This window comes from Williamsia sp. Y844, assembly GCF_056786475.1.
Genome location: NZ_JBXCJB010000003.1, coordinates 1 through 115,343, shown reverse-complemented (window position 1 = coordinate 115,343; position 115,343 = coordinate 1). Strand labels below are relative to the sequence as shown.

General features: G+C 63.9%; 96 protein-coding genes, 6 tRNA genes, 1 rRNA gene and 1 pseudogene (1 of these 104 running past the window's edge). 41 read left to right on the top strand and 63 right to left on the bottom strand.

The window, feature by feature from the left end; all coding sequences use genetic code 11:
* Nucleotides 1-26: the 5' portion of a pantetheine-phosphate adenylyltransferase gene (gene coaD / locus AC1TQG_RS17315; RefSeq protein WP_482138962.1), read on the bottom strand. 457 nt of this gene lie to the left of the window's left edge; only the first 26 of its 483 coding nucleotides appear in the window; the start codon lies at nucleotides 24-26; the stop codon falls past the left edge of the window.
* A 35-nt stretch (nucleotides 27-61) separates the two neighbouring features.
* Nucleotides 62-610 carry a 16S rRNA (guanine(966)-N(2))-methyltransferase RsmD gene (gene rsmD, locus AC1TQG_RS17310; RefSeq protein ID WP_482138960.1) on the bottom strand — a complete coding sequence of 183 codons (549 nt, stop codon included), beginning with the start codon at nucleotides 608-610 and terminating at the stop codon, nucleotides 62-64.
* Nucleotides 611-798: 188 nt separating this feature from the next.
* Here rsmD and ectA point away from each other — a divergent pair, with 188 nt between their 5' ends.
* From ectA to AC1TQG_RS17290, 4 genes are all read left to right on the top strand, one after another.
* Nucleotides 799-1,320 (top strand): diaminobutyrate acetyltransferase, encoded by a 522-nt coding sequence (gene ectA / locus AC1TQG_RS17305; RefSeq protein ID WP_482138959.1) that lies wholly within the window; start codon nucleotides 799-801, stop codon nucleotides 1,318-1,320.
* 190 nt (nucleotides 1,321-1,510) lie between these two features.
* Nucleotides 1,511-2,788 carry a diaminobutyrate--2-oxoglutarate transaminase gene (gene ectB / locus AC1TQG_RS17300; RefSeq protein WP_482138957.1) on the top strand — a complete coding sequence of 426 codons (1,278 nt, stop codon included), beginning with the start codon at nucleotides 1,511-1,513 and terminating at the stop codon, nucleotides 2,786-2,788.
* A 37-nt stretch (nucleotides 2,789-2,825) separates the two neighbouring features.
* Nucleotides 2,826-3,224: an ectoine synthase gene (locus AC1TQG_RS17295; protein WP_482138955.1), complete on the top strand. Its 399-nt coding sequence runs from the start codon at nucleotides 2,826-2,828 to the stop codon at nucleotides 3,222-3,224.
* Between the two features lie 218 nt (nucleotides 3,225-3,442).
* Entirely contained in the window at nucleotides 3,443-4,354 is a 912-nt protein-coding gene (locus AC1TQG_RS17290) for a Sir2 family NAD-dependent protein deacetylase (protein WP_482138953.1), read from the top strand.
* Here the strand turns inward: AC1TQG_RS17290 and proB are convergent.
* The 11 genes from proB to AC1TQG_RS17235 all read right to left on the bottom strand — a co-directional run bounded on the left by proB (nucleotide 4,327) and on the right by AC1TQG_RS17235 (nucleotide 17,803).
* The gene (proB, locus tag AC1TQG_RS17285) at nucleotides 4,327-5,430 is read right to left on the bottom strand and encodes a glutamate 5-kinase (protein ID WP_482138951.1); all 1,104 of its coding nucleotides are present in this window, start codon (nucleotides 5,428-5,430) and stop codon (nucleotides 4,327-4,329) included. The genes AC1TQG_RS17290 and proB overlap by 28 nt on opposite strands.
* Nucleotides 5,427-6,893 carry a GTPase ObgE gene (obgE, locus tag AC1TQG_RS17280; protein ID WP_482138949.1) on the bottom strand — a complete coding sequence of 489 codons (1,467 nt, stop codon included), beginning with the start codon at nucleotides 6,891-6,893 and terminating at the stop codon, nucleotides 5,427-5,429. Before obgE ends, proB begins: the two co-directional genes overlap by 4 nt.
* A 103-nt stretch (nucleotides 6,894-6,996) precedes the next feature.
* A complete protein-coding gene (gene rpmA, locus AC1TQG_RS17275; protein ID WP_028463135.1) occupies nucleotides 6,997-7,260 on the bottom strand; it encodes a 50S ribosomal protein L27 in 264 nt (87 codons plus the stop codon).
* Between the two features lie 32 nt (nucleotides 7,261-7,292).
* Nucleotides 7,293-7,604: a 50S ribosomal protein L21 gene (gene rplU / locus AC1TQG_RS17270; protein WP_482138947.1), complete on the bottom strand. Its 312-nt coding sequence runs from the start codon at nucleotides 7,602-7,604 to the stop codon at nucleotides 7,293-7,295.
* Between the two features lie 170 nt (nucleotides 7,605-7,774).
* Complete coding sequence (locus tag AC1TQG_RS17265; RefSeq protein ID WP_482138945.1) at nucleotides 7,775-11,263, bottom strand: translation initiation factor IF-2 N-terminal domain-containing protein; 3,489 nt, start codon at nucleotides 11,261-11,263, stop codon at nucleotides 7,775-7,777.
* Between the two features lie 343 nt (nucleotides 11,264-11,606).
* A complete protein-coding gene (gene ndk / locus AC1TQG_RS17260) occupies nucleotides 11,607-12,020 on the bottom strand; it encodes a nucleoside-diphosphate kinase (RefSeq protein WP_482138943.1) in 414 nt (137 codons plus the stop codon).
* A gap of 31 nt (nucleotides 12,021-12,051) precedes the next feature.
* Nucleotides 12,052-12,447 (bottom strand): hypothetical protein, encoded by a 396-nt coding sequence (locus AC1TQG_RS17255; RefSeq protein ID WP_482138942.1) that lies wholly within the window; start codon nucleotides 12,445-12,447, stop codon nucleotides 12,052-12,054.
* A gap of 146 nt (nucleotides 12,448-12,593) precedes the next feature.
* A complete protein-coding gene (locus AC1TQG_RS17250; protein ID WP_482138940.1) occupies nucleotides 12,594-13,025 on the bottom strand; it encodes a DUF4233 domain-containing protein in 432 nt (143 codons plus the stop codon).
* The gene (gene folC / locus AC1TQG_RS17245) at nucleotides 13,022-14,392 is read right to left on the bottom strand and encodes a bifunctional tetrahydrofolate synthase/dihydrofolate synthase (RefSeq protein WP_482139877.1); all 1,371 of its coding nucleotides are present in this window, start codon (nucleotides 14,390-14,392) and stop codon (nucleotides 13,022-13,024) included. The genes AC1TQG_RS17250 and folC overlap by 4 nt, the downstream gene beginning before the upstream one ends.
* A gap of 53 nt (nucleotides 14,393-14,445) precedes the next feature.
* Nucleotides 14,446-17,121: a valine--tRNA ligase gene (locus tag AC1TQG_RS17240; RefSeq protein WP_482138938.1), complete on the bottom strand. Its 2,676-nt coding sequence runs from the start codon at nucleotides 17,119-17,121 to the stop codon at nucleotides 14,446-14,448.
* 76 nt (nucleotides 17,122-17,197) lie between these two features.
* Nucleotides 17,198-17,803, bottom strand: a complete 606-nt coding sequence (locus tag AC1TQG_RS17235; protein ID WP_482138936.1) for a molybdenum cofactor guanylyltransferase — start codon at nucleotides 17,801-17,803, stop codon at nucleotides 17,198-17,200.
* Nucleotides 17,804-17,870: 67 nt separating this feature from the next.
* Between AC1TQG_RS17235 and AC1TQG_RS17230 the strand changes: the two genes are divergently transcribed.
* Entirely contained in the window at nucleotides 17,871-20,168 is a 2,298-nt protein-coding gene (locus AC1TQG_RS17230) for an FdhF/YdeP family oxidoreductase (protein ID WP_482138934.1), read from the top strand.
* Nucleotides 20,168-20,989 carry a formate dehydrogenase accessory sulfurtransferase FdhD gene (fdhD, locus tag AC1TQG_RS17225; protein ID WP_482138932.1) on the top strand — a complete coding sequence of 274 codons (822 nt, stop codon included), beginning with the start codon at nucleotides 20,168-20,170 and terminating at the stop codon, nucleotides 20,987-20,989. Before AC1TQG_RS17230 ends, fdhD begins: the two co-directional genes overlap by 1 nt.
* Nucleotides 20,990-21,002: 13 nt before the next feature.
* On the opposite strand, the gene clpX is transcribed toward fdhD, so the two are convergent.
* The 5 genes from clpX to AC1TQG_RS17200 all read right to left on the bottom strand — a co-directional run bounded on the left by clpX (nucleotide 21,003) and on the right by AC1TQG_RS17200 (nucleotide 25,409).
* Nucleotides 21,003-22,280: an ATP-dependent Clp protease ATP-binding subunit ClpX gene (clpX, locus tag AC1TQG_RS17220; RefSeq protein WP_482138930.1), complete on the bottom strand. Its 1,278-nt coding sequence runs from the start codon at nucleotides 22,278-22,280 to the stop codon at nucleotides 21,003-21,005.
* 187 nt (nucleotides 22,281-22,467) lie between these two features.
* Nucleotides 22,468-23,097, bottom strand: a complete 630-nt coding sequence (locus tag AC1TQG_RS17215) for an ATP-dependent Clp protease proteolytic subunit (RefSeq protein ID WP_482138928.1) — start codon at nucleotides 23,095-23,097, stop codon at nucleotides 22,468-22,470.
* A gap of 73 nt (nucleotides 23,098-23,170) precedes the next feature.
* Complete coding sequence (locus AC1TQG_RS17210; protein WP_482138926.1) at nucleotides 23,171-23,779, bottom strand: ATP-dependent Clp protease proteolytic subunit; 609 nt, start codon at nucleotides 23,777-23,779, stop codon at nucleotides 23,171-23,173.
* A 162-nt stretch (nucleotides 23,780-23,941) separates the two neighbouring features.
* The gene (gene tig, locus AC1TQG_RS17205; RefSeq protein WP_482138924.1) at nucleotides 23,942-25,303 is read right to left on the bottom strand and encodes a trigger factor; all 1,362 of its coding nucleotides are present in this window, start codon (nucleotides 25,301-25,303) and stop codon (nucleotides 23,942-23,944) included.
* A 32-nt stretch (nucleotides 25,304-25,335) separates the two neighbouring features.
* Nucleotides 25,336-25,409: transfer RNA gene (locus AC1TQG_RS17200), tRNA-Pro, on the bottom strand.
* A 203-nt stretch (nucleotides 25,410-25,612) separates the two neighbouring features.
* On the opposite strand from AC1TQG_RS17200, the gene AC1TQG_RS17195 reads away from it, so the two are divergent.
* The 5 genes from AC1TQG_RS17195 to AC1TQG_RS17175 all read left to right on the top strand — a co-directional run bounded on the left by AC1TQG_RS17195 (nucleotide 25,613) and on the right by AC1TQG_RS17175 (nucleotide 30,760).
* Nucleotides 25,613-25,686: transfer RNA gene (locus AC1TQG_RS17195), tRNA-Gly, on the top strand.
* 236 nt (nucleotides 25,687-25,922) lie between these two features.
* Nucleotides 25,923-27,176: a serine hydrolase domain-containing protein gene (locus AC1TQG_RS17190; protein ID WP_482138922.1), complete on the top strand. Its 1,254-nt coding sequence runs from the start codon at nucleotides 25,923-25,925 to the stop codon at nucleotides 27,174-27,176.
* A 217-nt stretch (nucleotides 27,177-27,393) separates the two neighbouring features.
* A complete protein-coding gene (locus AC1TQG_RS17185) occupies nucleotides 27,394-28,593 on the top strand; it encodes a lipase family protein (protein ID WP_482138920.1) in 1,200 nt (399 codons plus the stop codon).
* A 47-nt stretch (nucleotides 28,594-28,640) separates the two neighbouring features.
* Nucleotides 28,641-29,885: a lipase family protein gene (locus AC1TQG_RS17180; protein WP_482138918.1), complete on the top strand. Its 1,245-nt coding sequence runs from the start codon at nucleotides 28,641-28,643 to the stop codon at nucleotides 29,883-29,885.
* 197 nt (nucleotides 29,886-30,082) lie between these two features.
* A complete protein-coding gene (locus AC1TQG_RS17175) occupies nucleotides 30,083-30,760 on the top strand; it encodes a L,D-transpeptidase (RefSeq protein ID WP_482138917.1) in 678 nt (225 codons plus the stop codon).
* A 70-nt stretch (nucleotides 30,761-30,830) separates the two neighbouring features.
* On the opposite strand, the gene sthA is transcribed toward AC1TQG_RS17175, so the two are convergent.
* The 4 genes from sthA to AC1TQG_RS17155 form a co-directional block, all read right to left on the bottom strand.
* The gene (gene sthA, locus AC1TQG_RS17170) at nucleotides 30,831-32,267 is read right to left on the bottom strand and encodes a Si-specific NAD(P)(+) transhydrogenase (protein WP_482139875.1); all 1,437 of its coding nucleotides are present in this window, start codon (nucleotides 32,265-32,267) and stop codon (nucleotides 30,831-30,833) included.
* Between the two features lie 106 nt (nucleotides 32,268-32,373).
* Nucleotides 32,374-33,231: a PE-PPE domain-containing protein gene (locus AC1TQG_RS17165; protein ID WP_482138915.1), complete on the bottom strand. Its 858-nt coding sequence runs from the start codon at nucleotides 33,229-33,231 to the stop codon at nucleotides 32,374-32,376.
* A gap of 71 nt (nucleotides 33,232-33,302) precedes the next feature.
* Nucleotides 33,303-34,100, bottom strand: a complete 798-nt coding sequence (locus AC1TQG_RS17160; protein WP_482138914.1) for an Fpg/Nei family DNA glycosylase — start codon at nucleotides 34,098-34,100, stop codon at nucleotides 33,303-33,305.
* Nucleotides 34,101-34,122: 22 nt separating this feature from the next.
* Nucleotides 34,123-34,590, bottom strand: coding sequence for a ribose-5-phosphate isomerase (locus AC1TQG_RS17155; protein WP_482138913.1), 468 nt, complete (start codon nucleotides 34,588-34,590; stop codon nucleotides 34,123-34,125).
* Nucleotides 34,591-34,691: 101 nt separating this feature from the next.
* Between AC1TQG_RS17155 and AC1TQG_RS17150 the strand changes: the two genes are divergently transcribed.
* The gene (locus AC1TQG_RS17150) at nucleotides 34,692-35,708 is read left to right on the top strand and encodes a M48 family metallopeptidase (RefSeq protein WP_482138911.1); all 1,017 of its coding nucleotides are present in this window, start codon (nucleotides 34,692-34,694) and stop codon (nucleotides 35,706-35,708) included.
* 19 nt (nucleotides 35,709-35,727) lie between these two features.
* On the opposite strand, the gene AC1TQG_RS17145 is transcribed toward AC1TQG_RS17150, so the two are convergent.
* Nucleotides 35,728-36,339, bottom strand: coding sequence for a mycothiol-dependent nitroreductase Rv2466c family protein (locus tag AC1TQG_RS17145; protein ID WP_482138909.1), 612 nt, complete (start codon nucleotides 36,337-36,339; stop codon nucleotides 35,728-35,730).
* Between the two features lie 172 nt (nucleotides 36,340-36,511).
* Here AC1TQG_RS17145 and pepN point away from each other — a divergent pair, with 172 nt between their 5' ends.
* Nucleotides 36,512-39,079, top strand: a complete 2,568-nt coding sequence (gene pepN, locus AC1TQG_RS17140) for an aminopeptidase N (protein WP_482138907.1) — start codon at nucleotides 36,512-36,514, stop codon at nucleotides 39,077-39,079.
* A gap of 79 nt (nucleotides 39,080-39,158) precedes the next feature.
* On the opposite strand, the gene AC1TQG_RS17135 is transcribed toward pepN, so the two are convergent.
* The 3 genes from AC1TQG_RS17135 to AC1TQG_RS17125 form a co-directional block, all read right to left on the bottom strand.
* Nucleotides 39,159-39,632: a DUF5130 family protein gene (locus AC1TQG_RS17135; RefSeq protein ID WP_482138905.1), complete on the bottom strand. Its 474-nt coding sequence runs from the start codon at nucleotides 39,630-39,632 to the stop codon at nucleotides 39,159-39,161.
* Nucleotides 39,619-39,870: an aa3-type cytochrome oxidase subunit CtaJ gene (gene ctaJ, locus AC1TQG_RS17130; protein WP_482138903.1), complete on the bottom strand. Its 252-nt coding sequence runs from the start codon at nucleotides 39,868-39,870 to the stop codon at nucleotides 39,619-39,621. Before ctaJ ends, AC1TQG_RS17135 begins: the two co-directional genes overlap by 14 nt.
* Nucleotides 39,871-39,992: 122 nt before the next feature.
* Entirely contained in the window at nucleotides 39,993-40,682 is a 690-nt protein-coding gene (locus AC1TQG_RS17125; protein WP_482138901.1) for an HNH endonuclease, read from the bottom strand.
* Between the two features lie 183 nt (nucleotides 40,683-40,865).
* Between AC1TQG_RS17125 and AC1TQG_RS17120 the strand changes: the two genes are divergently transcribed.
* Together AC1TQG_RS17120 and AC1TQG_RS17115 are read left to right on the top strand one after the other, a co-directional pair.
* A complete protein-coding gene (locus tag AC1TQG_RS17120; RefSeq protein WP_482138900.1) occupies nucleotides 40,866-41,261 on the top strand; it encodes a globin in 396 nt (131 codons plus the stop codon).
* A gap of 64 nt (nucleotides 41,262-41,325) precedes the next feature.
* Complete coding sequence (locus AC1TQG_RS17115) at nucleotides 41,326-42,975, top strand: glycoside hydrolase family 13 protein (protein ID WP_482138898.1); 1,650 nt, start codon at nucleotides 41,326-41,328, stop codon at nucleotides 42,973-42,975.
* 39 nt (nucleotides 42,976-43,014) lie between these two features.
* Here AC1TQG_RS17115 and AC1TQG_RS17110 read toward each other — a convergent pair whose 3' ends face one another.
* The 6 genes and pseudogenes from AC1TQG_RS17110 to AC1TQG_RS17085 all read right to left on the bottom strand — a co-directional run bounded on the left by AC1TQG_RS17110 (nucleotide 43,015) and on the right by AC1TQG_RS17085 (nucleotide 55,577).
* Nucleotides 43,015-43,707: a DUF8185 domain-containing protein gene (locus AC1TQG_RS17110; RefSeq protein WP_482138896.1), complete on the bottom strand. Its 693-nt coding sequence runs from the start codon at nucleotides 43,705-43,707 to the stop codon at nucleotides 43,015-43,017.
* Nucleotides 43,707-48,521, bottom strand: a complete 4,815-nt coding sequence (locus tag AC1TQG_RS17105; protein ID WP_482138894.1) for an NAD-glutamate dehydrogenase — start codon at nucleotides 48,519-48,521, stop codon at nucleotides 43,707-43,709. Before AC1TQG_RS17105 ends, AC1TQG_RS17110 begins: the two co-directional genes overlap by 1 nt.
* An 87-nt stretch (nucleotides 48,522-48,608) precedes the next feature.
* Nucleotides 48,609-50,282, bottom strand: coding sequence for an energy-dependent translational throttle protein EttA (gene ettA, locus AC1TQG_RS17100; protein ID WP_482138892.1), 1,674 nt, complete (start codon nucleotides 50,280-50,282; stop codon nucleotides 48,609-48,611).
* A gap of 435 nt (nucleotides 50,283-50,717) precedes the next feature.
* Nucleotides 50,718-50,993 (bottom strand): annotated as a pseudogene (locus tag AC1TQG_RS17095) (transposase); the annotation flags it as partial.
* Between the two features lie 168 nt (nucleotides 50,994-51,161).
* Nucleotides 51,162-52,481, bottom strand: a complete 1,320-nt coding sequence (locus AC1TQG_RS17090) for a cutinase family protein (RefSeq protein ID WP_482138890.1) — start codon at nucleotides 52,479-52,481, stop codon at nucleotides 51,162-51,164.
* A 978-nt stretch (nucleotides 52,482-53,459) separates the two neighbouring features.
* Nucleotides 53,460-55,577 carry a bifunctional copper resistance protein CopD/cytochrome c oxidase assembly protein gene (locus tag AC1TQG_RS17085; RefSeq protein ID WP_482138888.1) on the bottom strand — a complete coding sequence of 706 codons (2,118 nt, stop codon included), beginning with the start codon at nucleotides 55,575-55,577 and terminating at the stop codon, nucleotides 53,460-53,462.
* Nucleotides 55,578-55,665: 88 nt separating this feature from the next.
* Here AC1TQG_RS17085 and AC1TQG_RS17080 point away from each other — a divergent pair.
* Nucleotides 55,666-55,739, top strand: a tRNA-Arg gene (locus AC1TQG_RS17080).
* Nucleotides 55,740-55,783: 44 nt separating this feature from the next.
* Here the strand turns inward: AC1TQG_RS17080 and AC1TQG_RS17075 are convergent.
* Nucleotides 55,784-56,053 (bottom strand): hypothetical protein, encoded by a 270-nt coding sequence (locus tag AC1TQG_RS17075; RefSeq protein WP_482138886.1) that lies wholly within the window; start codon nucleotides 56,051-56,053, stop codon nucleotides 55,784-55,786.
* A 69-nt stretch (nucleotides 56,054-56,122) separates the two neighbouring features.
* Between AC1TQG_RS17075 and AC1TQG_RS17070 the strand changes: the two genes are divergently transcribed.
* Nucleotides 56,123-56,587 (top strand): DUF6188 family protein, encoded by a 465-nt coding sequence (locus tag AC1TQG_RS17070; protein ID WP_482138884.1) that lies wholly within the window; start codon nucleotides 56,123-56,125, stop codon nucleotides 56,585-56,587.
* 18 nt (nucleotides 56,588-56,605) lie between these two features.
* On the opposite strand, the gene AC1TQG_RS17065 is transcribed toward AC1TQG_RS17070, so the two are convergent.
* Entirely contained in the window at nucleotides 56,606-57,298 is a 693-nt protein-coding gene (locus AC1TQG_RS17065) for a lysophospholipid acyltransferase family protein (RefSeq protein WP_482138883.1), read from the bottom strand.
* A 37-nt stretch (nucleotides 57,299-57,335) separates the two neighbouring features.
* Between AC1TQG_RS17065 and AC1TQG_RS17060 the strand changes: the two genes are divergently transcribed.
* From AC1TQG_RS17060 to AC1TQG_RS17030, 7 genes are all read left to right on the top strand, one after another.
* A complete protein-coding gene (locus tag AC1TQG_RS17060; protein WP_482138881.1) occupies nucleotides 57,336-57,905 on the top strand; it encodes a TetR/AcrR family transcriptional regulator in 570 nt (189 codons plus the stop codon).
* Nucleotides 57,906-58,026: 121 nt separating this feature from the next.
* Complete coding sequence (locus AC1TQG_RS17055) at nucleotides 58,027-58,572, top strand: PadR family transcriptional regulator (RefSeq protein WP_482138879.1); 546 nt, start codon at nucleotides 58,027-58,029, stop codon at nucleotides 58,570-58,572.
* Between the two features lie 50 nt (nucleotides 58,573-58,622).
* Nucleotides 58,623-60,668, top strand: coding sequence for an FAD-dependent oxidoreductase (locus AC1TQG_RS17050; RefSeq protein ID WP_482138878.1), 2,046 nt, complete (start codon nucleotides 58,623-58,625; stop codon nucleotides 60,666-60,668).
* Between the two features lie 20 nt (nucleotides 60,669-60,688).
* Complete coding sequence (locus AC1TQG_RS17045; protein WP_482138876.1) at nucleotides 60,689-61,195, top strand: nitroreductase/quinone reductase family protein; 507 nt, start codon at nucleotides 60,689-60,691, stop codon at nucleotides 61,193-61,195.
* A 42-nt stretch (nucleotides 61,196-61,237) separates the two neighbouring features.
* Nucleotides 61,238-62,041 carry a mycolate reductase gene (gene cmrA / locus AC1TQG_RS17040; protein ID WP_482138874.1) on the top strand — a complete coding sequence of 268 codons (804 nt, stop codon included), beginning with the start codon at nucleotides 61,238-61,240 and terminating at the stop codon, nucleotides 62,039-62,041.
* A gap of 69 nt (nucleotides 62,042-62,110) precedes the next feature.
* The gene (gene orn, locus AC1TQG_RS17035) at nucleotides 62,111-62,710 is read left to right on the top strand and encodes an oligoribonuclease (protein ID WP_482138872.1); all 600 of its coding nucleotides are present in this window, start codon (nucleotides 62,111-62,113) and stop codon (nucleotides 62,708-62,710) included.
* Between the two features lie 84 nt (nucleotides 62,711-62,794).
* Nucleotides 62,795-62,870 (top strand) — tRNA-His (locus AC1TQG_RS17030).
* Between the two features lie 261 nt (nucleotides 62,871-63,131).
* Here AC1TQG_RS17030 and AC1TQG_RS17025 read toward each other — a convergent pair.
* A complete protein-coding gene (locus AC1TQG_RS17025) occupies nucleotides 63,132-64,364 on the bottom strand; it encodes a L,D-transpeptidase (RefSeq protein WP_482138871.1) in 1,233 nt (410 codons plus the stop codon).
* 249 nt (nucleotides 64,365-64,613) lie between these two features.
* Here AC1TQG_RS17025 and AC1TQG_RS17020 point away from each other — a divergent pair.
* Nucleotides 64,614-64,686: transfer RNA gene (locus tag AC1TQG_RS17020), tRNA-Lys, on the top strand.
* 215 nt (nucleotides 64,687-64,901) lie between these two features.
* On the opposite strand, the gene AC1TQG_RS17015 is transcribed toward AC1TQG_RS17020, so the two are convergent.
* Complete coding sequence (locus AC1TQG_RS17015; RefSeq protein WP_482138870.1) at nucleotides 64,902-65,123, bottom strand: DUF3618 domain-containing protein; 222 nt, start codon at nucleotides 65,121-65,123, stop codon at nucleotides 64,902-64,904.
* Between the two features lie 144 nt (nucleotides 65,124-65,267).
* On the opposite strand from AC1TQG_RS17015, the gene bcp reads away from it, so the two are divergent.
* Nucleotides 65,268-65,741, top strand: coding sequence for a thioredoxin-dependent thiol peroxidase (bcp, locus tag AC1TQG_RS17010; protein ID WP_482138868.1), 474 nt, complete (start codon nucleotides 65,268-65,270; stop codon nucleotides 65,739-65,741).
* 18 nt (nucleotides 65,742-65,759) lie between these two features.
* Entirely contained in the window at nucleotides 65,760-66,473 is a 714-nt protein-coding gene (locus AC1TQG_RS17005; protein ID WP_482138866.1) for a TetR/AcrR family transcriptional regulator, read from the top strand.
* A gap of 27 nt (nucleotides 66,474-66,500) precedes the next feature.
* Here AC1TQG_RS17005 and acpS read toward each other — a convergent pair whose 3' ends face one another.
* Nucleotides 66,501-66,905 carry a holo-ACP synthase AcpS gene (gene acpS, locus AC1TQG_RS17000; RefSeq protein WP_482138864.1) on the bottom strand — a complete coding sequence of 135 codons (405 nt, stop codon included), beginning with the start codon at nucleotides 66,903-66,905 and terminating at the stop codon, nucleotides 66,501-66,503.
* A gap of 3 nt (nucleotides 66,906-66,908) precedes the next feature.
* Nucleotides 66,909-76,127: a fatty acid synthase subunit beta domain-containing protein gene (locus tag AC1TQG_RS16995; RefSeq protein ID WP_482138862.1), complete on the bottom strand. Its 9,219-nt coding sequence runs from the start codon at nucleotides 76,125-76,127 to the stop codon at nucleotides 66,909-66,911.
* Nucleotides 76,128-76,562: 435 nt separating this feature from the next.
* On the opposite strand from AC1TQG_RS16995, the gene AC1TQG_RS16990 reads away from it, so the two are divergent.
* Nucleotides 76,563-76,997: an HIT family protein gene (locus tag AC1TQG_RS16990; protein WP_482138860.1), complete on the top strand. Its 435-nt coding sequence runs from the start codon at nucleotides 76,563-76,565 to the stop codon at nucleotides 76,995-76,997.
* Complete coding sequence (locus AC1TQG_RS16985; protein ID WP_482138858.1) at nucleotides 76,990-77,760, top strand: SIR2 family NAD-dependent protein deacylase; 771 nt, start codon at nucleotides 76,990-76,992, stop codon at nucleotides 77,758-77,760. Before AC1TQG_RS16990 ends, AC1TQG_RS16985 begins: the two co-directional genes overlap by 8 nt.
* Here the strand turns inward: AC1TQG_RS16985 and AC1TQG_RS16980 are convergent.
* The 3 genes from AC1TQG_RS16980 to AC1TQG_RS16970 all read right to left on the bottom strand — a co-directional run bounded on the left by AC1TQG_RS16980 (nucleotide 77,757) and on the right by AC1TQG_RS16970 (nucleotide 84,255).
* Nucleotides 77,757-81,920 carry an AAA domain-containing protein gene (locus AC1TQG_RS16980; protein WP_482138856.1) on the bottom strand — a complete coding sequence of 1,388 codons (4,164 nt, stop codon included), beginning with the start codon at nucleotides 81,918-81,920 and terminating at the stop codon, nucleotides 77,757-77,759. The two genes, AC1TQG_RS16985 and AC1TQG_RS16980, sit on opposite strands and share 4 nt — an antisense overlap.
* Before the next feature lie 101 nt (nucleotides 81,921-82,021).
* A complete protein-coding gene (locus AC1TQG_RS16975; RefSeq protein ID WP_482138855.1) occupies nucleotides 82,022-82,357 on the bottom strand; it encodes a rhodanese-like domain-containing protein in 336 nt (111 codons plus the stop codon).
* A gap of 158 nt (nucleotides 82,358-82,515) precedes the next feature.
* Nucleotides 82,516-84,255: a DEAD/DEAH box helicase gene (locus AC1TQG_RS16970; protein ID WP_482139873.1), complete on the bottom strand. Its 1,740-nt coding sequence runs from the start codon at nucleotides 84,253-84,255 to the stop codon at nucleotides 82,516-82,518.
* A 222-nt stretch (nucleotides 84,256-84,477) separates the two neighbouring features.
* On the opposite strand from AC1TQG_RS16970, the gene AC1TQG_RS16965 reads away from it, so the two are divergent.
* Nucleotides 84,478-86,268, top strand: a complete 1,791-nt coding sequence (locus AC1TQG_RS16965; protein WP_482138853.1) for an AMP-dependent synthetase/ligase — start codon at nucleotides 84,478-84,480, stop codon at nucleotides 86,266-86,268.
* A gap of 100 nt (nucleotides 86,269-86,368) precedes the next feature.
* Here AC1TQG_RS16965 and AC1TQG_RS16960 read toward each other — a convergent pair whose 3' ends face one another.
* The 3 genes from AC1TQG_RS16960 to AC1TQG_RS16950 all read right to left on the bottom strand — a co-directional run bounded on the left by AC1TQG_RS16960 (nucleotide 86,369) and on the right by AC1TQG_RS16950 (nucleotide 88,062).
* The gene (locus AC1TQG_RS16960; protein ID WP_482138851.1) at nucleotides 86,369-87,319 is read right to left on the bottom strand and encodes a hypothetical protein; all 951 of its coding nucleotides are present in this window, start codon (nucleotides 87,317-87,319) and stop codon (nucleotides 86,369-86,371) included.
* A 65-nt stretch (nucleotides 87,320-87,384) separates the two neighbouring features.
* Nucleotides 87,385-87,696 carry a hypothetical protein gene (locus tag AC1TQG_RS16955; protein WP_482139871.1) on the bottom strand — a complete coding sequence of 104 codons (312 nt, stop codon included), beginning with the start codon at nucleotides 87,694-87,696 and terminating at the stop codon, nucleotides 87,385-87,387.
* A gap of 281 nt (nucleotides 87,697-87,977) precedes the next feature.
* A tRNA-Leu gene (locus AC1TQG_RS16950) sits at nucleotides 87,978-88,062 on the bottom strand.
* 59 nt (nucleotides 88,063-88,121) lie between these two features.
* Here AC1TQG_RS16950 and AC1TQG_RS16945 point away from each other — a divergent pair.
* Both AC1TQG_RS16945 and AC1TQG_RS16940 read left to right on the top strand, forming a co-directional pair.
* Nucleotides 88,122-88,589 carry a transcriptional regulator gene (locus tag AC1TQG_RS16945; protein WP_482138849.1) on the top strand — a complete coding sequence of 156 codons (468 nt, stop codon included), beginning with the start codon at nucleotides 88,122-88,124 and terminating at the stop codon, nucleotides 88,587-88,589.
* A 5-nt stretch (nucleotides 88,590-88,594) separates the two neighbouring features.
* A complete protein-coding gene (locus tag AC1TQG_RS16940; RefSeq protein WP_482139869.1) occupies nucleotides 88,595-88,945 on the top strand; it encodes a DUF3817 domain-containing protein in 351 nt (116 codons plus the stop codon).
* A gap of 27 nt (nucleotides 88,946-88,972) precedes the next feature.
* Here the strand turns inward: AC1TQG_RS16940 and rdgB are convergent, their stop codons facing one another.
* The 11 genes from rdgB to clpS are packed head-to-tail and all read right to left on the bottom strand — an operon-like array spanning nucleotide 88,973 to nucleotide 96,590.
* On the bottom strand, nucleotides 88,973-89,587 hold the full coding sequence (rdgB, locus tag AC1TQG_RS16935) for an RdgB/HAM1 family non-canonical purine NTP pyrophosphatase (protein ID WP_482138848.1): 615 nt from the start codon (nucleotides 89,585-89,587) through the stop codon (nucleotides 88,973-88,975).
* A complete protein-coding gene (gene rph / locus AC1TQG_RS16930; RefSeq protein WP_482138846.1) occupies nucleotides 89,587-90,372 on the bottom strand; it encodes a ribonuclease PH in 786 nt (261 codons plus the stop codon). The genes rdgB and rph overlap by 1 nt, the downstream gene beginning before the upstream one ends.
* 47 nt (nucleotides 90,373-90,419) lie before the next feature.
* Nucleotides 90,420-91,184 (bottom strand): cyclic nucleotide-degrading phosphodiesterase, encoded by a 765-nt coding sequence (locus AC1TQG_RS16925; RefSeq protein WP_482138844.1) that lies wholly within the window; start codon nucleotides 91,182-91,184, stop codon nucleotides 90,420-90,422.
* A gap of 48 nt (nucleotides 91,185-91,232) precedes the next feature.
* A complete protein-coding gene (gene murI, locus AC1TQG_RS16920) occupies nucleotides 91,233-92,051 on the bottom strand; it encodes a glutamate racemase (protein ID WP_482138842.1) in 819 nt (272 codons plus the stop codon).
* A complete protein-coding gene (locus AC1TQG_RS16915; protein ID WP_482138840.1) occupies nucleotides 92,048-92,746 on the bottom strand; it encodes a rhomboid family intramembrane serine protease in 699 nt (232 codons plus the stop codon). The genes murI and AC1TQG_RS16915 overlap by 4 nt, the downstream gene beginning before the upstream one ends.
* 40 nt (nucleotides 92,747-92,786) lie before the next feature.
* Complete coding sequence (locus AC1TQG_RS16910; RefSeq protein WP_482138838.1) at nucleotides 92,787-93,758, bottom strand: PLP-dependent cysteine synthase family protein; 972 nt, start codon at nucleotides 93,756-93,758, stop codon at nucleotides 92,787-92,789.
* Between the two features lie 28 nt (nucleotides 93,759-93,786).
* Nucleotides 93,787-94,059: a MoaD/ThiS family protein gene (locus AC1TQG_RS16905; RefSeq protein ID WP_482138837.1), complete on the bottom strand. Its 273-nt coding sequence runs from the start codon at nucleotides 94,057-94,059 to the stop codon at nucleotides 93,787-93,789.
* Nucleotides 94,060-94,071: 12 nt separating this feature from the next.
* The gene (locus AC1TQG_RS16900) at nucleotides 94,072-94,476 is read right to left on the bottom strand and encodes a M67 family metallopeptidase (protein ID WP_482138835.1); all 405 of its coding nucleotides are present in this window, start codon (nucleotides 94,474-94,476) and stop codon (nucleotides 94,072-94,074) included.
* A 38-nt stretch (nucleotides 94,477-94,514) separates the two neighbouring features.
* Nucleotides 94,515-95,609: a P1 family peptidase gene (locus tag AC1TQG_RS16895; protein WP_482138833.1), complete on the bottom strand. Its 1,095-nt coding sequence runs from the start codon at nucleotides 95,607-95,609 to the stop codon at nucleotides 94,515-94,517.
* Nucleotides 95,610-95,668: 59 nt separating this feature from the next.
* Nucleotides 95,669-96,250 carry an oxidative stress transcriptional regulator AosR gene (aosR, locus tag AC1TQG_RS16890; RefSeq protein ID WP_482138831.1) on the bottom strand — a complete coding sequence of 194 codons (582 nt, stop codon included), beginning with the start codon at nucleotides 96,248-96,250 and terminating at the stop codon, nucleotides 95,669-95,671.
* A 4-nt stretch (nucleotides 96,251-96,254) separates the two neighbouring features.
* Nucleotides 96,255-96,590: an ATP-dependent Clp protease adapter ClpS gene (clpS, locus tag AC1TQG_RS16885; protein ID WP_482139867.1), complete on the bottom strand. Its 336-nt coding sequence runs from the start codon at nucleotides 96,588-96,590 to the stop codon at nucleotides 96,255-96,257.
* Nucleotides 96,591-96,624: 34 nt separating this feature from the next.
* Between clpS and AC1TQG_RS16880 the strand changes: the two genes are divergently transcribed.
* The 6 genes from AC1TQG_RS16880 to AC1TQG_RS16855 all read left to right on the top strand — a co-directional run bounded on the left by AC1TQG_RS16880 (nucleotide 96,625) and on the right by AC1TQG_RS16855 (nucleotide 106,484).
* Nucleotides 96,625-97,926, top strand: coding sequence for a nicotinate phosphoribosyltransferase (locus tag AC1TQG_RS16880; protein ID WP_482138830.1), 1,302 nt, complete (start codon nucleotides 96,625-96,627; stop codon nucleotides 97,924-97,926).
* Between the two features lie 54 nt (nucleotides 97,927-97,980).
* Complete coding sequence (locus tag AC1TQG_RS16875) at nucleotides 97,981-98,571, top strand: isochorismatase family protein (RefSeq protein WP_482138828.1); 591 nt, start codon at nucleotides 97,981-97,983, stop codon at nucleotides 98,569-98,571.
* Between the two features lie 13 nt (nucleotides 98,572-98,584).
* Complete coding sequence (locus AC1TQG_RS16870; RefSeq protein ID WP_482138827.1) at nucleotides 98,585-100,687, top strand: ATP-dependent DNA helicase; 2,103 nt, start codon at nucleotides 98,585-98,587, stop codon at nucleotides 100,685-100,687.
* Between the two features lie 113 nt (nucleotides 100,688-100,800).
* Nucleotides 100,801-102,807: an alpha-1,4-glucan--maltose-1-phosphate maltosyltransferase gene (locus AC1TQG_RS16865; protein WP_482139865.1), complete on the top strand. Its 2,007-nt coding sequence runs from the start codon at nucleotides 100,801-100,803 to the stop codon at nucleotides 102,805-102,807.
* Entirely contained in the window at nucleotides 102,804-105,014 is a 2,211-nt protein-coding gene (glgB, locus tag AC1TQG_RS16860) for a 1,4-alpha-glucan branching protein GlgB (RefSeq protein WP_482138825.1), read from the top strand. Before AC1TQG_RS16865 ends, glgB begins: the two co-directional genes overlap by 4 nt.
* A 21-nt stretch (nucleotides 105,015-105,035) precedes the next feature.
* Nucleotides 105,036-106,484, top strand: a complete 1,449-nt coding sequence (locus tag AC1TQG_RS16855; RefSeq protein ID WP_482138823.1) for a neutral zinc metallopeptidase — start codon at nucleotides 105,036-105,038, stop codon at nucleotides 106,482-106,484.
* A 56-nt stretch (nucleotides 106,485-106,540) separates the two neighbouring features.
* On the opposite strand, the gene AC1TQG_RS16850 is transcribed toward AC1TQG_RS16855, so the two are convergent.
* The 4 genes from AC1TQG_RS16850 to AC1TQG_RS16835 are packed head-to-tail and all read right to left on the bottom strand — an operon-like array spanning nucleotide 106,541 to nucleotide 110,316.
* Nucleotides 106,541-107,509 (bottom strand): tetratricopeptide repeat protein, encoded by a 969-nt coding sequence (locus AC1TQG_RS16850; protein ID WP_482138822.1) that lies wholly within the window; start codon nucleotides 107,507-107,509, stop codon nucleotides 106,541-106,543.
* Nucleotides 107,509-108,738: an MFS transporter gene (locus AC1TQG_RS16845; RefSeq protein WP_482138820.1), complete on the bottom strand. Its 1,230-nt coding sequence runs from the start codon at nucleotides 108,736-108,738 to the stop codon at nucleotides 107,509-107,511. Before AC1TQG_RS16845 ends, AC1TQG_RS16850 begins: the two co-directional genes overlap by 1 nt.
* A gap of 41 nt (nucleotides 108,739-108,779) precedes the next feature.
* Nucleotides 108,780-109,115, bottom strand: a complete 336-nt coding sequence (locus AC1TQG_RS16840) for a DUF3817 domain-containing protein (RefSeq protein WP_482138818.1) — start codon at nucleotides 109,113-109,115, stop codon at nucleotides 108,780-108,782.
* A 13-nt stretch (nucleotides 109,116-109,128) separates the two neighbouring features.
* Nucleotides 109,129-110,316: an acetyl-CoA C-acetyltransferase gene (locus AC1TQG_RS16835; protein WP_482138817.1), complete on the bottom strand. Its 1,188-nt coding sequence runs from the start codon at nucleotides 110,314-110,316 to the stop codon at nucleotides 109,129-109,131.
* 67 nt (nucleotides 110,317-110,383) lie between these two features.
* Here AC1TQG_RS16835 and mce point away from each other — a divergent pair, with 67 nt between their 5' ends.
* Nucleotides 110,384-110,866: a methylmalonyl-CoA epimerase gene (gene mce, locus AC1TQG_RS16830; RefSeq protein WP_482138815.1), complete on the top strand. Its 483-nt coding sequence runs from the start codon at nucleotides 110,384-110,386 to the stop codon at nucleotides 110,864-110,866.
* Between the two features lie 117 nt (nucleotides 110,867-110,983).
* A complete protein-coding gene (locus tag AC1TQG_RS16825) occupies nucleotides 110,984-112,042 on the top strand; it encodes a hypothetical protein (RefSeq protein ID WP_482138813.1) in 1,059 nt (352 codons plus the stop codon).
* An 11-nt stretch (nucleotides 112,043-112,053) separates the two neighbouring features.
* Here AC1TQG_RS16825 and AC1TQG_RS16820 read toward each other — a convergent pair whose 3' ends face one another.
* On the bottom strand, nucleotides 112,054-112,314 hold the full coding sequence (locus AC1TQG_RS16820; RefSeq protein ID WP_482138812.1) for an ATP/GTP-binding protein: 261 nt from the start codon (nucleotides 112,312-112,314) through the stop codon (nucleotides 112,054-112,056).
* Between the two features lie 16 nt (nucleotides 112,315-112,330).
* Nucleotides 112,331-113,011 carry an endonuclease NucS gene (gene nucS / locus AC1TQG_RS16815; RefSeq protein WP_482138810.1) on the bottom strand — a complete coding sequence of 227 codons (681 nt, stop codon included), beginning with the start codon at nucleotides 113,009-113,011 and terminating at the stop codon, nucleotides 112,331-112,333.
* 68 nt (nucleotides 113,012-113,079) lie between these two features.
* On the opposite strand from nucS, the gene AC1TQG_RS16810 reads away from it, so the two are divergent.
* Nucleotides 113,080-113,625: an NUDIX domain-containing protein gene (locus AC1TQG_RS16810; protein WP_482138808.1), complete on the top strand. Its 546-nt coding sequence runs from the start codon at nucleotides 113,080-113,082 to the stop codon at nucleotides 113,623-113,625.
* Between the two features lie 18 nt (nucleotides 113,626-113,643).
* Here AC1TQG_RS16810 and glsA read toward each other — a convergent pair whose 3' ends face one another.
* Both glsA and rrf read right to left on the bottom strand, forming a co-directional pair.
* Nucleotides 113,644-115,038 (bottom strand): glutaminase A, encoded by a 1,395-nt coding sequence (glsA, locus tag AC1TQG_RS16805; RefSeq protein ID WP_482138806.1) that lies wholly within the window; start codon nucleotides 115,036-115,038, stop codon nucleotides 113,644-113,646.
* Between the two features lie 182 nt (nucleotides 115,039-115,220).
* Nucleotides 115,221-115,337 (bottom strand): 5S ribosomal RNA (gene rrf, locus AC1TQG_RS16800).
* Nucleotides 115,338-115,343: the final 6 nt, after the last annotated feature.

Below are 115,343 nucleotides of genomic sequence, written 5' to 3'. Positions count from 1 at the left end.
GATCCTGGACAGACGGCTCCGGACATGACAGCAAAGTTAGCAGCCCGCAGCACGCGTCCACTCAACCGAGTTCGGCCATTTCGATCCGGGTCTCCCCATACTTGCGGACCTCCGGATGGCCGAATACCTCTGGCCAGTCGGTGTCCGCACTGCGCACCGACCGTTCGAGCACCACCAGACCCCCGGGAGCCAGCGGCCCCGCGGCCAACAGGGTGAGCATCTCGGTGACCTGTTCGTCGGGTAGGTCATACGGAGGGTCGGCGAACGCCAGGTCTGCCACCGGCGCACCCGCACGCAGATGGTCGGCCACGCGCCTGCGGACGAGGCGGGCGCCGGACAGGCCCGAGGACGTGATGTTCCCACCGATCACTTTGGCGGCCTTGGCGTCGGATTCGACAAGAATCGCCGACGCGGCTCCGCGTGAGAGCGCTTCGAGGCCCAAGGCGCCTGATCCGGCAAAGAGGTCGAGGACCACGAGCCCGGAGAAGTCGATCCGATTGCTCAGGATATTGAAAACCGACTCACGTACCTGGTCGGTCGTCGGGCGGGTGCCGACGGCCGGAACCGTCAGGCGCCGACCGCGGGCAGCGCCTGCGATGATGCGGGTCATGGCGTCCATTCTCCCGTCACGGCAACGGACCCGGAAATCGGGGGATGCAGCGCAAACAGTTTCGGAAGACAAGATTTTGTGAGGCACCTCACAAACAGGTGGTGATCAGCCGTTTGTAGGGTGCTTTTCGCACCAATCTCGCTGGGTGGGTGACATCGATGTGACGCCTTGTTAACTTGAAATTCGATATGAGCCCAACTCAGATCAGCGCTACCCTAACCTCCGCGCCGGACGCGGTGGCATTTCGTTCACCAAAGGTTTCTGACGGAGTCCGGCTCTGGGAAATCGCCCGTGACTCAAAAGTTCTCGATCTGAACTCGAGTTACGCTTACGTTTTGTGGTGTCAGGATTTCGCCCAGACATCAGTTGTCGCCGAAGTCGACGGTGAAATCGTCGGTTTCGTGACAGGCTATCTACGTCCCGAATTGCCCGACGTCGTGATGGTCTGGCAAGTTGCCGTCGACGCCGACCAGCGGGGACTCGGATTGGCCGGAAAGATGTTGGCCCAGTTGATGGATCGACTCGAACCGCGCGGAATCACGACATTGCACACCACCATCAGTCCAGACAACGACGCCTCGCAAGCATTGTTCCAAGGTCTGGCCGATCGCCGTGAGATGAGCATCCGACGCGAAGATCTGTTCTCGGCCAACGATTTTCCGGACAATCACGAGCAAGAGGATCTGTACATCGTCGCACCGCGACGCTGACCCCCACGATCCATCCACCCGCCTCACAAGGCGGCCTACGGCGTAGCAAACGCCGCACACCAAGGCGGAAGCCGGGATCGACCCGCCCGCCAGTTCAGCCAGCACTCCCAGCTCAGTTCGAAACCGACCTGTTCTCCCTGACGCGTTCAGGTGAGAGAAACGGGCACTTTTCGCACCCATCGGAGGAAACATGACTGCCTCAATGCAAGAAACCTTTTCGGCCAACATCTTCGAGACCCGCGAGTCCGAGGTCCGCAGCTACAGCCGCGCATGGCCCGCGATCTTCACAAGCGCCAAGGGCGTTTGGGTCACCGACCGTGATGGCAACCAGTATCTCGATTTCTTCGGCGGCGCAGGCGCTTTGAACTACGGGCACAACAATCCCCTGCTGAAGGCCGCCCTGCTCGAGTACATTGAAAACGACGGCATCACCCACGGGCTGGACATGTCGACCACGGCCAAAGGTGAGTTCCTGCAGGCATTTCAGGACAAGATCCTGGTCCCCCGCGGACTCGACTACAAGGTCCAGTTCCCCGGCCCCACCGGCACGAACGCTGTCGAGAGTGCGCTGAAACTTGCCCGCAAGGTCACCGGACGAACGTCGATCATCAACTTCACCAATGCTTTTCACGGCATGACCCTCGGGGCCCTTTCCGTGACGGGCAACTCGATGAAGCGTGCCGGCGCAGGCATCCCGCTGGTGCATGCCACTCCCATGCCCTTCGACAACTACTTCGACGGCGTGGTCGAGGACTTCAGCTGGTTCGAGCGCGTCCTGGACGACTCGGGCAGTGGACTCAACCGTCCGGCCGCGGTCATCGTCGAAACCGTGCAGGGTGAGGGTGGCGTCAATGTCGCCCGCCCGGAATGGCTCCGGGCCTTGTCCGAGCTCTGTAAGCGTCGCGACATCCTGCTGATCGTCGACGACGTCCAGATGGGTTGCGGCCGTACCGGAGCGTTCTTCTCGTTCGAGGAGGCCGGCATCGTGCCCGACATCGTCACACTGTCGAAGTCGATCGGCGGTTACGGACTGCCGATGGCCCTGACACTGTTCAAGCCGCACCTCGATGTGTGGGCGCCCGGCGAGCACAACGGCACGTTCCGCGGCAACAACCCCGCGTTTGTCACCGCCACGAAGGCCATCGAGCATTATTGGTCCGACGACACCTTCGAGAAGGAGACGTTGGCCAAGGGCGAACGGATCCGTGATGCGTTCATCTCGCTGTGCAGCACGCACAAGGGCATCAGCACCCGCGGTCGCGGCATGGTCCAGGGTCTGGTGTTCGACGATGCCGACAAGGCCGCCAAGGTCTGCGCTCTCGCCTACGACCGTGGCCTGCTGGTCGAAACGGCAGGACCGTCCGATCAGGTTGTGAAGCTGCTGCCGCCGCTGACGATCACCAACGCCGAGCTCGATCAGGGTCTGGCAATTCTCGCCCAGGCGACCACAGACATTCTCTACTCCTGAGTTCTGACGAACTCCACTGCAACAGAAAGGTTTTCGAATGATTGTGCGCACGACGCAGGACATCACCGACACTGACCGCGACATCACCGCCGACAACGGGAACTGGCGCTCCAAGCGCATCGTTCTCGGCGGCGACCTGGTCGGCTTCTCGTTCCACGAGACCACCATCAAGGCCGGAACGGACAATGAGTTCCACTACGCCAACCATGTGGAAGCCGTCTGGTTGATCGAGGGCGAGGGAACACTTCTCGACCGAGAGACCGGCGAGAAGTATCCGCTCGGCCCCGGCTCGATGTATCTGCTCAACGGTAACGAGCGCCATACCGTCACCGCCGATACGCAGATGCGCATGCTGTGCGTCTTCAACCCGCCCGTCGTCGGCAATGAGACCCACGACGAGAACGGCGTCTACCCGCTGGTCGCCGTCGGCGCCTGACGCGGTTCGGCCACGCGCAGACCCGCCGCCTCCGGGACCTCGCCGGGTAGCGCTGTCTGGTGCACGTGCGATGCGCCAGTTGCCCGGAGGCTTCGGTGTCCTCGTCGGCCGGACCGGAGCAAGAAGAACTCGGCACCCCAGTGCATGGGGTGCCGAGTTTTGCGTTGGGGATATCGCACCGCGGCGGGCACACACAACCCACCGGTACCCTGGACGTCGTGCGAACCCGCCCGGTGCAGTGGGCACCTGCAGAGCCCACCGATCCCGACACCGACCTCCCTGCGCGGATGCAGCAACTCCGTCATCAGCTCGCAGGCAAGCGCGCACTCGTGCTGACCGGGGCCGGCATGTCGACCGATTCCGGTATCCCCGACTACCGCAGTCCGGATGCCCCGGCCCGGACGCCGATGACCATCGAGATGTTCCTGAGTTCGCCACAATTCCGCCGTCATTACTGGGCCCGCAATCACATCGGCTGGCGGCACATGGATGCCGCGCTCCCCAACGCCGGACACCGCGCGCTCGCCGCCCTGGAGCGAGACGGCCGGATCAGCGGCATCATCACCCAGAACGTGGACATGCTGCATCTCAAGGCCGGGAACCGGGCCGTGCTCGACCTCCACGGGAGCTACGGTCGAGTCCGCTGTCTGAGCTGCGCGCATGTGATGTCCCGCCATCGGCTCGCAGATCTGCTCGAACCACACAACGCCGGGTATGTCACCCGCATCCGTGGCCGGGGCGCCATCGAAGTGGCTCCGGATGCCGATGTCGTGGTCGCCGACACCGCCGACTTCATCATGGTCGACTGTCCGGCCTGTGGCGGAATCCTGAAACCCGACATCGTCTACTTCGGTGAAAGCGTGCCGAAAAGTATTGTCGAGCAAGGCTTTGCGATGGTCGACGACGCAGACGCGTTGCTGGTACTCGGATCTTCACTGACGGTGATGAGTGGTCTGCGTTTTGTTCGGCGGGCCTGGCGCAGCGGCACACCCATCTACATCGTCAACCGCGGGTCTACCCGCGGCGACGAGATTGCCACGCTCAAGATCGACGGCTCCTGCTCACAGGTACTCGAGGTGTTGAGCCAGGACCAGGACAACCTCTACAGCGCCACCAGATCGTCGGCATGAACCACCGGCCTGCGAAAGTCCGCAGGTAGGTCTGACGTTGATCTCCCGATCATCTGGGCCACTTCCCCGGCATCGTAGGCAACGACGCCCCGTGCCCGGGTCTGCCCGTTCTGATCCGCGAGATCCACCACATCACCGTTGTAGAAGCGCCCCTTGATGGCGACGATGCCCGCTGCCAGCAACGAATGCCGCGAGCGGGCGACAGCGCGTATCGCCCCGTCATCGAGGATCAGGCGACCGGTGGCCTCTGCGGCATGCCGAACCCAGAACTTGCGGGCCGAGAGGCGTTGGGGGCGCGGCGCGAACGCTGTACCCACCGAGGCATCGGTCAGTGCAGCGGATGCATCGGCCGCTGCCGCCAGCAAGACCGGGAGTCCGGCGTCAGCTGCCAACCGGGCCGCCGAGAGCTTTGAAGCCATCCCTCCGGTACCGAGTGCGCCACCGCTACCCGCGATGACACCGTCGAGGTCTTCGGGTCCGCCGACCTCGGGGATGAACGTGGCGTCCCCCTTACGTGGGTCACCGTCGTAGAGTCCGTCGACATCCGACAGCAGGACCAGGGCATCCGCCCCGGCCAGATGCGCCACCAGTGCGGCAAGCCGGTCGTTGTCGCCGAACCGGATCTCGTTGGTTGCGACGGTGTCGTTCTCGTTGACGATCGCCACCGCACCCAGCGAGCGCAACCGATCAAGTGTCCGTTGTGCATTGGCGTGGTGAGCGCGCAGCGAGACGTCATGCGCGGTCAGCAACACCTGCCCGACCGTCCGGCCGTAGCGGCCGAAGGACGTGTTCCAGGCGTGCGCCAGCGCGAGCTGACCGACGCTGGCGGCCGCCTGTTTGGTCGCCAGATCTTTGGGCCGAACCTTCAGACCCAGCGGCGCAATACCCGCACCGATGGCACCGGACGACACCACGATGACGTCCGATCCCGCGCGCATCCGCGCTTCGAGTGCGTCAGCAAGCGCGTCGAGCCGACCGACGTCCAGGCCCGTCGTCAACTCGGTGAGCGCGGACGAGCCGATCTTCACGACGATGCTGCGGGCACCGGTGATCTGTTGCCGGGTAACGCTGGTCACGACTCGTCCGGATCCTCGAGTTCCACTTCGAGGCCGCGGCGCAGGCGCCGGGCGATCTTACGGTCGGCGGCTCCGATCCGGTCGGGGCGGTCGAGTCGGATATCCGACCCACGACCACTCATCGGGAAGTCTTCGGCCACAGCAACTTGCGGCTCCCATTCGAACGAGACGTCGCCGATGGTGACGACGCATCCGGCCTCGGCACCCTGTTTGACCAGTTCCGCCTCCACACCGAGTCGACTGAGTCGGTCGGCGAGGTAGCCAACCGCCTCGTCGTTCCCGAACTGCGTCTGCTTGATCCAGCGCTCCGGCCGCGTACCGCGGACGATGAAGCCGCCGGGCTCGTCCGGATCGGCGATCACCGAGAATCCGTTGTCGTCGGTGGCGATCGGGCGGATCACCGGTCGACGGGCAACCGGCTTCGGGTTATCGATCCGGTACTGCCGCACCTGGTCGGCAAGTGCGTACGTGAGTTCTTTGAGGCCCTTGTGGGTGACAGCCGAGATCATGAAGACCGGCCAGCCACGCTGTTCGAGTTCAGGTTTGATCAACTCGGCGAGTTCAAGGGCATCGGGCACGTCGATCTTGTTGAGGATCACCACGCGCGGTCGGCTCGCGAGATCGCCGAGACCGGTGTCGGACTTCAGAACCGGCTGATAGGCGGCCAGTTCGGCTTCGAGCACATCGATGTCGGTGATCGGGTCACGACCGGGTTCGAGGGTCGCACAGTCGACCACGTGCGCGAGTACCGCGCAACGCTCGATGTGGCGTAGGAAATCGAGTCCGAGTCCGCGACCTTCCGAGGCGCCGGGGATCAGGCCCGGGACGTCGGCGATCGTGAAAATGTCCGAACCGCTGTTGACCACACCCAGGTTGGGTCGCAGCGTCGTGAACGGATAATCAGCGATCTTCGGCTTTGCTGACGAGAGCACCGAGACCAGCGACGACTTGCCTGCCGACGGGAAGCCGACCAGTCCGACGTCGGCGACCGACTTCAGTTCGAGCACCAGCTCGCGGATCTCACCCTCTTCACCGAGGAGGGCGAAGCCGGGGGCCTTGCGCGCCTTGGAGGCGAGCGAGGCGTTTCCGAGACCGCCACGTCCACCGGAGGCGGCGGCAAATGTAGTGCCCTCCCCCACGAGGTCGGCCAAGAGCTTGCCGTCGGGGCCGAGGACCATCGTGCCGTCCGGGACCGGCAAAATCAGCGGTTCGCCCTTTGCGCCATCGCGATTGGCACCGGCACCGGGTCGGCCGTTGCCTGCCTTGGCATGCGGGTGGAAGTGGAAGTCGAGCAACGTGTGGACCTGCGAGTCGACCACTAGGGTCACGTCGCCGCCGTTGCCACCGTTACCGCCGTCAGGACCACCGAGGGGCTTGAACTTCTCGCGATGAACAGAGGAGCAGCCGTGGCCGCCGTTGCCCGCGGTCGCGTGAATCGTCACGCGGTCAACAAATCTAGACATTTTTCACCTTGCGAGAGTTAGGAAATTTCTAAGGGGCGGACCGGATCGAGTGACCCTGCCCGCCCCTTAGGAGCTATAGCTTTGTGAAGCTGGCTGCGCCGGATCAGGCCTGCACAGGCTCCGGAACGATATTGACGGTCTTGCGGCCGCGCTTGGCACCGAACTCGACCGCACCTGCAGAGAGAGCGAACAGAGTGTCGTCGCCGCCACGTCCGACGTTGATGCCGGGGTGGAAGTGCGTGCCGCGCTGACGAACGATGATCTCGCCGGCGCTGACCTGCTGGCCACCGAAGCGCTTCACACCGAGTCGCTGGGCATTCGAATCGCGCCCGTTGCGCGAGCTGGATGCACCCTTCTTATGTGCCATGACTGTTCTCCTGAGAAGTGTGTGGGCTTGGTTTACTTGATACCGGTGACCTTGAGAACCGTCAGCTTCTGACGGTGCCCCTGGCGCTTGTGGTAGCCGGTCTTGTTCTTGAACTTGTGGATCTTGATCTTCGGACCCTTGACATGCTCGACGACCTCGGTTGTCACCGAGATCTTCGCCAGCTTGTCAGCGTCAGTGGTCAGATCAGCGCCGTTGACGACAAGCGTCACGGGCAGCGAGACGGTTTCACCGAGCTTGCTGTCAATCTTCTCGACCTTCACCAGATCGCCTTCAGCGACCTTGTACTGCTTACCGCCGGTCTTGACGATCGCGTACGTTGCCATCGGAGAGCTACCTCTAACTGTCTGTCGTGGTTCATTCGGGCTCTTGCCCGTTGCCGATCCGGCCGGGCGCTGCATCGGGCACAGCGCTATCCGTCCGCCGAATGGCGACTTTGCAAGGTTACGGGAGTCTGGCCGACCAGGTCAAACCAGCTCCCATATCGGGACGTCTTTCAATCTTCGACCGGCGGTCCTGCCGGTCGTCCGGCCGCACGGCGGCGCGGTTTGCGACGCACGGCAACCGCCGGTTCTGTGGTCGCTCCCACCGGACCCGACGTGGTGACGGGTGCGGCCGGAGCAGCTTCGACAACCACCGCAGGCTGCGACGGAGCCGAAGATACTGCAGGCTTGCGCCGTACCGCGCGCCGACGCTTGGGTGGCGTCGTGTGCCCGGTCGGTGCTTGTGCGGCATGCGACGAGGAGTCGTCGTCTGCCGCGGCCGTGGTGTCGACCTTCGTTGCCGGCACCAGGGTTTCGGCAACCGTGACATCCGTCACCGGGGGCTCATCGACCTTGTCTGCGGTGACAACGATCGATTTCGGCGCGCGCCTCGACCCTCTCTTCGCAACCTGGGGGGCAGCGATTTCCGGAGCCTTCGGCTCGGTCTGTGGTTCCGGAACCACAGCGGTGTCCTCGACCACCGGTGATTCCACCGCAGCCGACGACGTCACCGTGTCGTATGCACCCGAATCGGCTTGCGCGTCATGGGTTTCGGTATCGGTGTCCGGGTTATGACTCGCCATCGCCCGGAACATCGGATGTTCGGCCGGACTGTGGGCGGTCGGCTTCGTCTCGACGACCTGCGCGGCGACCGGCTGATCCGGCTTGCTGCCCCGACGATTTCGGCGCGGGCGCTTCGAATCACTGCCACCACGGCTCGAGTCGTCGCCGCCGTTGGATATCTCGACCGGGTTCGCGTGCACGATGATCCCACGACCATTGCAACAGGTACAGGTGGTCGAGAACGCCTCGAGCAGTCCGGTGCCCAGACGCTTACGCGTCATCTGCACCAGTCCGAGCGACGTCACCTCCGACACCTGGTGCCGGGTGCGATCCCGTCCCAGGGCCTCGGTGAGCCTGCGCAGCACCAGATCCCGATTCGATTCGAGGACCATGTCGATGAAGTCGACGACGATCATGCCGCCGATGTCACGCAACCGCATCTGCCGCACGATCTCCTCGGCGGCTTCCAGGTTGTTGCGGGTCACCGTCTCTTCGAGGTTTCCGCCGGAACCGGTGAACTTGCCGGTGTTGACGTCCACCACCGTCATGGCCTCGGTGTGCTCGATGATCAGCGTGCCGCCGGACGGCAGCCAGACCTTGCGGTCCAACGCCTTTGCCAGCTGCTCGTCGATTCGGTACACGTCGAAGACGTCGGGCGAGTCCGCATGCGGCTTTTCGAAACGCTCGACACGATCGAGGAGGTCAGGTGCGACGCCACGGACGTAGCCCTCGACCTCGTTCCAGGCGCCGTTACCCTCGACGATCAACTTCTTGAAGTCTTCGTTGAACAGGTCGCGGACAACCTTGACCAGCAAATCCGGCTCTTCGTACAGGGCCTGGGGTGCAGTCGACTTCGACTTGCTTGCCGCAGGCGTCGCGGCGTTGATGGTCTCCCACTGCTGCTGCAGACGCTCGATGTCGCGGGTCAGTTCGTCGGCAGCGACGCCCTCGGACGCGGTGCGGATGATCACGCCGGCGTCGTCGGGGACGATCTTGCCGAGGATCTGCTTCAGTCGCTTGCGCTCGGTGTCGGGCAGCTTGCGGCTGATCCCGGTCGATCCGCCACCGGGCACGTACACCAGGTAGCGACCGGCCAGAGAAATCTGAGTGGTCAGGCGTGCACCCTTGTGCCCCACCGGATCTTTGCTGACCTGCACCAGGACCGGGTCGCCGGGCCGAAGTGCCTGTTCGATCTTTCGCGAACCGCCATCGAGACCGGCGGCGTCCCAGTTGACCTCACCGGCGTAGAGAACACCGTTGCGGCCGCGACCGATGTCGACGAAGGCTGCTTCCATGCCGGGCAGGACGTTCTGTACCCGTCCGAGGTAGATGTTGCCGACCATCGACGACGAGTTCGAGGTGGTCACGAAGTGCTCCACCAGAACGCCGTCTTCCAGGACTGCGACCTGCGTGTAGTCACGGGTCGCCTGCGATGCGTCCGAGGACGAGTTGTCGCCGTGCGCCTCGTGGGTCACGGTCGCGGCAACACCGGAACGTTCCCGCACGACCATCACGCGATCAACCGATTCCCGGCGTGCCAGGAACTCGGACTCGCTCAGGATCGGCGGACGGCGACGACCGGCGTCACGACCGTCCCGGCGACGCTGACGCTTGGCCTCGAGCCGCGTCGAACCGGAAATACCCTGCACCTCATCGCGATCGCGGCTACGCGACTTGTTGCGGGGTTCGCGCTCGTGCACAACCGTATTCGGCGGATCGTCTGTGGTGGTGGTGTCATCACCCTCGCCACCCTCGCCACCCTTACGACGGCGACGACGACGGCGACGACGGTTGGCAGAACCCGCTTCGCCGGACTCGTCCGAGTCGTCGGAGTCCGACTCCTTCGACTCACCGGTCGCCCGGTCATCTGAGCCTTCCAGATCGTCTGCAGACGATTCCACTGCGGAATCGGCCTTGTCGTCGGCGGTGTCATCGTCGGAGCGCGAGGTCTCGGTACCGGATGCGGTCGTGGTCTGATCCGCCTCGGCGTCGACCCTGGGCTTCTTCGACCGGCTGCGCTTGCGGCGGTTACCGCTCCTGACCTCGGGCTTGTCCGAGTCGGTCTTCTCGTCCTCGGAGTCGGCAGCGTCAGAGGTCTCTGCATCCGATTCCTCTGTATCCGCCTCGGCAGCGGTGTGCGCGTCGGCACTGTCCTCGTCGGTTCCATCCGCCGATGCGATTTCACCGCGCCCGCGGCCACGTCCTCGACGGCCACGACGACGCCGGCGCGAGCCACCATCACCATCGTCGTCATCGGAATCAGTATCGGAGTCCGACTCATCCCGGTCCTGCTCTGATTGAGCAGCTGCGGCCGGTTCGGCGGACAAGAACAGCGGAGATCCGGCATGTTCGGCTGCCGACGTGGGCCGCTCCACTGCGGGACGCTCCAGTGCGGGTGCAGTGTCCTCATCGACCGCGGAGAACAGATTGAGCGGCTCGGCCGCTTTCTTGCGGGATGCCCGGGGCGCACGTACCCGCGCCTCGGGGGGCGCAGATTCGGCAACGGCGTCGGCTTCTACAGCCGCGACCTCGGGTTCGACGACCGGGACCTGTGCCTCGACAACCGGGGCGTCCGGTTCGGAAACCGGGGCCGCGGGCTCAGCGACCGGGGCCGCGGGCTCAGCGACCGGGACGTCAGCTGCCGGCGCCTGGGGTTCGGGCGCCGGGGTGGATGCGTCCGCGGTTTCGACCGCTACCTCAGAATCCGCCGGTTCGGCGCCTTCACCGGCAGCGATCTTGTCGCGAACAGCTATGGCTGTACTTCGCACGATGCTCGACTGGGGGCTGCGAGCTGCAATCCCCATGTCGGCCAGGTGCACCAGCACTTCGCGGCTACTCAGCCCCAGAAGTCTTGCCAGTGCATGCACTCGCATCTTGTGCGGAAACTCTTGCGCCGAACTGCTGTTGTTCAGTTCGTCCGGCGACTGCGTGTCGGCCACGTATTCTCCTCAAGCCCCCGGGCGCGGATAAACGCGGCCACGCGAGGGCTGTGCTATTTACCCGGACTCGGCCGGGATTGTTAGGTCTCGCTTCGCCCGGTGGATGTGGGACGTTCCCCGCACCCGCCGGCGATGCCTGGCGTGATGATTGACTTTCTCGAGCGCCACAATGTCCACGCCACGTCGCATGAGAATCCATGCGACCTGGGGACCGAGCATTCGATCTGATCATCTGGTGGTCGGCGCCCGACGGGCTCGACAACCTCTGCCAGTATCCCACACAACCCGGAGGTCGCGGCCAAGTCCTCCGAGTTCGTCGCGAACTCGGAGGACAGCCACACCATCAGCCGAGGTCAGGGAACCAAAGCGCGATTTCGCGCTCCGCGGAATCGGGCGAGTCCGACCCGTGGACGAGGTTGAACTGGGTGCTCAGTGCAAAGTCACCGCGGATCGTGCCGGGGACGGCCTTCTCCACAGGATCCGTGCCGCCGGCGATCTGCCGGAAAGCGGCAATCGCGCGGGGGCCCTCGAGGACCGCAGCCACCAGCGGCCCCGAGGTGATGAATTCGAGCAACGAGGGATAGAAGGGCTTGCCCTCGTGCTCGGCGTAGTGGCCCGCAGCGATGCCATCGCTGACGGTCTTGAGCTCCATCGCCACCAGCGACAGGCCTTTTCGCTCGATTCGGCCGATGATGTCGCCAACAAGTTGGCGGTTCACACCGTCGGGCTTGATCAGTACCAGAGTGCGTTCAGTCACTGAACAAGCCTAACCTGAGGCCCGCGCCGCCTTACGGCTGGCAGTACTCGCCGGTGACCGCGAAGAATCCGTAGCTGAAGACCCCACCGCCGGTGGGAGCCGGATCGACCACAACCTGCACACAACCACCCTGCGAGGCCAGTGCCTCATCCACGGCGCTGTCGAACCGCGCTGCCATGGCCAGGTTCGCGAGCTTGTATTCCTCGGGCACCGGGATCGATGAGACGAACTCCGGCAGGTTCATGTCGGCGGCGCGTTCGGTGAGTGCATGCGTGGCGATGTATCCCCATTGACTGCCACCGACCGGCATCGGCGAGCCGGCCTCGGCCGACGCCGCCCCGGTTCCCACGACCAACCCGGTGGCGATGCAGGCAACAGCACCGAGCGCGGCGAATACGGCAGGGACAAACTTCCGGGTACGCGACATAAAGAGCACAGACCTTTCGATCACAGGAGGCGGATTAGCCAGCAGACGATGTGTAGGCGATCTTGTCAGCGCCGACCGCTCGGCGACACCCCATATGCCCGCTTTTCAGGTCACGGTCCGGCAACGACGTCCCTGTGCCCGGACATTCAGCCTTCTATCGGTTCCTGGCCGTTCAGCTGCCCGCGTTCTATCCGCAATCGCACATCACGTTTGATATATGCGATGTACAACCACACGATCCCGAATACCACACCCACAACGCCGATGGACCAATGAATCGCCCAGCCGGCAATCGTGATGGCTTGCAGCGCAAGGTTGTACGGCAACGCCCAACTCCGGCCTTGCAGTCCGGAACCGAGGATCATGGCGAGCGTGAGCACGCCGAGGTAGAGGCTTGACCACAGTGTCAGTCCCCCACCGACCCGCCACACGATGGGAAAGGCCAGTGCGACGACGATGGCCTCGAGGATCAGGGTCCCGGCCATCACGCCACGAAAACCCCGCCACGGATCCACGCTCGGGGCGGTGAACCGCTGCGGAGCCGACCCCTGGGAGTCGGTGGAGTCGTTGTCGCTCATGCCGGATCCTTACCAAAAAGTGTGCGCGCGGCACCCGCGGTCACCACCGACCCGGTGATCACCACGCCTGTTCCCGACATCATTCCGCTGTCGTCGAGGCTTTCCTCGGCGAGCTCGATGGCGGCCTCGACCGCGTCGGGCAGGAAGCCATGGACCTTGACCCGCTCTTCGCCGAAGATCGAGATCGCCACCTCGGCGAGGAGTTCTGGATCCATCGCGCGCGGGGAACCGTTGTGCGTCAACACGATGACGTCGAAAATCGGTTCAAAGGCGCGCAGCAACCCGGCAACGTCCTTGTCTGCCATCGCGCTGACGACACCGATGAGGCGTCGGAAATCGAACTCCTCCGCAAGTGCCGTCGCCAGCGCTGCCGCCCCGTGCGGATTGTGCGCGGCGTCGAGGAAGACCGTCGGCGCCGAGCGCACGCGTTCGAGGCGGCCCGGATTGGTGACAGCGGCGAATCCGGCGCGGACAGCCTCGACATCGAGTTGCCGATCTGCTCCGGCGCCGAAGAACGCCTCCACCGCGGCCAGTGCCAGCACCGCATTCGACGCCTGATGGGCGCCGTGGAGCGGCAGGAAGACCTCGGGGTATTCGCCACCGAGACCCTGCAACGTCAGCAACTGCCCGCCGACGGCCGTGCGCCGTTCGAGCACCGCGAACTCCGAGCCCTCACGCGCGACAAACGAATCGGCCTCGACCGCCGCCCGCAACAACACGTCGGCGACCTCGGGTGTCTGCACCGCCAGGATCGTCACCGGATCGGTCGGCACCAGTGAATCCGGCGCCTTTTTGATGATGCCGGCCTTCTCCTCCGCGATCGCGGTGAGTGTGTCACCGAGAAAGTCGCTGTGGTCCAGTGCAATCGGCGTGATCACCGACACCGTGGCGTCGATGACATTGGTCGCGTCCCATCGCCCGCCCATCCCGGTCTCCACCACGGCAACCTCGACCGGCGCTTCGGCGAATGCGGTGTACGCCATCGCCGTGAGCACCTCGAACTTGCTCATCCGGGGGCCGTCCGCGGCAATCGACCGGTCATCGATCATGTCGATGTACGGCTCGAGTTCGCGATAGGTGTCCACATAGGTCCGCGGTGAGATCGGCAGACCGTCGATCGAGATCCGCTCGGTGGCCAATTGCAGGTGCGGGCTGGTGATCCGGCCGGTGCGCCGATGCAGTGCGGTGAGCAGCGCATCGATGATCCGCGACACCGACGTCTTGCCGTTGGTGCCTGCGATGTGAATCGACGGGTAGCCCTTCTGGGGCGAACCCAACAGATCCATCAACGCCGAGATCCGGGCCAGGGATGGTTCGATCCGGGTCTCCGGCCAGCGGGTGTCGAGCAGTGCCTCGACCTCGGCCATCTCGGCGAGGTCTTCGGCGGTCGGGGCCTGATGGTCGGGGTTTCGGGGTTCGGTCACGATCCGGAACCCATCGCCTCGATCTTCGCGGTGACCCTGACGACTTCATCTCGGGCAAATTGCTGCCGCTCACGAATCTTGGCAACCACGGCGTCCGGCGCCTTCGCCAGGAACTGCTCGTTGCCCAGCTTCTTGGTGGTCGTCTCGAGTTCTTTCTCGGCGACAGCCAGATCCTTTGCCAGTCGCCGCTTTTCGGCCTCGATGTCGATGGTGCCCGAGGTGTCGATCTTCACCGTGACGGTGGTCGCTCGCAGACGCACCTCGATGGTCGCGGTCGCCGAGAAATCGTCGTCGGCAGGCGTCAGCTTGGCGAGCGAGTCGATGTAGTCGCGCTGGCCGGCAAGATCGGCCTCGTCGAGGCCGATCAGTTCGGCAGCCACCTTCTGCGACGGCTTGAGACCCTGGTCGCTGCGGAAGCGACGAATGTCGGTGATCAGCTTCTGGGTGTCGGTGACCCGGTTTGCCGCAACGGTGTCCGTCGCAACACCCGAATCGGTCGGCCACTGCGAGATCACCACTGATTCACCGCCGGTGAGTGTCTTCCACAGCACCTCGGTGACAAACGGCATCACCGGATGCAGCATCCGCAGCAGCGCGTCGAGGACGTTGCCGAGCACGACTTTGGTTGCGGCCGAACGCGCTTCGTCGTCACGCGCGAACTGCACCTTCGCCAATTCGAGGTACCAGTCACAGAACTCGTCCCACGCGAAGTGGTACAACGCCTCACAGGCCTTGGAGAACTCGTAGGCCTCGAAGCCGGCGTCGACGTCGCGACGGACTTGTTCGAGCCGGTCCAGGATCCAGCGGTCGGTGTCGGTGAGATCGCCGCGCGCTGGGAGTTCACCGACCACAGCACCGTTCATCAACGCGAACTTGGTCGCGTTGAACAGCTTGGTCGCGAAGTTCCGGGACGACTGCGCGTGATCGTCGCCGACGGACAGGTCACCGCCGGGGTTGGCACCGCGGGCCAGCGTGAACCGGAGTGCGTCGGCGCCGTACTGCTTCACCCAGTCGAGCGGGTCGATGCCGTTGCCCTTCGACTTCGACATCTTGCTGCCGTGTTCGTCGCGCACCAGTCCGTGCAGGAAGACGTTCCGGAACGGGACCGGCGCATCGGCGCCGATCTGCTTGCCCAGTTCGTCGGCCACATACGTGCCGAACATCATCATCCGGGCGACCCAGAAGAAGATGATGTCGTATCCGGTCACCAAAACCGAAGTGGGATAGAACTTCTTGAGTTCGTCGCCGACCTCGGGCCAGCCCATCGTCGAGAAGGGCCACAAACCCGACGAGAACCAGGTGTCGAGTACGTCGTTGTCCTGGACGTATCCGGCAGGCGGCTCTTCATCGGGTCCGACACAGACCATGTCGCCGTCGGGTCCATACCAGACCGGAATCCGGTGCCCCCACCACAATTGACGCGAAATACACCAGTCGTGCATGTCGTCGACCCAGGCGAACCAGCGCGGTTCGAGTGATTTCGGATGGATCACCGTCTCGCCACTGCGGACGGCGTCACCGGCGGCCTTGGCCAGCGTCTCGACGCGAACCCACCACTGCATGCTCAGGCGCGGCTCGATCGGTTCACCACTGCGCTCGGAGTGACCGACGCTGTGCAGGTACGGGCGCACCTCTTTGACGATGCGACCCTGCTGTGCAAGCACTTCGCGAATCTTGGCGCGGGCCTCGTAGCGGTCCAGACCATCGAACTCGGTGCCGGTCCCGGCCACGCGAGCCGATTCGTCCATCATCGTCGGCATCGGAAGATTGTGGCGAGATCCGAGTGCGAAGTCGTTGGGGTCGTGGGCGGGGGTGATCTTCACCGCGCCGGTGCCGAACTCGGGATCGACGTAGTCATCGGCGACCACCGGGATCTTGCGGTCGACGAACGGGTGTTCGAGTTCGGTGCCGACCAGGTGCCGGTACCGGTCGTCGTCCGGGTGCACGGCGATCGCGGTGTCACCGAGCATCGTCTCGAGACGGGTCGTGGCCACGACGATGTGGGGTTCGTTGTCATCGAGGGAGCCGTAACGGAAACTGACCAGCTCACCCTCGACATCGGAATACTTGACCTCGATGTCGCTGATGGCCGTCTTCATGACGGGCGACCAGTTCACAAGCCGTTCGGCGCGATAGATGAGGCCGTCGTCGTACATCTGCTTGAAGACGGTCTGCACGGCCTTCGACAGACCTTCGTCCATCGTGAAGCGTTCGCGCGACCAGTCGACGCCGTCGCCGAGGCTGCGCATCTGCGTGCCGATGGTGCCACCGGACTCCGCCTTCCACGCCCAGACCCGATCGATGAACTCCTCACGACCGAGGTCGTCCTTGTTCTCGCCCTTGGCCGTGAGCGCTCGCTCCACCAGGCTCTGGGTGGCGATACCGGCGTGGTCCATGCCCGGCAGCCACAGGACCTCGTAGCCCTGCATGCGGCGTCGCCGGCACAGGGCGTCCATCAACACGTGATCGAGGGCGTGTCCCATGTGCAGCGACCCCGTGACGTTCGGCGGTGGCAACACGATCGAGAACGGCGGCTTGTCGCTGGTCGGGTCGGCGGTGAAGTATCCGGCGTCGACCCATCCCTGATAGAGCTCACCCTCGTACGCACCTGGATCCCAGGCCTTGGGCAGGGCGGTGGGGCTGCTGTCGGGATGCGCGGTCGATTCGGTCACCGGCCAATTCTAGGCAGTCGCCCGGCGAGCGAGAAAAGCGCACGTCGGGTATAGCGGTCCCGACACCGATCCGGGCTCAGTGGACGCGGAGCCGATGCAGGTCTTCGGGCGCGTTCACGTTGGTCAACCAGGCCGGATCACTCAAGGTCACCCGGTGGGTACGCAGCGCGTCGACGGCGGCGAGCATCCGGCGTTCCCCGGTCTGGACCAGCTCGGCGAGGGTTCCGGCCACCCGCGTGCGGTACACCCCGGCCAGCGGGTGGGCCCGCTGCGAGTCCACCGCGATCACGGCGTCGTCGGCATCGGACAGACCCCGCAGCAACTCGTCGATCATCTCCACCGAGATCAGCGGCATATCGGTGGCACACACGAACACCACGTCGCGTCCGGCTTCGGCTGCCGCGGCCAGCCCACGGGCAAGACCGGCCAACGGTCCGGCGTCCGGCTTCTCGTCGGTGACCCAGCGGATCTGCTCGGTACCGGGATGTTCTTCACTGAGCCCCAGATACGCAGGCGACTTGGCCGAGGCCACAACCAGAACCGGATCACACCGCTCCGCCACCACACGAGTGACCCGGCCCAACATGGATTCGCCGTTCCAGGCCATTGCCGCCTTGTCGCTACCCATCCGCTTCGATGCGCCGCCTGCCAAGACCACTGCGCCCACTCGTGATGTCTCCATGCAGACAGTTAACGCGAGCCGGGCGTTGCTGTGGGTGGATTCGGGCCGACAGGGGAAGATGGTTTGCATGGACACTGAATCGATTCCGGAGCCCGGGCCCGCCGAGCTCGACCAGCATCCGCCCAAGCAGTGGGCGGCCGGAGTCACAGCGGTTGCAGTTGCGCTCAATCGCGCGGTCAAGCAGATGGGTCCCGTCCGTACGGCTCGCACCCTGGTAGGCCTCAATCAACGCAACGGATTCGATTGTCCCGGTTGCGCGTGGCCGGAAACGCCGGACCACCGCAAGCATGCCGAGTTCTGCGAGAACGGCGCCAAAGCTGTTGCCGAAGAAGCGACAAAACGAACTGTCGGGCCGGACTTCTTTGCAGCGCACAGCGTTTCCGACCTTCGCGAGCGCTCGGAATACTGGATGTCGCAGCAGGGCCGGATCACCCATCCCATGGTGTTGACCGCTGACGACGATCACTATCGTCCCATCGACTGGGAGCAGGCATTCGCACTGATCGCCGATGAACTCAAGGCGTTGGAGCATCCCGATCAGGCGGCGTTCTACACCTCCGGCCGCACGAGCAACGAGGCCGCGTTTCTCTACCAACTGTTCGCCAGGTCGCTGGGTACCAACAACCTGCCGGACTGTTCCAACATGTGCCACGAATCCTCGGGCAGTGCACTCGTCTCGTCGATCGGCATCGGCAAGGGGTCGGTGTCCGTCCCGGACATCGAGGTCGCTGACCTGATCATCATCGCCGGACAGAACCCGGGCACCAATCATCCACGCATGCTCTCGGTTCTGGAGAAGGCCAAAAAGCGCGGCGCCACCATCATCGCGGTGAATCCCCTTCCCGAAGCGGGTCTGTTGCGATTCAAGGACCCTCAGCAGATCAACGGGGTGCTCGGCAAGGGCACCGCCTTGGCCGATGAGTTCCTGCAGATCCGGATCGGCGGCGACATGGCCCTGTTCCGGGGTCTGGGCAAACTCTTGCTCGACGCCGAGAAAGAGGCCCCCGGAACAGTTTTCGACCACGCATTCCTGGACGAACACTGCCTCGGTGTGCAGGACTACCTCGACGAACTCGAGAAGACCGACCTCGACGAGATCGTCACCGCGACCGGATTGACCCAGGACACGATCCGCGCCACCGCCGATCGGCTGATCGCCTCAGATCGCACCATCATCTGCTGGGCGATGGGCCTGACCCAACAGACGCACGGTGTCGCGACCATCGAAGAACTCACCAACGTCCTGCTGCTGCGCGGCATGATCGGTAAGCCCGGCGCCGGAGTGTGCCCCGTGCGTGGACATTCCAACGTCCAAGGCGACCGCACCATGGGTGTCTGGGAGAAGATGCCCGACGAGTTCCTCGACGCCCTCGACCGCGAGTTCGCGATCACTTCGCCCCGCGCCCACGGTCTCGACACTGTCGACACCATTCGCGCGATGGCCGCAGGCGACGTCAAATTCTTCATGGCCATGGGTGGCAATTTCGTGTCCGCCTCCCCCGACACCAACGCCACCGCGGCCGCGATGGGGAACTGCCGGCTCACCGTGCAGGTGAGCACCAAACTCAACGCCTCACACCTACAGACGGGAACGACCGCACTACTCCTGCCCACCCTCGGCCGCACCGACAAGGACGTCCGTGATGGTCGCAAACAGGCTGTCACCGTGGAGGATTCCATGTCGGTGGTCCACCTGTCCCGCGGTTCGCTGCCGCCCGCGAGCGATCAGCTCCGCAGCGAGGTATCGATCATCTGCGACGTGGCCGGCGCCACCCTCGGCGCCGATCACCCGGTCCCCTGGGCCGCGATGGCAGATGACTACGACACGGTTCGCGACCACATCTCGCGGGTGGTACCCGGTTTCGCGGACTTCAACAACCGGGTCCGCCAACCGGATGGCTTCGTCCTACCCCACCCGCCCCGCGACACCCGGACGTTCCCGACCCGAACCGGTAGGGCCAATCTGGCCACCAACCCCCTGACCTGGCTGCGGGTACCCGAAGGGCGCGTCATCCTGCAGACCATGCGCAGCCACGATCAGTACAACACCACGATCTACGGGCATGACGACCGTTACCGCGGCATCAAAGGCGATCGCCGGGTGGTCCTGCTCAACCCCACCGACATCACCGCACTCGGGTTCACCGAAGGCGAAAGTGTTGATCTGGTCTCCGAGTTCGATGGTTCGGGCGGTGTCGAAGAACGCCGCGTCGAGGCATTCCGGATCGTCGCCTACCCCACCCCACGTGGCAACGCGGCGGCGTACTATCCGGAGACAAATCCGCTTGTCCCCCTCGAACATGTTGCGGCCAAATCGAATACGCCGGTATCAAAGGCCCTCACCGTCCGGTTGGAGCGTCGCTGATGGGTCGGATGAGCACACGCGCCCGTGTCCGGCGGATCAGGCCCGGCGGTACCGACTCCCGCGCGGACACACTGGCCGTCGAGGAGCCGCTGGAACTGCGGGTTGCCGGCAAGCCACTGTCTGTCACGATGCGGACGCCAGGAGCAGACATCGATTTCACCCACGGGTTCCTGTTGACCGAGGGCATCATCGAGGGCGCCGACGACATCGCCGCCATCCGGTACTGCGACGGGGTCGACGAGGAGGGCCGCAACACCTACAACGTGCTCGATGTGACGTTGCGCGACAATCGCAGTCTTCCGTCGACGGCCACCCGCAACTTCTTCACCACGTCATCCTGTGGGGTGTGCGGCAAGGCCTCACTCGACGCGGTCCGACTTGCTTCGAATCATCGCCCGGCCGACGACGACGCCACCGTGAACATCGAGACCCTTGCACGGCTACCGGACCGCCTCCGCGAATCGCAGAAGATATTCAGCTCCACCGGAGGGGTCCACGGGGCCGCACTTTTCACAACCGACGGCACCCTGCTCGTGGCCAGAGAAGATGTCGGCAGGCACAACGCGGTCGACAAGGTGGTCGGGTGGGCACTGCAGCAAGACATGGTGCCACTGCGAGGGACCATCCTGATGCTGTCCGGCCGGGTGTCGTTCGAGCTCGTTCAGAAGGCCGTGATGGCCGGGATACCGATCATCGCCGCCGTCTCGGCCCCGTCGTCACTTGCGGTGGACCTGGGAACCGAACAGGGCGTCGCCATCGTCGGCTTCTTGCGCGGCGAATCGATGAACATCTACTCCGCCGGTCACCGCGTGATCGAGTGACCGGCGCACGCCGCTAGGCGCTCTTCTCACGCCGTTCGTCGCGGCGCGGCTTGCGCGGGACAATCGTCGGAAGAACGTTGTCGCGCACGGTTTCTCCCGTGACGACAACCTTGGCGACGTCGTCGCGGCTGGGGATGTCGTACATCACCGGCTGCAGAACTTCTTCCATGATCGCGCGAAGTCCACGAGCACCGGTTCCACGATGGATGGCCTGATCGGCGATCGCCTCGAGAGCATCGTCGTCGAACTCGAGCTCGACGCCGTCCATGTCGAACAGTCGCGCGTACTGCTTGACCAGAGCGTTCTTGGGCTCCGACAGAATGTTGATCAGCGACGGCTTGTCCAGCTTGGTCACCGACGCGATCACCGGAAGACGCCCGATGAACTCGGGGATCAATCCGAACTTGATCAGGTCTTCGGGCAGGACCTCGGCGAAGTAATCACTGCTGTCGTTGTCGTTCTTGGCAACTTCGGTGCCGAATCCGATGCCCCGCTTGCCGATTCGGTCGGAAACGATCTTGTCCAACCCGGCGAAGGCACCGGCAACGATGAACAACACGTTGGTGGTGTCGATCTGGATGAACTCCTGGTGCGGATGCTTGCGACCACCCTGCGGCGGCACCGACGCCTGCGTGCCCTCGAGGATCTTGAGCAACGCCTGCTGGACGCCTTCACCGGAGACGTCGCGGGTGATCGACGGGTTCTCGCTCTTGCGGGCGATTTTGTCGACCTCATCGATGTAGATGATGCCGGTCTCGGCACGCTTGACGTCGTAGTCGGCGGCCTGGATCAGCTTCAGCAGGATGTTCTCGACATCCTCACCGACGTAGCCGGCCTCGGTGAGCGCTGTGGCATCGGCGATGGCGAACGGGACGTTGAGCATCTTGGCCAGGGTCTGGGCCAGGTAGGTCTTGCCACAACCGGTGGGGCCGAGCATCAGGATGTTCGACTTCGCCAACTCGACCGGTTCCACACCACGCGAGTCCTTGCGGTCGCCCGCCTGGATGCGCTTGTAGTGGTTGTAGACCGCCACGGCCAGCGTCTTCTTCGCAGTGTCCTGCCCGATGACGTAATTCTCCAGGAAGTCCCGGATCTCAGCCGGTTTCGGGAGCTCATCGAGTTTGACGTCGCTGGTCTCGGCCAGCTCCTCTTCGATGATCTCGTTGCACAGGTCGATGCACTCATCACAGATGTACACACCGGGTCCAGCGATCAGCTTCTTGACCTGCTTCTGGCTCTTTCCGCAGAAAGAACACTTCAGAAGATCGCCACCATCTCCGATACGTGCCATCTGTTGCTGTCCCTACTTCCGTTACCTGATGCCCCAAAGACCCTGATGCCCGGAGACGCTGCCGTCTTACGGCCGTCCCAGCTCACGGGGAGCACAGTACTCACGACCGTACCCGTAGGTGGGCGGAACTTCGACCGATAAAGCCAAATGTCGCGGGCCCAATCGGCGGCCCGCGACACGTGACCGACTACTTACGGCCGGACTTCTTCCGGTACGCGAACACCTCGTCGATGATGCCGTACTCCTTGGCCATCTCGGCCGTCAGGATGTTGTCGCGATCGGTGTCCTTACGGATCTTGTCGGCAGGATGTCCGGTGTGTCCGGCCAGGATGTCGTCGAGTTTCCGTCGGATGCGCTCGATCTCGGCGGCCTGGATCTCGAGGTCGGAGACCTGACCCTGGTATGCCCCACCGGTGCGCGGCTGATGGATCAGGATCGTTGCGTTCGGCAGGGCCGCCCGCTTTCCGGGAGTTCCACCGGCCAGCACGATCGCGGCAGCCGAAGCGGCCTCACCGAGGCAAACGGTCGCGATGTCGCAGTGCACGTACTGCATCGTGTCGTAGATGGCGAGCATTGCAGGCACGCTGCCACCGGGCGAGTTCACGTACATGATGATGTCGCGGTCGGGATCCTGCGACTCGAGCACCAGCAACTGCGCCATGATGTCGTTCGCAACGGTCTCATCGATCGGCGTGCCCAAGAAGACAATTCGCTCTTCGAAAAGCTTTGCGTACGGGTTGTACTCGCGCGCACCGTTGGGTGTGTGCTCGATGAACGAGGGAAGGATGTACCGCGACTGTGGTGAAAGGTTGTTCATGGTCCTCATTACTTTCCGATGAGTGTGCGAGGGGCCGGAGACGAAGCGGAGCGGAGCTCGACCATGGAAGCGTTCAGGCGCGTGTGATCACGTGATCGACGAGGCCGTATTCCTTGGCCTGCTCGGCGGTGAACCACTTGTCTCGGTCAGCGTCCGCTTCGACCTGCTCGAGCGTCTGCCCGGAGAACTCGGCGTTGAGCTTGTTCATCTCTTTTTTGGTCAGGGCGAACTGCTCGGCCTGGATCGCGATGTCGGCCGCGGTTCCACCGATACCGGCGGACGGCTGATGCATCATGATCCGGGCGTGCGGCAGCGCGTGCCGCTTGCCCTTGGTTCCCGCGGCGAGCAGGAACTGCCCCATCGATGCCGCCATGCCCATCGCGTACGTGGCGATGTCACAGGGAGCGAGCTGCATGGTGTCGAAAATCGCCATTCCTGCGGTGACCGAACCGCCGGGCGAGTTGATGTAGAGGTTGATGTCCTTGGTCGGATCCTCTGCAGAGAGCAACAGGATCTGCGCGCACAGCCGGTTGGCGATCTCATCGTCGACCTGGGTGCCCAGGAAGATGATTCGCTCACGCAGCAGACGCTCGAAGACCGAGTCGGTCAGATTAAGTCCGGCCACACCCGAACTCGCGGTTACTCCGGAGAGTGCTGGCGTGTGGATCTTCGGCTCAGTCACGGTACCTACCTTCGCGTCCCGGGATCAGCTCCCGGGATTTTTCGTTCAACGGACTCACAATGATTTGACTGCTGACTCCGACAGTAACGAATAGGGACGACGCCGAACCCTCGGCGTCGCCCCTATTCGCTGACAGCAGAATGCTTGCTGGCGTTTTGTCTCTTATGTCTGGTCGGTCGACTCGTCGCCCTCGGCTTCGGCAACCGGCTTCGGGAAGAACTCGTCGGTGTCGACAACGTTGCCGTCGGTGTCCTTGACGGTGATCTCGTTGACGATCGACGACAGTGCCTTGCTGCGACGGACCTCGGCGTAGACCGCGCCGACCTGTCCGGCCTGCTGCAGCTGCTGAGCGAACTCGGCGGGCTGCATGCCGTAGCGCTGCGCCTGGAACATGATCTGCTGCATCAGCTCGTCCTGCGCGACATCGGTTTCCTGCTGGTCCGCTATGGCGTCGAGCAGCAACTGGGTCTTGACCGACTTCTCGGCAGACTCACGAGCTTCGGCCTCGAACTTCTCGCGGGTGGTCCCCTGCGCCTCGAGCAGACGCTCGAACGCTTCGTCGTCGTGGCCGAGGCTGTGGACGACCTGATGGATCTGGCCGTCGACCTCGGCGGTCACGATTGCCTCGGGCAGCGGGACCTCGATGGTGTCGACCAGCTTGGCGACGAGCGCCTCGCTGACAGCATTTGCCTGAGCCATCTTCTTCGACCGGGCGACACGCTCGCGCAGGTCGGCCTTCAGCTCGTCGACTGTGTCGAACTCGCTGGCCAGCTGAGCGAACTCGTCGTCGACCTCGGGAAGCTCGCGCTCCTTGACCGAGACAACCTTGACGGTCACGTCTGCTTCGTCGCCACTGTGATCTCCGGCGACCAGCGTGCTCTTGAAGACCTTCTCTTCGCCGGCCGACAGGCCGATGAGCGCCTCGTCCAGTCCGTCGATCAGCTCACCGGAGCCGACCTCGTGGGACAGACCGCTCGTCGCGGCTTCTTCGACCTCTTTGCCGTCGATGGTGGCCGACAGGTCGATCGAGACGAAGTCGCCATCGGCAACCGGACGATCGACACCGGTCAGGGTGCCGAAGCGGGCGCGGAGAGCCTCGAGCTGCTCTTCGACTGCTTCGTCGTCAACTGCGACCGGCTCGACCTCGATCTCGAGGGTCGAGTAATCCGGCAGGTCGATCTCGGGGCGCACGTCGACCTCAGCGGTGAACGTGACACTCTTGCCGTATTCCAGCTCCGACAGATCGATCTCAGGCTGGCCGATCGCCTTGATCTCGGCTGCTTCGACAGCTTCGCTGTACTTGGCCGGGATCGCGTCGTTCACGACCTGAGCAAGCACCGCGTCGCGGCCGACACGGGCCTCGATCAGCTTGGCGGGCGCCTTACCGGGACGGAAGCCGGGGATCCGGATGTCCCGTGCCATCGTCTTGTAGGTGCGGGCGAAATCCGGCTCGAGTTCCTCGAAAGAAACCTCGACGTTGAGTTTGACCCGCGTCGGGCTGATCTGCTCGACGGTGCTCTTCACTTGACTCCCTTGTAGTGCGTTTCTTTCTAGAGTCGGGATGACAGGATTCGAACCTGCGACCCTCCGCTCCCAAAGCGGATGCGCTACCAAGCTGCGCCACATCCCGTGAGGTCTTCCGGTGAAAGCAGGCGACCAGCGCCACTTTCACCGAACGCAAATACTACGTGCCGATGCGCCACGAACCTAAACCGGTCACCCACCGGGCACAGCCACGCCACGGCGACCAGGCGATTTCTCGTCCGCAGGATCGAGACGGTACAGTTCCTTTCGCAGCGGCAGCAGTGGCGATCCCAGTGATGTCGTATGCACGCGGGTGTAGCTCAATGGTAGAGCCCTAGTCTTCCAAACTAGCTACGCGGGTTCGATTCCCGTCACCCGCTCCAGATGCAAAAGCCCCGGTCAGCCCAGCTGACCGGGGCTTTTTGCCATGGCGCTCCTTCTCATCGCGACCCGGCTTGTCAGATTGATTTGCACCTCGTCTGGTCCGGTCGATCATCGAGGCCTGATCCGACCCGTGGATGTCGGAATTGTCCGCAATCCGCACGGCCGGAGCGGATCTCGTGGTACGACTGCTCTTCGATGTCCGTTTTTGGAACGGGCCGCACGAGAGGCGCGCCGCGTGAAGAGCTTTCGCACCCCACCATCGGGACGGCGGCGAAGCGCGGCTCTCACCGCTCTCGCCGTCACCTGTGGACTCGTCCTGGCCGCCTGTTCATCCGACAGTTCGGCAACGGAATCGGACGCTGAGCTCAAGACGATCGACGCCGCAGCGATGACCGCAACCCTCGAAGCGGCGATCGAGGAACTTCTCGTACCCGGCGCACTCGCCCTGATCCAGACGCCCGCAGGCACCTATACGGCCTCGGCGGGTACCACGACGGTAGGCGCCGACAACCCACCCGCCGCCACCGACGGATTCCGCATCGGGTCGGTCACCAAGACGATGACCGCCGCCGCGGTCCTTGCGCTGATCCAAGAAGAGAAGATCAGCGTCGACGACCCGATCGACGCCTATGTCCCGGGTGTCCCGAATGGTGCCGACATCACCATCGCGCAGCTGATGAACATGCGTAGCGGACTGCACAACTACCTCGACACCGACGGTTTCCGCGCCGCCTTCGGCGCCGACCCGACCAAGGTGTGGGCCCCTTCAGAACTCCTTGCCCTGGCGTTCGCCTACCCACCGAGCTTCGCGCCGGGCACCGAGTTCGAGTACTCCAACACCAACACCGTCCTCCTGGGATTGCTCCTGGAGAAGGTGGAGGGCAAAACCCTCGACCGAAGCCTTGCCGACCGCTTCTTCGGTCCGCTCGGGATGAGCAACACCGCACTCCCCGACCCCGCCATCACAACTCTTCCAGAGCCGTCGTCACGCGGCTATCAATATGGCCCGCTCCAGGTTTCGGACAAGGCGATGACACCCGAGGAAACCGCTGCGGCACGGGCAGGCACCCTGCAACCCAATGATGTGACAGCGCAGAGCTCCTCATGGGGATGGGCCGCCGGTGGAGTCGTCTCGACCGCGGAGGACATGCTGACGTGGATCAAGTCATTTGTCGGCGGGGATCTACTCGACGACGCCAACCAGCAGCTGTGGTGGGACAGCATCGTGATCCAGCACGACGAAGATCCCCGCGCGTTCTACGGTTACGGGATCAGTGAGATCCGGTTCGGCCCGAACCGGCTCACCTATCACGAAGGCCAGCTTCCCGCCTTCAACACCATGGCGATTCACGACGAGGCCAACGACGTCAGCATGGTCGTCTGGGCCAATCTCTCGGTCACCCAGGACGTCGACAACGCGTTCACCATCGCGGCGAGGTTGCTGCAGCACATCTACAACACTCCGGCCGACACTCCTCCCGCAGGTTGATGGAGATCGGCTCAGTCTCCCGGGTGACACCCACAGATGATTCTGTGATGCATACCTCGCAAAGCAAACAATGTGACTCACTTGACAATTCGAGCTGAACACCGGCTAAAGTCGTGCCATCGTCGCCCGGGGGGCGGACGACAGTTACCGCTACCCGGAGGCCATGTTGCGCACGATACGTTCTGCCGTGTTCCGAACCCGACCGCGTCGTCGGTTCATGATCGTCGGCGCTCTGTGTGCAACCACGCTCGCCCTACTGTCCGCGGCCCCGGCAACATCAGCTCCGGCGAATGTCGCACTGCCAACCCCGGTCGCCGATCTCTTCTACGCGACACCCGGCAACATCGGCGAGTTCGAGAACGGTGACATCGTCTCCAAACGCAAGATGCCGAACCCGCCGAACTTCTTCAACATCGAGACCTGGCAGGTGAAGTTCCGTAGTACCGACATGTACGACCGCCCGATCGCGGGCATCACCACCCTGCTCCTGCCTCTCAACCGGCAGAAGAATGCACCCCTGTTGAGCTTCCAGGACATCGTCAACTCACTGGGTCTCGAATGCGCACCGTCCCGCACGCTGTACCAACCCGGCGACAGCACGACGGCCCTGGCGCTGCCTGCACTCAATGCGCTTCTCGTACAGGGCTGGGCGATCGCCATCCCCGACCATCTCGGACCACGCAGCGCATACGGTGCCGCCGAGCTCGGCGGTCGGATCACATTGGACGGCATCAGGGCGGCGAAGAACCTGGCCGTGGCCGACCTTTCGGGAAGCCGTGTCGGACTGGTCGGTTACTCCGGGGGCGGCATGGCAACCGCCTGGGCGGCCGCCTTGGCTGCCGGCTATGCGCCCGAGCTCAGACTGGCAGGCAGCGCATACGGCGGCGCACCGATGAACCTCATCAAAATGGCCGAAGGCCTCGGCTACAACAAGCCCCATCCGGCGTTCGGACTCGCCTACGCGGCCGCAGTCGGCCTCTCGCGTGAATATCCGAACGAGATCGAGATGTGGGACAACCTGACCCCGCTGGGTAAGTCGATGTTCGTGCGCATGCAGAACGCATGCATCAACGAGATCTTGGAGATCGGTGAGGATCACAGTGCCGACGAGATGACGCCGGACGTCAAGGTCTTCGACGACCCGGAGGCACGAAAAGTGGTTCAGGCCAACAGCTTGGACACCTACGCCGGCGTACCGAACGCGCCGGTCTACGAGTGGCACAACCCGACCGACAGTCTCATCCCCGTCGATTCCATCATCGAGACCAACGCGCGGTACTGCCGCGCCGGCGTCGCGGTGACAAGCAAGAAGGTTCCATCCGGCGACCACGTGGCGTCCTACCCGCTCGGCATCAATGACGCGCTCGACTGGCTCAAGAACCGATTCGCCGGGTTACCGGCGCCCAATACCTGCTGACACCCCTTGGATCGCGCGATCCACAGACCACGAGCGAAGAGCGAGCCATGCACCGAGTACCGAGTTTCGCCCGCCTGTCATTGATCGGCGCCCTCGTAGCGGTGGTCACGCTTGTTGTCTCGCCGTCGTCGGCCATGGCCGACGACGTCTCACTACCCACGCCTCTACCGGACACGTTCTACAACGCGCCGGACAACATCGAGGGCTATGCCAACGGCGACGTCATCGCAAGCCGTGAGATGCCCGATCCCCCACTGTTGTTCGACCTGCGTACCTATCAGATCAAATACCGCAGTACCGACATGTACTCCCGGCCGATCGCAGCGGTGACCACACTGCTGGTGCCCGACAGCCATGTCGCGGGCGGTCCGCTGCTCAGCGTGCAGGACATCGTGAACGCGATGGGACTCGAGTGCGCGCCGTCACGACAGCTCTACACGACGACTACCAATATCGATCCGCGATCGGGCAGTCTGACCGCAAGCCAGCGCCCATTGCTGAACGGATTGCTGCAACAAGGGTGGGTACTGGCCATTCCTGATCATCTGGGCCCCCGTAGTTCGTACGGCGCAGCGCAACTCGGCGGTCGGATCGCCCTCGACGGGATCAAGGCAGCGCAACGCTTCGCGCCCGCCGATGTCGAGAAGAGCAGGATCGGGCTGATGGGCTACTCCGGTGGCGGGATGGCGACAGCGTGGGCATCCGCGCTGGCATCCTCGTACGCCCCCGAACTCGATATCGCCGGCAGCGCATACGGAGGCGCCCCGATGAATCTGATCAAGATGGCCGAGGGGCTCGGTTACAACAATCCCCACCCCGCGTTCGGCCTCGCGTTTGCCGCGGCCATCGGCCTGTCCCGCGAGTATCCGAACGAGATGCCGGTTTGGCAGAATCTGACCCCGCTCGGAAGATCCATGTACCGCGAGATGCAAAATGCCTGCACCAACGAGATCCTGCTGACAGGCCTCGGTCACAGCGCCAAAGAGATGACACCGGACGTCAAGATCTTCGACGATCCCGCGGCCCGAAAAGTGGTCAACGAGAACAGCCTGGAGTTCTTCTCAGGAATACCGAATGCCCCGGTTTTCGAGTGGCACAGTCCGATCGACAATTTGATTCCGATCGACTCGATCCTCCACACCAACCGGCGCTACTGCCAGGCCGGAACACCTGTGGTCTCGGTTCTGACACCGTCACCCGATCACTTGACGGCCGCAGTGATCGGATTGCCGCCCGCACTGGCCTGGATGACCGACCGTATGAACGGCGTGCCCGCGCCGAGCAATTGCTGACCGAAGCCCGGAAGTCGCAGCCGAAATAGAGTGAGCCAGATCACTTTCAGGCCCATGGTCGAATAAAAGCAGTCACTTCAGCAACTCTGACACCAATCTGGTTCGTAACGTTTGGCGGCGTGGTACCGACATGCAAGTATTGAATCCGCGCTTTCGGGGAGCGCATAAACCTGCACCCAACGTTAGGGTTATACATAGTGTCGACCAGCAAGTTCGCCCGCGGACGCACCGCCAAACGCCTCCTGGCCGCCGGACTCGGCGTTGTCGTGATGGCCCTGGCAGTTCCAACTGCAGTCTCGGCGCAACCGTCGCCCACCATCCCAGGGCTACCCGGCGTGCCACTACCGCAGATCCCCGGCTTGACCATCCCGACACCCCCGGCACCGGAGACCACTCCAGAACCCGCACCGGAGCCGCCGAAGCCGGCCGAACCCGCTCCCCCGGTGAAGACCGACACGGGCTGGGTTGCCCTCGCCGACGACGCCACCCACGAATTGACCGTGTGGCACGAGGGCAAGATCGTCCGCAAGATGCCGATCTCGATGGGTTCGAACGATCATCCGACCCCCAACGGCACGTACTACACCAAAGAGAAGTACCGCGACATGTACATGGATTCGTCCACGTACGGAGTCCCGATCGACGCCCCGGGCGGTTACCGCACCTATGTCGAACACGCGATCCGCATGTCCTGGGACGGAATCTTCATCCATGCCGCACCGTGGTCGGTGGAGCAGCAGGGCAACACCAACGTCAGCCATGGCTGCATCAACGTGAGCCCGGAGAACGGCCAGTGGGTATACGAGAACTTCCCTGAAGGAACCCCGATCGTGGTGCAGGGCACCATCGGCGGGCAGTACATCCCGGGTAGCTAACCCTCCGGAAAACATCCGAAAACCCGGCGCCGAGAGCAACTCTCGGCGCCGGGTTTTTTTGATGTCTGCGTTATTCGGCACCCAGGTCGTGACCGTTGCCGACACCGGTGACCCGGGCGATCGCCCGCATCTTGTTCACCGCGTCCAGTGCCGCCACCTTGTAGCCTTCGGCCAGGGTCGGATAGTTGAACACGGCGTCGACCAGGTAGTCGACGGTTCCCCCGCAACCCATCACCGTCTGGCCGATATGGACCAATTCCGCGGCGTTGGAACCGAATACGTGCACTCCCAGGATGCTTCGGTCGTGCGCATCGACGAGCAGTTTGAGCATGCCGTAGGCGTCGCCCATGATCGCGCCTCTGGCCAGTTCCCGGTAGCGGGCAACGCCCACTTCAAAAGGCACGTTCTCCGCGGTCAGTTCTTCCTCGGTCTTGCCGACGAAGCTGATCTCCGGGATCGAATAGATGCCGATCGGATATTTGGACGCGTCGGATTCGCCGACCGGTTCGCCGAAAGCGTCGTACGCGGCCCGTCGTCCCTGTTCCATCGCGGTCGCTGCCAATGCCGGGAAGCCGATGACATCACCGACAGCGTAGATGTGCGGCACCACCGTGCGGAAACAGTCATCAACCTTGAGCCGACCCCGGTTGTCACCCTCCAAACCGGCTGCGGCAACACCCAATTCCTCGGTGACACCTTGGCGTCCTGCCGAATACAGCACGGTATCGGCAGGAATCTTCTTCCCCGATTCCAATACGGTGACGGTTCCCGACGGGTGCTTCTCGACCATTTTCACCGATTCCCCGAACCGGAAGGTGACGCCTCGGTCACGCAACTGGTATTGCAGCGCCTCAACGATTTCGCGGTCGACGAAGCCGAGCATGCTCTCCCGCTGCTCGACCACGGTCACCTTGGTACCCAGCGCCGCGAACATCGAGGCGTACTCGATTCCGATGACGCCTGCACCCACCACCACCATCGACTGTGGCAGTCGGTCGATCCCGAGGATCTGATCGGAATCGACGATGGTCGCGCCATCGAACTCAACGGTGGTGGGCCGTGCCGGACGGGTACCGACGGCGATGACCGCGTAGTCGAACGTGATGTTCTTTCGGTCACCGCCCTCCGATTCGACGATGAGTTCATTGGGTCCGACAAACCTGCCGTTGCCGATCAGGAGCGCAACCCGGTTGCGGGACAACTGATTCTGGATGATGTCGATCTCTTTCCCCACCACATGCGATGTGCGTGAGGACAGATCAGCGACGGTGATGTCCGTCTTCAGACGGTACGACTGCCCGTACAACTCCCGCTGATTCAGACCGGTCAGATACAAGACCGCCTCGCGCAGCGTTTTCGACGGAATGGTGCCGGTGTTGATACACACACCACCGACCATGTTCCGGCGTTCGACCACCGCGGCTTTCTTGCCGAGCTTGGCAGCAGCAATCGCCGCCTTCTGCCCCGCGGGGCCGGAGCCGATGACAACCAGGTCGTAGTGATCCACGTTCATTTCTCCCAGCGTTGACAAGTCTGGGATTCAGTGTCACCCAAATACAGGTGTCTCACATTTCAGGCGCGTGAATTGTTGCCACCGGGCAAGTGGATACCGGCTAGGCAGCGTGCCGATCGACCCCGCCGAAGGGCAGAAATGTCACCTGCACCTGCAACCACTGGGCCAGTACCTCGCAACCGGACGCCTCGCCCCCGGCAAGTGGTTCGGCGTCATATGCGGTGTGCCGTCCGCCGCGACGGTTCACGACCTGCAGACCCCGCCACATCAATTTGCCTGGTAGGTACCCCGCGATCTCCACCACCGCGACCCGTAGTCGCCGTATGTCTTTACGCCACTGCCGAGGATGGATCGATGTCCGCGCCGCGTTCTGGAAGTCATTGCCCCTCAATACTTGCCAGAGATGGCGACACCAGCCACGCACGTCGTGAATCGACATCGCCGCGGTCAGGTCGGCGAAATCTCGCAGGAATGAGTCACCGCTGGCGTTGCAGATCACATCGGCGGGGTCGGCGATCCAGATCACCGGGATGTCCCCCGGTATCGCCGCGCCCTCGCCGGCAAGTCCGAAGCCGTCGCAGCCCGCGACCACCCCTGGCGGCTGGTGCGGATCGGCCACGAATCCGACCGCCATCACAGTCCTGTGACTTTGGCAGCCCGCCAGCATGTTTCGGATCACCACCGAGCCCTGCGAATAGCCGATGAGCATCACCGGCCCGGTGGTCGCATCCAGCCGGGCCTGCAGATTTGCCACACCCTCGCGCACGCTGTCCAGGTAACTCATACCGGCCAGATCCGGCACCGGGCCATAGCTTGCCGGGTATCCGACCCACCGGCAGTCGAATCGTTCGTCGAGTCGGCCTGCCACCTCCGAGAGGAGACCTCCGACCCGGTGTCGGCTGTCATCCGGGTACGATTCGCCGGTTCCTCCCACGAAGAGCACCGTCACAACTGCCATACGTCCATCATGCCGATGAAACCTGAGGGCTTGCTTAGGCGGTCACACTGCGATTGCCGAGAATTCGGCTTTCAGTCGGCCTGACAGGTCGGGCACCAGTAGACCTTGCGGGCCACCATCTCCCCCATCAGGATCGGTGTCCCGCAGATTCGGCAGGGTTCACCGGTGCGGCGGTAGACATAGGTACGCGGCCGACCCGGACCGTACGCCGGAGCCCCGTGGTCATCGTCGGGTCGGACGACGTGCATCTTGCCGCGCCGCACACCGATTGCCATCAGCCCCACCAGATCCGACCACAATCCGTCCCATTCGGAACGGTCGATCCCGGTTCCGGGGCGGTGCGGATTGATCGACGCCCGGAACAGGACCTCCGCGCGGTAGACATTGCCCACGCCACACAGCACCTTTTGGTCCATCAGGAGTGCACCGATTGCCTTGCGGGATCGGGCTATCGCGGCCCAGGCGAGCTCGGGGTCGGCGTCCTTGCGTAGCGGGTCCGGACCGAGCCGCGCGGTGAGAGCCGTCAGATCCGCCGGGGTGTACAACTCGCAGGCGCTCGGACCCCGGAGGTCGGCGCCGTAGTTGTCGGATTCCATGCGCATCCGGACCTGGCCGACCGGTTCGGGGAGTGGTGCCGGGCCTTCGCTGAATCCTCCGTAGAGGCCCAGGTGCACGTGGACGATCTCGCCATTGCCGTAACGATGGATCAGATGCTTTCCCCAGGCCTCCGCGCGAACGAAGGTCTGCCCGTCGATGCGGCAGGCCCCGGAGGCAAAGCGTCCCTGCGGACTGCTGACCGCCACCTGTCGGCCGGCAAACTCGCGATGGTGGATCCGGGCCAGCCGGTGAAGCGTATGCCCTTCAGGCACAGCTTGTTTCGAAGTCTCGGCGCTACGGCAGCAGCGGCGGCACGCCGGTGCGCTCGTATTCCGAGAGGATGTCGATACGGCGCTGATGGCGCTCTTCACCCGACCACTCGGTGTTGATGAACGCGTCGACGATCGCCAGCGCCTCGGCCTGGCTGTGCATGCGGCCACCGATTCCGATGAGCTGGGCTTTGTTGTGCTGACGCGCCAACTGCGCGGTCTCGACGCTCCACGCCAGTGCGCAGCGAGCTCCGGGGACCTTGTTCGCGGCGATCTGTTCGCCGTTTCCGCTGCCACCGAGGACGATCCCCAGGCTGCCTTCGTCGGCGACGGTCCGCAGCGCGGCATCGACGCAGAAGGCGGGGTAGTCATCGAGAGCGTCGTATTCGTGCGCTCCGCAATCGATCACCTCGTGACCCGCAGAGGTCAGATGTTCGGCAATCTGGGCTTTGAGTTCGAATCCGGCATGGTCGCCACCTAGGTACACGCGCATACCACCAGTCTGACAGAGTGCCGTGGCGCGCCGGGCACCGACCGGAAATGCCCGGCCAAGGGCAGGGCATTTTGCGGCTCGGCAGCACTAGATTGATCAGGGTGTATCCCGACTCCCCTCCGCCCGCAGCGGCCTCACATTGGCTTACCCCGGCACCGTTCGCCGGACGCCCGCGACGGCATCCGTGGGAGATCCCGATCCTGGTCCTGGTTCTTGTTGTCGGACTCGGCGGCTACGTCGTGGTTGTGGTCCTGGTGGCACTGGGTTCCCTGAACACCTGGTTCCTGCTGATCCTGCTCGCACCGCTGCTGCTGTACCTGATCCGTGGCCTGACCTACGCGCTGCCGCGTGTCAACGGGGTCAAGATGAGCCCGACCCAGTTCCCCGAGGGCTATCAGATGGTGGTCGAATCGGCCCGCAGATTCGGGCTCGAATACGTCCCGGACGCCTACGTGGTTCTCGGCAACGGCACGATCAACGCGTTTGCGTCCGGCCACGGATTCCGCCGTTTTGTCGTCGTCTATTCGGACCTTTTCGAAATCGGCGGGCACGCCCGCAGTCCAGAAGCGTTGCGGTTCATCATCGGACACGAAGTCGGGCACATCGCTGCCGGGCACGTCTCGTACTGGCGTCAGCTCGGTTCGATCATCGGCCTGAACCTACCCGTGCTCGGCCAGGCACTGTCGCGGTCGATGGAGTACACCGCCGACAATCACGGCTACTACAACCAGCCATCCGGATCACCCGGCGCCATCGGGGTTTTGGCCGCAGGCAAATACATGCTGACCTCGGTCAGTTTCGACGAATTCGCAGATCGGGCAACGCTGGAGAAGGGCTTCTTCACCTGGCTGACCAACCTGCAGTCGACCCATCCGGTGCTGACCTGGCGAGCCGCGGCCCTGCGCGACCGATCCGGGCCGGGAAGGATGTTCTTCCGGCCGCGCCAGATCGTTCGCGGAATCGGTAGCGGCCACGTCCAGCTGGTGCTGCCGACCGGTCCGATGTCGATGCCGCCGACCGGGATGGTGCCGGTTTCTTCGATTCCACCGGCGCCACCGGTCGACCTGACCAAAGATCAGGCCGACCGCAAGCGCGAGGAGACCGAACCCGAGTACTGACCTCGGTTGAACTACCTGGTCAGTCGAACTGCGGGTCCTCGTTGCGAGACCGCTTGAGTTCGAAGAAGTGCGGGTAGCTCGACAGTGCCAATGCGCCGTCCCACACCTTTCCGGCCACCTCACCGCGCGGGATCCGGGACAGGACCGGTCCGAAGAAGGCCACGTCGTTGATGTGGATCGTGGGGGTGCCGACGTCATCGCCGACCTTGTCCATACCGGCGTGATGGCTCTTGCGGATCGCATCGTCGAAGGTGGTTTCGTCGGCGGCCTTGGCCAACTCGGCGGACAGTCCCACCTCTTTCAGAGCCAGCGGGATGACCTCGCCGAAGTCCTTGATGCCCTTGTTGTGGATGAGCGTTCCCATCGCGGTGTACAGCGGGGACAGGATTTCATCGCCATGTTCGGCCTGCGCGGCGGCGATCACGCGAACCGGGCGCCAGGCCTCCTTGAGGCCTTCGCGGTACTCCTCGGGGACGTCCTTGCCCTCGTTGAGCACGGCCAAGCTCATGATGTGGAAGTTCGTCTCGATGTCGCGCACCTTCTCGACCTCCAGAATCCAGCGGGAGGTGATCCAGCACCACGGGCACAGCGGGTCGAACCAGAAGTCAACGCGGTCAGTCGAGGCGGTCATGAGTTGGAGAACTCCTTCAGCAGTAGAACGTGGGCATGGTGCCGGTGGAACCATTGCATGATTCAACAACTCGCGCCGGTTCGCATTCCCTCCCGCACCGAACCAACGCAACTGTCCACGCAATACGGTAGTTGTGTAGCAACCGGCAAAATCTCTCCTGAAGCGAGGCAACGTGGCGGCACCAAATTTGACCCGAGATCTGGCGGGCCAACGCTCGGCGAACATCTCGGTCTCCAACTATGCGATCGATCTCGACCTCACCGACGGTTCGGGCAAACCCGGCGAGAAGACGTTCCGGTCGGCGGTGACCATCACCTTCACCGCCACGGCCGGTTCCTCATCGTTTGTCGATCTGATCGCGCAGACGCTTCACAGCGCCACCCTCAACGGTTCACCCGTGGACATCTCGGGTTACACCGAAGAGGACGGCCTGGCGCTGACCGACCTGGCCGACGACAACACCCTCGAGGTGGTCGCCGACTGCATCTATTCGCACACCGGCGAGGGCCTTCATCGCTTTGTCGACCCCACCGACGATGCGGTCTACCTGTACTCACAGTTCGAAACGGCCGACGCAAAAAGGATGTTCGCCTGTTTCGATCAGCCGGACATGAAAGCCACCTTCGACGTCACCGTCACCGCACCGACGGACTGGAAGGTGATCTCCAACGGCGCCGGCACCGAAACCGCCCCCGGCAAGCACACTTTCGCCACCACCCCGTTGCTGAGTACCTATCTGGTGGCGTTGATCGCGGGCCCCTACGCGGTCTGGACCGACAGCTACACCGACGAGCACGGCACCATCGACCTCGGCATCTTCTGCCGCTCGTCACTTGCCGAGTTCATGGACGATGATCGGCTGTTCACCGAGACCAAGCAGGGTTTCGAGTTCTACCACAAGAACTTTGGCATCCCGTACGCGTTCGGCAAGTACGACCAGCTCTTCGTCCCTGAGTTCAATGCCGGTGCCATGGAGAACGCGGGTGCGGTGACGTTCCTCGAGGACTACGTCTTCCGGTCCAAGGTCACCAAGTACCTGTACGAACGCCGTGCCGAAACCGTGCTGCACGAGATGGCGCACATGTGGTTCGGCGACCTCGTCACCATGCAGTGGTGGGATGACCTGTGGCTCAACGAGTCCTTCGCCACGTTCGCCTCGGTGCTGTGCCAGTCGGAGGCCACCGAATACAAGAACGCCTGGACGACATTCGCCAATGTCGAGAAGTCCTGGGCATATCGGCAGGATCAACTCCCGTCCACCCACCCGGTGGCGGCCGACATCCCCGACATCGCGGCCGTGGAGGTCAACTTCGACGGGATCACCTATGCCAAGGGCGCTTCGGTACTCAAGCAGCTGGTTGCATACGTCGGCCTCGAGGAGTTCTTGTCCGGATTGCGTGACTACTTCCAGGCGCACAAGTTCGGCAACGCCACCTTCGCCGATCTCCTGGGTGCTCTCGAGAAGTCTTCGGGCCGCGACCTGTCGGACTGGGGTTCTCAGTGGCTCAAGACCACCGGTATCAACGTCATCCGGCCGGATTTCGACCTCGACGAATCCGGCGCTTTCACCCGCTTCGACATCCTGCAGGATGGTGCGGCACCCGGGGCGGGCGAGACCCGTACCCACCGCCTCGCAGTCGGCGTCTACGACGATGTGGACGGAAAGCTGGTCCGCACCAAACGAGTTGAGCTCGATGTCACCGGTGAACGTACCGCGGTTTCCGAGTTGGTCGGGGTCGATCGGGGTCAGCTGATCCTGCTGAACGATGACGACCTGACGTACTGCTCGGTCCGCCTGGACCCCGATTCGCTGGCCACGGCAACCACTCGGCTCGCCGACATCAGCGAGCCCATGCCCCGCACCCTGGTGTGGTCGGCTGCCTGGGAGATGACCCGGCAGGCCGAGATGCGCGCCCGTGAGTTCGCCGCATTGGTGGAGCAGGGTATCGGTACCGAAACCGAGATCGGTGTCGTCCAGCGAGTCCTTATGCAGGCTCAGACCGCAATCGACGGCTACGCCGATCCGGAGTGGGCAACCAAAGTGGGGTGGCCGCGTTTCAGTGCCCGCTTGCTCGAGCTCGCCCGGGCGGCGCAGCCCGGCTCCGATCATCAGCTCGCCTTTGTCAACACTCTGCTCTCCGGCGTACTCGCCCCGCAGCAGACCAGTGTTGTTCGCGCACTGCTCGATTCCGATCCCGCCGACCAGGGTCTGGCCGGACTGACGGTCGACACCGACCTGCGGTGGTCGATCGTGCAGGCTCTGGCGACCGCCGGTGCCATCGACACCGACCCGGCCTCCAGCCCGGTGATCGACGCCGAACTCGCCCGCGACAACACCTCCGCGGGCAGCAGGCAGGCCGCCAAGGCACGGGCATCACGTCCGCTGGCGGAGGCAAAGGCAGACGCCTGGGCCCAGGCAACCGAAGATGACACCCTGTCGAACACTCTGGGACGCTCGATCATCGCCGGCTTCGCCCGACCAGGTCAGAGTGCACTCCTGGCGCCCTACACCGCGAAGTACTTCGAGATCGCCCCGCAGGTGTGGGAACGTCGTTCGAGCGAGGTCGCCCAGACCGTGGTGGTCGGGCTGTATCCGAACTGGGCAGTCGACGAGGACGCTCTGGCCCTGGCCGACGAACTGCTGGCCGGAGATCATCCGCCTGCACTGCGCCGGTTGATCTCCGAAGGCCGCGACACCGTGGCGCGGACGCTGCGGGCCCGCACCTTCGACAAGAGCTAGACACGAACACAAAAGGGCGGGACAACCGAAAGGTTGTCCCGCCCCTTTGTTGGTTCAGGCGTGTTTGTTCAGATTCGGGTCAGCGAACCGTGACTGCCGCGGCCATGACCCGGATCGCGGAGATCAGTCCGTCGACGAGGTCACCGGACCGGATGCCCGCGATTGCTGCGGTGACCCCGAGCTGGGCCACCCGATCGTTGAGGCGTGCGGCAACCTCTTTGCCGGAGACGACCACGACGTCCTTGGTGTTCGGCGAGACCGCGATCAGTGCGGCGTGCTCAGGCTCAGGCGCGTTCGGCAGGATCGCCGCGGCGCCCGCGACAGCGTCGTCGCCCAGGTCTCCGATGTACACCGAGAAACGGATGGCCGTCTCATCGGTTGCATCGAACAACGCCTCGTCCAGTGCCACCAGTTCGTCGGTCTTGAACGGCGGCGTGGAAGGCACGTCCGTCGGGAAACGAGCTGCTGAGACCCGACCACTGAGGGTCAGGGCCGAGCCCATGGGGAGCGATTCGGGATCGACAGTTGACTTGACCACATCACCACTTGCCACTTGCCGAGCCTCCGATCAAATCGTCCGTGCCATGCCCGTGATACAGCGGGGCCACAGGTGCTGCCTCAGTTGCGCTGAGCAGCAACGGTCCGTGCTCCCACTTCTGGTCGATTGTGTAGAACTTCACCTTCGGGTACTTGACACCGTTGGTGAACACCAACGCTCCAACAACCATCACCACAGAAATGATAGTGATGATGATGGTCGGCATGCCGACCGCCACAATCAGGTCTTCCATCGTTCCGCCCTTCAGAACCGCTCGACTCTTGTGTCAAAACTTAGCCGACGGCACCGGCGGTTGCTTCGCCGAGGTCGCCCGGCGCGTCGGAAGACGGTACTCCGATGCCGCACAGATCCGGCTCAGGCCGCACCCACATCCAGATACCTCGACCACGACGGATCGAAATCCTTCACCGTCGCCAGCAGTCGCCAGTGCCGCCCCTTCGGCGCGGTCAGCGTGACCTTGAGTGTCCAGCCGAGCTCCGAGAGCAGGCGGTCGGCTTTCTTGTGGTTGCAGGACGCGCAGCAGGCAACGCAGTTGTCCCAGGTGTGGGTTCCGCCGCGACTGCGCGGCACCACATGGTCGATCGTGTCGGCTTTGCCACCGCAGTAACCGCAGCGCGTACGGTCGCGCTGCATCAGTGCGGCCCTCGTCATGGGGATGACCGCGCGATACGGAACCCGCACGTACGTCCGCAGCCTGATCACCGACGGCACGGCTATCGCCATCTCCGCCGAATGAATGAGCGGGCCGGCGCCGTCCTCGTGGATGACATCGGCCCGCTCACGGAGCACCAACACAATTGCCCTGCGTATCGAGATCGCGGCAAGTGGCTCGTAGGTCGCATTCAGGAGCAGCACGCGGTGCTTGCCCCAGCGCGAATTTGTTCCGCCCCCTGGCGGCACACCGATCGCGTCGACGGAGCGGGGTCCGGTGTCCAGCGTGGACACGCTTGCCTCACCGCGCGATCTCACGCGTCCATCAGTTGTGGTCGAGCCGCGGTCATACCCCGCGTGACCCTTCTTACGCTGCACCTTCGTCCGCGACATCTAACCTCCCGGCCAAACAACCGACCTCGATGGGAACGATTCAGTTCAACACGGATGCCGAACAAATGCGAGGCAAATTGCAGGTCGCCCGCGGTCAGCTGTGTGAACACTGGATGTCCGGGCCCGAACCTGCGGACGGGCGGCGCCAACGCCGATGTGCTCACCGGGTGGAAGAATGGGGCCGTGACTACTTCTCCGCAGACGTTTTACGAGGCAGTGGGCGGCGAACAGACCTTTGCCGACCTCACTGGCCGTTTCTACGAGGAAGTCGCGAAGGACGAGATCCTGCGACCGCTCTACCCCGAGGAAGACCTCGCTCCTGCCGAGCGACGTATGCGCATGTTCCTGGTGCAGTACTGGGGAGGACCTCGGACGTATTCGGATGAACGCGGCCACCCGAGACTGCGGATGCGGCACAACCCCTTCCGGATCGGTCCCATCGAGAAGGCGGCGTGGCTGCGGTGCATGTACATCGCGATCGGGTCGATCGACTCGGCGCGTCTGGACGACAGCCATCGACAGGCCTTGACCGACTACGTCGAGATGGCGGCCGACTCGATGATGAACTCCCCGATATGACGCCGAGACCTGCCACGGCGACGTGACCGTGACGTTCGGTAGGTCGTGAGGCAAGATAAATCACGTGAGTGACGAGACAAAAGATCTTTCCGAGGCCGCGAGCAATGCTTCGGCTGAAGATCACACGCCGGCCGACCCCGGATTTCCCCGGTGGTGGCAGAACGCGATCTTCTATCAGATCTACCCCCGCTCCTTCTCCGACGACAACGGCGACGGCGTCGGTGACATCCCCGGCGTGATCGACAAGCTGGGCTACCTGGAACTGATCGGTGTCGATGCCATCTGGCTCAGCCCGGTGATGAAGTCCCCGATGGCCGACCACGGGTACGACGTCTCGGACCCACGCGACATCGATGAACTGTTCGGCGGTCTCGAGGCGTTGGACAACCTCATCCGCGAAGCTCACGAACGCAACATCAAAGTCACCATGGACCTTGTCCCCAACCACACCAGCGATCAGCACGCCTGGTTCATCGAGGCACTCGCCTCTGAGCCCGGCAGCGCGGCCCGCGAGCGATACATCTTCCGCGACGGGCGCGGAGAGGACGGCAGCGAACCGCCCAACAACTGGAGCAGTGTCTTCGGCGGTCCGGCCTGGACCAGGGTCACCGAACCGAATGGTGAACCGGGCCAGTGGTTTCTGCACATCTTCGCCCCCGAACAGCCGGACCTGAACTGGGAGAATCCCGAGGTCTTCGCCGACCTCGAGAAGACTTTGAGGTTCTGGCTCGACCGCGGTGTCGACGGATTCCGGATCGACGTCGCCCACGGAATGGCCAAGCCCGAAGGGCTACCCGACATGGATCTCGAGGACGTCGGCCTGCTCAGCAACGCCGATGACGATCCGCGGTTCAACAACCCGGGTGTCCACGACATCCATCGTCAGATCCGTGCGGTGCTCGACGACTACCCCGACGCGATGACCGTCGGCGAGATCTGGGTGCAGGACAACGAACGCTTCGCCGAATACGTGCGCCCCGACGAACTCCACCTGGGATTCAATTTCCGACTCGCCAAGATTCCCTTCGAGTCCGAAGCTGTCCGCGCTGCGATCGAGCATTCGCTGGAGGCAGTCGCGTACGTCTCGGGCACCCCGACCTGGACGCTCTCGAACCACGACGTCGAGCGCGAGGTCACCCGCTACGCGTCCGACGACTCACCGCAGGCCGGTATCGACCGCGCCCGGGCGATGATCCTGGTCGAACTCGCTCTACCCGGCGCGGTGTTCATCTACAACGGTGCCGAACTCGGACTGCCCAATGTCGACCTGCCTGACGAGGTGCTGCAGGATCCGGTCTGGGAGCGGTCGGGACACACCGAACGCGGCCGCGATGGCTGCCGCGTACCGCTGCCCTGGGAGGGCACTGCTCCCCCGTTCGCGTTCTCGAGCAACCCGGACACGTGGTTGCCGATACCCGCGGAGTGGGCGGCGCTGACCGTCGAGAACCAACTCGAAGACCTGACCTCGACGCTGTCGCTGTATCGGCAGGCGATCGAGTTCCGCAAGACTCGTCCGGAGTTCGCCGGGGAGGCCATCGAGTGGTACGGCGCCCCGACCGGATGCCTGGCATTCCGCCGATCGCTCGGCAGGTTGGTCTGTGCCCTCAACGCAGGCGAGGAACCGATCGGGTTGCCTCCGGGTGAGGTGCTTCTCTCCAGCGCGCCGCTGGTCGATGGCCAACTCCCACCCAATGCGGCGGCCTGGCTCGTCTGACCACACTGACGGCCCGGCCGCCCGCGCGGCCGGGCACCGCTAGTTGACCGACAGCCCCAAAGGCATGGTTCGGCGCTGATGGACCGATCCGAATCTGGCGTCGAGTCGTGCCCACACGGCGGTGGTCCGGACCCGGACCATTTCCGCGTCGTCGATGTCTTCGATGGGCGATGTCTCGGTGACATCGCGGTTGTCGGCCTGTCGCACGAAGCCCATGGCCGTCAGCGCAAAAACCGATCGCATCGACACCCCGACGACCTGATCTGATGACTCCGACGACACGTCGACCACCTGCTGATCGAGCAGCGAGGTCGGCGGTCCGTGGCCGCTGCCCTGTGTGCGCGCGACCTCGGCTCCGGTCCGGGACAGTTGCACCAGCACCCGCGCAGGTATGTCGTCGATGTGGGTGAATCCGTCGGTGGAAGGCAACGCACCGCGCCAGGCGCTGTCGAGGGCGAACCCGGTGTCGACGGTCGTCACCGCAGGGTCGTCTTTGGTCGCCCGCAACACATTTCGCAGCTCGGACGCCCCACACACCACGTCGTCACCGGACATCGAACCGGCCACAACACGGCTGGCCAGGACATCGAATCCGGTGTTGACCCAGACGCCGAGCAAACCATCCCCACGCCGTTTGATCCGGATCACGGCGACGTCGTCTGCTCGCAGGGCGCGGCCGGCAAAAGCCGCGAGATCAATCCGGTCACGGGCGGACAGTGTCAAATCGGCCATCAGCGGATGATGCTCCTCAATTGTCGAGCTGCGACCGACAGGGTTGCCAGATCGAGGTTTCCACTCTCAGAGATGTCTGAGAGTGTCGCGCGGACCCTGGACAGCCTCGAGGTGTTGTGCAGTTCCCACTCGGCTATCTTCTCGTCCGCCGATTCATCGGGCTCACCGGCGTCCAGAATCACCAGACACAGCGATCGCAGCGCCTGGTGCAGATCGTCGCGCAATGCCAGGCGCGCCAACGAGTGCCAACGGTCGATGCGGTCGAGATCGGAGACCGCGCTGAGCAGTTCCTCCACCCCGAGGTGGTCCATCAGCGCGAAGTACAGGTCGCCGACCTCCACCGGGTCGCGGTCGGAGATCTCGGCGGCATCGATGATGTCGAGGAGGCAGAACCGGTGAAGGCTCAGTGCGACGGCCTGCGCGACATCCTCGGGGACACCGTCACCGACCAGGCGTGCGGCGTGATCGTCGACAATGCTCGCCGACGCACCACGTAGCCAACCGGGCACACGCGGTGACAGCTCGGCGACCAGTTCGCCGTATCGGGTGACCTCAGCGGCCATCGCCAACGGTTGTGGCCGCCCGGCGATCATCCACCGGGACGCCCGGAACAACAGCCGGCGGGTGTAGACGATCATCGCGTCGGTGGCCGGTACCGGACACGGGGCCGCGGCGATCGCCCACCACAGTGCGTGCAAGCCGAAGACCTCGGTCACCACCTGATAGGACCGCACCACGTCGACCGGCTCGCCGCCGCTGCCCTCGCAGAGGCGGAAGACGTGCGTGATGCCGCCGTTGTCCACCAGATCGTTCACCACCGTGGTGGTAACGATCTCTCGGCGCAGCTGATGGGTCGCGATCCCCTCGGCGAAGCGTTCCCGCAACGCGGCCGGGAAGTAGGCGCTCAGGCGTGACGAGAACACATCGTTGTCGGGCAGTTCGCCCGCGAGCATGTCGGCCTTCAGCAGGAGCTTGACGTGGGCCATCACGGTGGCCAGTTCGGGCGAGGTCAAACCGTGACGGCCGGTGGCATTTCCGCGTTTGGCCAATTCGTCCGGACGGGGCAGCGCCTCCAATCGCAGGTCGACGCCGCGCCCCGCCATCTCCTTGAGCAACCGCCGGTAGACCTCTGCCGTCTCGTCGGCACTGGCCCGGCTGGTACCGAGTTCGGCGTTCTGCGAGACGTTGTCGGCCAACACCAGATCCCCCACCTCGGTCGTCATCGACTCGAGCAGTGGGTTTCGCTGGGCAGCAGGCAGTTCGCCCGTCGAGACCTGGGAATCGAGCAGGATCTTGATGTTGACCTCATGGTCGGAACAGTCGACACCGGCAGAGTTGTCCATCGCGTCGGTGTTGACCCGGCCACCGCCGAGTGCGAACTCGATACGCCCGAGTTCCGTCAGCCCGAGGTTGCCGCCTTCCCCGACGACCTTGGCGCGCAACTCGTTTCCGTTGACCCGGATGGTGTCGTTGGCCTTGTCGCCCACTTGTGCGTGGGACTGGGTGCTGGCCTTCACATAGGTCCCGATGCCACCGTTCCACAGCAGGTCAACAGGTGCGAGCAGGATCGCCCGGATGAGTTCTGGCGGGGACAGCGCCGTGACTTCTTCAGCCAGTCCCAGCGCGTCGGCGATCTGCGGGCTGATCGGTATCGACTTCTGATCGCGCGCCCACACTCCGCCGCCTTCGCTGATCAGGTCCGTGCGGTAGTCGGCCCACGAGGATCGCGGCAGGTCGAACAGACGTCGTCGTTCGACGAAGGACGCCGCGGTGTCGGGGTCCGGATCGATGAACACGTGCCGGTGATCAAATGCGGCGACAAGGCTGATGTGCTCGGACAACAGCATGCCGTTGCCGAACACATCGCCGCTCATGTCGCCGATTCCGACCACGGTGAAATCGACGGTCTGCGTATCGGAACCCATCTCCCGGAAATGCCGTTTCACCGCTTCCCAGGCACCCCGCGCGGTGATTCCCATGGCCTTGTGGTCGTATCCGGCCGAACCACCCGAGGCAAATGCATCGCCAAGCCAGAACTGGTACTGCCCGGCAACATCATTGGCGATATCGGAGAACGAGGCAGTCCCCTTGTCTGCGGCCACCACCAGGTACGGGTCGTCGCTGTCGCGTCGGACCACCTCGGGAGGCCCGACGATGTCTCCCGACTTCGCATCGATGTTGTCGGTGACATCGAGCAGTCCGGCGATGAATCGCCGATAACATTCGATGCCTTCGTTGCGGACCGCCTCTCGGTCGGCAGCGGCGTCTCCGGTCGGCAGCGGAGGACGCCTGACCACGAATCCACCTTTGGACCCGACCGGCACGATCACCGCATTCTTGACTGCCTGCGCCTTGACCAGACCCAGGACCTCGGTGCGGAAATCCTCCTGCCGATCGGACCAGCGCAGACCACCGCGCGCAACGGATCCGAATCTCAGGTGCACGCCTTCGACGCGCGGCGAGTACACATAGATCTCGAACAACGGCCTGGGCAAAGGGGTTTGGGGAATCTCGCGCGGCCGGAGTTTGAAACTGAGGGTCTGGTGCTGCAATCCGGCTTGGTCGGTGCCGAAGTAGTTGGTGCGCACAGTGGCCGACAGTGCGGAGACATAAGCATTGACGATCCGGTCGACATCCATGCTGATGATGTCACCGATCGCCACGGATAGGCGTTCGAGGACCTCGTTGCGACGGTTTTCGTCGGCGCTCTCCGGATCGAAGGAGGCCCGAAAGAGTTCAACCAGCGACTTCGTGACCACTGCGTTGCTTCCGAGCACCGAAGCCACATGTGTTGTGCTGTAAGAACTCCCACATTGGCGCAGATAGCGGGCGTAGGCGCGCAGCATGGCCACCTCGTGCCACGTCAGACCACATCGGAAGATCAGTTCGTTGAAGTTGTCGACCGCGGCGTCGCCACGCCAGATCTGCGAGAACGCCTCGGTGAAACGATGTTCGACGTCGGCGACATTCTGCTCGTCAACCGTCATCCCGTCGGCCAGTGAGAGCCCGAACTCGTACACGAAACAACGATGACCGTCCTGGCGCTCGATCTCGAGAGGACGTTCGTCGAGGACGTTGACGCCCAGGCTGTGCAAGACCGGAAGGATCTCCGTCAAGGTCGCCGGGCGTCCGCACAGATAGAACGCGAAACGCCAGTCCTGACCACTGCGCTCGGCATCATCGGCAGGCCGGTACAGCCGAACGTAGAAGTCGCCATCTCCGAGGGAGTCGACTATCGCGATGTCGACGTAGGCCTCCGCCGGGCTCCGCACGTCTTTGTAACTGTCGGGCAAGGTCGCGGCGTAGAACGCGATCTCGTCGAGATCCCCGGCATCGCCAGCGGCAACTTCACGTAGCAATTCGTCCCAGCCACGCGCCGCCTCGACCATCTTGTCCTGCAACGCAATCTGTTCCGGCGTGCCCACCGCGAGGCTGCCGAGTGCACGGCAATCCCGCGCTCGGACCCGCATCACCACGTGCAACTGTGCCAATGCGGATTCACTGACCCGAGCGGTGTATTCCAGATGCCCGCCTCCGAGTTCGTCGAGCAGCAGTTTCTGCAATGTCTCGCGCAGCCGGGTGGTGTAGCGGTCTCGTGGCAGATAAACCAGCGCAGAAACGATCTCGCCCGCGGGATCAGGGCGCAGGAAAACCCGTATCTGTCGATTCGGTACGGCCTCGAGGACCGCCGACAGCGTCCGGGCGAGTTCATCGGCAGACATCGAGAACAGTTCGGTGCGTGGCAGGGTCTGCATCAGCTCGAGCATTGCCATGCCGTTGAAAGAGCTGGGATCGAACTTTGCCTTGGCCAGCACGTCGCCGACCTTGGAGTCGATCACCGGGATCGCCAGGACGTTCTCGTGCAGCGCCGTCGACGTGAAGGTCCCGACGAAAACGTGATCCCCTTTTCGGGTGCCATCGGTGTCGTAGTCGGCGACCGTGATCAGGGTGGGAAAGTTCGATCGCTGGATACGCGTCGGAAGGTAGAGCTGTTGCACCGTCACCGGACCGGCGCCGGGATCGATTCTGTGCGCCGAGGTATCGCCCCGCCAGATGCCCAAACCCGTCTCGGGTTCGGTAGTCCGGTCGCCGGCAGTTCCTACGCAGTGCACGTAGCCGTAAGCCGAAAAATGTTGCTCGGCGAGCCAACCGAGCATCTGGGCATGGTCCGATGCCGTCGCGCGGTCGATACCGTCCGGCACGTCTGCGGTCGTATACGAACCGAATACGTCGGCAAGGCGCCCGATCAGACCGATCATGGCGGCTCGATCGCGATTGACGTCGCGGATCCGGCCGACGACCGTGTCCAGCTCTGCCCGCACTCGTTCGAGATCGATCGTCGACGTGGTCGGCGTCGCCTCGACGTAGATCCACGACTCGGTGATCCGGCCACGGCCGGCGACGTCGCCGGAAGCCTCGGACCCGTCGACTTCCAGCAACACACCGTCCTCGTCACGGACAACCGGAAGAATTGGGTGATCGATGCGGACGACCATCAGATCGGCCGCCTCGATACCGGCCACCACCGACTCGACCAGCAGCGGCATGTCGTCGGCAACCATTGCGATCAACACCGACCCGCCGTCGTGGTCGATGTCGATGACCGCTGTGCCCGGTGACCTGATGTGCCCCAGCCCCAGATGCCGGAAGAGCTGGGATCGTTGTGCCGATCCCAGCTCTTCCCAGGTCTTCTGCCGACGGGTGCCCGGTCCGTGAAAGTACCCACTGATTGCTTCTCCCAGCAGGGCTTTCACAGATGCCGGTAGATCCTCGGACGGGGTGTCCGCAAAATCAGACTGCGTCGATCCGACCATTACCGTCACACTCCAGTTGATCGGTCTCCCCCGGGATCTCCGAGGGTCTGCCTTCAAATGTAGTGATCGCCGGCGGCCGGCGAATTGCTAATCACGTGTCAGCTTGCGGTGTGTCACAGAATGCGGACGGGCAGCGTCGGCTCCGAGACGCTCGATCTTGTTGGCCTCGTACGCCTCGAAGTTGCCCTCGAACCAGAACCATTTGCCCTCTTCGACGTTGCCTTCCCACGCCAGGATGTGGGTACAGGTGCGGTCGAGGAACCAACGGTCGTGCGAGATGACCACAGCACAACCCGGGAACAATTCGAGCGCGTTCTCCAGCGAACCGAGGGTTTCGACGTCGAGGTCGTTGGTCGGCTCATCGAGCAGGATCAGGTTGCCGCCCTCTTTGAGGGTCAGCGCCAGGTTCAGGCGGTTGCGCTCACCACCGGAGAGCACCTCGGCGCGCTTCTGCTGGTCCGGTCCCTTGAACCCGAATGCGCTGACGTAGGCGCGCGACGGCATCTCGTTCTGGCCGACCGTGATGAAGTCCTGGCCATCGGAGACGACCTCCCAGACGTTCTTCTTCGGGTCGATGTTCGCGCGGTTCTGGTCGACGTAGCTGAGCTTGACCGTGTCGCCGACCTTGACCTCACCCGAATCGGGTTCTTCGAGTCCGACGATGGTCTTGAACAGAGTGGTCTTACCGACACCGTTGGGGCCGATGACGCCGACGATGCCGTTACGCGGCAGGGTGAACGACAGGTCCTTGATCAGCACCCGGCCGTCGAAACCCTTGTCGAGGTGGCTGACGTTGACAACCACATCACCGAGGCGCGGAGGCGTCGGGATCTGGATTTCCTCGAAGTCGAGCTTGCGCATCTTCTCGGCTTCGGTGGCCATCTCTTCGTATCGGCCGAGGCGGGCCTTGTTCTTGGTCTGGCGGGCCTTGGAGCCGGACCGCACCCAAGCCAGCTCCTCTTTGAGGCGCTTCTGCAGCTTCTGGTCTTTCTTGCCCTGAACCTCGAGCCTGGCGGCCTTCTTCTCCAGGTACGTCGAGTAGTTGCCCTCGTACGGGTGGAGCTTTCCGCGGTCGACCTCACAGATCCACTGCGCGACGTGATCGAGGAAGTACCGGTCGTGGGTCACGGCCAGCACAGCGCCCGGGTAAGACGCGAGGTACTGCTCGAGCCACAGGACACTCTCGGCGTCGAGGTGGTTGGTGGGCTCATCGAGGAGCAGCAGGTCGGGCTTCTGCAGCAGCAGCTTGCACAGTGCGACGCGACGACGCTCACCACCGGAGAGGTGGGTGACGGGCTCGTCCGCCGGCGGGCAGCGCAGCGCGTCCATCGCCTGTTCGAGCTGTGAGTCCAGGTCCCAGGCATCGCCGTGGTCGAGGGCTTCCTGCAGCTTGCCCATCTCTTCCATGAGCTCGTCCGAGTAGTCCGTTGCCATCAGTTCGGCGATCTCGTTGAACCGGTCGAGCTGTTCCTTGATCAGGCCCATGCCCTCTTCGACGTTCTGTCGAACAGTCTTTTCTTCGTTGAGCTTGGGTTCCTGCATGAGGATGCCGACGCTCGCGTCGGGGTCGAGGAATGCCTCGCCGTTGGACGGCTGATCGATGCCGGCCATGATCTTGAGGATCGACGACTTACCGGCACCGTTGGGCCCGACCACACCGATCTTCGCGCCCGGGTAGAACGACATGGTGACATCGTCGAGAATCACCTTGTCGCCGTGTGCTTTTCGCACTTTTTTCATTGTATAGATGAACTCTGGCATCTAGTGGCCTTCCTACCTGCTGTTTAGGGGTAATGGGCGTAGGGATTGCCCTTGTTCTGCCCTCCGCTGAGCCGGGTCAGTTCTCCGGGATGAGGCGTTGTCCGATTTGGACACGCTGCACACGGAGGTGAGCCAGCTTTGCACCCCACAACCCTATCCAATCGCCGAAGACACGTTCGCCCGCCACCGCGCAATCACGGTTGCCGGTGTCGCCCGTCAGCCGGCAGAGGCCCATCACCCTTGATAGCAACGTCGCAACATCACCATGAAGTTCCCGGGCACCTCGAGTGGGCGCGCGAGCGTCTCGAACCAGGCGAGGATGCCTGGAACGAACGTTCCGATCAGGGCTTGGTGAGTGCCGCTGTCAAACATGTACCGGCGGGACGCCAACCTCTTGAGCAGAGCACTTCCGGATGTTCACTTTGAAATCATGCTCTTCGACAGGTACACAACGGCCTGGCGCATCACCTCGACTTCCTGCTCGAGCTCTTTGATCCTCTTGCGTGCTTCCCGCAACCCAGCAGCGCCGTCGTCGACGGATTCTGATGTCGGTCCGTTGATACGGTCCTCGCGGTCGGCGATCTTGATCCACCGCTTCAAACACGTTTCAGAAATCCCGAAATCCCTCGCGACCTGACGCACTGAAGCCTCACCATTGCGAGCGACTGAGATCACCTCGCGGCGAAACTCATTCGGATATGGCTTGGGCATGACAACCGTCCTTTCAACGCGAGATGGATCTCACGCGTGAAACAAACCGGAAGAAGTTCCCATCGTCCGGTGCGGTTCGTTGTCGGTCACGATCCCAACGACGATCCGAGCTCTGTCGATGAACAGGAACATGTGTTTTCGTTGCATTCAGTCCGAAATCATTGGCGCTCATGGCAATCCCTGAATATTCGGCAAGACATCACCTATCGCCGGTGGCACCTGATCAGCGACCGCAGTCGACAGAGCGTCACCGACGGCAGTCACGACACCACCGACAGACGACGCGGCATCATTCACTGCAGATACGGCATCACCCACCGCAGACCCGATATCATCGACGACCGCAATGGCGTCTTCGGCTACAGGTGGGACAGCATCAGACACCACATCCGGCACATCGACCACCGGCGGTGAGATATCAGCCACCGCAGGCACAGCAACACCGCCTGTAGATGGCGCAGTATCCGACCCCGGGGGCGAGACATCGGCCACCGAAACATCTGGCACAGCAGACGGCACATCGGTAGCCACCGCAGGCACCACATCCGGCACAGCAGACGGCACATCTGCAGCCGCCGCGGGCAGAGCATTGATGACTGCAGCCACAATGTCATTCCAGCCGGCCACCGCCCAGTCAGGTACCGGAGGCGGAATATAGTTGGTCACCTCAGTCGGTAATGCTGCGTCCAGCACAGGAGGGAGAAAGTCGCCAATCCGAGTCGGTATATAGGGTCCATCCAACGGCCGAATAGGCGCATGAGGCACCAACTGCCGCGTCAAAGGATCAAGGTCACGTAGATTTGGAACATCCCAGGGCACAGGATAAGACGGAAGTACCGGGTCGGCACATGGCGCTGGATAGGCGTGCTGCGCCTGGCAATACGTACCGATTGCACGTTCGACAAATGTCAATGGATCCTTCAACGGATTCACCGCCGAACAATAGAGGTCGCGCAGGTTGCAAATCTCGACAATTGCCGGACCTCCCGGCGGCGCTACCCGCCAACCGGTAAAAGTGAAGCCAGGGATGAAAGTGGGCAGGATACCCAAGATTCCAGCGCCCTCCGGCCCGGGCAGTCGTTTCGGATTGCCCTCGGTGATACAGGTCGTGTTCCTGCCATCCAATCGGTCGCACACATCCGAGACAACAATGGCTCCGAGCGAGTATCCGATGATGGTCACACCCGAACCCGGACATCTGGCTCGGAACGAGTTGACGGCATTCGTCAAGTTTTCGGTACCGATCCGAATGGATTCATCAGCCGATACATTGCCGGCTACCGGCGAAATACTCGCTGGATAGATGATATTGGTACGGGGTCCGGCTGGAACATTCGGCACGTTCACGCTGTTCGGATCCCCGGTCCCACCGACCACGAAGTTTTGCGAGGCCGGACACACCTGGGCATTTGCCGCAGGCACCTGGATGACATGAAAAACGAGAAACGTTAACAGAGCTCCGATTACAGCAGGAATTAGTCGCCTCATCGAGGTTCACCTACGATTCGTACAGAGTTTGAATGATGATGCGTGGTCCGGTGAATATCACCGGCACGCTTACGCACTCGCGGCCAGTTGCAGAAGCCCGAGTATTCAAATGGGAGATTCCCCGCAGTCGCCAGGACTTATCCAAGCCTGACACAGTGGTCCTACACAGCTGTGCACAAAGTCCCGATGCCAGCCGCCGAGACCCGCCTTCCTATGACAGGTGTTGCGCGACTTCAAGACTGGACAAGGACTTGACTGTGAGGATCACACCACTTGAATACTAGACCCTCGCCTGGTCCACGGCTAGGTCCTCGCCTACCTACACCAATCCACGGCTTCATGTCCGACGATCGGCGAATTAGGGCTGCGGCAAGCGCAGTGTGCAGATGTGGCGACATCGCTCCACCATGAAACATCCACTACTGCTTGACCATTGGAGCCCTCGACCTGGCTGCACCTGAGACCGACAGCAGACCCCGAACCTTGGCTGTCGCTCGTTTGCCGACGGCGCCCACGTCATCAAATGGTGGTCACATGCGCCTAGGCCTATCGAAAGACACTGGCCGCGTTGACCAAATGCAGGGCCTTCACGTGGTAGCCAGATGCACATGCCCGCGCATTCATTGATCAACTCAATACTATTGCTGCAGAGCAGAATTCATGGACAACAGACACCTTGTTCCAGAAGAGCGAGGCCCGAGGCACGCGTTCATGCACAAGCAGATATTGAGTCCGGCGTACCTACGCATAGGTTCGTAGTGGGCAAATCAACCTTTCGCGACAATCCCAGGGAAGGTGGAATGGACGGGGCCGATGGCCTTTTGGCATTTTCTCGGAAGGCCTTTGTAATCACGAAATATACTGCACCACATACGAATTATGTGCGATTTGTCCCTTGCCTCATCTCGGCATGAGAACGAGACTCTCTAATAGTGGACCGACCGGAGTGCTGAGGAGAGTCGAGCTTCTAGGCCGCACCTAGTTGGGGGTTACCCGCGGGCTGCCCGGAGTGGGTTCGCTCGAATCTTGGTCCCCGGACTCATCAGGTACCGGCTTCTCCCCAACCGTGCCCGTTGCGACGACCGACTCGGGTTCGTCTGCCCTGGCCATCTGTTTCAACATCGCGTTGTAGCCGGCCAACTCGGCGTCTTCGTCACGATCGGCTCGCCGGTCGAACTGGCGAGCCTGTCGTAGGTCCTGGCGACTCCATTGCACCAACAGGGCCAGCATGACCAACACGAGCGGAATCTCTCCGGCCGCCCAGGCGATCCCGCCGCCCAACCGTTGATCGCTCATCAGATCGGGGTTCCACGGCAGCATCAGGCTCTGGTAATAGCTGCGGGCGATCACGTTGTCGGTGCTCATCAGCGCCACACCGAAGAAGGCGTGGAAAGGCAACGAGCCGAACACCATTGCGAGCTTGGCAACCGGCGACAACGTTCGTGGTGCCGGGTCGATCCCGATGACCACCCAGTAGAAGAGGTATCCACTGACGATGAAGTGGAAGTTCATCGCGACGTGCGCGGCGTGATAGTCGACAAGCTTCTCGAACAGTCCACCCAGGTACAGGACGTAATAACTGCCGACAAAGAGCACCGACGCCACCAGCGGATGCGTGATGAACCGCGAGTACGGACTGTGCAGGATGGCCAAGATCCACTCCCGCGGTCCCGGCGGCGCGCTCTTTCCGGCCGGCCGCAGAGCCCGCAACGCCAACGTCATCGGGCCACCGAGGACCAGTAGAACCGGCGTCAGCATCGAGAGCGTCATGTGCGCGATCATGTGCAGGCTGAACATCGCAGGCGCATATTTGCCGAGCCCGGATGAGGTGGCGAACAACAGCGCAGCGCAGCCCAGGATCCAGGCGATCGTCCGACCGATCGGCCACGCATCACCGCGACGGCGCAAGCGGATCACGCCGCGCAGGTAGACGACGGCCATGACAATCGCCAGGGTTCCGAACAGCAGGTCGAACCGCCAGTCGAGGAAGATCCGCGCGAATGTGGGTTCGTGATCGATTCGGTAGCCAAGAAGCAGTTCGGCAGCGGGCATGTTCGAGGGGTTGGCGTTGACCGGAGGAGGCGTCCGCGACAGTCCCACGGCGATACCGAATGTTGCCGCGAACACGAGCAACTCGACTACGGCAAACCGGATCAGCGGACGCCGGTTATCGTCCTTCTCCATCGCCGGGATGCTGGCCTTCCGGTGCCACGCACCCAATCCACCCAGGACGACCAGCGCCACGATCTTGGCCAGGACCAATTGCCCGTAAGTCTCGGTGAACAGCTGATCGACCTTCACCCGGATCAGCGCATTGATGACGCCACTGGCCCCGACAACGATGAACGTCCAGAACGCGACACGGGAGTATCGAGTGATCGCGAGCAGCGTGTAGCGCCCGGCGCCGCGGGCGTAGATCAGGACCGCGAAGAGTCCTCCCATCCACAGACAGGCGCCGACCAGGTGCAGGATCAGACTGTTCGTGGCGACGTCGTGGCTACCGCCGGTCGACGAATGCCCCGCCAGAGCGGTCGGCATCAACGTCAGGATCGCCAGGGGCAACACGATCAGGGTCCACGTCCATCGCAGGGCGATCCGCGCGACGATCGCACAGATCACCGCAAAGATGGCGGTCCACAACCAGGACCGCGCGTCCGCGACCTGATCAAATGCCGAGATGATCCGATCGGGACTCAATGTCTCCGACAGCGGATACCCCGACGTGTCCGAGATGGTCAGCGGGATCATCAGCAGAGCCGCCACCGCCCAGATCAGGGCGCCGACCGACGCGAACTTGATCGCCCGATACCCGCCAACGTCGAGGACGCCGTCAGATTGTGGCGGCACGAAGAATGCCGCGAACAATGCGCCGCCGACTGCGATCACTGCGCCGATCTCACCGATGGTCTGAACGGTGGGCAGCCCGTACCGCGTCAGTGTCCCCGGATCTCCGACACCGGCGAGATCAAGTGCGTCGCCGGCGGAGATTGCGGTGACCGCCACCGCAACGGCGGCTGCCACCCAGGCCAACACCCAGCCAATGCTTGCCGCAGCACTGCGACGGATATCAATCGAATCGGGGCTGGGTGTACTCACCCCTCCAGGGTAGGCACCGGCCGACTGTGACTCGCGTCCGCCTGTGTTCGACCGTGCCGATATACTCACCTGCGCCGGCCATCGGCACGCCTCCGTAGCTCAGGTGGATAGAGCAAGAGCCTTCTAATCTCTAGGTCGCAGGTTCGAGTCCTGCCGGGGGCACCTGGTTTTTGCTTGCACGGACACCTGCCCAACCGGGCAGGTGTTCAGTCCTCAGGAAGCGCCGCGAAGGCCTTCTTTGTGCTTCGGTACCAACCCAATCCAGCGACGGGTCGCTTCCACCTGCCCTGCATTTCCTTCAGCGCACCTTCGTGGGTTGCATCGCCTTTCTCCACCATTTCTTTCAAATGGCGGTCTTGGGCGTGGATCACGTCGTCCGCCTTGTCGCCACGGAGTTCAATCTCGCATGGCCCACCCAGTTGCTTACATGTCATCGTTTTCATGGCTTCAAGACCTCCCAGGTCTGGCGTGGACATTGCTTGGTTGATGTCCTACCGGCGACGTTATCTGCGGTTTCGCCACCCGCGCTTCTCGATTCCTGATCGATGCGGTTGGGTCACCGACCGGCGGATGTTACCGTCGAATGTGACGTCCGACACACGGAGGCTTCGATGCAACTGTGGATTCAAGGTCACACAGTGGAACGACTCACGTTCGACGACACTCTGACGTTCTTCTTCAACGACCACTGCGAGTTGGTGTTGTGGACGCCGTTCTGGTTGACGTCTCCCCCGATCGGCGGACTCGGTGTCGAACACCACGGCATCAACCCGGCGAAGGTCATCGACGAGCAGCGACCACTCTTCACAATGCTGGGCAATCGGGCCGACGTCGTGGAATGCAACGACGACGGCGACCTGCACATCGGATTCGGGGATGGCAGCGCCATCGACCTGCCGAGCCACCCGGAGCAGCCGTCCTGGGAACTCTTCGCCAAACGGTACGGATACGCCACGTGTGAAAAGACCGGTCAGATCCGCATCATCGAACACAATCACGCAACCACCTGAGCCGGGATTCCGCGCCGGTCAGGCGACGTCTCGGCGCGGTGGGGTTTCGACCCACGATTTCGCATACTCGTCGACGTACTCCTGCCCACTGTGTTGGGCAAGGATCCGCATCAACGCATCAGTCGCACCGCGATAGTCGCCGGTCGCCGCATACGGCGAGAGATCGAACGGGGGCAGTATCTCGACGACCACCCGGCCACGGCGCCACCACCTCACACCCGCCACCGGCCGAGTCCCGGTGATCGCCACCGGGACAACTGATATCCCGTTGGCAATAGCCACTCTCGCGACTCCCGTCCGACCCCGATACAAGCGCCCATCTGGCGATCGGGTTCCCTCCGGATGTATCCCCCACACCTTCCCGCCGCGCACGATAGATGTTGCCGCCGACATGGCCGATGACGCCGCGTGCCCACCTGTCCGGTCCACCGGGATCTGCCCCAGTGCGGTGAAAAACCAGCTCTGGAGGCGTCCCACCATCCCGGTACGGGTGAAGTAGTCCGACTTGGCAAGGAAGAAGACCTGCCTGCGGGCAGCCAGTGTGAGGTAGAAGGAGTCGATCACGGCCAAGTGATTGGCGGCGACGATCGCCGGACCTGTCGACGGAACATTGTGGCGACCAACAATTTTCGGCCGCCCGAGTACATACAGCACCGGACCGACCAGAACATGGCGACAAACCCGATAGGCGACCGCACCCGTAAGCGACATAGACAGTGTCTACCCCAGTGCAGTAGACACTGTCTATATGAGCGAAGAGTCCACCCACGACCTACTGGTGCGAGCCGGGATCGAGCTACTGGAAGAAGCAGGCACCGCGGACATCAGCCTCCGGGCGATTGCCCGGCGAGCAGGCGTTTCTCATGGCGCACCCCGTCGATGGTTCCCAACGCACCGCATGCTCCTCGCCTCCATAGCCGAGGTCGGTCTGAACGATCTCGCCGCTGCACTCCAGTCCGCAGCCCTCCAACCCTCAGAAACTCCGACGAACGCGATCAATCAAGTTGCAAAGTCGTACATTTCGTTCGCCACGCTTCGACCGGCGATGTTCACCCTCATATTTCGCCACGACCTCTTGGAGGGGTCGGGCAGACAATTGCGCAACACCTCCCGCCCGATGTTCGATCAACTTGTCACGCTGATTCGCCAATCAGCAGCCACCGCGGAACCCGAGATCGCCGCCGCGACATTGTGGGCGGGCATCCACGGCATCGCGGTCCTGTCAGCGTCAGGATCACTCGAACTGACAACCTCCGGCATCCCGGTCGATGAGCTCATCCGCCGTGTCGTCTCGGGCGCGATCAGCACAGCGCACTGAACATTGAGTCTCCTCGAGCTCATGGCGGTATGAACTGGATCAACATGCAGGTCGCCCATATGAACTTCTGGGTATATGAACACCATTGCATAGTGCCGCGTTGCATGGGTATTGTGCAGAGGTGGCACTCGAACACGCGATCATGACCTCGCTTGCCGAGCGACCGGGCACCGGCTACGAAATCGGCCAACAGTTCAGCCGGTCGATCGGCCACTTCTGGTCTGCCACACACCAGCAGATCTATCGGACGCTCAAGAAGCTCCATTCCGATGAATTGGTCAGCTTCGAGTCAGTTGCGCAGGACGGCAGGCCAGACAAAAAGGTCTACACGCTCTCCGCGAAAGGCCGAGCCGCACTGAGCGATTGGGTCGGGGCACCCACCGAGCCCCAACAACTCCGCGACGAATTGGGCGTGAAGATCAGGGCCGCCGAAGCCGCGGATCTGCCGCAGCTGATCAGTGAATTGCGGCGCCAACGATCCCTGCACGAAGAACGCCTCCGCCTCTACCAAGAGTTCGAAAAGAACGACTTTCCCGATCCGAGCGCACTGAACTTGCGCAAACTCAAACAACACCTCGTGCTGCGTGGTGGCGTGCGCATCGAAGCCGGCTTCATCGACTGGTGCGACGAAGTGATCGCCGCACTCGAAGGTGTCCTCGACTCGTAGTCCCACAGCCGACAACACGGCCAGCCCCCGTGACGAAGGAAGGTCTTGCAATGACAACTCCATACCCGAAGCTGTTCGAGCCGTTGACGATCAACAAAACCGTCCTGAAGAACCGAATCATCATGGGATCGATGCACACCGGTCTCGAAGATCGCATCTGGGACACCGACAAGCTGGCGGCCTACTACGCCGAACGCGCGCGCGGCGGCGCCGGCCTGATCATCACCGGCGGCATCGCGCCGACCCGCGCCGGACTTCTCCTGCCCTTCGGCAGCAAACTCACCAACAAGGTCGACGTCATCCGGCACCGGCGTCTGACCAACGCCGTGCACAAAGAGGGCGGCAAGATCGCGATGCAGATCCTGTACGCCGGTCGCTACGGATACACCCCCCTGAAGTTCAGTGTCGGCTGGGAGAAGTCACCGGTTCACCCCTTCCGGCCGATCAAGATGAACGATGCGCTCATCAAGCACGCCATCTGGTCGTACGGTCGCTGCGCAAAACTCGCCAGGGACGCGGGATACGACGGCATCGAGATCATGGGCGGCGAGGGCTACCTGCTCAACACATTCCTCTGCAAGCGCACCAACAACCGCACCGACAAGTGGGGCGGCAGTACGGAGAACCGACAGCGGATCGTCGTCGAGATCGCGAAGGAGATCCGCAAAAAGACCGGCCCCGATTTCATGGTGATCATGCGCCAGTCGATCGCCGACCTGGTCAAAGACGGCCAGACGTGGGACGAGATCGCCCTGCTGGCACGCAAACTCGAGGCCGCAGGCGTCGACGCCATCAACACCGACATCGGCTGGCATGAGGCGCAGGTACCCACCATCGTCACGTCGGTTCCGCGTGGCGCGTTTGTCGGCTACACCGAGCGCTTGCGCGAAGAGGTGTCGATCCCACTGATCGCATCGAACCGGATCAACACACCTGAACTCGGCGAAGAGATCCTCGAAGGCGGACGGGTCGACGCCATCTCGATGGCCCGACCACTGCTCGCCGACCCGGAGTTCGCCAACAAGGCACAGGCGGGCCGCGGCGACGAGATCAACACCTGCATCGCATGCAACCAGGCTTGCCTCGACCACGCGTTCGTCGGCAAAAAAGTGTCATGCCTGCTCAATCCACGCGCCGGGCGCGAGACCGAATTGATCCTCGGCGCCACCCGCAAGGCCAAACGTGTGGCAGTGGTCGGCGCCGGCCCCGCCGGACTCTCGGCAGCCGTCGCCGCCGCCCAGCGCGGCCACAACGTCCACCTTTTCGAGGCAGGCGAACACATCGGCGGCCAGTTCTCGATCGCGGCCAGGATCCCGGGCAAAGAAGAGTTCGCCGAGACCATCCGCTACTACAAACGGCAACTCGAAGTCACCGGCGTGCAGGTACACCTGGGTACCTGGATCAGCGCCGACGAACTCATCGAGCAAAAGTTCGACGACGTCATCGTCGCCACCGGTGTCACACCTCGGATGCCGAACATCCCGGGCATCGACCACCCGAAGGTGCTGTCGTACGCCGATGCCGTCCTCGGTCGCGGTGCGATCGGCAAGACCGTTGCGGTGATCGGCGCGGGTGGAATCGGATTCGACGTCAGCGAGTTCCTCACCGTCGACGACTCCCCCACACTGAACATCAAGGAGTGGGAGCAGGAATGGGGCATCACCGACGACCTCACTGTTCCCGGGTTTGTCGGTAAGCCACGGCCAACTCCGGCCACCCGCAAGGTCTACCTCGTCCAGCGCAAGCCCGGAGGCCAAGGCAAGACCCTCGGCAAGACGTCCGGTTGGGTGCACCGCGCCACCATCAAAATGAAGGGCGTGGAACAGATTTCGGGCGCCGCCTACGACAAGATCGATGACGCCGGACTGCACCTGAGCTTCGCGCCGAAAGAAGAAGGTGGAGATCGCACCACCCGCATCCTCGACGTCGACACCGTCGTGGTCTGCGCCGGACAAGAATCGGTGCGCGAGCTGATCGACCCATTGACCGTCGGGGGTGTGAACACCCACGTGATCGGTGGCGCCGATGTGGCCGCCGAACTCGACGCCAAGCGGGCAATCCGCCAAGGTACCGAGGTCGCCGCGAGTATCGTCTGACCCCAGCGAGAGGGGTCGCGATGGCCACACCATTTCCGGATAGACGTTGGGGTTCCGAAGATTCCCGACTGAAATCGTTGGCGCTGGCTTTCGCGGCAACCTCCGCGGGATCGTTGATGATCCGAAAGCTCACGCCGATCGACCGACGGTTGATGAGCCGGACCAACGGCAAATACACAACACTCGGTCCGATCGGCGCTCCGACCATGTTGCTCACCACCATCGGCGCGAAGAGCGGCGAACGGCGAACGTCCCCTCTCATTTTCTACCGGGAGGATCCGGAATTGTTTGTGGTCGGCTCCAACTTCGGGCAAGCCCACCACCCCGCATGGACCGCCAACCTGCTGGCGAACCCGAATGCGTGGGTCAACATCGATGGAAGCGAAATCGAGGTCACCGCCACACCTCTCGAGGGTGCCGACAAACACCGGATCTTCCACGAGTTCGAGACCATGGCCAAGGTGTATCGGGTCTACAACGGTCGGACCTCCCGCGAACTGCGACTCTTTCGTCTGACCGCCGTATAACACTTGACCACCGGATGGCCGGACACCGTTACGATTTGCGCCATGGGTATTCCGCAGCCGTCGTTGTCCGCGCGCGCCGTCGTCACCGGGGCCTCGTCCGGTATCGGTGCCGCACTTGCCACCGAGTTGGCGCGCCGTGGACACGGACTGATCCTCGTCGCCCGTCGCGAAGAGATCCTGAAGTCCACCGCACTCGACCTCGGCGACAAGTTCGGTGTCGAGGTCGAAGTACGCGCCACAGACCTGTCCGACCCGGTCGCCACCACCGCACTTTGCGACGAATTGGCCGGGCGTGAGATCTCGATCCTGTGCAACAACGCGGGAATCGCAACATTCGGCGCACTCGCCGACCTGGATCCCGACTACGAACGAGCTCAGGTCCAACTGAATGCGGTGGCCGTCCACGACCTCACGTTGGCGGTCTTGCCGCAGATGGTCGGCCGGGGCTCAGGCGGTATCCTCATGGTCGGTTCGGCCGCGGGCAACATGCCCATCCCCCACAACGCCACGTACGCCGCAACAAAGGCATTCGTCAACACCTTGTCCGAGTCCTTGCGCGGCGAGGTCGCCGACCAAGGCGTACACGTGACGTTGCTGGCACCGGGACCCGTTCGCACCCAGACCCCTTCGCCGGAGGAAGCCAGCACCGTCGACCGGGTGGTTCCGGACTTCCTCTGGAACTCGAGCGAGTACGTGGCGAAGCTGAGCCTGGATGCGCTGGAACGCAACAAGATGCGCGTGGTACCGGGCTTGTTGTCGAAGGCGATGTCGGTTGCGGGCGGCTACAGCCCACGTAAGTTCACCGCCCCTGTCGTCGGCGCCTTCTATCGCAAGTTCGGCGACTGACCGCCGGACCATCCGTCCACTCGGCCCACTGGCCTCGGGCAACGAGTATCGCTGAACTAGGGTGATGTGATGCAAGACAAACTTGTGTGGATCGACTGCGAGATGACCGGGCTGCAATTGGGCAGTGACAAACTCATCGAAATCGCAGCTCTGGTCACCGACAGCGAACTGAACATATTGGGCGACGGCGTAGACGTTGTCATCCATGCCGACGAAGACGCCCTGGCCGCGATGCCGGACGTCGTGAAGAAGATGCATGCCGCCTCCGGCCTGACCGAAGAGGTGCGGGCCTCCACGGTCACCCTCGAAGAGGCCGAGAAGATGGTGCTGGAGTACCTGCGCTCGCAGATCGGGTCTGCAGGCGCAGCACCCCTCGCCGGCAACTCCATCGCCACCGACCGCGGTTTCATCACCCGGGACATGCCGAAGCTCGACAGCTACCTGCACTACCGGATGGTGGATGTCAGCTCCATCAAGGAGTTGTGCAGGCGCTGGTACCCGAAGGTCTACTTCGGTCAGCCGCAGAAGGGCCTCGCGCACCGCGCGCTGGCCGACATCCGCGAATCCATCCGCGAGCTCAAGTACTACCGCGCAACGGTGTTCGTACCGCAGCCCGGACCGGACTCCCCAGCCATCGAAGAAGTGACAAAAACACTCGGTCCGGCCTGATGAACCGCAGGTCAGGAACCGATTGGAGTTTCTGCCCGGCATACCGCTAAAGTTAGTTCCGGTCCCGCTCAGCGGGTACCGATGGTGGGCGTAGTTCAGTTGGTAGAGCACCAGATTGTGATTCTGGCTGTCGCGGGTTCGAGTCCCGTCGTCCACCCCAATCAGAAACGGTCTATCGCGCTTCGGCGCGGTAGACCGTTTCTGCGTTAACGTCCCCCGCTCGCCCGGCCCCCGATTCCCCCGGCCCCGGCTTCGGTCCTCATTTCGCCGCAGCGGCCTTCGTTGTCCCACTGCGACACCCGACTTCGGGTTCGAGGGTTTCAGGGGCTCATATGACAAACGCCGGGCAGTAACCGTCTTTCGACGATCACCACCCGGCGTCAACGGTCCATGACAGGGACCAACCGGAGAGCAGCCCGACTCAGGCGTTGCCCTTCTTCCAGGTCGCCCAAGGGATGTTCCAGTCACCGAGGCCATCGGTGCCCGACAGCTCGGGACCGACCGTGTTCTTCACGGTGACGACGTCGCCGCGTAGCGAGTTCTGCACCCACCACAGGGCGTTGTCCGGGCTGACGTTCAGACAGCCGTGGCTGGTGTTCTCGCTACCCTGCGCGTAGACCGACCATGGCGCGGAGTGGATGTAGATACCGCTCCAGGACATCTGGGTCGCGTAGTCGACGTCGAGCTTGTATCCGGCCGGAGAGTTCACCGGAACGCCATAGGTCGACGAGTCCATCACGATCTCATCGAGACGGTCTCCGATGATGTACGTCCCGTTGTCCGTGGGTGTCGAATCCTTACCCATCGAAGTCGGCATGGTCTTGATGACCTCACCGTTCTCGGTGATGGTGATCGTCTTGGTGTTGTCGTCCGCAACAGCGATCAGTTCGCGGCCGATGGTGAAGTTCGTTTTGAGGTTTTCCTGACCGAACAGGCCGTCCCCGAGGTCGATTCCGTAAGTGTTGACCGCGACATCGACCTTGGTGCCGGGCTTCCAGAAGTTCTCCGGCCGCCAGCGCAGTTCGGTGTCACTGAGCCAATAGAACGCGCCCTCGGTCGGTGGATCGGTCTTGACTGTGATCGCGTCCTGGGCGGCCCTGCGGTTCGGGATCGACTCGTCGAAGCGAATCGAGACCGGCATTCCGACACCGACGGTCGAACCCTTCTCCGGCAGCAGATAGGCCTGGGTCAAGTTGTTCGGCGAGCTGGTCGTGAATGTCCGGCTCGACTGGGTCTTGCCGCCAATGCCTTTGGCGTCGGCGACGAGCGTGTACCGCTTGTTGTAACCGAACGAGCCCGCCGGGACCGTCCACGTCTTCTTGTCGTCCGACATGACACCCGGCACGACCACGCCGGCCGTGTTGGTGACCTTGACATCGGTCAGGCGACCATCGTTTGCGGTCACCTGCACGGGTGCACCCGGCGCGAAACCGACGTCGCCGTCGATGACGGGCTCGTTCGCCAAGCCGGTGACCTCGACCGCGGGCTGCAGCAGATCGTCGAACGGTGTTGTGCTGACCACCTGATCGCTGTACTTCGCGGGCTTGGGATCAGACGAGCATGCCGACGCGACACCCGCGAGTGTCACCAACAGAATCAACAGAACCGTGGGCGTACTCGCCCTCCGGGTCACAGAGGCCTGCCTGAACCCCATCACACTCCCAAGATCTGACTAAGGCCCGACGACGCGGGCAAGAAACTAACTAGGCGAAAGTGTACGTGTTAAACCCGACGTGCATGAAACAATAAACCGTCGATAATGTGACGCTCACTACACGAAGCCCGCTGCGGACCAGTGGTTTCCACGCCCTCGAGCCGGTCGACCAGGCGATTTTTATTTCCGAGGGTCGGCCTGATAGCGTTCTATCTCGCAAGACGAAGTGAAGAACAAGGCAAGAAGCAAGCGCCATTAGCTCAATTGGCAGAGCAGCTGACTCTTAATCAGCGGGTTCGGGGTTCGAGTCCCTGATGGCGCACAAGAGAGTTGAACCCCCAGGCAACTGGGGGTTTTTCTTTTGCCCGAACGACATTCGGCCGCAGTGATCCAACTACTGCACATCGCCGATCAGTGACACTTCATCGCGAGAAGTCCGCACATCCTCGGGTGGCCCGAAAACCACAAACGCCCACCAGGTGACCATTGGCCACCGAGCGGGCGTGCGAGGACGGCGGTGCCCCGCCGTTCATTCGTTCAGTTGACGATCTTCTTGATCACAATGGCGACGACGACCACGCCCACCGCGATCAGCGTCCCGGCAACCGCCGGTTTGCGGACGGTGGCCAGGACGGTCGCCTTGGCGTCATCGGCCAGGCGCTGAGGGTTGGCACGGGAGGCCAGCGCATCGAGTGTCCCCGCCAGTTCATCGCGGGCCCGCTCGATATCGCGTTCGATGCTGTCGGTGTCGCGTGCCACAGGTCCTCCATCGGTACAGTGCCGTCCTCGCCGCAGATTGTGGGCGTGGATCGGTCCGGTCAGGTCTTCTGCTCTACGGTAGTTCACCGACCATGTTGCACGTGTTGCGCCACACTGTTTACTTACTCGGCTAGCCTGAGTTCGATGACTGAGAACACACGCTTGGCTGTGGGCGACGACGCCCCCGATTTTTCCCTGCCCGATGCAGACGAGAACATCGTCTCCCTCGCGGACTACCGCGGTCGGCAGGTGATCGTCTACTTCTATCCGGCAGCGAGTACACCCGGTTGCACCAAGCAGGCCTGCGACTTCCGCGACAGCCTTGCCGAACTCAACACCGAGGGCATCGATGTCATCGGGATCTCGCCAGACAAGCCGGCCAAGCTCGCGAAATTCCGCGATGTGGAAAACCTGACGTTCCCGCTGCTGTCCGATGTGGACAAGTCGGTCCTGACGGCCTGGGGCGCGTTCGGTGAGAAGAAGATGTACGGCAAAACGGTGACCGGCGTGATCCGCTCCACCTTCCTCGTCGATGCGGACGGCAAAATCGCTGCCGCCCAATACAATGTGCGGGCCACCGGCCACGTGGCCAAGCTGCGCCGCGATCTCTCGGTCTGACCGGAGACAGGCTCGTTCATGGCGGATCGGCAGCCGGGCCCCGGACACGGAACCACTGGTGCACTGAAAACCAGTGCTCCGGGATCCGGTGCGTCCCGACTGCTCAGTGCCGAGCCGTTGGTCCCCCGCAAGCGACCAACGCAGCAACGTAGCCAGCTGCGTTTCGACGCGATGCTGGCCGCTGCACGGGAACTGCTCATCGAGGTCGGGTTCGAGTCACTGACCTGCGAACACATCGCAGCCCGCGCCGATGTCCCGATCGGCACCCTCTATCAGTACTTCGCGAACAAGTACGTGGTGGTCTGTGAGCTCGACAGAGAAGATGCTGCCGGGGTTCAGGATGAGCTGGCGACCTTTGCCGCGGAGATCCCGTCACTGGACTGGCCACGCCTGCTGGAGAAATTCATCGATCACCTCGCCCGACTCTGGCACGACGATCCGTCCCGGCGGGCCGTGTGGCTGGCCGTTCAGTCGACCCCGGCTACCCGAGCAACCGCGACAGTCCACGAACGCGCCCTGGCCGCCCAGGTGGCGCGCATCATCGCCCCGTTGACACCGCAGCGCGACCGCCGCGCCCTGATGTCGGAGTTGCTCGTACACACGGCGTATTCGCTGCTCAGTTTCTCGGTGCAGGAAGGCCACAACCATGCCGACACCGTGGCCGAACTCAAACTCATGCTCGGGCGGTACATGATGCTCGAAAACCCCGAAAGCCGCCAGACCACAGAGTGATCCGGCGGCTTTGCCCGAACGGGTGATTCAGTCTTCTTTCGGGGCCTCTTCGATGACTGCCACAGCTGCTGCCATGTCACCGTCATGGGTCAGCGAGATGTGCACGACAGTGCCTTCCAGATGCCCGGCGATCTCGCCACCCAGTCTGATCGCAGGCCGACCCCACGTGTCGGTGACAACCTCGATGTCGCCGTGACGGATCATCGGCAACAACGGCTTCCGCGCGAACCGACTCACCGACCAGGCCTTGATGACGGCTTCCTTTGCCGCCCACCGCGCAGCCAGATGCCTGGCGTCATCGCCGGTGCCGGATGCAGAGTCGCGACGCTCCCCCACCGTGAACCGGTCGGCGAATGTGGTGCCCGGCTGCTGCAGCTGCTCGGCGAAGCCGGGGATCGACACGAGGTCGATCCCCACTCCGATAACCGTCATGACTCAGTAGTGTCCGTTGGCCGACAACCGGGCGTCACCGTCGAGCAGCATCGCCGCTTCCTGGTCACCCTCGTACGCGCTGTCGTCGAACCGTCGGTTCGGCGGCCGCTGGTAGGCGGGCTTTCCACCGAACATCGACTCCAGCAGACGCTGCTGTCCCAACCGTGAGCGCTCTGCGGCCGCGGTCCGGTACTGCTCACGCTGAGCCGGATCAAGCGATGCGACAAAGGCTTCCGGATGCACGACGGCGATCAGTCCGGAGACGTGACCGAATCCGAGGCTGGTCAGCAGACCTGCCTTGAGTGCAAACCGGTCACCGAAGTGCAGCGGCTCGGTCGGCCAGACGAGGTGCTTGTACTCCTCCATGGCCTCGTCGACACAGTCCAGGCTGCGGTTCGGCGGGATGACGCCATCGCGCAGCATCTGGCACAGGCCGATCAGCTGGAAGGCCGCGGCACCACCCTTGGCGTGACCGGTCAGCGACTTCTGCGAGACCACGAACAGCGGCGCACCATCGCTGCGGCCGATGGCCGCGGCGAGACGCTCGTGCAGGTTCGCCTCGTTGGGGTCGTTGGCCTTGGTCGAGGTGTCGTGCTTGGAGACCAGCGCCACGTCGTCCGGGCTCACACCCAGCTGGCGCAGCGACCGGGCGAAGCCCGAATCCTTCTGTCCACGAGCCGCACCCAATGCACCGATACCCGGCGCCGGGATGGACGTGTGGACGCCGTCGCCGAAGCTCTGTGCCCAACCGACAACTCCGAGAACCGGCAGACCCATCTCGGCCGCGACATCACCGCGGGCGAGGAGGATCGTGCCGCCACCCTGGGATTCCACGAATCCGCCGCGCCGACGGTCGTTGGCGCGAGAGTAGCGACGCTCGTTGATGCCCTGTGCGGCCATCTTTGACGACTCCGCGGTGGCCGACATGTCACCGAATCCGACGATGCCCTCGATACCGAGGTCGTCAAAACCGCCGGCGACCGCGAACAGCGCCTTGCCGAGCTTGATCTTGTCGACACCCTCTTCAACCGAGACGGCGGCGGTGGCACAGGCGGCGACCGGATGAATCATCGCGCCGTAGCTACCGATGTACGACTGCACCACGTGGGCGGCAACAACATTCGGCAGAGCTTCCTGCAGGATGGCGTTGTCCTTGGCCTCACCGGTGAAGGTGTCGAGGTACAGCGACCGCATCGACGTCATGCCACCCATACCGGTGCCCTGGGTGTTGGCGACCAGCCCCGGGTGCACCCAGCGCATCAGTTCGGACGGTTCGAATCCGGAGGCCAGGAAGGCATCCACGGTGGCGATCAGGTTCCACAGCGCCACGCGGTCGACCGACTCGGTCATGTCCGCCGACACGCCCCAGCGGGTGGGATCGAATCCGGTGGGGATCTGACCGCCGACGGTGCGGCTCAACTTGAACTTGCGTGGGACGCGGATCTCGGTGCCCGACATGCGGGTCACCTGCCATTCGCCGCTCTCCTGGTCGACCTTGATCTTGGTCTTGTCGGGAGCCGCGGAGAGGAACGAGCGCGCCTCTGCCTCGGACGCCACCGAGAAGGTCAGGTCGTTGTCGAGGAACACCGACGTCAGCAACGGTGAGGTGTTGTCGATCATGTCGCCGTCGTCGACGTACCGACGAATGCCACAACGTTCCACCACAGCGTCGTGGTAGCGGTCGGCGATCTCCGCCTCCGCCACGGGATCACCGGATTCGGCGTCGTACCACCCCGGCTTCGGGGTGGCTTCCCAGGTGATCAGTCCGGTGCTCCAGGCCAGTTCGAGCACACCGGCGGCCGACAGTTCTTCCGCGACCTCCATCTCGAAACGGGTCCGGCTGCTGCCGTATGGTCCGAGCTCTCCGGCTCCGACGATCACCACGAGATCCTCGGGGCGGGCGTCGATGTTGCCCCACGCCGGAGCGGTCGACTCGGGTGCGCGAGCCGGTGCGGGCAGTGCCGCCACGGTCGGCTCGTCGTCTTCGGTGTCGTCCTCGGTCGCGGCAGCCGCGTCGGCCTGTGCCTGCGCCAGTGCCTTCATGTCGAGTTTGGCATCGCCGAGCCCACCGGTCAGATCGAGCTGCAACGGTTCGGTGCGTGCCTGCGCACGCGCCTCGGGGGTGACGGCCTTGAGCAGCTCGGTGGCCATCTCGGCCGTCGACCACGTCTTGACGCCGGCAGCCTCCACTGCCTCGACGAGTCCGTCGTTGTGACCCATCAGGCCGGTTCCGGAGACCCAGCCGATCAGGGCGTGGGCCAGGGTGACCTTCGAGTTCCACGAATCCTCGGCGCCCCAACGCTTCACCAGCGCATCGAGTGCAGCCTTGGATTCGCCGTAGGCACCGTCTCCACCGAACATTCCACGGTTCGGGGAACCCGGCAGCACCACGTGCAGACGGGCGGCCAGGTGATGATCGGCGGCAATGTCACCGAGACCGGCGATCAACCGCTCGACCGACCACAGCAGCACCTTCATCTCGAGTTCGGCGCGACCACCGGCATCGGTGAGGTCGCCGGCAACCCGCGGCGCGGCGAACGGGAACAGCAGCGTCGGCTTGAGGGCCGGCTTCACCACACCTGTTTTGCTACCGAGGTTCTCGGTCTGTTCGCTGCTGATCCACGAGACGAGCTCATCGACGTCGGTGTACGACGACAGGTTGGCCGGAACCACCCAGAGCGCAGCGTTTCCGCGGGCGCTTCGGCGGTACAGCGACTTGAAGAACGCCAGGCGGCCATCGTCCAGACGCGAGGTCGTGGCGACAACCGTTGCGCCGTCGGCCAGGAGTTGTTCGACGATAGCGGCCGCGATCGAGCCCTTGCTGGCGCCGGTGACCACTGCGACGTCGTCGGCATACGACGACGGCTGCGGATCCTGTGCGGCGTGGGCGATCTGGGCGTACAGGCGCGAGTGCTCCTGGAACCCGTTGGCCAGGGCCTTGCCCTGCCACCACGTCGCCTGATGGCACACCGTCTCACCGGCACCGATGAAGCGCGCGGCGATGTCGTAGAAATCCTGGTCGAGGACATGCTCGTCTTCGATCCACAACCGTGCCAGATCCTCACGGGAGCTGGCCCAGCGATCGTCGATCAGGATCGCGCGACGCTCGTCGAACGCCGGCGCCACAACGCGTAGCCAGTCCGAACCGAGTTCGGCGTTGACGCGCTCGAGGGCGACGGTGTTGTCCTCGGCAGGCTCGCCTGCCAAATCCTCATCGGCAAGACCGAGCTTCTCCAGGATGGTCCTGGCGGCCGAGGCCAGTGCCCCACTGCGTCCGGTGAACTGTTCTGTCAGCTCGCCCAGCGCAGCAGCGTCGATCGTGCCTCCGCCACCACCGCCACCGACGGCCGGCTTGGACACCGGAACGCCCTTGATGACGCCGACTTTCGCGACCGCAGCGTCGATCAGAGCATCGACGGCGTCGGTGTTGGCGGGTGCCGTCGAGATCAGGTCACCGAGATCGCCACCGCGCACGCTCACGCCGTCACGGCTTCCGAGTGCGACCGCAACGGTGGTGTGCAGTGCCCAGCCGGGGCCGAGCTGCCAGACCGAGGTGACGCGGTCTTCGATGTACGACGAGCGCTTGCCCGCCGGTCCGAAGACCTTGCGGATCTGATCGCCCACCGCGTCGGTGAGCACCGATCCCAGCGGCTTGTAGCCACGGGCCAGCGCGTTCACGGTTGTCGACAGTGCAGGCATCTCTGCTTCGGCCGCACCGTCGATCGCACCCAATCCGAGCTCGCCCCCGATGTCGAGGAGCAACTGGTTGCGACGCGATGAGACACCGTCACACAGCGCCTCGATGGTGTCGGCCGATCCGATCTGATCGACACGGATCTTGGTCCAGAGCGCGATCACCGAGTTGACGGCGTCGGTCGGACCGAACGAGATGTCGTCCGGACGCGGACCTGAATCAGCCGGAGCCGCAACAGGGGCCGGAGCCGCGGCGACAGGCGCAGCAGCTGCCGGTGCGCCGGACTCGGCCGGAGCCTGCGCCACGACGTCGTCGTCCTCGTCGAACTCAGGCGCGCTGTCCTTGGACAGGATGACGTCGGAGTCGCGCTCGATGTTGAGCACCTGGACGATCGCCTGCTGGTAGTCGTCGAGCTTGAGGGTGTTGCCTGCCAGGCCGCTCAGTGTCGGTGCGGACTTCACGCCGACCTCGACGAAACGCTCGACACCGATGCCGCCACGCTCGGCTGGGGTGAACAGCAGATCCTGCGTCTCGATCCACCGGACCGGGCTGGCGAACTGCCAGGCCAGCAATTCGATCAGGATCACCCGGGTCAGGGCACTGGGCTTGGCGCTCCACGAATCCCAGTCGGCCAGAACCTCGTTCAGCGGCTCGGACGGAACCAGGTCGGCGATCTCCTGGACGAAGTCGCGGCCCAGGTTGAACATCCGCGGGACCAGGTTGGGGACATAGCGGCCGACGAGGATGTCGGGGTCGATGTGCTCGGGCAGCAGATCGTCGAGACGAAGCCGGAAGTCGGGCACACCGGCACGCAGGACCGTCGAGTGGAACGGAACGTCGATGCCGGGGATGACGATGAACGAGCGTTTGCCACCGGTCTTCGCGCGGCGCACCTCGATTTCGGCCTCGAGTGCTTCCAGACCCTTCACGGTGCCGGCGATGGCGTACTGCGAACCGAGCAGGTTGAGGTTGACGACCTCGACGAACTCGCCGCTGCGCTCACCGGTCTCGTTGACGAAGGGGATGACGTCGGCGTCGGCCAGACCGAACTGGCTGGGCCGGATCGCAGCCATCTGGTAGTCGCTGCGGCCCTTGGCATCTCGCGGCACGAGATGGTGCATCGCCTCACCGCGCTGGAAGACGACCTCGAGCACGGCCTCGAGCGGGAGGACCCCGGCACAGGCGGCCAGCGCGTTGTACTCACCGACCGAGTGGCCACAGGTGATCGCGCCCTCGATGAAGCCTCCGGACTCTTTCAGTTCGGCGATCTGAGCAACACCGAGAGTTGCCATCGCAACCTGGGTGAACTGCGTCAGGAACAGGACGCCGTCGGGATGCTGGTAGGTGGTGCCGCCTGCCGACAGCGTGGTCGGGTTGTCGCGGACCACGGCCAGGATCGAGAAGCCCAGTGCGTCACGGGTGTGCTTGTCGGCACGATCCCAGATCTTGCGGGCGGCCTTGGAGCGGGCGCGGGCGTCGAGACCCATGCCCTTGCTCTGGATGCCCTGGCCCGGGAACGCGTAGACGGTCTTGGGCGGTGCCAGCAGTCCGGTGGCCTGCATGACCAACAGGTCGTCCACCTTGCAGGTGACCTCGATGATGTCGCGGCCGGCGTCCATGCCGACGCGGTCGACGCGGATCGTCACCTCATCTCCGGGGCGGACCATGCCCAGGAACCGAGCGGTCCAGCCCTGCAGTGCGCGCGGAACCGGGATCGGGTTCTTGGAGTCGGTGGCCGTCGCCACGTGCTGCGCGGCGGCCGAGAGCCACATGCCGTGCACGATCGGACTGCCGAGTCCGGCCATCTTGGCGGCCGAGTCGTTGACGTGGATCGGATTGTGGTCACCCGAGACCAGCGCAAAGCCGTGCATCCGCGACGGGGTGGCAACCTTGGCCTCCCGCAGCTTCTTCCGGGTTGCGTCACCGGCCTTGGCACTCAGGGCGCCTCCGGCACGGTCCGGATCGGACAGCTCTCCGGCACCGGTGCGTCCGCGCACCGCGAACCGCTCGGCCATCTCAGCGATGACACGCGCTCCGTCGGCGATGGACACGACAACGGTGATCACGCGGCCCAGGTCGGTGTCGGTGACATCGGCAAGTGTTGCGGTGACGGTGAACTCGGCCTTGGTGCGGGGCAGCTCACCGACGGTTGATGTCACGTGGTCGAGGTGGACCAGATCGAGCAGGCCCTCGACAACGGGTGCGCCGTCGTCGGTGGTTGCCGCGCCGATCACGCTGAACACGGTCGGCCAGCAGAGCCCGACGAGGGTGTCGGGGTTGGCAAAGCCGCCTGCGCCCTGCGGCAGTGAGGCGCTCAGATGTTCGGGCAGCGTGTATGCGGTCACGGCCGCATGGTCGGCGACAGCTTCCGGATCCCAGGTCGCGGTGGTGGTCGCGGTGCGGTCGGCAACCGCGGTCAGCGATCCGCCTGCGGCAACGGTGAGCAGCTGGCGCATCGCACCGGCGGCTGCGTCGACGGTCACCTTCGGGGCGCCGCCGTCGAAGATGGAACTGTCGACGACCATCGGGATCGAGACGATTGCCTTACCGATCGGCACGTTCAGGACAGCGCCGTCGTCGGTGCGTTCGAGTACGGCACCGCTGGGCTCGTGCTCACCGCGGTCTGAGGACGGGAACTCCCAGGCATCGCGATCACCCAGCAGCGCAATCGGATTGGCGACCAGACGACCCGACCACTGGACGTTCAGGGCTTCGATGACACTGCCGAGGACTCCGTCGACGTCGACCAGTCCGGCCCGCAGCCGGGCACTGATCGGCTGCGGCTGCTCGCCGGCGCCGACCAGATCGGTGACGACCTGGGCCTCGAAACGGTTGAGCAGGTCTCCGACAGGCTCGTCGACACGGGTGATGCCGGCAACGGCAACGGTGCCGGGGATGATGCACACCTCGTCGGCACTGTAACGAGGGTCGTGGGCCTGCCACAACGAGTCACTGCGCCACCAGCGGCGGACGTCCTTGTCGACGACCGGCACGAAGTTGACCGGCTTACCCGGGGTGCGGCACAGCTCGAGAAAGAACACCAGATCGGCGGGATGCAACACATCCGTGCCTGCCGACGGATAAACCGCGATCAGTGCATCGATTGCGGCACCGGCGTTGTCGGTGGCCGAACTGTGTCCGAAGAGGGTGGTGATCTGGCCGCGATCGGCATCGTTGAGGCGGGCCTCGGCGCGCTGCAACATCTCGATGAAACGCTGACGCCAGGTGATATCGGCCCAGGTCGCCTCGCCGGTGGCCTCGCCGACGGCAAGCTCGACATAACGCTCGAGCCACTGCTGGTAGGTCATCTGCGCAACGTCACCGAAGTACGGCTTGGCGGTTCGGGACAGCGCCTCGATGATCTCCTCGCGACGCTCGGCGACAGCCTCTTCGTCACCGGCCACGTCGTCGAGCAACCGGCCACAGCGTGAGGCGGCGTTGTCGATCTCGTGGATGTCAGCACCCAATTGGCTTCGACCGGAGGCCATTCCGGCAGCGGCGAATCCGGCCCCGATCCACTCGTCACACCCTGGGGTGTTGACGAGGAGTTCCTTGACCTGCGGCGAGGTGGTCGCCTCTTTGGTGGCCATGGCGGCGGTGCCCACGAGGATGCCGTCGAGCGGCATCAGCGGGTAGTCGTGCGCGGCCGACCAGGCACCGGTCAGGTACTCGCTGGCGCGCTCGGCGGTGCCGATGCCACCACCGACACAGATGACGACGTTCGGGCGGGCCCGCAGCTCACCGTAGGTGGCCAGCAGCAGCGCGTCGAGGTCTTCCCACGAGTGGTGTCCACCGGCGCGGCCACCCTCGATCTGCACGATCACCGGGTAGTGCGGCACCTCGGCGGCGATCCGGATCACCGAGCGGATCTGGTTGATCGTTCCGGGCTTGAATGCGATGTACGGGATATTCGCATCGGCGAGTTCCGACACGAGGGCGACTGCCTCGTCGAGCTCGGGGATGCCGGCCGTCACGATGACGCCGTCGATCGGGGCACCGTTGGCGCGGGCCTTCTGCACCAGGCGCTTGCCGCCGATCTGCAGCTTCCACAGGTACGGGTCGAGGAACAGGGTGTTGAACTGTGCCTGGCGACCGGGCTCGAGGAGCTCGGTCAGCTTGGCGATGTTCTCGGCGAAGATCGCCTCGGTCACCTGTCCGCCACCGGCGAGCTCGGCCCAGTGGCCGGCGTTGGCGGCCGCGGCAACGATCGCGGGATCGACCGTAGTCGGGGTCATGCCGGCCAACAGCATCGGCGAGCGACCGGTCAGACGGGTGAACGCGGTCTCGACGACCTGTCGGCCGTCGGGCAGCGACACGATGCGGGGACGGTAACTGCTCCACGGGGTCTGGACTTCGGGGATGCCGCCGGGTGCGAACAGGTTGCGCTGTCCGCCGCGTTGGCTGACGGAGATCAGGCCGATGCCCTGTCCGCGGACCACGGGGACGCTCAGGCGGGTGGCGACATCGCCGGGTCCTAGGTCGAGGATCCACTTCGCGCCTGCGCTGATCACGTCGTCGAGGGCATCAACCCAGTTGACCTGATCGACCAGGACGGCAGCGGCGAGCCGACGCGCGGCGACCTCGTCGATGTCGCAGGCGGCTGCCCACTCGGCGACCAGGTCGCAGGCGGCTTGCAGCGAAGGGTGGTGGAAAGCGATCGACACGGAGAGCGGATCGAAGACCGGCGCGAACGGAGAACCACCGGTGAGCTTCTTCTTGCGGTCCGCGGCCTCAGCGGCGGCGACTGCCTCACAGCGGGCGATGAACGCGGCCAGGTGACGCGGTGCGCCGGAGAGCACGACCGAACGGCGGCCGTTGATGATCGAGACAACCGGTGCCGACACGCGGTCGGATTCCTGCAGTCCCTGCGCATAGTCGTCGACCAGAACCTGGATGCGGGCGGGATCGACCTGGGTGACCGAGAGCATCGGGCTGCCTGCGGCGTCCACGGACAGGCCTCGGCGGCGGGCGATCAGCGCGCCGGCGGCACCGATGAAGTGTGCAACCGCAAGCAGTGCTCCGTCACCCAACCCACCGTCGGCGGATGCGGACCGGACGGCCTCTGCGGCGAGCACGCCCTGCGAATGACCGACAGCGGCCACCGGGGGCAACGCGTCGATGTCGAGGCCCTGCTTGCGGTTCGCGCTGATGGCGGCAAGCTGCGCCAGCAGGATGCCGGGTACCGACACCGGGGCGGCGGCAAGGGCCGAGCCGGCAGGCAAGGCCTCTTCGCTGTTGTGCGCATGCACCCAACTCAACGGGTGGAAACCATCGGGACGCACGGCCGAGAGCTGATCGGATACCGGCTCGATGAGTCGCTCGGCGGCTTCGACGATCTTGGTGGTGCTGCGATCGAGATCTGCGTCGATCACCAGTTCGGCGAGCACGGGCAGCCACGGGCCGCCCTGTCCGCCGAAGCTGACCGCGTAGGGCTCACCTTCGCGCAGTCGGTCGATCAGCGATCCATCCGGGCGCGGGGCCCGAGGCGAGTTCTCTTCTGCTCCTGCGCGAAACTGGTGAATGGTCACGGGGCTCCCTAATAGCTGTTCAATCTTGATGGTTTGCGGGCGTGACACCGCTCATCGTCTTGGTTGCGCACCTGCGAGCCGTTCCCACCCGTCAGCGACCACTACGCTGTCGATCATGTTGAGCTCCAACATGATCCATCTCCAGAGCCAGGCCTCGACGCCTGGCGTCGTCAGATGCGCATGGAGACCATGTTTACACACAAAAATGAGGCTTTCCTCATGTTTGAAAGTGACCGGCGGGTATACCCGTCGGTAACCTTGCCGGGAATCCCTCGACGAATACCCCAAGGCTGTCGAACCATCGGAAAACAGCAGTTCACACCACCCGAACGACCGCTCGGCCGGTGCAAATCGGACACACAAAGTTGTTATCGAACCGTTATAATTGAATATGTCACTGATCGCGCCGTTCTTGGCCACCACTAGGGTGAGCGCATGACGGAGTGCATCTTCTGTGCCATCGCCGACGGCTCATCACCTGCCCACGTCGTCTACGAAGACGTCGACATCCTGGGATTCCTCGACATCCGCCCGGTCCGCCCCGGCCACACCCTGTTGATCCCGAAAAAGCACGCCGCCGACCTCGCCGAATTGAGCCCGGAACTCGGCGGCAAACTCTTTGTCGCAGGCCAGAGGGTTGCTGCCGCGCTGCGCGCGTCGTCCATCGCCGCCGACGGCGTCAACCTCCTGGTCAACGACGGGCGTGCAGCATTCCAATCGGTCTTCCATTCACATCTGCACGTGGTGCCGCGTCACCATGGTGACAAGCTGACCCTGGCAAAAGGGTTGTTGACCAGACGTGACTCCGACATGCCTGCCACTGCTGCGATTCTGCGCGCCCAATTGGAGACCTCGACCACCGATGACTGAATCCGAACTCGACCCGGCGCCAGCAGAACTGGTGCGAGACGCCGGATGGGTGACGGTCTGCTCAGGCGCCGGAATGTCCGCCGAGAGCAACGTGCCGACTTTCCGCGACACACAGACCGGCCTTTGGGAACGTTTCGATCCGACCGAACTGGCCACACCGGAAGCCTGGTCCCGCGACTCCGCGATGGTCTGGGCCTGGTACCAGTGGCGCGCCAAACTCGTGCGTTCGACCACCCCCAATCAGGGTCATGTGGCGCTGGCGCAGTGGGCCGAATGTCGCACCGTTTCGGTGATCACCCAGAACGTCGACGACCTACACGAACGCGCCGGTAGCGACGTCATCGCGCATCTCCACGGCAGCCTGTTCGAACCCCGGTGCTCGAACTGCGAGCTGCCCTACTTCGGTATCGACGCCGATCCGGAGATCGCGACCGAGACACCGCGCGTGGAACCGCCCTCGTGCCCACAATGTCTGTCAGAAATACGCCCGGGTGTCGTGTGGTTCGGCGAACCGCTCCCCTCCGATGCCTGGAGTCGCGCGGTCGACGCCGCGCTCGGCAGCGACCTGCTGATCGTCGTGGGTACATCGGGTCTGGTCTACCCTGCCGCATCACTGCCCGAGCGAGCTCTCGCCGCCGGCATTCCGGTGATCGAGATCAACCCGGAGCCAACACCTTTGAGTTCATCGGTCACCCACTTCATGCAGACCACCGCGGGCGCGGGCCTTCCCGCACTACTGCGGGAGGTCCGGACTACCGGTTAGTCGCCGCCGGTCAGCGCCACCGGCACCCACGGGTCGTCGACCGGCCCGCCCGCGAGGTCCGGGCCCACCGAATTGGGTCGCACACCACGCTTTTCGAGTTCATCCCAGAGTCCATCGAGGGCATGTTCCGGATTGAGCAGGTACTCCGATTCCCGTACCCGCCAGAACCGCCAACCGCACCGTCGGAGTTCACGCTCGCGCTCCATGTCGGCTCGGGCCTGTTCGGGCGTACTGGTGAACTCGTCGCCGTCGCACTCCACTGCCAGCCGGGCATCGCTGCCGGTGACAACCAGATCGACAACCCGATTGTTCACAACGACTTTCGGATTCACATAGAATCCCCGGTCGACCAGGTCGACAAAGATCTGCTGCTCGAACAGTGAATCGAAAGGTTCCGCACGTGTGGTCGGGGTGACACCGGTCGGCATCGGATCGACAAGGGCACCTTCGGTCTTCTGCATGTAGGTCAGCAACGAATACCGAAGATCGTTGTCTTTGAGATCGTCGGGCTGGACGGAATGGACAAGCCACAGCTGTTCCATCGCGCGAGATGCCGCGACATTGATACGCCGCTGAGATTCACTGCGCCGCAAAGCATTCACGTTGGTATCAGGGCAGACCACCATCGACAGGAACACCACATGTCGCTCGTCGCCCTGGAAGTCCGGCGGTGTCCCGATCCGGAGGTTGCGCTCCCGCCATACCTGCGGATCCAGCGCTTCCCGCAACATCTGGGTGAGAAGATCCACCTGCCGTTGACCCTGCAGCACCACCACACCGAAGGACATGCCGTCGTAGCGGGGATCCTCCATGCACTCGGTCACCACACCGACCAACGCTGCGGCCTCGTCGGCATTGACCAACGAGGAGTTGGTTCCGGTACTCCGGGCGTTCTCGACGTAGCGGGTACGCAGCGGCGGCAACCTGTCAGCACCGAACTGGCGCACCGGGATCAGCGGCGAATCCGGATAGAACTGCCGACTGGAGAATTCGATGATCTCCGGCATCGACCGGAAATGCTCGCGCAGGCGCACCACATGACCGAACCTCGTCCGAAGCATCGAGAACAGGCTCGACCGCGGAGTCAGGCTGTCACGCATGTACTGCGGGATGTCGGGTAGGTAGGTGTCGAGCTTGGAAAACACCTCTTCCATGCCCGAGCCGCCGAAACCACCCGGTGCACACTGCCGGTCGTCGCCGACGACGATCACCCGCGGTGCCAGCCAGAGTAGGAACAGGCTGGAGATGTCGGCCTGACTGGCCTCGTCGACGATGACCACATCAAACGAGTTCTGCGCCGGCGCAACCGAACTGAGGACCTGCGCGATCGGCATGATCCAAGCCGGTACCGCAGTCTGCGCCTGCGCCATCGCGGAGCGTGCTGCCAGCCGGAAGCGCTCGGCATGTTTACCCGAACCCTTACCGATGTTGGTGATGTGGTCGCGATACGACTGCAGTGCCTGCACCTGACTGACGGTCATGTGCTCCAGACACTCCCGCCAGGCACAGGCCGCAGCCAACCGGGCGGTGAAGTGCGTGATATCCGCCTCGACCTCATCGAGATCCGCTTCCAGGCGGCCCTCGCGGTCGGGGTCGCTGCGCTCTTGGGCCCATTGGTAGGCGCGTCGCCATGACCAGGCCGCTTCGAGATCTTCGAGCCGATCTTCCCAGACGGGATCCTCTGCGGTCTCGACAAGAAGCTTGACAAGGGCAGGCGCCTTCGCCTTCAGTCTCAATTCCAAAAGATCTAGAGCGCCCTGGTTTTCGAGTTCGACGCGGGCGTTATGCCATGCCCGGCGAGCTTCCAGAACTGCATCGGCGTCCGCGGCGCGTACCGCTGCCAGCAGCGCGTCACCTTCCGGCGACGGTCCCTTCTCGACCTCGGCCGACAGTGCCCGTGCCACGTCGTCGAGCTCGCGTCGTGCCAGGACCCCGTCGTTGGCCGCGGCAATCGCACCTGCCTGCCGCGCAACCTCTTCGACCTCGTCGATGCTCTTCGGCCGCGGGCCGCCAGGGCTGATCGCATTGAGCTCACGGACCAACTGATCACGGCCGGTCAGTAGTTCGGAGACCCAGGCCAGCTGTCCGTCGAGACGTACCAATCGACCGAGTTGCACCGATCGTGTCCCGGAGGTGTCCATCGGCACGCCCACCTCGGACAGGATCGCCTGCACGCGGGAGACCGCGTCGAGCACACCGAGATGATCGGCCACCAGGCGCAGCGACGCCGCATCCGTCGGTTCACGCCCGTCCACGGTGAAGGTGGCACCGAGATCCTCGACTGCCTTCTGCTCCGGCGCTTTTCGGAAGCGCGACCGCCACTGGCCACCGGACTCGAGGTATTTGGCTGCCTTCTCGTAGAGCACCGCGTCGCCGGGCGCGGCACCGTGACCCTCGACCGTGTGGGTGCCGATCCGGGTGTCACGTTCGGTGGCGTCGTCGATCACCGCAGACAATGCGGTGACCCGATTCCACAGGTAGGAGGCCTCACCCGAGAGCAACCGGTCTGCCATCTGCTGCAGATGTGGTGGGAACGTGCGGACTTCGCGCACGGCGGCGCCGAGCCGATCACACCTTGCCTTCACCCGCAGCAACCGGGCACTGTCGACATCGGCCAGGATCGCGAGCAGCGAACCGCTGCCGACCATCTGTTCGGTGGGTCGATTGCGTACCCGGTTACAGATCGACTCGAGTTCCACTGTCCCGGGCAGGATCAGGTCCAGGTCGGGCAGATGCTGGCCGATCCGGCTCGCCCACCGGTCGGTGCGACGACCCAGTAGCTCGAGCAACCGATCGAACTCTTCACGCTCGAGCGGCGGCAACGGACTGTGTAGCGGTCCCGGTAGCCAGTCATGCTGCGCGGCAACCTCATTGCACTGCCGGACGATGCCGGCGGCGGTACCGCTGTAGCCGGCAGCAACCCACTCGTGCTTTTCGGTCTCGGATTCGCGCAGCTGCCAGATGTCGCGCAGGATCTGTTCCCGCTTGGACCGGGCCTGGTCACGCTTGGACCGCAGGTTCTTGATCTCGCTGGTCGCCACACGTGACTGGAAGCTGCCCTTGCGGTTGGCGATTGCCTCCACGCTGTCGATCAACGACTGTGAGCCGTCTTTGGTGACGTCGGTGATCGACACCGCCAGTTGCTGTACTTCGACGGGCAGTTTGTCACGCAGTACGTGCAGGGCCTGCGCCTTTTCGGAGACGACCAGCACCCGCTGACCTTTGGCCAGCAACGCGGTCATCAGATTGGCGATCGTGTGGGTCTTCCCGGTTCCGGGCGGACCCTCGACCACGACGCCACTGTCGAGACCGAGCTGGGCCAGGATGTCGCGCTGCTCGACGTTGGACGGCAACGGATAGAGCGCGTCCTCGATGAGTTCTTCAGCCGACATCGCGCCACTGTCACGCAGGCGCCGGACACGCTCTTCTGCCTCGACCGGTTCGACCAGCTGTGCCAGACCGATCGGGATCTCATTCGACTCGTCGCGCAGAGCCGCGATCATCGACTCGTAATAGTCGAGCAACGGTGCGAAGCCACGTCGACGGAGTACCAACGCGGGCTCCAGATCGACCGTGACCGACGCCGGATCATCGGCAACCGCGCGACGCCATTTGGTGAAGAACTTCTCGATCGAGTCCGCCACCGGCGAGCGCGTGGTGGCCAGCTGGCCGGACAGTTCGGCCGAGACAGTCAGATCGAAACCGTCGAGACCGGTCAGCAGATGGCCGGCGTGCAGTTCTGGTTGCGAGCCACCGGCGAGCTTCACGGTGATGATGCCCGCGGTGTGGTCATGGACGGCGACGACGGGTTGGGTCACGAGATGCTCGCGGACCAGGACCGGGTCGCCATACGTCAGCAGCCCCGAGGCGAGCACCAGTTCCAGGGACTCGGGACGTTCGGCCAATTCGTCGACCGCCTGCGCGAGGAGGTCATACGCGGTGTTCTGCGCTGGATTGTCGCGCGAGAGTTCGGTGATCACCTGGCCAACGGCAGCGTCGCGGTTGATCGAGATGTCATAGCCGTCGCCGAGCCACACCACGCCGGCGTGCTCGCTCACGTCACGTATGACGGACGATTTCGCGCGGATCAGTTCATGCAAGAACTGCAACAACCGCAGAACCCTGCCACGCCGGTCGTCGCCGGACACCGAATCGGTCATCACGTCCTCGAGTTAAGCCTCAGGTTGACACTATTTATCACCCTGAACGCTACCCGCTGAAGCGTCTCGGTTCACACCGCGTGTCTGTTAACGGCCTGTCGTCACTTGTGGCTGATGGCACCGCGCAATGCGCGGTACCCACCGACAACGTAATGCACGTTCGTATAACCCAGGGCTGCGATCGTTTCGGCGATCCGGGACGCTTGTGACTTCACCGACACCACATCGATTTCGGTGTCGAATCCGTCGATCACCGGGATCCGGCGGCTCGAACCCGGGTCGAAGGCATCCTCCAACTCACCGGGTTCCACCACCACAGCCCCGGGCAAACTCCCCTGATGCCGCATGACTTGTGGTCGCATATCGACCACGATTGCTGTCCCACGATCCCGACGCTCGGCTGCATCAGCTGCCGAGATCGGATCCGCTGTCGCCACTGAACCCATACTGTTCCTATTGCTTTCGAGAGATGTACATGTGCCACTGGTGAGTTCGTGTCACCAGACTGCATTGTTACGGGAAGATCTCATTTTGTCGAATACTTCCCCAACACGGACATGTCTTCCAGCGATAGGCGCAGGCCCGGTGTACCTACCTACCTGGGGCCGCGGCCTGCAACTTTCTGCGTACCGCGCCGATCTCGACTGAACGACTTGTTGCCGTAGCTCTTCGCACCGCCACCCTGCGCGCGACCGCCGCGGGGCGAGCCCTCGTCCTTCTTGATGCCGATGGGAACACCGGCGATCCGAGTGCTCCGCAGCCGCGACAACGTGTCGCGATCGAGGTTGCGAGGCAGCTCGACCAAGGAGTGGTCGGCCCGAATGCTGATGTGACCGAAATCGCCACGGGACAGGCCGCCCTCGTTGGCAATCGCACCCACGATTGCACCCGGGGTGACGTTGTGCTGCCGGCCGACCGCCAGGCGGTACGTCGCAAAATCGCCGTCGCCTTGTCCGGAACGCTCAGTACGTTCCTTGCGATCACGGTCTTTGCGCTCGCTCGCAGGCGGGTCCGGTGACAGCAGGAATCCGCCATCACGCGTTTCGAGTGCCAGCGCGGCCGCGATGTCAGCCATCGTGACGTCGTTCTCGCTCGCGTAATTCTCGATCAGCTTGCGGAACAGATCGAGATTGTCCGATCCCAGATTTGCGGTGATCGACTCCCCGAACTTCGCCACACGCTGCGCGTTGACGTCGTCGACGCTCGGCAGACCGATTTCTTCCAGCGGCTGACGAGTGGCCTTCTCGATGGCGCGGAGCAGGTGACGCTCACGCGGCGACACGAAGAGCAGCGCGTTACCCGAACGACCGGCGCGGCCGGTACGACCGATCCGGTGCACGTACGCCTCGGTGTCGTGCGGGATGTCGTAGTTGAGGACGTGCGAGATCCGCTCGACATCGAGGCCACGGGCCGCGACGTCGGTTGCAACCAGGATGTCGACCTGACCGTTCTTGAGCTGAGCAATCGTCCGCTCGCGCTGCGCCTGGGCGATGTCACCGTTGATCGCTGCTGCCGAGAAACCGCGCGAACGCAGGCGTTCGGCGAGATCCTCGGTGGCCTGCTTGGTACGGACGAACACGATCATCGCGTCGAATGTCTCGACCTCGAGCACACGGGTCAGCGCGTCCATCTTGCGCTGGTGAGAGACCTGCAGATAGCGCTGCGTAATGTTCGACGCAGTCGCGGTCTTGGCCTTCATCGTGATCTCGACGGGGTTCTTCAGGTACTTCTGCGACAACCGCCCGATGGTCTTCGGCATGGTGGCCGAGAACAGTGCCACCTGCTTGCTGTCGGGGGTGTCGCGCAGGATGCGCTCGACGTCCTCGGCAAAGCCCATGTTGAGCATTTCGTCCGCCTCGTCGAGGACGAGGTAGTCGAGCTCGGAGATGTCGAGGGTGCCCTTGTCGAGGTGATCGATCACGCGACCGGGTGTACCCACAACGATCTGGGCTCCGCGGCGCAGACCGGACAACTGCACGGTGTAGCTCTGGCCGCCGTAGATCGGCAGCACCTTCACACCGGGCAAGTGCACCGAGTAACGACCGAAGGCCTCGGCCACCTGCAACGCGAGTTCACGCGTCGGTGCAAGGATCAGCGCCTTGGGCTTGCGAGCACTCGGATCGATATTCGAGAGAATCGGCACCGCAAAGGCGGCGGTCTTACCCGTGCCCGTCTGTGCAAGACCCACCACATCCCGACCCTCGAGGAGCGGCGGGATAGTCGCTGCCTGGATCGGCGATGGGGTTTCATAACCCACGTCCGTAAGCGCCTGCAGCACGCGGGGATCCATCCCGAGGTCTGCGAAGGTCACGGTTTCTTCATTTTCGGCGGCCATATCACTCGTGGGGGCCGCACCAGTACTGTCTGTCATCGCTTTCCACTGTAGCCGTGATCAGCCTGAATCCGTTATTCGTAACCCGAGCGGTGAGCAAGCGACACACCTACACTGCCAGTCCCCTACTCGCGAGTAGGGAGAAAAGGTAACCTGGCCCACAGTTACCGGTGTCCGAATTGTCGGCCACCCACTGTCCGCCATTCGTTTCCACTGGAGGCCAACGTGCAAGAGATCACCGTCCCCTCGGACTTTGTTGTTCCCGAGAAGGCGTCCATCGTCGATTCGATGCTGAAGCACCGCGCCGAGTCACCCACAAAAACACTGTTCAAACGCCGCTCGGCGGATGGTTCCTGGTTTGACGTCACCACCAAGGAGTTCGCCGATCTGGTCGACAAGGTCGCCAAGGGCTTCATCGCTTCGGGTGTCGGCCCGGGTGACCGCGTCTCCATCCTCTCGGCCACCCGCTATGAGTGGACCGTTCTCGATTACGCCGTCTGGCGGGCCGGCGGCGTCACCGTCGCCATCTACGAGACCTCGTCGGCCTCGCAGGTCCAGTACATCGTCGAGAACTCCGGGACATCGCTGTTGGTTCTCGAGACCGCTGACCAGAAGTCACAGCATTCTCCCGTACTGGCCGACCTCGCCGAGCCCAAAGAAACCCTCGTCATCGATGAAGGTGCCGTCGACGAGCTGGTCAGGCGAGGCGAGGCGATCGGCGACGACGAGCTCGAACTACGCCACGCCAACGCCCTGGCCTCCGACGTCGCGACGCTGGTCTACACCTCCGGGACCACCGGCAAGCCCAAGGGCGTGGCACTGACCCATGCCAACTTCATCCATGAATGCCACGCGGTCCGGGTGACCCTCGGCGAACTGATGTCCGAGGGCAGCTCCACACTGCTGTTCCTCCCATTGGCACACATTTTTGCCCGGGTCATCTCGGTGGCATCGGTCGAGCACCTCGTGCAGCTCGGCCACACCACGGTGTCCCCCACACTCATGGACGAACTGGCCGCCTTCAAGCCGAGCTACTTGCTTTCGGTCCCCCGGGTCTTCGAAAAGGTCTACAACGGGGCCAAGCAAAAGGCCGAGGACGGTGGCAAGGGCAAGATCTTCGCCGCCGCAACCGACACCGCCGTCGAATACTCGAAGGCACTGGACACCGGCGGTCCCGGCCTGGTCCTCAAGCTCAAGCACAAGCTGTTCGACGTGCTCGTCTACTCGAAGCTGCGGACCGCACTCGGCGGCAATTGCGATAGCGCGGTCTCCGGTGGTGCCGCTCTTGGCGCGCGCCTGGGCCACTTCTTCCGCGGCATCGGCGTTCCGATCTACGAGGGCTACGGCCTCAGTGAGACCACCGCAGCCGTCACCGTCAATGCCGAAGGTGCACAACGCATCGGAACCGTCGGGCGCCCTGTGCATGGTCAGTCGGTCGCGATCGCCGACGACGGTGAGGTCTTGCTCAAGGGACCGGTGGTCTTCGGGGGCTACTGGAAGAACGAGCAGGCCACCAAAGAAGCCATCAAGGACGGCTGGTTCCACACCGGCGACATCGGAACACTCGACGACGGCTACCTGTCGATCACGGGCCGAAAGAAAGAACTGATCGTCACCGCAGGCGGCAAGAATGTCTCGCCGGCCCAGATGGAAGACGCCGTCCGCGCCCATCCACTGGTGAGCCAGGCACTCGTGGTCGGCGACAACAAGCCGTTCATCGCCGCCCTGGTCACCCTTGATCCGGAGGCACTGCCGGGCTGGCTCGAACGCCATGACCTCCCGGCAGACACGCTGATCGCAGATCTGTTGGAGCACAAGGACATTCTTGCCGACGTCGATGAAGCGATCGCCGCGGCGAACGCCCTGGTATCCAAGGCCGAGGCGATCAAGAAGTACCGGGTCATCGAGACCGACTTCACCATCGAGTCGGGCGAACTGACGCCGACCCTCAAGCTCAAGCGCAACGTGATCCACGATTCGCACACCGCCACCATCGAGGGTCTCTACACGAAGTAGGCAGTCAGAAACCTTGCACGGCACAGATCAAAAAGGGAGACCGCCCACCCGGGTGGTCTCCTTTTTTGCACGAGCGTCTGGTCGACCGCCCGCCATCACATCAGCGAGGCGTCACCGTCGTCGAAGTCACCACACGACCGGGATCGGCAGTGCCGAGTACATCGTTCACAGCGGCCGATACCGCCGTCAACCGATCGCGCGCCGATTGCCAATCCTGTTCGTACTGTTGACGACTGAGCAGGACAACCACGAAGCGTCCGTCGCCGTCGACGAAGCCCGCACTGTGCAGGTAACCGGCCTGGCCCCAGCAACACATCCAGCCCTGTTTGGCGACAGCCACACCGCCGGGCCTCTCGGCGAGCAGACCGAAATACTGGGCAAAGCCGTCGGTCGCAAACGCAGGTGCTGCGGCGAGCGCATCGACGATCAGATCCCGATCGGACGCGGGCATGGCCAGCACGTGACCGTAGAGGCGCGCGATGTCTGCCGCGGTGATCGTCATCTCACCCCAATCCGAGGAATCGACTGGAGCAATCGTCCCGGTCAGCCCGAGCCGCGGGCCCACCCGATCGACCGCACCTAGCCCATCGAAACGGGCCCAGAGTTCGGCCATCGCGAAGTCGTCGCTGGGTCCGAGCACCCGCCGGATCAGATCGAGATCCGGTCCACCCACCATCAAACCCTCGTCGCGTCTGCGATCGACGATGTCGACCACCACAACCAATTTCGAGAGCGATGCCGACAGCATGGGCGGGTCGCTGTGACCGCCGAGGGCCAGTGCACCAGTCGGCGCGTCGAGGATCGCCGCCTCCAATTCGATCCCGCCGACGGCCGCAGCCGCATTCTCGGCGGCAGCGGCGGCCGCGTTCACCAGGCTCTCGCTCGACGACCGCGACGGTGTCCGAGCCTCATTGGAATCCACGGTCGCGTTGCCCGCCCCACAGAACACAGCGCCGGCGGACGCGGTCAGCAAGACTTGAACCGCGATCAACCAGACCGCAACGGCAGCTCGTGCAGACCGCCGGCCGGGGGCCGTCAGATTCGCAGACATGGTCTTTCCAGGCTCCGCCTCTACGCCGAGTCCTGCCACTTCGCGGATCGACCACACGCGGCGGGCTACTTACGTCCGGGCTCCTCAACCGGCCGCAAAGCCCAGCCCGGCACCCAGTGCGTCACCTTCTCCTCGCGGCCGCGCGCCGGAATCGTGTAGGTGACCTTGCCGAACCATTCACCCCATTCGGTCATCCCCCACTCGGTGAGCACTCCCACCGTCTTTCGACGAAACTGCAGCCCCTCTGGGTGATAGATGCCCGAGTGGTGGGGCTGGTAGGCATAGAGGGTCACGAGATCGATCGATACGGCGACATGGCCGACTCGGACGAACGCCGAACCACGCGGCTGTCCGCCGTCACCGCCGATATCTGCCACCTTCACGGTTCGATCATACGTTCGAATCTCTGTTACTCTCAACCACGGCAGGGCGGCGATGCCTGCAGACGTGAAAGCGGATGCAGAGACGCCGCCCGCCATTTCATATCTGCCCGATGAGGCACGACAACCGGCCTGTGGTCGCGGCATCAAAGACGAAAGCTCCGGCAACGTCGACGTTTTTCGTGCACCGCCAACCAACCAGGTCACCAGCTGGAGTGGAACTGCCCTGTGGTGGCGACTTCGCCTGGCCGACGGCAAACAAAACTGCATCAATCAGGTGGTGCGCGAGGGGGGACTTGAACCCCCACGTCCGTAGACACTGGAACCTAAATCCAGCGCGTCTGCCAATTCCGCCACTCGCGCGTGCAGGAGACAGAGTACCGGCTGACCTGCGACTTGCATCACTTAGGTACCGTCAAGACATGGCATCGAACAAGCGAAGGCACCGACCAGCACTCATAGCGCTGGTTGTGGTGGCAGCTGCCACGTGCCTGGGGCTGGCGTGGTGGCAGTGGAGTCGGTTCGAATCGACCGGCGGGACGGGCCAGAACCTGGGCTACGCCCTTCAGTGGCCGGCGTTCGCGGCCTTCTGCGTCTATGCGTACCGCAAGTTCGTCGTCCTCGAATCCGATCCGGAAGAAGTCCACAAGCTCAACAGCAGCGGAGGCGTGAAGGAGATCCCGGAGGGGATCCTGCCGCCCCGGCCCGACTCGGCACCGACCCCGCTGGTCGAGGACGGCACCACCGACGGCGCCCAGATCGCCGAGTACAACCGTCTGCTGGCCGAACTCACCGACGCCGACACCCACCGCGCCGCACAATCCCGCAGCGCCAACGATCACCCTGCAGACAATCACCCCGCAGACAACCCACAACGGAGCAATCAGTGAGCCAGATCCCCGCCGAGTCGACCACCCCGATCACCACCGCGACGCCGCCGAAAAAGATCAAGGGTGCACTGCTGCGGTACCGGGTGATGGCATGGATCACCGGTCTGTGGCTGCTGCTGCTGGTTGCCGAGATGATCCTGCTCTACGGCTTCGACGACCACACCCTCGACTTCGTGCCGTTCGTCCACGGGTGGGTCTACTTCATCTACCTGATCATGGCGATCGACCTGGGGATCAAGGTCCGGTGGCCCATCGGCAGGGCGGTCTTCACGCTGATCGCCGGAACGATCCCGTTCTTGTCGTTCTGGGTGGAACACAAGCGCACCCAGGAGATCCGGGCCCAGTTCGGTATCTGACCCGAACCAGACCCGGATCCGTAGGGTTCAGTTCGAAACCAGTTCCTGCAGTGCAGGCACCAGTTGTGCCAGAGCTCGGCCGCGATGACTCAGAGCATCTTTCTCAGTCGGTGACAGCTGTGCCGCACTGCGCCCGGACTCGGATTCTTCGTCGGGCACGAACACGGGGTCGTATCCGAAACCGTTGTCGCCGACCGGTTCTGCGATGATCCGTCCGCGCCACTCGCCTCGGACGACCACTTCGGAATCCGCGGTGACCAGCGCGCACGCCGATACGAATGCCGCGCCGCGACGGTCCGCGGGGACATCTCCGAGCTGATTGAGCAACAACTCCAGGTTGGCGATGTCGTCGCCGTGTCGCCCGGACCAGCGCGCCGACAGCACGCCGGGCATTCCGTTCAGTGCGTCGACTTCGAGCCCGGAATCATCTGCAACACACGGCAGTCCGGTGGCCGCAAATGCGTCGCGCGCCTTTGCCAGCGCGTTCTCCTCGAACGTGGCGCCGGTCTCGGGTGCCTCGTCGAACGGTGGCACCTCGTCGAGACCCACCACGTCCAAGCCCTCGATGCCGGCCTTCTCGACAACCCGACGTAGTTCGGCCAGCTTCTTCTTGTTGCGGCTGGCCACCAGGATCTGGCTCATCAGCTGCCGAAGGTCTTGCGCTTGCCGGTGATCTCGGGCTCGGGAAGCACCCCCGGGTACGGCAATGCGAGTGCCTCACGCTGCACCACGAACAACTGCTCGATGCCGGCCATCGCCGAATCCAGCAAACGATCGAGCGTCGACCGCGGGAACGTTGCGCCCTCCCCGGTGCCCTGGATCTCGACCAGCGTTCCGGTGTCGGTCGCGACCACATTCATGTCGACCTCGGCGCGCGAATCCTCTTCGTACGGCAGGTCGAGCCGCACACGACCGTCGACAACTCCAACGCTGACCGCTGCGATGCCACATGAGATCGGTTGTGGATCAGCAAGTTTCCCGGCCGCGTTCAGGTAGGTGACCGCATCGCACAGCGCCACGTAGGCACCGGTGATCGCGGCGGTTCGGGTACCACCATCAGCCTGGAGCACGTCACAGTCGAGTGCGATGGTGTTCTCCCCCAGCGCTGCGAGGTCGATGCAGGCACGCAGCGACCGGCCGATGAGACGGCTGATCTCCTGCGTCCGTCCGCCGACCTTGCCCTTGACCGATTCACGGTCGGAACGATCATGGGTGGCCGCAGGCAACATCGCGTATTCAGCGGTCAGCCAGCCGAGCCCGGATCCGCGCCGCCAGCGCGGCACACCTTCGGTGACACTGGCGGTGCACATCACCCGCGTGTCCCCGAATTCAACAAGTACTGATCCGGCGGGGTGACTGGTGAAACCACGGGTGATGGTCACCTTCCGCAGTTCGTCATCGGTTCGGCCATCTGCACGTCTACTCACAGGGCCCACCCTATCGAGTCCCCACGGCAGCTGTATCCGGGTGGGCGTCAGGCGATGTTGATGACGTCGCCGCGGCGGACCACCCGAATCGGACCGTCGTAGGCCTGCCGGGCCTCTGCCAGCACCTCTTCAGGCCAGGTCCACGGCGGCAGATGGGTCAACAGCAGGCTCTTGACACCGGCCTTCGCCGCGGCCTCCCCCGCCTCCCGACCCGACAGATGCAGATTCGGTGGCCGGTTCACCGGATCGTGGGTCCACGACGCCTCACACAGGAACACGTCGGCGCCTTCGGCCAGCTCGACGAGCTCGTCGCACACACCGGTGTCACCGCTGTAGGTGAGCACCTGACCTTCGGGACCGGTCACGCGGAACCCGAACGTCGCGGGCGGGTGATTGACCCGGCGGGAGAAGAATGTCATCCCGCCGAGTTCGATCTCGCCGCCATCGATCCAGTCACTGACACCGAACGTGTCGGTGATGTCGTCGAGTTCGCCGGGATACTCCGACGATGCCGCGCCGATCCGGTCGGCGGTCCCGGGTGGCCCGATCAGCGTGCCACGCCCCACCGCTGGGACCGGGCTGTAGCGACGCCACACCAACAGGCCCGGGAGATCCAGGCAATGATCGGCATGGAGGTGACTGAGCGCTATCGCCACCTCATTCGGATCAGCGTGTTGCAGCAGTGATCCGAGGACGCCGGGACCGAAATCCATCACGACCGGCTGGCAGCCGGGCACCGTCAACAGGTACCCCGACGCGGGCGAATCGGGGCCTGACAAACTGCCCGAACACCCCAGCACGGTCAGACGCATGACGCCATGCTGCCACGCCCGATCGGTCCGCGGTTGTCGGACCACCGATCACACGTGCTGGACTGCTCCGATTGCCGGTCCGAGGAATCTGGTCGCGAGCTTCGCGAACAGTTCCGGATCGCCGGTGGCCTGGAAAACACGCTCCACCGGGTCATCGGTCGGGGCGCGCAGCAGGTCGCCCGCAGTCAGTACCCGCAGCACATCCTTGGCCGTTTCCTCGGCACTGGACACCAACGTCACGTCGTCACCGACGGCGAGCTGGATGACCCCCGACAGCATCGGATAGTGCGTACATCCCAGGACCACGGTGTCGACACGGGCCGCGGCAAGGGGTTCGAGGTAACCCTCCGCCAGACCGAGGACCTGCCGTCCGCTGGTGATCCCCCGCTCCACGAAGTCGACGAATCGCGGACAGGCCACTGACGTGATCACGGCATTCTGCGCCGCGGCGAACGAGTCCTCATATGCGCGGGAGGCGATGGTCGCCTCGGTACCGATCACGCCGATCCGGCCCGAGCGGGTGGCCGCGACCGCACGACGGACCGCAGGCAGGACCACCTCGATCACCGGTATCGGGTATCGCTCACGGGCATCGCGAAGGCAGGCCGCCGACGCGGTGTTGCACGCGATCACCAGCGCCTTGACGCCGCGCTCGACGAGCTCGTCGCCGATCGCGAGGGCGTGGGAACGGATCTGCGGAATGGTCAACGGACCGTACGGACCGTTGGCGGTATCCCCGATGTAGATGATGTTCTCCGACGGCAACTGGTCGATCACCGCGCGGGCAACTGTGAGACCTCCGACGCCGGAATCAAAGATGCCGATCGGCGCATTGACATCTGGACTCGCTGACGCATCTGAATTCACAGTCTGGTGCTCCCGGGGTTGCCGAAGTTGGTGGTGCCGTACGGCGTCGGTGCGCTCGCCTTCTGCGCCTGCTTCCGATCTCTCCTGGACAGGTACCAGGCCGCGAGGACGCCACCGACGGCGCCAAAGAAATGACCTTGCCACGACACACCTGTATCGGCAGGCAGCACACCCCACAGGATGCCGCCGTAGATCATGAAAACCACCACACCGATCAGGATCTGCATGAAGTTCCGGTTGAACAGGCCGCGCACGAGGATGTAGGTGAGCCAGCCGAAGATGATGCCCGAGGCGCCGACGGTCACCGAATACGGAGGTGCGAACAACCACACCCCGACGCCGGAGACCACCCACACGATCGCGGTGGTGATCAGGAACCGGCGGGTCATCAGCACCAGAAAGCCGAGCACCATGCCCGGAATCGTGTTGGCCGCCAGGTGTTCCCAGTCGGCGTGCAGAAACGGTGAGGCGACGACACCGGTCAGGCCGTCGACTTCGCGCGGTTCGATGCCTGCGCTGTCGAGATCACGATCGGTGAGCACATCGATGAACTCGATGACGTACAGCATGGCCGTGAGCGCCACCATGATGACAATCGATCGCACCCACAGCGGCCAGGACGCCGGGCCTTTCGAACGTGAACCCGAAGGCGTCAGTCCGTCGGCAGCGCCGTATGAACTGAGTGATCCGGTCATGGTTCTCCGATCGAATGTGGCAACGGGGGGTGTGTGGCGGTCAGGCCCAGAGCTGGCCTTCGAGCCCCTCACCTGCTTCATCGAGGCTACCTTCGTACGCGCCGGTCGACAGGTACTTCCATCCGGCGTCGGCCACGACGAACCCGATGTCGGCCCGGACACCGGCTTTCATGGCCTTGCGTCCGACACCCAGTGCCGCATGCAGGATGGCACCGGTCGAGATCCCCGCGAAGATTCCCTCGGCCTCGATCAGCTCCCGGATGCGGCGGACCGCATTACGTCCCTCGACCGAGAAGCGGCTGGTGAGGATCGTGTCGTCGTAGAGTTCCGGCACAAAGCCCTCGTCGATGTTGCGCAGGCCGTAGACCTCGTCGCCGTAACGCGGTTCGGCGGCGATGATCTCGACGCCGGGCTTGTTCTCACGCAGGAATCGGCCGACGCCCATCAGCGTCCCGGTGGTTCCGAGGCCGGCGACGAAGTGGGTGATCTCCGGCAGATCCGCCAGGAGTTCGGGGCCGGTGCCCTCGTAGTGGGCCAGCGCGTTGGCGGGATTGCCGTATTGATAGAGCATCACCCAGTCGGGGTGTTCGGCGGCCAGTTCCTTGGCCATCGCGACCGCCTTGTTCGATCCCCCGGCGGCCGGCGACGAGATGATCTGCGCGCCGAACATCGTCAGCAGCTGGCGGCGTTCGATCGAGGTGTTCTCGGGCATCACGCAGATCAGGTTGTAGCCCTTGAGTTTTGCGGCCATCGCCAGTGAGATGCCGGTGTTGCCGCTGGTGGGTTCGAGGATGGTCGCACCGGGCGACAGCAGGCCTTCGGCCTCGGCCTGCTCGATCATCCGCAGTGCCGGGCGGTCTTTGACCGAACCGGTGGGATTGCGGTCTTCGAGTTTGGCCCACAGGCGTACGGCGGGACCGTCATCGCTGTCGTGCCAGCGCGGCGAAAGGCGCGGCAGCCCGATCAGCGGTGTGTGGCCCACCGAGTCGATGAGTGATTCATAACGTGTCATCTCAGTTGGTTTTCAGCTCGGCAGGAGATCAGCCACCGGCGACGGCGGGCAGGATCGTGACCTCATCGCCATCGGCCACCGCGGTGTCGAGGCCTCCGGAGAAACGCACGTCTTCGTCATTGACGTAGACGTTCACGAAGCGATGCAGCTTGCCCGACGCGATGAGCCGGTCCTTGAGTCCGCTGTGGCCGGCATCGAGGTTGTCGATCAACTCGCCAACGGTGGCCCCGCTGGCCTCCACGCGCTTGTTCCCGTCGGTGTACGTACGCAGGATCGTCGGGATGGAAACAGTTACTGCCATGGTGAACTCCCTCTAGATGATGTCGATCGGCTCTTCGGCGATCTCGCCGTCGACGATCCGGTAGCTCCGGATTTCTTCGTTGTCGGGGTCGCGGGTCGAGATCAGCACGTAGTGGGCATTCGGCTCGGAGGCGAACGCGACGTCGGTGCGGCTCGGATAGGCCTCGGTTGCCGTGTGCGAGTGGTAGATGACCACCGGCTCTTCGTCGCTGCGATCCATCTCACGCCAGACCTTGAGCTGCTCGACGGAATCGAACCGATAGAAGGTGGGTGATCGCTCGGCGTTCACCATCGCGACGAATCGTTCGGGACGGTCCGAACCTTCGGGTCCGGCGATCACACCGCACGCTTCGTCGGGGTGATCCGCGCGGGCATGAGCGACCATCTGATCAACCAGCGACCGGCTGATGGTGAGCACTACACAACCCCTGACGTCGTCTTGGCGGTGCCCGAAAGCTATTCGGGCACGAATGCTGTTGGCAACGTCTCCCGGTAAGTCGGTATTCCGCCGACCGGTGTGGCGGCAACCACTGCGCTGACGATGGCGCGCTGCACCACGGTCGCCGCGGCCTCGCCGATCGCCGCCACCAGCGCGACGAGCGGGTTCATCCCCGGCGGAACCTCTGGCGACTCGCCGGGCGCCGGCGTCGGCGTGGCCGAGCCGGTGGCAACGGCGAAAAGTGTGTCCCCGTCGAGCGGTGAATGGGCCGGACGGATCGCTCGGGCCAGTCCGTCGTGCGCCGTCATCGCGATTCGACGCACCGACGCCGGATCCAGCGCGGCGTCGGTGACCACGACGCCGATGGTGGTGTTGAGCGGGCTCGACTTGGCGGTCAGCTCCAACAGGTTTGACACCTCGGCGGGCGACGGCGGCTTCAGCCCGTAGTGGTCCAATTCGAATGGGAGTGCGCCCCAAGGTAATCCGCTGGTCGGGTCGATGACCGCACCCACCGGATTGGCAACGATCAGCGCTGCGACGGTGATACCCGTCGCCGGACCGGTGGTGAATGTGATGCTCGCGCTGCCGACGCCACCTTTGAGCGCGCCTGCCCGGGCGCCGGTACCGGCCCCCACGGATCCGGTAGCCACCGTCGTGTCCGCGTTCGCCGCCGCGAGGGCACCGAAGTCGCGGTCTGGACGAGCCGACCAATCGCCGACCGCGAGGTCGAAGATCACCGCGCCCGGCACGATGGGCACCACCGAACCACGCTTGTCCATCGCGAGCCCGATGCCCTGGCTCTCGAGGTGTGACATCACCCCGTCGGCCGCGGCCAGTCCATAGGCACTGCCGCCGCTCAGGACAATCGCGTGCACCTGCTGCACGGTGTTGGACGGATCGAGCAGGTCGGTTTCCCTCGTACCCGGGCCACCGCCGCGGACATCGACCGCTGCCACGGCACCGTCGGGCAGCAGGACCACGGTGGTACCGGTGGCCCAACCCTCACCCGCTGCGTCGTCGGTTGCCACGGTGACGTGATCGTCGAGCCTGTGATGGTGGCCCACCCGCACGCCTGCGACATCGGCGATCGAATCCGTCGGTCCTGGAATCATGCAATCCTCACTTGGGGCTCCCTGCCCGTGTCACTTCGAGCTCCCTGCCTGCCGGCTGATCACTTACCGATGAGGGCGACGACGAGCAGTTCCTGGACGACGGTCAACCAGTGGTAGACGTCGAGATGAGCCGCCATCGGATCGCCCTCGGGCAATTGGTCCGGAGTGGACTCGTTGATACCGATCATCGCGCCCAGTGCCAGGCGCACGTCGTTCACCGCGGACAACCACTGATCGGCTTCCTCGGGTGTCAACGAGACCACACCTCCGCCCTCGGGAAGGGAGTCGAGTACCACCCGCGCGGCTTCCTGTTTGGCGGAGATGATGTGCGGTTCGTGGAGGCTGCGCAGTGCGCCGTTGAGGTCGCCGGTGGCCGCGTCCATCGATGTGGTCTCGTCCTGGTCGGGACGATGAAAGTCCGGGAAGAGTCTGCCCAGGGTGGCATCGGTCGGCGGAGTGGAGTGACCCGCCGCGATACCTGTCATCTCGGAGAGCTCATCGGTCGGAGCGGTCGACTCCCGCTCGTCGAGCAACTCGGTCATCGACATGACGAGTGACGCGATCAGATCGGTTTCGTGCTGATCGAGTTCGGTGGTGATGCGCAGACGATCGCCGGAACCACGCCGTTTCCAATTGCGCACGTGCTCAGCTGTCCCGCTGCATGGTGGCCCACAGGCCCGCCGAATGCAGCTTCTGCACGTCGAGTTCGACCTTGTCGCGATCGCCCGACGACACCACGGCCCGCCCTTCGGTGTGTACCTGCATCATCAGCTCGGAAGCCTTGGTTTCGCTGTACCCGAAGACCTTCTGGAAGACGTAGGTCACGTACCGCATCAAATTCACCGGGTCGTCCCACACGATGGTCATCCACGGGCGATCCAGTGCCTCGTCGCGTTCGGCGACGGCAGTACTGGACGGGGTAGCCTCGTGCTGACCGTCGCCCGCCGCCAACGTGGTGTGGACACGCTCCGGTGCGGTCATCATCTGTCCGCGCATAAGCCCTAGGGTACCGATAGTGACCGCATCGAACACAGCGCTGCTGACCGACCACTACGAGCTCACCATGATCGCGGCCGCGCTCGCCGGCGGCAGTGCGCATCGCAAATGCACATTCGAGTTGTTCGCACGGAGACTTCCCGATGGCCGCCGATACGGTGTTGTCGCTGGTACCGGGCGTCTGATCGAGCAACTCGCCGAGTTCACCTTCGGCCCTGAAGAACTGGCACTGGTCGAACCATTCCTCGACGCCGAGACGCTCGACTGGCTGAGCAGATACCGGTTCTCCGGGGACATCGACGGATATCCGGAGGGTGAGCTGTACTTCCCGGGCTCCCCGGTGCTGACCGTGCGCGGCACCTTCGCCGAAGCAGTTGTGCTCGAAACCCTCGCCCTGTCGATCATCAACCATGACAGCGCCATCGCCTCGGCGGCGGCCCGGATGGTCACCGCGTCGGGTTCCCGTCCGATCATCGAGATGGGTTCCCGCCGCACGCACGAGCAGGCGGCGGTGGCAGCGGCGCGGGCCGGCTACCTCGCCGGGATGTCCGCGACGTCCAACCTCGAAGCCGCCCGCAGGCACGGGATACCGAGCACCGGAACCAGCGCGCATTCCTTCACCCTGTTGCACACCACCGCCGACGGCCCGGACGAGAAGGCAGCGTTCGCCTCGCAGGTCGCGCGCCTCGGTGTCGGGACCACCCTGCTCGTCGACACCTACGACATAGCCCAGGGTGTGGCCAACGCCATCGAGGTGGCGGGCACCGACCTCGGCGGCGTCCGCATCGACTCCGGCGATCTGGGCATGCTGGCACGCCAGGTCCGCCAGCAGCTCGACGACCTCGGCGCCACCAAGACCAGGATCATCGTGTCCGGGGACCTCGACGAATACGCGATCGCGGCACTGCGCGCCGAACCGGTCGACGGATACGGCGTTGGCACGTCGCTGGTGACCGGATCCGGATCACCAACCGCAGGCATGGTCTACAAACTGGTCGAGGTCGATGGCATCCCGGTGGCAAAACGTGCCAGCCGCAAGGAATCTCGTGGTGGCGCGAAAACCGCGCTCCGGACCGCCAAGCCGTCGGGAACGATCTTGGAGGAGATCATGTATCCCCGCGGATCGGCGGCACCCGAACTGGCGTCGTCGTCGCGGCCACTGCAGATCCCGTTGGTGCGAGATGGCAAACCCGTCGATGGGCTCCCTACCCTGGAAGAATCGCGGCAACACCTGGCGCAGGCCCTTGTCAGTCTGCCGTGGGAAGGTTTGGGTCTGTCCCGCGGCGAACCCGCAATACCCACCCGCTTCATCGCCCCATAGGCAGTTGCTTTCGACCGTAGGGATGGTTTTGTCTCATCAAGTAGGGAATCTGTTGTGAGCGAACATATTCGAACCGCATTACTGATCGTCGACGTGCAGAACGACTTCTGCGAGGGCGGCTCACTGGCAGTGCGTGGCGGCGCCGACGTCGCGGCCGCGATCACCCGCTACACCCGGGGCGACCACGGCTATCAGGTGATCGTCGCCACCCGCGATCACCACATCGATCCGGGCGATCATTTCTCCGACACCCCCGACTTCGTCGACAGCTGGCCCCGGCATTGTGTCGTGGGCACCCCGGGTATGGACTTTCATCCCGGTTTCGATGCCTCCGTTGCGGATGTGACGTTCTCCAAAGGTCATCACAGCGCCGCATATTCGGGCTTCGAAGGTGTCGACAACAATGACGCGGCGCTCGTCGACTGGCTGCGCGAGCATGAGATCAATGCCGTCGACGTGGTCGGTCTGGCCACCGACCACTGCGTCCGGGCCACCGCGATCGACGCTGCTTCGGCCGGGTTCGAGACCCGGGTCCTGCTCGATTACTGCGCCGGGGTCAGCGCCGAGACCACCTCGTCCGCGATTGCCCAGATGAACAACGCCGGTGTCACGATCGTGCCGCCGTCGCCAGGAGACCACGTCTGATGACGGACCCGCAGTGAGTTCGATTCCCGAGGTACCCGACCTCCTGGCCGAGGCGGTCTCCGCACTGGGCGGGGCCCGGCGCGACGGTCAGCTGAAAATGGCGTCGGCCGTTGCCCATTCCATCGACACCGGCGAACATCTTGCCGTCCAGGCCGGGACCGGTACCGGTAAGTCGCTGGCCTATCTGGTTCCGTCGTTGCGTCATGCCGTCGACACCGGCAAGACGGTGGTCGTCTCGACGGCGACCATCGCCCTGCAACGCCAGCTGGTCGATCGAGACCTGCCCCGGACCGCCACCGCGCTCACCAAACCACTCGGCCGCCCCCCGGAGTTCGCGATCCTCAAGGGCCGCGGTAACTACCTGTGCCTGAACAAGATCCACGCCGGGATGCTCGACGAACCGGCCGACGACGATCTGTTCAGCGCAGGCGGTCAACCCGATCCGTTTGCCGCATCCCGGCTCGGACGTGAGGTCACCCGCCTGCGCGAGTGGACCTCCGACACCGAGACCGGTGACCGCGACGACCTCGACACCGGTGTCTCCGACCGCGCGTGGCGCCAGGTCAGCGTCACCGCCCGCGAATGCCTCGGCGCCACCAACTGCTCATACGGTGCCGATTGCTTTGCCGAAAAGGCCAAAGCCAAGGCCGGTCAGGCCGACCTGGTGGTCACCAACCACGCACTACTCGCGATCGATGCGATGAGTCCGGCCGCGATCCTTCCCGAACACGACGTCGTGGTCGTGGACGAGGCACACGAACTCGCCGACCGGATCACCTCGGTGGCCACGGCCGAGTTGTCGGGCGGAACCATCGCCGGTGCGGCCAGGCGTTGCGGAAAACTCATCGACGACGAACTCTCCGACGACATCGCAGGCAGCAGCGAACAGATCGAAATACTGCTCGATGAAATCGCACCCGGTCAATGGACGGGTTTGCCCGACGGTGCTCCCCTGGCGTTGTCCTCCCTTCGCGACCGGCTGTGGAAGGCGCACACCGCCATCGGCCCGGCCCGGCGCAGCGGTGAACTCGACGCCGATGCCAGCGCGGCCCGCTCGGCCGCGCTGACTTCGTTGGAGGAGCTGCACGACACCGCGGTCCGGATCCTGGGCGCCTTCGACGACCCCGACCCGGCCCGACGCCCGGACGTCGTATGGGTCGCCGAGGAACTCTTCCGCGGTGATCGGAAGAAAGTGCTGCGGGTGGCGCCGCTGTCGGTCGGCGGGCTGCTCCGCGCATCGCTGTTCGCCAATGCCACCGTGATCCTGACATCGGCGACCCTGACCGTCGGTGGCTCGTTCGACAGCCTGGCAGCCGAATGGGGCCTGCCGCCGCATCGCCCGCGATCCGACGACGAATCGGAACCGGAGACACAGGCGACCAAGTCGGCACAGAGCATCACCGCCATCGGCAAGCCGCCGCCGTCCGACAAGAAGAAGATCACCTGGAACGGTGTCGACGTGGGGTCACCTTTCGACCACCAAAAGGCCGCCATCCTCTACGTCGCCCGTCACCTGCCCGCACCGGGTCGGGACGGGCTGTCGCCCCGCATGATCGACGAGATGGTCGAACTGATCACCGCGGCCGGTGGCCGCACGCTCGGCCTCTTCTCGTCCATGCGCGCAGCCAAGGCCGCGGCCGAGGCCGTCCGTGCCCGCATCGAACTCCCCGTGCTGTGCCAGGGCGAAGGCGCCACCGGCGCGCTGGTCAAGGAGTTCGCGGCCGACGAGAGCACCTGCCTGTTCGGCACCCTGTCGCTGTGGCAGGGCGTCGACGTCCCGGGCCCGTCACTGAATCTGGTTCTGATCGATCGCATCCCGTTCCCCCGCCCGGACGATCCCCTGCTGCTGGCGCGGCAACAGGCGGTCGAAGCGCGCGGCGGCAACGGTTTCATGGCCATCGCCGCCGGCCACGCCGCACTGCTGTTGTCCCAGGGCACCGGCCGTTTGTTGCGATCCACCTCCGACCGCGGTGTGGTGGCCGTTCTCGACTCACGTTTGGCAACAGCCCGATATGGCAACTACTTACTGGCGTCGTTGCCACCCTTCTGGCGAACCTCGGATGCGCAGTTGGTCCGCGGAGCGCTGAGCAGATTGAACGGCGACACCAAAGTCTGAGGCGCTCGAGCCCGCGCCGAACCGGCCGCGGTCGCATACGGTGGGAACCGACAACGATGACAGTGCAACACCCCTCGAGAACCCATCGAAAACATCGAAAGGTGGCGCAGAAGGTGATAGGGCGCATCGGGATCGATGACATAGCCCCCGTGGTCTCCTCTGGTCAGTTCTCCGCGAAAGCGGTTGTCGGAGAGACCGTCCCCGTCAGCGCAACGGTCTGGAGGGAAGGCCACGACGCGGTTGCCGCCACGCTGCATGTCGAAGGACCGTCACGGAGCAACAGCCTTGACATCCGGATGTCGCCTGGCGCCGAACCCGACACGTTCAACGCCCTGTTCACGCCCGATGCCATGGGCTATTGGTCATTCCGGATCGACGGCTGGAGCGACCCTTTCGCGACATGGCGCGACGCCATGGACAAGAAGCTCGCGGCAGGTCAGGGCAGTTCCGAACTCGCCAACGACATCGAACGCGGTGCGCGCCTGCTCGAAAAGGCGATCACGCTCGTCCCGCCGGACGACCGCGAACTGCTGTCCGGTGCCATCGCAGCATTGCGTGATCAACAGGCCGCGCTCCCGGTCCGCGTCGCGCCGGCACTCTCGGAACCGGTCAGCACCCTGTTGATCAACCACCCGGTCCGGGAATTGGTCACCAAGAGTCGCACGCACCGCGTCTGGGTCGACCGCGTGCGCGCGTTGTTCGGCTCCTGGTACGAGATGTTCCCCCGGTCCACCGGCGGGTGGGACAACGACGGGCACCCGGTTCACGGCACCTTCCTCACCGCAGCCGAAGATCTGCCCCGGATCGCCGATATGGGCTTCGACGTGGTCTATCTGCCACCGATCCATCCGATCGGTGAGGTGAACCGCAAGGGGCCCAACAACTCTGTGATCGCCGGACCCGACGATGTCGGCTCTCCATGGGCGATCGGGTCGGCGGACGGCGGACACGATGCCATCCACCCACGGCTCGGTACGCTCGACGACTTCAACTATTTCCGCCACCGCGCCGAGGAACTCGGCATGGAGGTCGCTCTCGACCTGGCGCTGCAGTGCGCGCCCGACCATCCGTGGACCACCGAACATCCCGACTGGTTCGTCACCGAACCTGACGGGACCATCCGTTATGCGGAGAATCCACCCAAGAAGTACCAGGACATCTACCCGCTCAACTTCGACGACGACCGCAACGGGATCTTCCGCGGCGTGCTGAAGGTCGTCCTGCATTGGGTCAAGCAGGGCGTCAAGATCTTTCGGGTCGACAACCCGCACACCAAGCCGCCGGATTTCTGGGAGTGGCTCATCGTCGAGGTGAAGAAACGCGACCCCGATGTGCTGTTCCTGGCCGAGGCCTTCACGCGGCCCGCCCGTCTGTACGGTCTGGCCAAGTTGGGGTTCACGCAGTCGTACACCTATTTCACCTGGCGGACCGCCAAGTGGGAGCTCACCGAGTTCGGCAACGAGATCGCGGCCAACGCAGACGTCTGCAGGCCCAATCTGTTCGTCAACACCCCGGACATCCTGCACGAGAGCCTCCAATACGGCGGCCCCGGGATGTTTGCGCTGCGGGCGGCCCTGGCCGCCACCCTCTCCCCGACGTGGGGTGTCTACAGCGGATACGAACTGTTCGAACACAATGCCGTACGCGACGGCAGCGAAGAGTATCTGGATTCGGAGAAGTATCAGCTGCGTCCCCGCGACTACAAGGGCGCGGCAAGCCGTGGTGAATCGCTCGAAGGATGGATCCGCTCACTCAACGAGATCCGCAGGCGCCACCCGGCGCTGCAGCAGTTGCGGTACCTGAAGTTCCATCACATCGACAACGACGCGCTCATCGCGTTCTCGAAGTTCGACCCGCACACCGGCGACACCGTCGTGGTGGTCATCAACCTCGACCCCATCGCCGCCCAAGAATCAACCGTGTGGCTGGACATGCCCTCGCTGGGCTACAACTGGCACGACCGCTTCAGCGGTATCGACGAAGTGACCGGCGACAGCTTCCACTGGGGCCAATCCAACTATGTCCGGCTGGAACCATGGCGCTCGGTTGCCCACATCGTTGCACTTCCGCCCATGCCCGAGGCGGCGCGCAGCGCACTCGCGTTCAGGACTCCCTCATGACCACACCGTCAAACACCGCACCCGACGCCACCCTCGAGAAGTCAGAACTCGACAGGCTCCTGTCCGGAACACACCACAACCCGCACGGGGTTCTCGGCGCCCACCCATCGGGTGAGTACACGATCCTGCGCACCCTCAAGCCTGATGCGACCGCGGTGAGCGCGGTCATCGGCGGCGTCGACTACCCACTGACACATCAGGATTCGGGCCTGTTCGTCGCCACCATCCCATTCGCGGATCTGATCGATTACCGGTACCGCGTCACCTATCAAGACACGACCGGCACCGACCGCGAGTTCGTGGTTGCCGACGGATACCGGTTCCTTCCCAGCCTCGGTGAGCTCGATATCCACCTGTTCACCGAGGGCAGGCACGAACGGCTGTGGGAAATCCTCGGCCCGCAATCCCGGCTGTATTCGACGCCGGACGGCAGTGTCGACGGCACCGGCTTCGCCGTGTGGGCACCGAATGCCCAGGGTGTGACCGTCATCGGCAGTTTCGATGGCTGGCGCGGGCATACCGCGCCGATGCGCAGCCTCGGCTCGAGCGGGGTCTGGGAAGTCTTTGTGCCCCATATCGGTCCGGGCACCACGTACAAGTACCGGATAACCGGCAACGATGGCGTCGTCCGGGAGAAGGCCGATCCGATGGCACGGGCCGCAGAGGTTCCGCCGGCCACAGCTTCGGTCATCCCCGAGACGTCGTTCGAGTGGACCGATGCCGAGTGGGTGGACCGCCGCGAGAAGTCGGACGCGGTCAACGAGCCGATGAGCGTGTACGAGGTACATCTCGGGTCGTGGCGCCAGGGTCTGGGATATCGCGAACTCGCCGACGAGCTCGGCACATACGTCAGCGACCTCGGCTTCACGCACGTCGAGTTGCTCCCGGTCTCGGAGCACCCGTTCGGCGGATCCTGGGGTTACCAGGTCACCTCCTATTACGCACCGACCTCACGTTTCGGCACTCCCGACGACTTCCGGTTCTTCGTCGACCGTCTACACGAGCTGGGGATCGGAGTCCTTGTCGACTGGGTGCCCGCCCACTTCCCCAAAGACGCCTGGGCCCTTGCCCGTTTCGACGGCACGCCCCTCTACGAACACAGCGACCCGCAGCGCGGCGAGCAGCTGGACTGGGGCACTTACGTTTTCGACTTCGGCAGGCCCGAGGTCCGCAACTTCCTGGTTGCCAACGCGCTATACTGGTTCGACGAGTTCCACATCGACGGACTGCGCGTCGATGCCGTCGCCTCGATGCTCTATCTCGACTACTCCCGCCCGGACGGTGGCTGGTCCCCCAACATCTATGGGGGTCGCGAGAATCTCGAGGCCGTGCAGTTCCTGCAGGAGATGAACGCGACCGTGCACAAACACCACCCGGGTGTCGTGACGATCGCCGAGGAATCGACATCGTGGCCCGGGGTCACCCGCGATACCAATCTGGGTGGACTCGGCTTCACGATGAAGTGGAACATGGGCTGGATGCACGACACGCTCGGCTACCTCGGGCGTGATCAGATCCACCGCAGCTTCCATCACCACGAGATCACGTTCTCGCTGATGTACGCGTGGAGTGAGAACTTCGTGCTGCCCATCAGCCACGACGAGGTCGTGCACGGCAAGGGCACACTGTGGACGCGGATGCCCGGTGATTCACAGACCAAGGCGGCAGGTGTCCGCGCGCTGCTCTCCTACATGTGGGCCCATCCGGGCAAGCAGTTGCTGTTCATGGGCCAAGAGTTCGCCCAGACCCCCGAATGGTCGGAGAGCCGCAGTCTGTCCTGGGAACAACTCGAAGGCTGGGAGGGTGAGCTGCATGCCGGTGTCCAGTCGCTCGTCACCGATCTCAACAGCACATACCGTCGACACCCGGCGCTCTACAGCCAGGACATCACTCCCAGCGGCTACTCCTGGATCGATGCCAACGACACCGCGGGCAACATCATCAGTTTCCTGCGATGGGGGTCGGACGGCTCGGTGGTGGCGTGTGTCTTCAACTTCTCCGGCACCACCCGTACCGACTACCGGGTCGGCCTCCCGGTCGCCGGGGTCTGGAACGAGATCCTCAACACCGATGCACCGGCGTACGGCGGGACCGGCGCCGGTAATCTCGGTCAAGTGATCGCGAACAGTGAAGCCTGGCACGGTCGGCCCGCATGCGCCCGGCTGACTTTGCCCGCCAACGGAGCCATCTGGATCGCGCCTGCCTAGCGGCGGCCGCCCGGGACATCCGTGAAGACACGACGAATATCGTGGATCAGTGGGCTGGTCGGTGTTTGCCTGCTGGTGTCCACCGGCTGCACCGACCGCGAAGAGCGTGTTGTGGTCGACGGCGATCCGGTGTCTGTGTACTCCGACCCGTTCACCGTTGCCGGCCTCGCGGTCACCGACGGCCCCACCGGCCTGCGTTCCGACGCCGAAGAACCGGTGCTCGATATCGACAACGCGGACTCCGGTGAGATCGACACCCTGATGGCCGCGGCCCTGCTGGATCTCGAGTCGTACTGGAAAGAGGCGTTCGAACCGGCGTTCGGCGATGAGTTCAAAACCGGTCTCGGGTTCGTGTCCTGGGATGCGCAGGCACCCCGAAGCGCGTCGGTGACCTTCTGTGGCGACTCGACCTACGGACACGTCAATGCCGCCTTCTGCCCGCCGCGGGACCAGATCGGCTGGGACCGTGGAGTATTGATGCCCGCCCTGCTCGACGAGTTCGGACCGATGGCTCCGGTGACGGTCATCGCCCACGAGTACGGCCACTACGTACAGATGATCGCAGGCATCGACAAAGACGCGTCCCCGATCGTCAGCGAACAGCAAGCAGACTGTCTGTCGGGCAACTTCATCCGATGGATCGCCGAGGACAACGGCAAATACCTGCAGATCAACACCGCGGACGGGCTCAATACCGCTGTCGCCGCGCTGATCTCGGCCCGGGACAGCGAACGTGGACAATCCGATCACGGCACCGCGTTCGAACGGGCCTACGCATTCGAGACCGGATTCGCCGGCGAGCCGGAGACTTGCGCGGCGATCAACGAGATAAGCGTCGACGAGATGCGCGATGCAATGCCGCCGCGTTTCGACAACGCAGGCAGCATCGACACGACCCGGTTCAGCGAAGGCGGACTCGACTCGGTGATCTCGTCGGTCGAGGAGTTCTTCGCCCTGCCACCCGACGTTCGGCCTGCTGTCGACACCGATGCCCTGAACACCGGGTGCCCCGCGGTGGACACGGTCGCCACACGGCCACCGGTCGCTTTTTGCCCGGCCACCAACTCGCTGTCGATGGATACGTCAGAGCTCGCGTCGATCGCCTACAACGGAACCACCGGTCCCCCCGGGTTGCCGAGCTTCATCGGCGGCGATTTCAGTGCGTACTCGCTGGTGGCATCCCGATACTCGCTCGCGGCCCAACAGGCCCGCGGTCAGGTGATCGACCAACCGGTCTCGGCAGCCCGAGCGGTGTGCGCCACCGGCCAGTGGGCCCGATCGACCGCGGACTCCGGTACGTTCACGCTGCGCGGCGGCGACCTCGACGAGTTGGTGTCCAGCCTGCTGGTCAGCGGTGCGGTGGCCAGTGACGTGGCCGGCCGTTCGCTTCCGAGTGGTTTCTCCCGGATCGCAGCATTCTCGGCCGGCTACTTCGACACCGACAGTGGTTGCTCCCGCTACGACCCGTGAGACCTGATCAGTACCGGGCGGTCAAATACAGGGCGGTCATCAGTACAGGGCGGTCATCAGTACAGGGCGGTCGCGAGCTTGCGCCTCGCCGCGACCACAAAGGGCTCGGCCGGATCGAACAATTCGAACAGTTCGAGGAGCCGGGCCCGGGCGGCGGTGCGATCGTCGCCCGCAGTCCTGGCGACAACCTTGATGATCCGATCGAACGCGGCCTCGGGCTGCTGATTGAGCAGCTCCACGTCCGCGGCGGCCAGTTGCTTCTCGAGGTCGTCGGGTGATGCGTCGGCCAGCGCTGCCGGGTCGTGGGACTGGGCCCGCGCGACGAACGTCAGGTTGCGGACCAGCGACGCGGCCTCGAGGTTGTTCGGCTCGGCAGCCGCGATCTCTTTGTAGTCGGCAAGCGCGCCGTCGATGTCACCGTCGTTGAGTTTGTCCTCGGCCGCCGCCATCCGCGGGTCGATCGGATCTTCGGCCTCGACACCGGCCTCTGCGGGGACACCGGTGAGCCCAGCACCGTGCTGGCTCATGACGTCGTCGATCCAACTCTGGATCTGCGCGGCCGGCTGTGCGCCTGCAAATGCCGACACCGGCTGACCGCCGATGATCGCGACCACGGTCGGTACGGACTGCACACCGAACAACTGCGCGATGCGCGGGTTGGCGTCGACATCGACCTTCGCGAGCACCCAGGCACCACCGGATTCGGCGGCCATCCGCTCCAGCGTCGGCGACAGCTGCTTACACGGACCGCACCAGGTCGCCCAGAGGTCCACCACGACCAGAACCTGCGAAGACCGGGCAACGACCTCGGTTTCGAAGGTTTCCTCGGTGACGTCGTAGACGGCGGGGAATCCTGATCCCCCGGCCGGGACCGACGGTGGTGCGGCTCCCGGTGGCGGTGTGGGCCGACTGGCTTGCGCACGTTGCGCGTCGGCACGCTCTTTGAGACCCGAAAGGTCCACGGCGCCTGACATTGCCGCTGCCGCACGGGCAGCCGCCTGCTGACTTTGTTGCGGTCTGGTCATTACTCCAGTTTGGCACGGTCGTCGGTGACGTGGTGCCGGGGTCCGGTTGTGCGGGGCCGGACCACGGGTGCAAAAACGATGGCGACGGCCAACCCGGCCACCGCAAACCACAACGCGCTGCCGAGAGAGAACCATTGACTGAGCGGCCCGATGACCGCCGGGCCCGCCAGCATCCCGACATAGCCGAAGCCGACAACCACCGAGATGATCTGACCGCTCGACGCGGTCGTGACGTTTCCGGCAGCGGTGAACAGCTGTGGAACGCCGCCCGCGACACCGAGGCCGAACACCGCCCATCCGACGATGCTCCACGGCGCGGTGGGTGCGCAGATCGCCAGCGCCATTCCGGCCACGGCGACTGCCGCACCGGCGCGCACGACGGCAACCGGGCCGAACTTCGCGCTCACCGTGTCGGCGGAGAACCGGAAGAGCACCATCGTGGCGCTGAATGCACCGAACGCCACCGCGCCCATGGCATCGGAGACGTTGTAATTCTCGACGATGTAGAGCGCACTCCAGTCGTAGGCAACGCCCTCGGCGAGCATCAGCATGAACGCCACCAGTGCCAGCAGCGCGATCCGGCCCCATGGTCGCGGCTCGCCGACCGCGACGTCCTCGCCCCGATCAGGCCCAGCCGCGCCCTGTTGATCGGACACCGCCCCCTGATCAGATCCGGCCACCTCGTCGCCCGCGCGGCCGGTGAACAGGTCCCGGGACAAGACGATCGCGCTCACCAGTCCCAGAGCACAGAACGTGCCCAAAACCGCCATGAGGGGCACGTCGAGCGCCAACCCGCCCGCCACGATCCCCGCACCGGCCAGGCCGCCCACCGAGAAGTATCCGTGGAACGAGGACATGATCGGCCGCTTGTAGGTGCGTTCACACAGCACCGCCTGAGTGTTCATCGAGACGTCGAGCGCGCCGTTGAAGAAGCCGAACGCCACCAGCGCGACCGCCAACGCGGTGGTGCTGGTGGCCAGACCTGGCAACAGGATCGCCAGCGACAGACCGACCGCACTGACCACCGTTGGCCATTTGGATCCGATGCGGTCGGTCAACGGTCCGACGAGTTGCATCGCAACCAGAGCCGATCCGCCGATGGCCAGCAACAGGCCGCCCAGTGTGGCGTGACTGACGCCGGTTCGATCCTGGATCACCGGGATGTGGGCCACCCACATGGCGGCCAACAGACCGTTGAGTCCGAAAATGCACGAAACCGCCACCCGCACCCGAAGATTCGGGTGCGCGATGGCGGCTTCGGGTGAGGTTGTCAGGCTGTTGCAGCCTTCGACGGCGCTTCGACCCCGTCGAGGTGGCCATTGCGCTTCGCCCAGACCTCGAAGACCAAGGTGCCGAACGGCGGAATGCTCGCCACCAGCGCGAGGCCGGTGGTTACCAGGTTCCACTTCAGGCGCCACGCGGTGAACAGCGAGACCACGACGTAGACCACGAACACGATCCCGTGGGTCATACCCGGGATGGCGATCGCTTCTTCATGGCCGAGCACCCACTTGAAGAACATCGCGATCAGCAGCGCCAGCCAGGTCACGGCCTCGGCAATCGCCACTACTCGGAAGATCTGGGCGGTGAGTTTTGCAGAAATCAATTTTCGGTCACTTTCACTTCTTGGGTACAGAAATTATGAGCGCATCACCCTGTCCGCCGGCGCCACAGAGTGCGGCCACACCCGTGCCACCTCCGCGGCGGGCGAGTTCCAGGGCGAGGTGCAGCGTGATGCGTGCACCGGAGGCACCGATCGGGTGACCGATTGCGATGGCGCCACCGTTGACGTTCACTTTATCGTCGGAGACCCCGAGTTCCTTGGCAGAGGCCAGGCCGACTGCCGCGAACGCTTCGTTGATCTCGTACAGATCGAATCCGGCGGGATCGACCCCAGCCTTCGAGGCAGCCTTGCGGATGGCGTTGGCCGGCTGATGCTGCAGGGTGGAGTCGGGTCCGGCGACAACACCGTGCGCACCGATCTCGGCGATCCACTCGAGCCCGAGAGCCTCCGCCTTCGCCTTGCTCATCACGATGACGGCAGCGGCGCCGTCCGAGATCTGCGAAGAATTGCCTGCGGTGATGGTGCCGTCCTTGCGGAACGCCGGGCGTAGACGTCCCAGCGAATCGGCGGTGGTGTCGCCGCGGATGCCTTCGTCTTCGGCGAACAGGATCGGATCACCCTTGCGCTGCGGGATCGGTACCGGCACGACCTCGTCGTCATAGACGCCGTTCTTCCACGCGATGGCGGCGCGCTGGTTCGACTGTGCGGCGAATGCGTCCTGCTCCTCGCGGGTGAACTTCTCGACGTCGTTCTGCGCCTCGGTGAGCGCGCCCATCGGCTGATCGGTGAACGGATCGTGCAGTCCGTCGTAGGCCATGTGGTCGACGAGCTCGGTATTGCCGTACTTGAAGCCGCTGCGGCTGCCCTGCAGGATGTGCGGGGCCTGGGTCATCGATTCCTGACCACCGGCGACAACGCACTCGAACTCGCCTGCCCGGATCAGCTGATCGGCCAGCGCGATCGCATCGATGCCCGACAGGCACATCTTGTTGATCGACAGAGCGGGGACATCCCAGCCGATGCCTGCCTTGACCGCGGTCTGCTTGGCAGGCATCTGACCGGCGCCGGCACCGAGAACCTGTCCCAGGATGACGTATTCGACCTCAGAGGCAGGCACGTTGCCCTTCTCCAGGGCTCCGCGGATGGCGATCGCACCGAGATCCACCGCACTGAAATCCTTGAGCGAACCCATCAATCGGCCGATCGGGGTACGGGCTCCGGACACTATTACCGACGTTGTCATCTGTTCTGACCTCTCTGAAAAGCTGGCTGAATCGTCGCTCAACTAAAGCCGAGGTTACCTTTATGCCATGAGCACATCTGAACAGAACCCCCAGTCAGTGGCCATTGCCACCATCGGCGAGCTCGTCACAGCGGTCGATCATGTCGGGATCGCAGTGCCCGATCTGGAGGCCGCCAAGGCCTGGTACCTCGAAAACCTGGGCCTGGTGACGCTGCATCAGGAGACAAACGCCGCCCAAGGTGTGGTCGAAGCGATGGTCGGGCCCGCAGGTGCCGACAAGACACACGCGCTCATCCAGCTGCTGTCGCCGATCGACGAGACGTCGACCATCGCCAAGTTCATCGATCGCAACGGCCCCGGACTGCAGCAGATGGCTGTCCGCGTCACCGACATCGACGAGGTCACGCGCCGTCTGGTCGCCAACGGTCTGCGGGTGCTGTACACCGAACCGCGCCGTGGCACCGCGAACTCACGGATCAACTTCATCCACCCCAAGGATGCCGGTGGTGTCCTCCTCGAACTCGTGGAACCGGCCACCGCAGCGCACTGAATCCCCACCCCGAAGCCGCGGACCGGGCCGGGGACACGGGTTGCAGCCTGGTAACTCCTGTGCGCCGCACCGTGTTCACCCCCGGTCCCGGCGGCAACACAGCGTAAAATCTCAGCCATGCCAAATAACGAGGCCACATCTGCCAGCGGCCTGCCGTTTGCCACGGTCATGCGTGGTTACGACCGGGATCAGGTCACCGAGTTCTTCCGTCGCTTCGACGCGGAGATGCGGGTTATCGCCGCCGACCGCGACGCCGCCACGGCCAATGCCCGTGAACTCGCCGAGAATCTCGAGATCGCCCGCGACGACATCGACGAGCTTCGCCGCGAGGTAAATCGGTTGTCTGTGCCACCCACCACTGTGCAAGGGATGAGCGAGCGCGTCTCCAGCATGCTTCGCCTGGCTTCTGACGAGGCTTCGGAGATCCGGGCACAGTCGGAAGCAGAAGCGGCAGAGGTACTTTCGATCGCACGTCAGGAAGTCACGGAACATCGCGAGGAGATCGCGCGAAAAACCGAGGAACTCGACCGCCGCCGTGAGGCGATGCAGGCCGAACACGAGGCCACGATGATCGCGGCCCGCAACGAGGCGCAGCGCATCCTCGCCGAGGCAAAGGCACAGGCCGAAGAACTCGACGCCAGGGCGCAGGCCAACCGGGAACGGATTCAGCAAGACTTCGACATCACGATCGCCGCCCGCCGATCCGAGGCCGTCGCCGCTGCCAACAAACTCGAGACCGACAGCAAAAACGAGGCACGCGAACGGCTCGAGAACGCACATGCCGAAGCCGAGAGCCTACGTCAGCGTGCCGCCTCCGCGGCAACCGAAAGAGTCACGCGCTCACAAGAAGTCACCGAACAGGTGCGTGCGCTACGGAGTCGGATGTTGTCTCAGCTCGCCGAGATCCGCAGCCAACTCGACGATGTCCCCCAGTTGCTCGCCGCAGTCGAGAACGAGCCCGAACTGCTCGATCCGAACACGACCGGCCTCCTCAACAAAGAACTCTCCGACAACGCGCGCCTCGAAGAGCCGTCATCGGGCCTGGCCGACGATGCTGTCGACAGTGACGACGTCGACACCGAAGTCGCAGCGCTCGACGAACCCGCCGATCGCGAACCGCAGGACGATACCGACAGCACCGACACCCCCGATCGGGTGAGTTCTTCTTACCGGTAGCTCCCGCGGCACTAACGTCGTGCGCCGCGCGTGCCCCGCGCGGCGCGACGCCAGCATCCGGTGTGCCAGTGGCGGCGATCATCCAGATAGGACGCGCCGCCCTCGTACCCGTCCATCCCGTAGTCATCCACCGGCCAGGCCACCACGTGCGGAACACCCACCATCACGGTCTGGTTGCAGCCCGGGCATCGGTAGATCTTGGTTGCGCGTTGACCGGTAATCGGCCGGACGTAGTAGTCGTCGCCGCCGGGGCCTGGCTCGATCCGTTCCATCACACTCGCCGGTATCTCAGAACAGCCGGAACTCGGTGCTCTCGGTCCCCCGAAGCTTGTCGTAATCGAGCGTGACGCACCGGATGCCGCGATCGTTGGCGAGGGTCTTGGCCTGTGGCTTGATCTGCTGGGCCGCGAAGATGCCCTGCACCGGGGCCAGTAGTGGATCACGGTTCATCAGTTCCAGATAGCGGGTCAGCTGCTCTACGCCATCGATCTCACCGCGTCGTTTGATCTCCACCGCGACCGACGAACCGTCGGCGTCCCGACACAGCAGGTCAACGGGTCCGATGGCCGTCATGTACTCACGCCGCACCAGCGAATAGCCGGTGCCGAGCGTCTCCACGTGTTCGGCGAGCAACTCCTGCAAGTGTGCCTCGACACCGTCCTTGACCAGCCCCGGATCGACGCCGAGCGCATGGCTCGAATCGTGTTCGATCGCGGTGATCGTGATCTGGAGTTCCTCGCCGGCTTTGTTTGTCACAACCCAAAGTTGTGGTCCATCAGGCGTTTCAGGCGTGGTCTCCACCAGCCAGCACGGTGGGCTCATCCAGTTCAGCGGTTTATAGGCACGATCGTCGGCGTGCACGCTCACTGAACCGTCGGACTTGATCAACAGCAGTCGGCGAGCTTTGGGCAGATGGGCGGTGAGCCGTCCGACATAGTCGACCTGGCACTCGGCAATAACAAGACGCACGAGGACCACTTTAGGCCCGCGGCCGCGACGCGTGTCGCCCCCGTGCCGTGCGCGGGCCATATTCTGATGTGGTGTCGATCAAGCGAGTGTCTTCAGCCGAGGTATATGCCAACCCATGGTTGTCTCTCCGGGAGGACAAGATCCTTCGCTCCGACGGCAGCACCGGCATCTACAGCGTCGTCGACAAGCCCGAGGGTGTCATCGTCATCCCTCGCGAAGACAGTCGCCTGTATCTGGTCGAACAGTTCCGATACGCAGTGGACGCGCGGCGATGGGAGTTCCCGGCAGGGACGGCACCGGACCGTCAGGTGGTTCCGGCTCAGGCACTCGCAGTTCGCGAGCTCGCAGAGGAAACAGGCCTCCGCGCCGGGTCCCTCACCCGGATCGGGACAGTGGATGTCGCACCCGGTTTCAGCAGTCAGAGACAAGCGGTGTTCCTCGCCGAGAACCTGTCTGCCGGGACCGCCCAGCGTGAACACGAAGAACAGGACATGGACGCGCGCTGGTGGCCTGCGACGGAGGTATGGGCGGCGGTCAGCTCCGGAGCGATCTGCGACGCCCAGACCCTGGCCGCACTGACCTTGCTCTCCGCCTACGACGCCACTGCGAGCTGAACGACGTCCGTCATCCGGTTACCGCTCCTCGATCGCCGTCTTCAGCAAGAAGTCTTCTGCTTGGGCAAGTGCATCGGCCATCGTCTTGACGACGTAGTCGAGCTGCGGACCCGGTTCGGCCTCGTGGGTATGCGCCCGCAGCACAATGCCGTCCGGATCCACCACCACCGCAATGCGTTTCACATTCTCGAGGTTCTTGCTGGCACCGAGGAACATCGTTCTCGACACCTCGTCGACCTGATCAACTCGACTCATGTCGAGGATGACCACGTCGAATTCCTTGGCCGCCGATCGAACACGTCGCAGCACGCTCTCGGTACCCGAAAACGTCAGGTCACCCTGGAGCTCGTAGATCCTGATGCGATCACGCTTGCCTTTGAGGAAGTGTCGCTCGAACTCGTTGCGTTCGGTGGCCACCTCGAACTCCTCCGCGGATCGGAAGGAGCGAACCGCGGACCTGCTCTGCCGGGCAACGTTGAACATGTGCAGACCGAGATCGGATGAAAGCCGCTTACAGGCGCTGACACCACGCACGCTGTTTCCATGCACGTCGAGAAGCGGCGAGTACACGCCGATACCGAGCTGTCCGGGCAACACCGCCATGATCCCGCCACCCACACCGCTCTTGGCGGGCAGACCCACCCTGGTCACCCAATCTCCGGCTCCGTCGTACATGCCGCACGTCGTCATCACGCTGAGCACACGTTCCACAATGCCCTGCGTCAACACCCGCCTGCCCGTTCGCGGATTCACGCCCCCGTTCGCCAGCGTGCCACCGATGACCGCAAGGTCGTTTGTCGTCACGATCAACGAGCATTGGCGGAAATAGAGGTCGATCGAATCCTCCGGAGAGGCTTGCAGAGCACCAAAGCTCTGCATCATGTACGCAATCGCACGGTTTCGGGCCCCGCTGCGCATCTCGGAGCTGTAGACATCGGCGTCAAGTGACAGCTGACGGCCCGCGCAGGATGAATAGAAGTCGAGCAACTCTGCGAACGCAACGTCGACATCGGGTTGGACTTCGAGGAGCAGGGAAGACGACAGAATCGCACCCGCGTTGATCATCGGGTTACGTGGCCGGCGCTGTGAATCAACGCTGATCTCGTTGAACGCCTCACCCGAGGGCTCGACCCCTATGCGTGCGTCGATTTCATCAAAACCCTTGTGCGTCAAAGCAAGTGCGTATGTCAGCGGCTTCGATACAGATTGGATGGTGAAGCCGACATCCGAATCAGCGATCGAGTACACGTACCCGTCGTGCAACGCCAACGACAGCCCGAATCTGTTGGGATCGACCTGGGCCAGCTCCGGTATGTAGTCCGCGAGTGCGCCTGCACCGCCGGCAGCGCACGTGTCGTGGATGTGTTGCAGATACGACTCGACCAGAGTGGGGCCGCCGACCAGTGATGCCATGTCTCATCTAAGCAAATATTCGCGCACCACACTACGACCCCAGAACACACGAAAGGCGACCCCAGAACGCAAGAAAGGCCCCTCACATATGAGGGGCCTTCGATGACTCCGTCTTGGAGATAGCAAAATACCCTGCATTCGGAACCAATAAAGGTCCCGAATACAGGGTATTCGCAAATAGTGTTCGGCGGTGTCCTACTCTCCCACACTTATTAAGGTGCAGTACCATCGGCGCTGGTAGGCTTAGCTTCCGGGTTCGGAATGGGACCGGGCGTTTCCCTACCGCTATAGCCGCCGTAACAATG

What these genes read in the sequence shown, in the direction of transcription:
- obgE (WP_482138949.1), bottom strand. Translation starts at nt 6,893, where the DNA reads ATGTCTAGATTTGTTGACCGCGTGACGATTCACGCGACCGCGGGCAAC.
- AC1TQG_RS17065 (WP_482138883.1), bottom strand. Translation starts at nt 57,298, where the DNA reads ATGTCGCTTACGGGTGCGGTCGCCTATCGGGTTTGTCGCCATGTTCTG.
- AC1TQG_RS16915 (WP_482138840.1), bottom strand. Translation starts at nt 92,746, where the DNA reads ATGACCGGATCACTCAGTTCATACGGCGCTGCCGACGGACTGACGCCT.
- AC1TQG_RS17075 (WP_482138886.1), bottom strand. Translation starts at nt 56,053, where the DNA reads ATGTCCACGCCAGACCTGGGAGGTCTTGAAGCCATGAAAACGATGACA.
- AC1TQG_RS16970 (WP_482139873.1), bottom strand. Translation starts at nt 84,255, where the DNA reads ATGGCCGCCGAAAATGAAGAAACCGTGACCTTCGCAGACCTCGGGATG.
- rplU (WP_482138947.1), bottom strand. Translation starts at nt 7,604, where the DNA reads ATGGCAACGTACGCGATCGTCAAGACCGGCGGTAAGCAGTACAAGGTC.
- rdgB (WP_482138848.1), bottom strand. Translation starts at nt 89,587, where the DNA reads ATGAGCCAGATCCTGGTGGCCAGCCGCAACAAGAAGAAGCTGGCCGAA.
- mce (WP_482138815.1), top strand. Translation starts at nt 110,384, where the DNA reads ATGAGCACATCTGAACAGAACCCCCAGTCAGTGGCCATTGCCACCATC.
- AC1TQG_RS17105 (WP_482138894.1), bottom strand. Translation starts at nt 48,521, where the DNA reads ATGGTCGGATCGACGCAGTCTGATTTTGCGGACACCCCGTCCGAGGAT.
- AC1TQG_RS17110 (WP_482138896.1), bottom strand. Translation starts at nt 43,707, where the DNA reads ATGGCCGATTTGACACTGTCCGCCCGTGACCGGATTGATCTCGCGGCT.
- AC1TQG_RS17250 (WP_482138940.1), bottom strand. Translation starts at nt 13,025, where the DNA reads ATGAGCGACAACGACTCCACCGACTCCCAGGGGTCGGCTCCGCAGCGG.
- glgB (WP_482138825.1), top strand. Translation starts at nt 102,804, where the DNA reads ATGACCACACCGTCAAACACCGCACCCGACGCCACCCTCGAGAAGTCA.
- AC1TQG_RS16850 (WP_482138822.1), bottom strand. Translation starts at nt 107,509, where the DNA reads ATGACCAGACCGCAACAAAGTCAGCAGGCGGCTGCCCGTGCGGCAGCG.
- bcp (WP_482138868.1), top strand. Translation starts at nt 65,268, where the DNA reads ATGACTGAGAACACACGCTTGGCTGTGGGCGACGACGCCCCCGATTTT.
- ctaJ (WP_482138903.1), bottom strand. Translation starts at nt 39,870, where the DNA reads ATGGAAGACCTGATTGTGGCGGTCGGCATGCCGACCATCATCATCACT.
- AC1TQG_RS16960 (WP_482138851.1), bottom strand. Translation starts at nt 87,319, where the DNA reads ATGTCTGCGAATCTGACGGCCCCCGGCCGGCGGTCTGCACGAGCTGCC.
- AC1TQG_RS16895 (WP_482138833.1), bottom strand. Translation starts at nt 95,609, where the DNA reads ATGATTCCAGGACCGACGGATTCGATCGCCGATGTCGCAGGCGTGCGG.
- AC1TQG_RS16905 (WP_482138837.1), bottom strand. Translation starts at nt 94,059, where the DNA reads ATGGCAGTAACTGTTTCCATCCCGACGATCCTGCGTACGTACACCGAC.
- AC1TQG_RS16910 (WP_482138838.1), bottom strand. Translation starts at nt 93,758, where the DNA reads ATGACACGTTATGAATCACTCATCGACTCGGTGGGCCACACACCGCTG.
- AC1TQG_RS17165 (WP_482138915.1), bottom strand. Translation starts at nt 33,231, where the DNA reads ATGGCAGTTGTGACGGTGCTCTTCGTGGGAGGAACCGGCGAATCGTAC.
- ectA (WP_482138959.1), top strand. Translation starts at nt 799, where the DNA reads ATGAGCCCAACTCAGATCAGCGCTACCCTAACCTCCGCGCCGGACGCG.
- AC1TQG_RS17050 (WP_482138878.1), top strand. Translation starts at nt 58,623, where the DNA reads ATGACAACTCCATACCCGAAGCTGTTCGAGCCGTTGACGATCAACAAA.
- AC1TQG_RS16980 (WP_482138856.1), bottom strand. Translation starts at nt 81,920, where the DNA reads ATGACCGATTCGGTGTCCGGCGACGACCGGCGTGGCAGGGTTCTGCGG.
- AC1TQG_RS16990 (WP_482138860.1), top strand. Translation starts at nt 76,563, where the DNA reads ATGACGGAGTGCATCTTCTGTGCCATCGCCGACGGCTCATCACCTGCC.
- AC1TQG_RS17125 (WP_482138901.1), bottom strand. Translation starts at nt 40,682, where the DNA reads ATGTCGCGGACGAAGGTGCAGCGTAAGAAGGGTCACGCGGGGTATGAC.
- AC1TQG_RS16945 (WP_482138849.1), top strand. Translation starts at nt 88,122, where the DNA reads ATGGCATCGAACAAGCGAAGGCACCGACCAGCACTCATAGCGCTGGTT.
- AC1TQG_RS17090 (WP_482138890.1), bottom strand. Translation starts at nt 52,481, where the DNA reads ATGAGGCGACTAATTCCTGCTGTAATCGGAGCTCTGTTAACGTTTCTC.
- AC1TQG_RS17025 (WP_482138871.1), bottom strand. Translation starts at nt 64,364, where the DNA reads ATGGGGTTCAGGCAGGCCTCTGTGACCCGGAGGGCGAGTACGCCCACG.
- AC1TQG_RS17215 (WP_482138928.1), bottom strand. Translation starts at nt 23,097, where the DNA reads ATGAACAACCTTTCACCACAGTCGCGGTACATCCTTCCCTCGTTCATC.
- ectB (WP_482138957.1), top strand. Translation starts at nt 1,511, where the DNA reads ATGACTGCCTCAATGCAAGAAACCTTTTCGGCCAACATCTTCGAGACC.
- AC1TQG_RS16820 (WP_482138812.1), bottom strand. Translation starts at nt 112,314, where the DNA reads ATGGAACGGATCGAGCCAGGCCCCGGCGGCGACGACTACTACGTCCGG.
- AC1TQG_RS17155 (WP_482138913.1), bottom strand. Translation starts at nt 34,590, where the DNA reads ATGCGCGTGTACCTAGGTGGCGACCATGCCGGATTCGAACTCAAAGCC.
- AC1TQG_RS17070 (WP_482138884.1), top strand. Translation starts at nt 56,123, where the DNA reads ATGCGGTTGGGTCACCGACCGGCGGATGTTACCGTCGAATGTGACGTC.
- clpX (WP_482138930.1), bottom strand. Translation starts at nt 22,280, where the DNA reads ATGGCACGTATCGGAGATGGTGGCGATCTTCTGAAGTGTTCTTTCTGC.
- AC1TQG_RS17230 (WP_482138934.1), top strand. Translation starts at nt 17,871, where the DNA reads ATGGACACTGAATCGATTCCGGAGCCCGGGCCCGCCGAGCTCGACCAG.
- AC1TQG_RS17255 (WP_482138942.1), bottom strand. Translation starts at nt 12,447, where the DNA reads ATGTCGCGTACCCGGAAGTTTGTCCCTGCCGTATTCGCCGCGCTCGGT.
- AC1TQG_RS16925 (WP_482138844.1), bottom strand. Translation starts at nt 91,184, where the DNA reads ATGCGTCTGACCGTGCTGGGGTGTTCGGGCAGTTTGTCAGGCCCCGAT.
- cmrA (WP_482138874.1), top strand. Translation starts at nt 61,238, where the DNA reads ATGGGTATTCCGCAGCCGTCGTTGTCCGCGCGCGCCGTCGTCACCGGG.
- AC1TQG_RS17145 (WP_482138909.1), bottom strand. Translation starts at nt 36,339, where the DNA reads ATGACCGCCTCGACTGACCGCGTTGACTTCTGGTTCGACCCGCTGTGC.
- AC1TQG_RS17005 (WP_482138866.1), top strand. Translation starts at nt 65,760, where the DNA reads ATGGCGGATCGGCAGCCGGGCCCCGGACACGGAACCACTGGTGCACTG.
- AC1TQG_RS16985 (WP_482138858.1), top strand. Translation starts at nt 76,990, where the DNA reads ATGACTGAATCCGAACTCGACCCGGCGCCAGCAGAACTGGTGCGAGAC.
- rpmA (WP_028463135.1), bottom strand. Translation starts at nt 7,260, where the DNA reads ATGGCACATAAGAAGGGTGCATCCAGCTCGCGCAACGGGCGCGATTCG.
- AC1TQG_RS17235 (WP_482138936.1), bottom strand. Translation starts at nt 17,803, where the DNA reads ATGGAGACATCACGAGTGGGCGCAGTGGTCTTGGCAGGCGGCGCATCG.
- ettA (WP_482138892.1), bottom strand. Translation starts at nt 50,282, where the DNA reads ATGCCAGAGTTCATCTATACAATGAAAAAAGTGCGAAAAGCACACGGC.
- AC1TQG_RS16835 (WP_482138817.1), bottom strand. Translation starts at nt 110,316, where the DNA reads ATGACAACGTCGGTAATAGTGTCCGGAGCCCGTACCCCGATCGGCCGA.
- glsA (WP_482138806.1), bottom strand. Translation starts at nt 115,038, where the DNA reads ATGGCATCACTGGTCGGCGGCCCCACTCTGGTCGAGTCGTATCTGCAA.
- AC1TQG_RS17185 (WP_482138920.1), top strand. Translation starts at nt 27,394, where the DNA reads ATGATCGTCGGCGCTCTGTGTGCAACCACGCTCGCCCTACTGTCCGCG.
- AC1TQG_RS17060 (WP_482138881.1), top strand. Translation starts at nt 57,336, where the DNA reads ATGAGCGAAGAGTCCACCCACGACCTACTGGTGCGAGCCGGGATCGAG.
- fdhD (WP_482138932.1), top strand. Translation starts at nt 20,168, where the DNA reads ATGGGTCGGATGAGCACACGCGCCCGTGTCCGGCGGATCAGGCCCGGC.
- AC1TQG_RS17180 (WP_482138918.1), top strand. Translation starts at nt 28,641, where the DNA reads ATGCACCGAGTACCGAGTTTCGCCCGCCTGTCATTGATCGGCGCCCTC.
- AC1TQG_RS17045 (WP_482138876.1), top strand. Translation starts at nt 60,689, where the DNA reads ATGGCCACACCATTTCCGGATAGACGTTGGGGTTCCGAAGATTCCCGA.
- AC1TQG_RS16825 (WP_482138813.1), top strand. Translation starts at nt 110,984, where the DNA reads ATGCCAAATAACGAGGCCACATCTGCCAGCGGCCTGCCGTTTGCCACG.
- clpS (WP_482139867.1), bottom strand. Translation starts at nt 96,590, where the DNA reads ATGACCGCACCGGAGCGTGTCCACACCACGTTGGCGGCGGGCGACGGT.
- acpS (WP_482138864.1), bottom strand. Translation starts at nt 66,905, where the DNA reads ATGACGGTTATCGGAGTGGGGATCGACCTCGTGTCGATCCCCGGCTTC.
- folC (WP_482139877.1), bottom strand. Translation starts at nt 14,392, where the DNA reads ATGGCCGAGGTCGAGGCACTGCTCGACACCCGCTGGCCGGAGACCCGG.
- rsmD (WP_482138960.1), bottom strand. Translation starts at nt 610, where the DNA reads ATGACCCGCATCATCGCAGGCGCTGCCCGCGGTCGGCGCCTGACGGTT.
- orn (WP_482138872.1), top strand. Translation starts at nt 62,111, where the DNA reads ATGCAAGACAAACTTGTGTGGATCGACTGCGAGATGACCGGGCTGCAA.
- AC1TQG_RS17295 (WP_482138955.1), top strand. Translation starts at nt 2,826, where the DNA reads ATGATTGTGCGCACGACGCAGGACATCACCGACACTGACCGCGACATC.